We start from the raw sequence: 109,724 nt of genomic DNA, 5'->3' as shown, positions 1-109,724 counted from the left end.
CACGACGATGCTGATCGCCACTCACGACCTGCGCCTTGCCAGCCGCATGGCGCATCAGGTCGTGTTCCTGCAGGACGGCGTCATCGTAGAGCAAGGCTCGCCCGACGCGGTGTTCCGCCATCCGGCGGACCCGCGCACCATCCGCTTCGTGCGCACCCTTTCCGGCGCCGCCTGATCAGCGGCTGCTCTTCATCAGCCGCGAGATCAGGAACACCGGCACCACAATCGCCGCGCCCAGAAGCACGTATTCCACCGCGCGGTTCAGCGAGCCGAAGACGCTGACCCAGGCCCAGCGAACGAAGTCGACGGACCAGTCGATCAGGTCGTAGGGGCGCAGGTCGAACCAGGACAGAAGGATTCCGACCAGCAGCGAGATCACCAGAAGCCGGACGACGACCGACAAGGGAGAGCCGCCCAGGAAACTCGTCACGCGATCGGCCATATGTCTCTGCTCCGTTTCGAACCGCTTGGAGGTAGAGGGCCGATTGTGGCGATGCAAGCGGGCGGACGGCCATAGGTATGAACGCAAAGGCGCTCGTCAGGTCGCGATCATCGCCTGCAAGGTTTCCAGCCGGTCCGCCTCCGCCGCCGGCTTGTCCCAGCGAAGGCGGGACACGCGGGGAAAACGCATCGCGACCCCCGACTTGTGACGGGTGGACCGCGCGAGCCCCTCGAACGCCACCTCAAGCACCAGCCCGTGATCGGGCTCCGCGCGCACCGAGCGGACGGGGCCGAAACGGCTGATCGTGTTGTCGCGGATGTATTTGTCGAGCTGCTTCAACTCCTCGTCGGTGAAGCCGAAATAGGCCTTGCCAACGGGTACGAGTTCGGGCGCGTCGTCCGGCCCGGTCCAGACGCCGAACGTGTAGTCGGAGTAGAAGCTCGACCGTTTCCCATGCCCGCGCTGGGCATACATCAGGACGGCGTCGATCAGGTGCGGGTCCTGCTTCCACTTGAACCAGGGCCCCTTCGGGCGGCCCGGCACATAGGCCGAATCCCATCGCTTCAGCATCAGGCCTTCGATCACCGGATGGGGCGGGTCGGCGCGCAGGCGCGACAGCGTATCGAAGTTGGAGAAGGGTACGAAGGGCGAGATGTCGAAGCGGCTCGGCTCCAGCTTTTCCACGAACCGGTCCAACCGCTCCCGGCGCTCGCGGAAGGGCAGGGCGCGCAGATCCTCGGCCCCGTCCTGCAGGAGGTCATAGGTGCGAAGAAAGACCGGATGCTTCTTCAGCACGGCGGCCGACACCGTCTTGCGGTTGAGGCGCTGCTGGAGGTCGGAAAAGGTGCCGACGACGATGTCGTCGCGCACCGCGCCCTGATGGGGGTGCACCTCCGGCTTGGAAGATTTAGGCGAGGCCGGGCGCGCCACCAGGAGTTCGCCGTCGAGCGAGCCTTCGAACGTCATGTAATCCAGAAGATCCGGGAAGGCGCCCGAAACGTCGTCGCCGGTTCGTGAATACAGGCGCTTCACGCCGCACTCCACCGTCGCCTGGACGCGGATGCCGTCCCACTTCCATTCGGCGGCATAGTCCTCGGCGCTGATCCGCTCATAGTCCGGGGCCTCGAGCGGCTGGGACAGCATGACCGGGCGAAAGGGGGAAGCGGCAGCCGACACTGGCTTTTCGGCGGTTCCCTCCAGCCAGGCGAAAAGCTCTTCGTAGGGCGCCCTCAGCCCATGCCACAGCTCCTCGATCTCGACGATGTCCTTCTGTCCAAAATCGGCCAATGCCTGCTTGGCGAGACGCGAGGACACGCCGATGCGCAGGCTTCCCGTGACCAGCTTCAAAAGCGCGTAGCGCCCCGACGAATCCAGTTTGTCGAGCCAGCCTTCCACCAACTTCGGGCCTTCGGTCCGTGTCGCGGCATCGAGTTCGTTCAGAACCTCCGCCAGCGTCGGCACGTCGTTGCGTCCGCGAAGCTCGCCGTCGTGGGGGGAGGGCCAGACGAGCGCGATGGTTTCCGCGAGATCGCCGACATAGTCGTAGGAATAGCCGAACAGGACCTCGTCCATCCGCTCGGCCATCAGGCCGCGCAGCATCGCGGGCTTCACGGAGCGGATGTCGAGCTCGCCCGTGATCGCGGCCAGCGCGTAGCCGCGCTCGGGATCGGGCACCGCGCGGAAATAGTCCGCCATCAGCCGCAGCTTGCCGTTGCGCGACGGGGTCAGGACGAGGCGGTCGAGAAGGTCGGCGAAACGCTGCAAGGGATCGAGAGCCGCTGGACGAGGGTTCCAATGTAGATAGCCGCCCGACCGCGGTGGACCAGCGTCAGGCGTCTTGCGGCAGCAGGCGTGCGATCGCGGCAAGCTGGGCGCTTTCGCGAAGGTTCAGGTGGTGACGCGCGGTGTGGACGGCATCCGCGTCCATTTTCGGCTCGCGCACCAGCCATTCGAGATAGTCCGTCGGCACCTCGCGCATCGGAACGTGCTTGTGGCGGCCGAAGCGCAGCCGCGCCAGAAGGGCGGGTTCCGTCGATACCCGCTCCGCGCGGGTGAGGAAGTCGTCGATCCCCGCGCAGCGCGGCAGAAGTTCTTCGGCGATACGCCGCAGGAGAACCGCCGTGCAAAGAGCGTCGTAAAGCGCGCGATGCGGGTGCGAGCCCTCCAACCGCTCAGTGACGTCGCCAAGATCGAGCGGCAGGTATTTCACCAGCGACTGGAGCCCATGGGCGCGCGTGTCCGGGAAGGCGCGCAGCGCCAGCTTGTAGGTGCAAAGCCAGCGACCCGGCAGCTTCAAACGCGAGCGATCGAAGGACGCGCGCTGCGCCGCGTAGATCGACGCGCCCCGGAACGGGACGATCGCGTCCGCGAACGGCGGTGCCCCTTCCAGCATCTCGTCGCTGATGCGATGCACCCGGCGGGCGGACGGATTGATTTCGATGGGTCCGGGATGGGCAAGGCTTTCCATCGGGTTGAAGATCCGCCCGGTTTCAAGATCGAGATCCACCGAGCCGATCTCGATTACCGCGTCATCTTCCAGCCGGTGGCCCGCCGTTTCCGTATCGATCACGCGAACCACCGCTGCGGGTGTGTCCGGAAAAGGCGTCGCGGGAATGGGGGCGGAAGGGAACAGATCGGCCATCCCTTTCATATCGGCCGTCCTTCGTCCTCGCGCCAGCGATGCGGCGAAGTGGAGCAGGGGAAAGCCACCTTGTGATCGCCGATCGATGCCAACACGCCGCCAGGACTTGGCGAACAGCCTCGGCTTGGCCTAGGCTGCACTCTTACGTATACGTCAGAATATCGGAGGCTTCGATGACACTTCCCGCCGTGCTGCAAGGCCGCCTCCGACTGCCGATGATTGCGGCGCCGCTTTTCATCATTTCGCATCCCCCGCTCGTGGTCGCACAGTGCCGTGCGGGGATCGTCGGCTCGTTTCCCGCGCTCAACGCGCGGCCGGCGGAACAGTTGGACAACTGGCTGTCGGAGATCGGCGAGACCCTGTCGCAGCCGATCGACGGCAGGCGCCCCGCGCCCTTCGCGGTCAACCAGATCGTCCATCGCTCCAACAAGCGGTTGGAAGCGGATCTTGCCGTCTGCGTTCGGCACAAGGTTCCGATCGTCATCACCTCGCTGGGTGCGGTCGAGGAGGTGAACCAGGCCGTCCATTCCTATGGCGGCATCGTTCTACACGACGTGATCAACGACCGCTTCGCCCACAAGGCGATCGAAAAGGGCGCGGACGGCCTCGTCGCGGTGGCGGCGGGCGCGGGCGGACATGCGGGAACGCTCTCGCCCTTCGCGCTCGTATCCGAGATCCGACAATGGTTCGACGGTCCCTTGTTCCTGTCGGGCGCGATCGCGACGGGCGGCGGGGTTCTGGCGGCGCAAGCTGCAGGGGCCGATGGCGCCTATGTCGGCTCGGCCTTTATCGCGACCGACGAAGCGCGCGCCGACGAGGCCTACAAGGGAGCGATCGTCGATGGGTATGCCAAGGATATCGTTTATTCCAACCTCTTCACCGGCGTTCACGGCAACTATCTGCGCGCCTCGATCGAGAAGGCGGGTCTCGACCCCGATCACCTGCCCGAAAGCGACCCCAGCCAGATGGACATGAACGCCGACGCCGGTGCGAAAGCCTGGCGCGACATCTGGGGCAGCGGCCAGGGAATCGGCGCGGTCACGGCGGTCGTCCCGACCTCCCAACTGGTGGATCGCTTAGCGCGCGAATACGACGACGCGCGCCGCCGCGTCCTCGGCTCGGCCGCGGCGATTGCCGCGAGCCCCCTGCCTGCATAGCCCGAGGGTCGCGAAAATCGCTCTTGAAACTCGCATGATTTGCGGTTATCAGACGCCCATCCGCCGCAACCCGAACGTTGCGGCCGGGCCGCTTTAGCTCAGTCGGTAGAGCACATCATTCGTAATGATGGGGTCAGGTGTTCGAATCACCTAAGCGGCACCATTCTTTTAGGTACTTAGTGTGATATTTGGATCCGGCGTTTCCCAGCTTTTGCAATTGGGAAACGAGGTCAGACGTCGCCAGATCGTATGGTCCTCGTGGTGTGACACTCCAGCCGTTGGTCGAAGGCGATTCACGCCAGGTCCTCCAAATGCTGGCGCTCGTCCTCGTCCAGCGCAGGGGCCGTCAGGATCTCGGCGGTGACGGCCTGCCGGATCTCGGCCTCGAACAGTTCGAGCATGGCTTGAGACATGGGCTGGTCGAATAGGAGCACGGCCACGGCGGCGGCGGTGCGGCCAATCGAGGCGCACAGGAGGAACAGCTGGGGATGGCGGGTTGGGCTCGGCCAGGACGGCCGGGGGAATGGTGACGCCGCGCAGGATGACGGGCGGGCTGGCGGCGTGCGCCGGGTGAACGTGGACGTGCATGGGGCATCCCTTGAGAATGCAGAAACGGTTTTCCATCATCCTGACGGGATGACACCGGCCCGAATGATGCTGTTGATGGTCGCCTACCTCGTCGTCGTGAACGTCGCGGGCTACGGCGCCATGGTCCTCGACAAGGGGAAGGCGCGGTGCGGAGATCGGCGCATTCCCGAGAGCAAGCTTCTTGGGCTCGCCCTGATCGGCGGAAGCGTTGGGACTATCCTTGCTCAGCAGCTCATGCGGCACAAAACCCGCAAGGAGCCGTTCCGAACCATCTTGATTGCCATCGTCGCCCTGCAGATCGCGTTGCTGCTGGCTCTCGCGACCGCCAGGCCGGAACGCTTCGCTGGATGGCTGTCGTGGCGCTAGAGCCAAGCGCGGTAGATCAGCGGGCTGATTGATTCCTATCCCCCTTATTCGTTCGACTTGTTGTTCGGTTGTCGGCGATGCCGGTCGCAATGGCGATCGGCCAGTCGAAGCCTTAACGCGCGATTGAGCGGGGGGGGGCATGGTCGCTGACTTTCCCGCTGTTCTCGCTTCTCCGTCCGATTTCTTCGAAGTCACAGCGACCGTCATTCCACAACGCCTCGGCAGCTTCACCAGCGGCAATAAGCTCAGCACGCTGAGATATCTCGTGCTGCTCGTGGGTCAGCACGTCAGTGTGTGGGTCGGCCTCGTCGTAAAGCCAAGGAACGTGAAAGCATCGAATCGGCCTATCTCATGCGAATGGGCTCATATGTCGAACCGATGGTGCGGGGAGAAGCGTATGCTTACGAGATGCCAAAGGCCCATCCTGAAACCTGTCGGATGTACAGTGCCTGCGTGTCGCAAGTGGGAGCCAGGCGCCCGGCCTTCGCGGCGGCTTGAGCCTCGTAGCACCGTCCATGATATGAACAGATCTGCGACCCTCGCCGGACGGAAGCCGTTCGGGCGAGTGAGGTGCGAGCGCCCATTTTCGAAAGGGCTCAAGGTCGGATCGAATGCCTCGAGCCGTCCGAATGCGGATGGTTCGCTTTCGGACGGCGGCTTGCGTGGGTGACCGCGGACGGTCCGCTTCCGCATTCGAAGAGTCGGAAGCGTTCCCGGACGTATAGTCCCTTTCTAGACCTGTTTCATGCCGCCATCGACGCATAGCTCAGCGCCGGTGATGAAGCTGGCTTCATCGCTGAGAAGAAACAGCGTGGCAGACGCCACTTCGTCGGGACGGGCCATTCGCCCCATCGGGATCGGCGCGACAAGAGCCGCACGCGCTTCCTCTGATACGGCCGCCATCATGTCCGTATCCGTTGGACCAGGGGCCACGACATTTACGCGTATGCCGCGCGGCGCGAGTTCGGCAGCCCAGGTGCGGGCATAGGATCGCACCGCTGCCTTGGTGGCGGCGTAGGTGCCGTAGGGCGGAATGCCCATCGTATCGGCGATCGACCCCATCAGGACCACCGAGGCGCCGTCGCCCATCGCGGGTAGGGCCGCCTGCAGGCCGAACACCATGCCGCGCACGTTGACGGCGAAATGCCGGTCGAAGTGATCGGGCGTCTGGTCGGCGAGGGAGGCGGGCTCGGACAGTCCCGCATTGAGAACGAGAAGGTCCAGGCGCCCCTGCGCCTGCCTCACGGACGCGACGACGCGCTCGAGATCCTCCGGCGAAGCGGCATCTGCCACGAGGCCACGCGCGGCGCCGCCCAACTTGCGGGCCGCCGCCTCGACCTCGTCGGCGCGGCGTCCCGTCAGGAAGACGGTTGCGCCTTCCCGCGACAAACGTTCGGCGACCGCCAGCCCGATGCCCTTGGCGCCCCCGATCACGAGAGCGGTCTTGTTTCCGACACGAGCCATCGCATGGTCTCCTTGTTCAACGACGGCATCTAGATATACGACGGGTATCTAGTCACAAGAACGCACTTTAATGAGCCTAGATATGACGGACGATACCGAACTCGAACTTCTGTCGGAGCAAGCGCGTACCGACATGGCGCACATTCGGCCCGTTCTGGATCGGATCGCCGATAAGTGGACGATCCTCATCCTGACGGTGGTGTGCCCCAAGCCGGCGCGCTTCAACGAGATCAAGCGGCGGCTGGACGGCATCACCCACAAGGCCCTTGCCGACGCGCTGAAGCGGCTGGAACGCAACGGGCTCGTCACGCGGACCGTCCTGCCGACTCAGCCGATCGGCGTGGAATACGCGATCACACCGCTCGGCCACTCGCTGCGCCAACCCTTCGAAGCCCTGTGCGCCTGGGCGCTCACCCATGGCCCGGAGATCGAGCGGGCGGGTGTTAGCTTCGATCGGGCCAAGAACGCTGGATAGCCAAGCCGCGAGGGCGGCGTCGCCGGCCGAACGGGTAACGGAATTTCGGCCTCACCGCAGCGTACGGTCGAAGAAAGCGAGCAGCTCGTGCCAGCCATGCTCGGCGGCGGCCTCGTCGTAGACAGGAAAATCGGGCTTCATCCAACCATGGGCCGCCGGATAGGTTTCGGAGCGGAAGGTGACGCCAGCTCCGCGCAGTGCCCGCTCCAGCCGTTCGGCCATGGCCGGCGGATAGCTCGCATCGTCCGTCGCTGCCGCTATGTAGAGTTCGGCTTCGAGGTGGGGCACGTAGACGTGCGAGCTGTCCGGCTTGTCGGTAGCAAGATTTCCCCCGTGAAAGCTCGCCACGGCAGCGAACCGATCCGGATGGGTCCCGGCCGCTGCGATCGCCATGCCGCCCCCCATGCAGAAGCCGACCGCGCCAAGCTTTCCCAATACGTCTTTCCGGGTATCGAGATAGGCCAGGAGCGCGCCCGTATCCTCGGCTGCCTTCGCGTTGCCGGTCGTCGCCATCAGGGGGCCCAGCGTCGCCATGAAGTCGCCCTGCAGAACCTCCACCGGGTCGAACGGCCCATAGGCGCCGTAGCGGTAGAAGAGATCGGGCACGAGCACCAAGTAGCCGGCGTCCGCCAGCCGCTGCGCCATGGCGAAGACGGCGGGACGGATGCCGCCGGCGTCCATGAAGAAGACGACGGCAGGTCCCGCGCTCCGGCCTTTGGGAGTGAAGGCGTAGGTCCGGCAAAGACCGTCGGGGGTGGTGAGCGCTATATCTTCACGCGGCATCGAAGCGGCCTTCGGAAAAGAGAAATGCGGAGGGTGGAACATCCGCTCAACGGTATGTGAATCTCGTAGTAAAATTGTATATGTGCATATGTATCTGCGAGTCGATAGCGGAGATCGGAGCGGAAGCGAACGATGGAAGGCGATAACGTCCTGTCGACGCCGGGGCACCTTGTCAGTTTGGCCGCGCGGGGCTTCGCACGCCTCAGCGAAGCCCGGCTGAAACCGCTTAGGTTCGGGGTCGGCCACTTGCCGGTTCTCGTGGCTCTGCGTGACGGGAAGGCCAGCACGCAGCGCGACCTCGCTCGCTTCGCCCGCATCGAGCAGCCGCCCATGGCGCAGATGCTCGGGCGCATGGAGCGGGACGGTCTGATCCGTCGCACGCCGGATCCGAACGACGGCCGAAGCCAGCGTGTGATGCTGACGGACGCTGCGCTCGCACGCCTACCGGAGGCCGTCGCGGTTCTGTTCCGAGGCAACCGCGACGCGCTGAACGGATTCACGCAAGGCGAAGCCGAGCAATTCGTCGCGCTTCTCACCCGCCTTCTCGCCAATCTCGATCGTCTAACGGACGATCGTTCGGCGTCCGCCTGATGGTGGAGCCGTCATGCGAAGCGACGTCTCGGCGAGGATCGACCTTTGCGGCATTGTTCCAGGTGCCCAGGTCGTTCAGGCAGCGAGGACGTAGCGGCCGTTGCCGAGATCGGCGAGAAGATCGAGTCATGCGGGCGACGCTCCGATGGCCGCCGCCCACGCGAGTAACGACGGCGCTTTCTACGCTTCTTGCATGGCGGCGCTCCCCTGCCGGACGATCCTCGGGCTCATTTCACCCGAAGCTTTGCAGCCGGGTTGAATGGTCGTCTGCCGGTCCGACGCTTGGGCAAGCGACGACGAAGCGGACTCTTGAGCCGACGATCGGGTCATTTGCTGGGATTCACATTGGGAGAAGGAAGCTCCGTCAGATCCATATGTCGTTGACGGCCGTTCGCTCGCTCGGCCGCTCGTCGCCGGTGTTCACGACGCCCCGCGGCTCGATCAGAAGCAACTTCACCTCGCGCTCCGCGAACGGCTTGTGCTCCTTGCCCTTGGGAACGACGAACAGATCGCCGGTCGTCAGCGTGACCGCACCGTCCCGAAAGTCGAGGCGCAACGTTCCGTCCAGGACGAGGAACGTCTCGTCGGTATCGGCATGGCTGTGCCAGATGAAGTCGCCTTCGAGCCGCGCGATCTTGAACTGGTAGTCGTTCATTTCGGCGACCACCTTGGGCTGCCACTGCTCGGAAAAGAGATCGAACTTCCGGGCGAGAGAAACGGGGGCGTAGGGCATGGGCGAAGCCTTTCGAACAATCGAGGCCCATTTGCTCGGCACGAAGGGCAGGCGTCTTGAACGATCGTGCGAGGCCCGTCACGGCGGCGACTGGAGCCGGAGCCATTGCGACGGGGTCAGGCCGAAGGCGCTCTTGAAGTGCCGGGTCATATGGCTCTGGTCGGAGAAGCCGCTCGCCGCGGCGGCATCGGCCAGGGGATGGCCGGCCCGCATCAGGGCTCGAACGTCGTCGAGCCGCCGCAGCACGAGGTATCGGTACGGGCTGGTGCCGAAAAGTGCGCGAAAGTCACGCGACAGACTCCATCGGTCACGGCCCGTGAGGCGTTCGAGAAGGCCAAGGTCGACCGCGGCGGGGCGGGAGTGGAGGAAGGAACGCGCCCTCTCCGCCGAGCGATGATCGATGATCCGTGCCGCCTTTTCCGGCCCGCGTTTCGAGAGGCAAGCGAGCGCCATGGCCAGATCGTACACGCCATCCTCGCGCTCCAGGGGATCGAGCGCTCGATCGAGCCCCGACAACAGGCGGGCGATCGCAGGCAGCAACCGCGCGTCGGCCGACAGGCCACCCTCGACGAAGGGGAGCGGCTGCCCGCCGAGCGCCGCCTGGATCATGGCGGGCTCGATATAAAGCATGCGATACCGGAACCCGCCCTCGGTTCCGGCCTGTCCGTCGTGCTTCTCGTCGGGATGGAGGACCAGCGCACCGCCCGCCAGGCCGTGCCGGACCCTGCCGCGATAGTGGAAACTCTGCACGCCGCTCAGCGTCAGGCCGATCGCGTAGGTATCGTGCCGATGCATCTCGTAGCCCTTGCCGTCGAAAAAGGCTTCGATCCGCTCGAGCCCTTCTCCGCCCGAAACCCGGCGGATCCAGTTCGTTCGATGCGGTTGGTCGATGACGCCAAGTCCGGTGTCACGCACGGCGTGTAATTCCTGTAGTTGCATCTGCGATCGGTATAGCGCCTAGCCCGTCGGGCCCAAGGTCCGTACGACGACCTGGACCTCTCATCCGGGTCGGCGGCGTCCGATATGTTTGCACCCAAACCCGGGTCTGATCCGCGCGGTGCGGCACCGGAAGCTCTTCGACATGCCGTCTTACTTGGCTTGGTCTGTTAGACGAACTCTGCCGCGACGCGGTGCAGGATGGTGTGACGCCGCGATAGGGTTTCGATGTCGCGCGAGTAGCCGCCGCCGATGACGCCGGCGAGCGGGATGCCGTGCTCGCGGAAGAAGCCGATGACGCGGCGATCGCGCTCCGCCAGCCCTCGATCGGACAAGGCGAGGCGGCCGAGGCGGTCGTCGATATGGGGATCGACGCCGGCGTTGTAGAAGACGATGTCCGGCCGCGCTTCTCGCATCGCTCTTTCGAGGAGTTCCGGCAGGAGCGCGAGATAGGCCTCGTCCCCCGTGGCGTCGGGCAGGGCGACATCGAGGTCCGACGTCGCCTTGGGGTGGGGATAGTTGCGCTCTCCATGGACCGAGAGGGTGAACACGGCAGCGTCGTCTTGGAAGATGCGGGCGGTGCCGTCGCCTTGGTGGACGTCGCAGTCGAACACCAACACGCGGCCAACCGAGCCCTGCGACAGGAGCACGCCGGCAGCAACCGCCACGTCGTTGAAGACGGAAAAGCCGGCGCCGCCTTCGCGCGCGGCATGGTGGCTGCCGCCAGCGGTGTTGCAGGCGAGCCCATGCTCCAGCGCAAGCTCCGCCGCCAGAACCGTTCCGCCCGTGGCGCAGCGCGAGCGGAGCGCCACGCGCTCGTCCACGGGAAAGCCGATCGCTTTCTCGGTTGCCCCACCGACGCGCGCATGGAGGACGGCGGCGACGTAGGCCGGATCATGCGCGAGTTCGAGCCAGTTTTCCAAAGCGGGAACGGGCTGATGGAACCCGGTCGGCACCAGTCCATCCTCGACGAGGATTTCGGCGAGCCGCGTGAACTTGCGCATGGGAAAGCGATGCGCCGCGTCGAACTCGGCGTCGAACGCGGGATGGTGGACCAGCGGAAGTGGCATGGGCCGAAGCGCCGCTCAGTCGCGTCCGAGGATCACGCTCGCCGGGCTTCCCAGCCGAGCGGCGGATCGCGCGACAGGATCTCGTCCACCTTCGTGTCGCGGATGGACGAGATCGTGTCCGACCCGGCCTTGTCGAGATAGCGGGACAGGCCGTTCAGGATGCGCAGCGGCAGTTCCGGGCCCCCATAGACGAGCGCGGTGTAGAGTTGGACGAGGTCGGCGCCCGCTTCCATCTTGCCGAGCAGCGTGCGCGCGCTTTCCACGCCCCCGACGCCGATCAACGGGAAGTCAGGCCCCATGGCGCGGCGGAACAGCGCCAGCACATAGGTGGAGCGCGAGAAGAGGGGGCGCCCCGACAGGCCGCCGGCCTCGCTCGCATGCTTTCGTCCTTCGACGCCGTGCCGCGAAAGGGTCGTGTTGGAAACGATCAGCCCTTCCACTTGGCGGTGCTTCACCGTGTCGGCGATCGACCAGACCTCGTCCTCCGTCAGGTCCGGGGCGACCTTAACGAACACCGGCTTCGGCTGCGTCGCCGAGATCGCGGCAGCCCCATCGCGTGCGGCCATCACGTATTGCAGGAGCTTGTCGAGATCGGAGCCCATCTGCAGCTTGCGCAGACCCGGTGTGTTGGGCGAGGAAATGTTGACGGTGAGGTAGCTCGCCATCGCTTCGAAGCGGTGAATGCCAGACACGTAGTCGGCGATCCGGTCTTCGGAGTCCTTGTTGGCGCCGATGTTGACGCCGACGATCCCCGCCTTGCGCGAGCGGGCCTCGAGGCGCTCGGCCATGTCCGCGTGGCCGTCGTTGTTGAAGCCGAGCCGGTTGATCACCGCGGCAGCTTCCGGCAGGCGGAAGATGCGTGGCCTGGCATTGCCCTCCTGCGGTTGAGGCGTGACGGTTCCGACCTCCACGAAGCCGAAGCCGAGGCGCAGCGCGGCGTCGGGAACCTCGGCGTTCTTGTCGTATCCGGCGGCAAGCCCCAGAGGGTTCGGGAAGCCGATGCCCGCCACTTCGATACGCAGCCGCGGATCGAGCGGCAGGTTTCGACGCGGCATTATCCCATGCTTCAGCGCCCCGATCGACAGAGCGTGGGCGCGCTCGGGGTCGATCTGGAACAGGAGCGGGCGGGCGAACTGGTAGAGGCGGCTCATCGAACGCTCGGAGGAAACACGTGAACCCCGTCCGTGCCGAGCGGCAGGTCGGCGACGTAGACCACGGCCGACATCGGCAGGGGGCCGTAGAGATGGGGGAACAGGTCGCCCCCGCGCGAAGGCTCCCAGCGAAGCGCCGTCCCGAGCGGCGCCGGGTCGATCGCGGCCAGGATCAGCGCGTCCTGGCCGGAAAAGTGGCGCGCTGCCGTTTCGCGGACCTGGGAAGCGGTCGAGAAGTGGATGAAGCCGTCCGATAGATCGACCGGCGCTCCCTCGAACTCGCCGGAGGCTTCCGCATCCAGCCAGGCGGAGCGCGGAGACAGCTTGAAGATGAGCGCTTGCGAAGTCATGTCTTCTGGCCTGCCAGAGGCGTGTTTCCCCGTCAATCGATGACTGCCGAAGGAGACGATGCGTCGCTGATGCAGGGAGGGGCATCAGCGCGGATTTTCCGCCTGATTGGCGCGTAAGGACGGCTACGTGTATGGCGTCGGGTGCCAAGGCTCGCGGAGGGTTCGTTGCAACCGATCGACCACCAGTTCCTGCATCGCCTTTCCGTTTCGACGCGCGGGCAGGGCTTCACGGACGTTTCCTCGCGGATTGCGGACATCCTTCGCGAACAAAGCGCGGGAGATGGACTGCTGACCGTCTTCATCCGTCATACGTCGGCGTCCCTGACGATCCAGGAAAACGCGGACCCCGATGTTCGCACCGACCTTCTCGGCGCTTTCGATCGCCTCGCGCCGGAGAACGGATGCTATGTCCACACGATCGAAGGGCCGGATGATATGCCGGCGCATATCAAGACGGCCCTGACCGACACCAGCCTGTCGGTTCCTGTATCCGATGGGCGGATGGTGCTGGGCACCTGGCAGGGCATCTACGTCTTCGAGCATCGTCGCCAGCCGCACCGGCGCGAGATCGTCCTGCATTTCCTGGGCACAACCCGGTCCTGACCGCTCGCCTTCCGGTTGCTTCGCCTTCGCGCTGGGCTAAGCTCCACGCCTGACGGAGTGGCGAAGAGGGACGTTGCCATGCTCAAGGAGTTTCGCGAGTTCGCCCTGAAGGGCAACATGGTCGATCTGGCGATCGGTATCATCATCGGCGCGGCCTTTTCCGGGCTCGTGAATTCGATCGTGGCCGACCTCATCATGCCGATCGTCGGGCTGATCACCGGCGGGGTGGATTTTTCCAACCAGTTCGTCGCCTTGAGTTCCAACGTCACGGCGACGAGCCTCGCGCAGGCGCGCGAGCAGGGCGCGGTTCTGGCCTACGGCAACTTCCTCACCCTCCTGATCAACTTCATCATCGTCGCCTTCGTTCTGTTCATGGTCGTGAAGGGCATGAACCGTCTGAAGCGGAAGGAAGAGGCCAAGCCGCCGGAGGTCAAGGAAACGCCGGCTGAGGAACGGCTTCTGGAGGAGATCCGCGACCTCCTCGCCAAGGGCGCGCGCCCCGCCAACCCTGGTCAGGTGCCCGGCAGCGGGTTCTGAGCCGCGCGCCATTCGGCCGACTTCGGAGCTTCAAGGCCCAAGTTCGGGGTTGACGCGCTCGCGCGAAAGATCGAGTCCCCGTCGAGCCGCATCGCCGCGCGGGCGGTGCGAACCATCGATCGGGTCCCTCTGTCCATGCCTCCCGCCATTTCCCTTCGTCCCGCCGCCCTCGCCGCACCCGAGAGCGGCATAGTCGCCCTGATCAACCATGCGAGAGGGCGAGAGGGGCTGATCCCGCTCTGGGCGGGGGAAGGAGACCTTTCCACCCCCGCCTTCATCGCGGACGCGGCGGCCGAGAGCCTGCGAACCGGAGAAACCTTCTATACCTGGCAGCGCGGCATTCCCGAGCTGCGAGGGGCGCTCGCCGCCTATGTCGAGCGGCTCTACGGACGGGCGACCTCGCCCGAGCGCATCTTCGTCACCGGGTCGGGCATGCATGCGATCCAACTCGTGATCTCGGCGCTGGCGGGCGCCGGGGACGAGGTCGTCTTCGTTTCGCCGCTCTGGCCGAACTTCCAGGCGGCGGTCGGGCTTGCCGGCGCGCAAGCCGTCGAGGTCCCGCTGCAGTGGTCCGGCGCGGAGTGGGCCCTCGATCTCGACCGGCTGCGCGCGGCGATCGGACCCCGCACCAAGGCGATCTTCGTCAACACGCCGAACAACCCGACCGGCTGGACCGCCGACGCCGAGACGCTCGCCGCCATCCTCGACATGGCGAGGGGGGCTGGCATCGCCGTCGTCGCCGACGAGATCTACGGGCGCTTCTTCTACGCCGCCGCTCGCGCGCCCTCGTTCCACGACGTGATGCGGGAAGGCGATCCCCTCGTCTTCGTGAACTCCTTCTCCAAGAACTGGGCGATGACGGGGTGGCGCGTCGGCTGGATCGAGGCCGAGGCCGATCTCGGTCCCTTGTTCGAGAACTTGATCCAGTATTCCAACTCGGGTGTCGCGACCTTCATGCAACGCGGCGCTGTGGCGGCCATCCAGGAAGGAGGGGCCTTCGTCGAGGAGCAGGTCGTGCGTGCCGCCAAGGCGCGGCAGATCTTCACGAGCGCGCTGGCCGCGACCAACCGCGTTTCGATCAGCGCGCCGGAAGGTGCCTTCTATTCGTTCTTCTCGATCGACGGGATCGCGGACGGGCGTGCCGCCGCATTCCGCATCGCCGACGAGGCACTGGTCGGTCTCGCCCCGGGAGCCGCCTTCGCGCCCCATACGCCGAACTTCCTGCGTGCCTGCTTCCACCGGCGTCTGGACGAAGTCGAGGAAGCGGCCGACCGGCTGGCACGCTGGATCCGTCGGCAGGCATGACACGAACAACAGGTGGCATGGGGGCAGCGGCGCTGACGCTTGCCATCGGAGCGGCCGGCGGCGGTCTCATGACCGCGATCGGGCTTCCCGTCGGCTGGCTGATGGGCGCCACGCTGTCCGTCGTCGGCGCGATCTTCTGCGGCTTGGAGCTGCGCGTTCCCGACAGGCTTCGGGATGCGACCTTCTTCGTCCTCGGCATCCAGGCGGGATCGGGCGTGACGCCCGAAGTCGTGTCGCAGGTCGTGATCTGGCCGCTTTCCTTCACGATCCAGATGGTCGGCGTCGCGCTTCTCGTCGTCGCCACCAAGGCTTTCCTGGAGCGCGTCTTCGGATGGGACCGGGAAACGGCCCTCTTCGCCTCGCTGCCGGGCGCCATGTCCTTCGTGCTCGCGGCGGCTTCCGAAACGCGAGCCGATATGACGCGAATCGTGGTGGTCCAGTCCACCCGGCTTCTCCTCCTCATCGGCGCTCTGACGCCGCTCTTAGGCTGGCTTGAAGGGGGCGAGGTTTCAGCCGACGGCCTGCGCGGCGGGGTAATCGGCGAGCCCTGGCAATACGCAGCCCTGATCGGGCTCTGCCTCGCCTTGGCCTGGATCGGTATCCGAAGCCGCCTGCCGGGCGGCTTGATCCTGGGCGCGCTGATCGGAAGCGCTCTTCTGCATGGAACGGCTGTGGCGCCGGTGGCGATCCCGAGCTGGATCGCCGGTCCGGCTCTCGTCGTCCTCGGATGCTCGATCGGCGCGCGCCTGCGTCCCGAACATCGCAGGGCGATCGTGGAACTCCTGGCGGCCTCGCTGAGCGCCTTTGCGATCAGCCTTTCGATCTCCGCCGTGGCCGGTTTCCTCGCGGTGCTGGCGCTCGGGCTGACCTTCGGAAAGGTGGCGCTCGCCTATGCGCCCGGCGCGCTGGAGGCGCTGACGGTTCTCGCGTTCCAGTTCGATCTCGACCCCGCCTATGTCGCGGCCCATCACGTGATCCGCTTCGTCGGTCTGGCGCTGATCGTGCCGGTTCTCGCCCGGCGCCTGCCGCGCAACCGAACGCCCGAAAGCGTGGTGCGCAAGGAAGCCGCGCCGATCGAATCGGCGCACGATTCGGAGATCGACCCCCGAAATGACTGTTGAAGCCGATCGAAAGGGTTAGCCGCCCGCCTTGGAAACCAGAAGGGCGGGAACCGCGTCGCTCTCGTCCGAACGCGCCGGGCGCTCGGAGGCGAAGGGGATGCCGAGCGCCGTCCAGGTTTCGAGCAGCGCCGCGGTCAGCTTCGCCACCAGCGCATCGTCGTGCAGCGGCGTCGGCGTGATGCGAAGCCGCTCCGTGCCGCGCGGCACGGTCGGGTAGTTGATCGGCTGGATATAGATGCCGTGCCGGTCCAGTAGTCGGTCGCTTGCCTGCTTGCAGAGTTCGGGGTCGCCGACCCACAGCGGCACGATGTGCGTGTCCGACGGCATCACCGGCAGGTCGGAGGCAGTGAACTCGGCCTTGACCTTCGCGGCCTGCCGCTGCTGCCCCGCGCGCTCTGCGCCGGAGGCCTTGAGATGGCGGATCGAGGCGGTGGCCGCCGCAGCGAGGGCCGGGGGCAGGGCGGTGGTGAAGATGAAGCCCGGCGCGTAGGAGCGCACCGAATCGACGAGCGCCCGCGAACCGGCGATATAGCCTCCCAGAACGCCGAACGCCTTGGCGAGCGTTCCCTCGATCACGTCGAGCCGGCCCGCGACGCCGTCCCGTTCCGAGATGCCGCCGCCGCGCGCGCCGTACATGCCGACCGCATGCACCTCGTCGATATAGGTCATCGCGTTGTAACGCTCGGCGAGATCGCAGATCGCCTCGATCGGCGCGACGTCGCCGTCCATCGAGTAGACGCTTTCGAACACGATCAGCTTGGGACGCTCGGGATCGGCCGCCTTCAGGAGTTCTTCCAGATGCGCGAGATCGTTGTGACGGAACACCTGCTTCCGGCAGCCGGAGCGGCGCACGCCCTCGATCATCGAGGCATGGTTCAGCTCGTCCGACAGGATCAGGCAGTCGGGCAGGAGCTTGGCGATGGTGGAGATCGACGCGTCGTTGGACACGAAGCCGGAGGTGAAGACGAGCGCCGCTTCCTTGCCGTGGAGATCGGCCAGCTCGGCTTCGAGTTCCACCAGCGGGTGGCTCGTGCCGGAGATGTTGCGCGTGCCGCCAGCACCCGAACCCATGGCGGACAGCGTGCCGGACATCGCATCGACGACGGCGGGGTGCTGGCCCATGCCGAGATAATCGTTGGAGCACCAGACGGTGATTTCGCGCGTTTCGCCCTCGTGACGCCAGATCGCGGCGGGGAAGCGCCCGGCGATGCGCTCGAGATCGGCGAAGACACGATATCGACGTTCTGCGTGGAGGGCCTCGATCGCGGACTCGAAGTGCGACTGGTAGTCGATCATGCGGAACTCCTTCGTGAGAAGGGTTCTAAGATTGGGACGCGCCGAAGTCTACCCGGACAGAATGTCCAAGCCTCGTACTCATTCGTCGGTGTCCGTGTCGCTCGCTTCGTCCGTGTCGGCCGGCGCTTCGGTTCGCCCGCGCGCCTGTTCCTTGCGCCGCTTCAGGTTCTCGCGCAGCGTTTCCTCCAGCCGCTTCTGGCGCTTGAGCTTGGCGGGGTCGATCGGGGCGTGGTTCATGATCCCGACCTCAACGCGTCGTGCGAGCGGCGTTCGCGCGCTGCTCGCGAAGGGTGCGGCGCATGCCCTCTTCGGTGGTCTCGATCGGACGCCAACCGAGACGGGCCCGGAACGCCGCGTCATCCACCACGAGCGAGCCGAAGACGTGTTCGTATTGCGCCGAGCGGTTCATCAGCCGCGCCACCTCGGCGGTGAAGCCGGTGGGCAGCGAGAAAAGGCGCGGGGCGCGGCCCGCCTCCTGCCGCGCGAAGGCGACGATCTCACCGAGGCTCCAAGGCTCGCCGTCCGCGACCAGGAACGTCCCCCCGGCTGCCTCCGGCGCGAGCGCCGCGTGGGCGAGGGCGCTCGCCGCGTTGGCGATCGACAGGAGGCTTCGGCTGGCGCTCGGCGAGGCGAGCGGCAACGGCACGGGGAAAGAAGCGACGCGAAGGAGGGTGGAAACGCCGCCGCGCCCGCCGGGACCATAGATCGGCGGAAGACGCAGGATCGTGCCTTCCGTCCCGCTTCCTTCCAGCGCACGCGCCATCGCTTCCTCGCCGGCCAGCTTCGAAGCTGCGTAGAGGTTTTGGGGGCGATGCGGTGCACGCTCGTCGAAGGGCTCGGCGCTCAAGGGATGGATGAGGTTGGTGGATGCGTAGACGAAGCGCTTCACACCGCGATCGGCGGCGAGCTTCGCCAGCGCGCCGGTGCCCGATGCGTTGGCCGCCATCAGGGCTGCATCGTCGCGGGCGGCCGGGTCGGAGCGGACGGGGTTGAGGGCGCCGAGATGGATCACCGCTTCCACGCCGTCCGGCCAGCCCGTCCATTCGCCGATGCGGGCGAGATCGAAGGGCACGCCGTTTTCGCCACGCCGAAGCGCGACGACCTCGTGTCCGAGGCCGGCCAGATGCGGCACCAGTGTCCTGCCGACAAAACCGGTCGAGCCCGTGATCAGAATGCGCACCGTTGATCGCTTCCCTCTTGCCCCGGCCATCGTCTTGCGGCACTCGCCTTTGACATGAAGCGCGTGTTCGACATCGTGGCAAGCTTTCTCGGCCTGATCGTGGCCGGTCCCGTCATCGTTGCACTGGCGCTGTTGGTTCGGCGCGACAGTTCGGGGCCCGGCATCTTCGCGCAAAGGCGGGTCGGGCGGCGGGAACGGGTCTTCACCTGCTACAAGCTTCGCACGATGCAAACGGGCACGGTGTCCGCCGCCTCGCACGATACGCCGGCCTCGGCCGTCACAGAGCTCGGAACGGTTCTGCGCCGCTGGAAGCTCGACGAACTGCCTCAGCTCTGGAACGTTCTCAAGGGCGACATGAGCTTCGTCGGGCCGCGTCCCTCGCTTCCCATCCAGGACGAGGTGATCGGGGAGCGCCGCAAGCGCGGCGTCCTGGCGCTGCGCCCCGGCATCACCGGTCTGGCGCAGGTTCACGACATCGACATGTCGGACCCCGTCAGGCTTGCCGAAACGGATGCGCGCTATCTCGAAACGCGCAGTTTCTTCGGCGACCTCGTTCTGATTCTCCAGACGCTGACGGGCAAGGGCAAGGGCGATCGTGTCGGTTCCGCCGAGCGTTGAGCCGCGCCCGTTCCGGGTCGCGACCTGGAACGTCCACGGCTTCATCGGCGAAGGGCGGCGGCCGGACCCGGACCGGACGCTGCGCCTGATCGAGGCGATCGACCCGGATGTGATCGCCCTTCAGGAGGTGGATGGTCGCGCCCGGCTGGGTCGGCTCCCCCGGGCGTTCGAGCGGCTCGGGTCGTCGCTCGGCGACCACTTCGTGCCCGCTCCCCTCTTCGGCCGGCCGGGCGAGGAATACGGGATCGCGCTCTGGTCTCGCCACGCCATCGCTCGCGTCGTGGTCCACAAGCTGCCGGGCCCCGGCATCGAGCCGCGCGCGGCGATCGACGCGACCATCCAAACACCGATGGGCGACTTGCGTGTCGTCGCCACGCATTTTGGCCTGAACCCACGCGGACGGAAGGCACAGGCCGCCGTCTTAGCCTCGATCGTCGATCCGAGCGAAGCGGCGATCGTCATGGGGGACTTCAACGAATGGCGTTCCGACGGCGCCGTTCATCGAACCCTCGTGGCTGCCCTGCCGACCCAGGCGGCGGGCGTTACATGGCCGGTTCGCCGCCCGATGTTCGGCCTCGATCGGATCTACGCAAGCAGGAGCGTCGGGATCCAGGGGGCCGGATCGTTTCGGCAGGCTGCGCCTGCGTCCGACCATCTGCCGCTCGTCGCCGACATCGCGTTCTAGCCCTGCCGCGTGCGCGGGTCGAAGTGGTCTCGCAGACCATCGCCGACGAGGTTGAAGCCAAGGACGGCGAGCGCGATGGCAAAGCCCGGCGCCAGTGCCAGCCAGGGCGCGGCGCCGAGATAGGTCTGCGCCTCGGCCAGCATCCGCCCCCACGAGGGAGCCGGTGGGGGAAGTCCGAGGCCGAGAAAGCCGAGACCGGCTTCGGTGAGGATCGCGAGGCCGAATTGGATGGACACCTGGATCGCCAGGACGCCCGCGATGTTGGGCGCGACGTGGTGTCGAAGGACAGCCGGTCCGCCTCGCCCGAGGCTGCGCGCCGCCAGAACGAAATCCTTGACGAGGACGGAACGGGCGGCTGCCCGCGTGATGCGCGCGAAGACGGGGGTGGTGAATAGGGCGATGGCGGCGACCGCGCTCCAGAACCCGGTTCCAAGCGCCGCGCCCAACATCATCGCCGACAGGACGGGCGGGAACGCGAAGAGGACATCCACGGCGCGCATCAGCGCGGCCCCCGGTCGCCCGCCGATCTCGGCGGCGAGGAGGCCAACCAGAATCCCGAGCGCCCCGCCGATCAGAACGGAAACGAGAGCCGTCGCCAGACTGTTTCCGGCGCCCAGCATCAGAAGGGACAGAACGTCCCGGCCGAGCTGGTCCGTGCCGAGCCAGGCGTCCGCAGCGGGGGGGTGCAGGCGCGATGCGATGCGCATGCGCATGGGATTGGGCACCGGCGTCCAGCCCCGCGAAAGGATCGCGGCGAGACCGAAGAGGAGGACGATGCCGACGCCGATCCGCAGCCGCCAGTTGGGCGATCGTGCGCGCCTCATCCGTCCGCTCTCTGTCGGGGGTCGATCCAGACCTGAATCAGATCGACGAGGGCGTTCACGACGACGACGCCGGCGGCCAGAACGAGGGCCACTCCCTGCATCGTGACGAGATCGCGCTGCGACAGCGCCTGATAGGCGAGCTGGCCGAGACCCGGCAAGGCGAAGACGTTCTCGACCAGGATCGCGCCGCCGACGAGAAAGGCGAACTGGAGACCGAGGATCGTCAGGATGGGCGGAAGCGCGTTGGGCAATCCATGGCGCAACAAGGCCGTCCGCTGCGACAGTCCCTTGGCGCGGGCGGTTCGCATGAAGTCTTCGCCCACCACCTCGATGACCGCGCCGCGCGTTACCCGTGCCAGCACCGCCGCCTGCGGCAGGGCGAGCGCCACGGCCGGCAGGGCGAGAGCGGAAAGAGCGGCGAAAATTCCGGCGTCCCAGCCCGGAAAGCCGCCGCTCGGAAACCAGCCAAGCCCGATCGAGAGGCCAAGGATCAGGAGAAGGCCGATCCAGAAGTTCGGAACCGCGATGCCCGCTTGCGCGAACACGAGGCCGAACCGATCCCCCGCCCCACCAGGCTTGGAAGCGCCGGCGAAGCCGACGAAGCCGCCGAGTACGCAGGCGATCGCGAAAGTCAGCGCGCCGAGCGGAAGGGTGACGGCCAGCCGCTGCGCGATCAACGAGCCGACGGGCATGCCGTAGGTGAGCGAGCGCCCGAAATCGCCGGTGGCGGCCGAGCCGAGCCAGGACAGCCAACGTAAGGCGAGGGGGCGGTCCAGCCCGAGTTCCAGCCGAAGTGCGGCGAGCGTATCGGGCCGCGCCGCCGTACCCAGCATCACGGCCGCCGGGTCACCCGGCAGAAGGTCGAGGACGACGAACACGCCGAGCGAGACGACGAGAAGCAACGCCGCAAGGCCGATCAACCGCTTGAGAAGAAAGCCCGCCACGTCCGAAGCCGCTAGATCAACGTCAATCGACCCAGCGAACGTCGGTCAGATCGTTGGAGGGGATGGGTTCGTTCGTCCACAATCCCTTCACCCGGCGATCCCACAGGCCGAGCTTGGGCATGGCGAAGAGGTAGAGCGCCGGCAGATCCTCGGCCAGGATCTCCTGCGCACGGCCATAGGCGGCGAGGCGCGCCGCATCGTCCGCCGCCGTTTCGGCCGCCATGTTCGCCGCGTCGAAGGCTTGCGAGCGGTAGCCGAAATAATAGTCGGGCCTCGCATAGATGCCGATGTCGAGCGGCTCGGCATGGGCGACGATCGTCATGTCGAAGTTATGCCCCTTCAGAACCTGATCGACCCAAACGGCGGGAAAGTCGGTCGGCACGATGTTCAAGGTCACGCCGATCTCGGCGAGGAACCCTTGCAGGATTTCCGACGAGCGCGTCGCATAGGACATCTGCGGCGAGCGGATCGTCGCGGTGAAACCATCGGGATATCCGGCCTCGGCCAGAAGGGCCTTCGCGCCATCCGGATCGTAGGGCACCTTGGCGGCGAGATCGACGAAGCCGGGGTCGTTCGGCGTGTAGTGGCTGCCGATCGGCTCGCCGTAGCCGCTCCAGGCCGCTTCCACCAAGGCGGTCCGATCCACAGCCATCATCAACGCCTTTCGAACGCGCGGATCGTCGAACGGCTTGCGGCGAAGGTTCATGCCCGCCACGACCTTGAGTTCGGTATGGCCGACCACGGTCGACAGTTGCGGGCTGCCTTCGAACGTCTTGTAGAGTTCGGGCGCGGCGAACTCGGGGATGGCATCGACGCTTCCCGATCGGATGGCGGCGGCCTGCGCCTGCGCGTCCTTGATGAAGCGGAACTCGGCGGTGCCGAGAGAAGGCACGGCATCCTTGTTCCAATAGTCGTCGATCCGCTCAAGGACGACCTTGTCGCCCGGTCGCCATTCGGCGACGCGGAACGGGCCTGTCCCGACCGGCTGCGCGCGGTTGGTCTCGGCCGTACCGGGCTCCACCATGACCGCCGCGGGCCAGGCGAGCCAGTAGAGCAGATTGGCCGAGCGCTCCTTGAGATGGAGAACGAGCGTCGAAGCGTCCGGGGTCTCAATACGCTCGATGACCTCGAAGAACTGCTTCTGCGGGTTCGTGGACGCCTCGCCGCGCGCGCGGTCGAGCGTGAACTTCGCCGTCGCGGAGTCGAAGCGAACGCCGTTCTGAAAACGCACGTCGTCGCGAAGGTGGAAGGTGATCGTCCGGCCGTCGTCGCTCGCGGTCCATTCGCGTGCGAGCTGGGGAAGAACCGTGCCGGCCTCGTCGATCCGCGTGAGACCCTGGAATACGTTCTGCCAGACGACCTGACCGATGGCGACGGGCGCGGCCACGGTCGGGTCGAGCCCCGACGGCTCGATGCTCATGGCCAGCGTCAGATGGTCCTTGGGATCGGCCCGAACGGGCGACGCGATCGTCGCGGCGGCAAGAAGTGAGCCGGCCAGGATACCCAGGAAACGCCCGTAACGGTTCGAAATCACCATCCTTCACCCCGATCGTGGCAACGCCATGGGCCGACTCTTCCAGCTCTCGGCGCCCGATCGGGCATACGCACCATAGGACTCCGTCAATGTCGAGGGAGCGCGCGGAGAAACAGCGGTGCGGTGCGCGATATGTAATCTTGACCACGCCCATCCACAAATCGTAGCCAGACCCCATCGTCGAGAACGAGCGCGCCGTTGCAGCTCGGCCGGCGATCCAGTCTTGCGAACCGGGTGGAGTGCATCGGATCATGCTGCAATCGAATCTTTCGATCCGGGTCGACGATCGCGACGGATTCATGCGCCATCTCCTGGAGCATCTCGACGAGGATCAGGTGCAGCGGGCGGAGCCGGACGGGGAAACGGTCGTCAGCGTCTACAATTCGGTGACGCGCCTCCGCTTCGAGGGCGACCGGATGGCGGTGGTCGTGGAGGGTACGGACCCGGCCGACCACGGCGTCGCCAAGGGGTTGGTAGCCTGGTACGTCCAACATATCCTTGGCGATGACTGCCCGGAGATCGTCTGGGCGGGCGACGGCGCGGACACGCGGGAACTTCCGCATTTCCGCGAACTGACCGTGGTTTCGTCGACGCAGCTGACGCCTCGGATGCGCCGGGTGCGCCTGTCCGGCGCCAATCTCCAGCGCTTCGCGGGCGAGGAGCTGCATGTGCGTCTTCTGTTTCCGCCCAAGGGTCGCACTCCGGTCTGGCCGCATGCCGGACCGGCGGCATTGCCGGTCTGGCCGACGGGAGAGGACGAACTCATAGCGCGCGTCTATACGATCCGCGAGATCGATGCGGAGGCGGGCCACCTGGATATCGACGTCGTGCTGCACGATCCCCCAGGCGCGGGATGCGCCTGGTCTCGCGAGGCGCAGGCCGGCGATTTCGTCGGAATGCTCGGGCCCGGCGGCGGGCTTCTCGGGCCGGGCGAGCGTCACCTGATCCTTGGCGACGAGACGGCGCTGCCGGCGATCGCGCGCATGCTGAAGCGGATGGACGCGGGCGTGCGCGCGGACGTCTTCATCGAAGTCGCCGGGCCGGAGGAGGAGCAGGCGCTCGTTCACCCGGACAGCGTTTCCGTCCGCTGGCTCCATCGCAACGGGGCGCCTGCCGGGACGACGACCCTTCTGGAAGATGCGGCGCGCTCGGCCGTCGCGCCGGGCGAGACGCCCTTCGTCTGGTCCGGCACGGAGTTTTCGGCCTTCAAGGCGATCCGGCGCTTCTGCCGGAAGGACCTCGGCCTCAAGAAGAATCAGCATCTCGTGGCCGCCTATTGGCGACGCGGGCAGCGCCAGGGCGAGGGCGTCGCCGCCGCGGACGACGACGGCTGACGCTCCTCTCCCGTGCTCAGGCGGTAAGAAGGACCTTGACGCTCTGCGTCCGGTCCAGCGCCAGTCGGAACGCGCTCGGCGCTTCCATCAACGGTCGGCGGGCGGTGACGATGGACAGGACGTCCACCGCGCCCGATGCGATCAGGCCGACGGCCTCCGCGAACTCCTTGTCGAAGCGGAACGAGCCGCGCACGTCGAGTTCCTTCGACATGATGGAGTTGGCGGGGATCGGCAGGGGACCCGCTGCCAGATTGCCCACCTGAACGACGGTGCCGCCGCGCCGAACGCCGGCGATCGCCGAGGAAAGGCCGGCCGGCGTGCCCGACACCTCGAACACGACGTCGGGCGGCGTGATCTTGGAAAAACCCTCCGCGTCCTTCGATAGGTCGATCACCTCGTCGGCGCCGAGCTTGCTGGCAAAGGCGAGCGGGGCAGCCGCCATGTCGACGACCGTGGTGCGGCCCGCGCCCTTCAATCGCGCCGATAGAAGCGTGAACAGCCCGATCGGGCCGGCGCCGACGACGGCGATGGATCGGCCGGAAAGGTCGCCCGCGCGTCCGACGGCGTGAAGGCAGACGGCGAGCGGCTCGGCGAGCGCGGCAGCTTCCAGCGAAATCTCGTCCGGCACCGGGACGCACTGTTCCGGCGTCGTGTCGAAATGCGACGAAAATCCGCCCTGCATATGCGGGTTCTTCGAGGCCGACCCCATGAAGAAGACGTTCTCGCAAAGGTTCGGCCGCCCTTCCGCGCACCGGGCGCAATGCCCGCAGGGGCGGAAGGGGTTGACGGCGACCCGTGTCCCGGGCGCGATCCCTTTCACCGCCGAGCCCACGGCCTCGACGGTTCCGGCAATCTCGTGGCCGAGGACCAGCGGCTCGCGCACGACGTAGTCCCCCGTTCGGGCGTGGCGGAAGTAGTGCATGTCCGATCCGCAGATTCCGCCGGCTCCGAAGCGGATGCGCACGCGATCGGGGGGCAGGGGGCCGAGGTCCCGTTCGACGATCCGGAGGTCCTCGGGGGAAAAGATCGTGGCGGCGTGCGCGGTGCTCACTGGATGAGGCCCATCTGTGTCGGAAGCCAAAGGGTGACGATCGGGAAGAAGGTGATGATCAGGAGCGCCATGAACAAGGGGACGAGCCAGGGCAGGATCGCGATCGTCGTTCGCTCCACCGACAGTTTGGCCACTCGCGACAGGACGAAGAGGACCATGCCGAGCGGCGGGTGCAGAAGACCAATCATCAGGTTGAGCGTCAGGATCAGGCCGAAATGGACCGGGTCGATGCCGAGCCGAAGGGCGATCGGCAGGAGGATCGGCACCACGATGGTGATCGCGGCGATCGTATCCAGGAAGCAGCCGATCACGAGAAGCAGGATGTTGACGAGGATCAGGAACACCCAAGGATTGTCGGTGATCGCGAGGATCGCATCCGACATGAGCTGAGCCGCCTGGCTGACGGTAAGGAGCCAGGCGAAGACGGAGGCGGCCGTGACGATGAAGAGAACCGAGGCCGTGGTCTCGATCGTCTCGAAGCTGGCCTTCGCCAGGGTGCGGAACGTCATGGTGCGATAGCGCACGAGGCCGAGGAAAAGCGACCAGATCACCGCCGCGACGGCGGCTTCGGTCGGGGTGAACCAGCCCATGGTCATGCCGCCGATCAGGATCACCGGCGTCATCAGCGCCATCACGGCGGAGAAGTCGTAGTGCCAATCGAGCGCGACCAACGCCGTCAGGGCGATCAACACCGAAAGGTTGAGGGAAACGCCGGCGAGCGTCAGGACGTAGACGAGAACCGGGAACGAAAGGACGATGACGACTTCCAGCGAGGCCGAAAGGAGGCGGCGCATCTCGAAGTTCGTGTCCGAGCCCCAGCCCTTGCGATAGGCGAAGACGGCCACCGTGATCATCATCAGAAGCGTCATCACGATGCCGGGCAGGATACCGGCCATGAACAGGGCGCCGATGGAGACGTTGGCCATCATGCCGTAGATGACGAAGGGCAGGGACGGCGGGAAGATGGGCCCGAGCGTCGCCGAGGCGGCGGTGACGCCGACGGCGGCCTCGACGGGGTAGCCGTGATCCTTCATCGCCTTGATCTCGATCGTACCGATGCCGGCGGCGTCCGCCAGCGCGGTGCCCGACATGCCCGAAAAGATCACCGAGCCGATGATGTTGACCTGCGCGAGGCCGCCCTTCATCCAGCCGACGAGCGCGACGGCGAAGGCGTAGATGCGGCCGGTGACGCCCGCGATGTTCATCAGGTTGCCGGCCAGGATGAAGAAGGGCACCGCCAGGAGCGGAAAGCTTTCCACGCCCGCGATCATGCGCTGAGCGACGATGATGTCCGGCGCGATCCCGTAGATCAGGAGATAAAGCCCGGACGCGACGAACATGGATATGGCGACGGGCACTCCCACCACCATGAGCACCAGAAAGGCGCCGATCAGAAGCAGCATCGGTTATTCCCCCAAGCCATCGAACGCGCCGGGGCGCTCAAGAACCGAATAGCCGCGGCGCCAGTTGCCCCAGGCCACCTGCAGCGAGCGCAGGAGCATGAGAACGAAGGCGGCGAAGACGGTGTAGAAGATGATGGAGCGCGGCAGGTCGATCGTGACCATCCGCTCGCGCGAGACGACGTTGACGTAGCGCCAGAGGAGGTAGGTCGCGTAGGCGAAGAACGCGATGCGGATGACGTCCACGAAGCTCGAGAGAAGACGGGCCAGCGCCGGGCGGATGTAGTGGTAGAGAACGTCGACGTGGATATGCCGTGACATGCGCACGCAGGCGACGGATCCGAGAAAGACCACCACCACGAGACAGTTGATGGCGATCTCCTCCGTCCAGGCGAGGCTGTTGTTGAGGACGTATCGCGTGAAGAACTGGAGAAAGACGCAGAGCCCCATTCCCCAGAACACGGCAAGGGTGATCCAGTCCTCGACCGAGAACTCGGACAGGTCCGCTTCGGGTGCCGGCTCCTCGAAGGCGTGGGCGATCTCTTCGGGTGTGGTCTGGGTGTGATGGTCTTCGGCCATGGCGGCTCCTTTCGCGGGCGCATGGTGCGGCGGCGACGGGGCGTGGCGGCGGGGCCGCCGACGGAACGGGTGGGTGGGGAAGGGCTTCGTCCCCTCGTGGACGGAGCCCTATTGGGAGGCGCTTACTGGACGGCGCGGATGGCGTCGTAGTCGGCCTGACGGTAGCCGTAGCTTTCGAGCGGCGCCTTTTCGAGGACGTTCTTCTGGAAGTCCGCCTTGTCGACCTCGACGACGTTCAGTCCGCGATCCTTGAAGGTCTGCACGAGAGCGGCCTCGCGCTCCTGCACGATCTTGGTGGCGCGTGTCGCGGCTTCCAGCATCACGTCGGTGAAGATCGTCTTGTCCTCGTCGGAAAGCGACGCCCAGCGGCTCTGCGAGACCACCGTGTTCAGGTGATCGACGATATGGCCGGTCAGCGCGATCGTTTTCTGGACCTCGTAGAACTTCTTGGCCTCGATCGCGGTCAGCGGGTTCTCCTGCGCTTCCACCGTGCCGTTCTGGAGCGCCAGATACACTTCGGCGAAGGCGATCGGCGCGGTGTTGGCGCCGCAGGCGCGCGGCATGGCGAGATAGGCCGGAACGTCCGGCACGCGCATCTTGACGCCGGCAAGATCGGCGCAGGTCTTGATGTCCTTGTTCGCGGTCGTGTGGCGCGTTCCGTAGTAGGTCACGGCGGTGATGTGATGGCCCGATTCTTCCTCGTAGCCTGCCGCGAGCGTCCTGAAGATGTCGCTCTTCGTGTAGGCGAGAAGGTGCTCCGGGTTGCGGAAGATGTAGGGGTAGTAGGTCACCCCGATCGGCGTGAACTCGCGCGAGGCGAAGGACGAGCCGGAAATGATGATGTCGACGGTTCCCAGCGTCAGGCCCTGGTTGAGATCGGCCTCCTTGCCGAGCTGCGAGGCAGGAAAGACGTTGATCTCGTAGCGACCCTCGGTGCGCTTCTTGATCTCCTCGGCCGCCCAGAGCGATTCCGTGTGGAAAGGCTCGGTGACCTCGTAGACATGACCCCATGTCAGCTTGGTCTGGGCGAGCGCGCTCCCGGACATCAGAAGCGCGGCTGCGATCGTACCCAGCGCGATCGTTCTCGAATGCATGACGTTACCTCCCGTTCGAACCCTGCGCGACGGCTTTGCCGTCTCGTCCCTTGACGCGACCCGGCGTCCTCCCGCCGGATCGTGTAGTGCCCGCTTCCTCGCCGAAGCCGTGCTGGAAGCGAATCTGAGAATTTCGAAGATGCGAACGCATCGCCCGTTCGGCGCCGTCCGGATCGCCCGCCGCGATGGCGTCGCGAACGATCCGATGCTCCTCGTAGGCGAGGCGCCAGGTTTCGCCGGTTTCGAAATATTCCGACAAGCGCTCGAAATACGGCGTCATTCGCTGGTCGAACAGCTCGCCGACGAAGCGCACGAGAACGGCGTTGGAGAGGATGCCCGCGACCGCGACGTGGAACTGGCGATCCAAAGAGATCGTCTCGGGCGAGGGATGGTTGCCGCGTTCCATCGTGCCGAGAACGGCGTCCAAAGTCGCGATGTCCTCCCGCTTGGCGAGAGCGGCCGCCTCGCGAACCAACGCGCTTTCCACAAGCTCGCGTGCGCGCAGAAGTTCGAACGGCCCTTCACCTTCGAAGATCGAGTCCTCGTCATGGCGAAGCGGCGGGGCCGTCACGTAGATCCCGGAGCCGACCCGGATGCGGATACGCCCTTCCACCTCGAGGGCGATCAACGCCTCGCGCACGGTCGGCCGCGAGATGCCGAGACGCTCCGACAGTTCGCGCTCTGTGGGAAGACGCTCGCCGACGCCGTATTCGCCATTCTCGATCAGGCCGCGGAGCTGGTCGGCGACCTGACGATAGAGGCGGCGGGGTTCGACGGCTTCCAAGGGCATTGCCGGCCGGCCCTCCCAAGCCTTCGACATTTGGCCAATCGGTCTGACCAATTGACGCGAACGTGGCTCGGGCCGCCGTTCCTGTCAAGACACTATCGATCAGCCCCCGATCCCGAGGAAGCGCGCCGTCTCCGCATCGACGGGAATGCCGTTTGCCATGCGTTCGGCCGCGACCGCCCATTCGCGGTCGCCCGGCGCCATCACCCGGCCGCCTTCGACGGCGGGAACGGAGCGCAGGGCATCGAGATACCGGAGCATGCCCTTGGCGAAGAGTTCGGAACCGGCGAATCGCTGTGGGTCGATGGCCAGGAAGAAGTGACCCATGTTGCGCGGGGTCGAGATATCGTCGCCGCCGACCATCGGAATGAAGTCGGGGTCGAGCGTCGTGCCGTTCAGGATGCCGGTCAGAAGCGTGGCGACGCCCGCGAGCGCTGCGCCTTTGAACCCGTAGCCCTCGCCGCCGAGTGGCAGGAGCATTTCTGCCGCTTCGGCGTCCCGTGTCATCCCGCCGTCCAGCGCCGCGGCGACGCCGGCGGGAAGCTCTTTCGCCAGCGCGCGGTAGAGCAGAACCCGGTTCAGCGGGATCGACGAGGTCGCCATGTCGAGGAGCCAAGGCCGCGCGCCGCCGCTGGGCGCGGCGAAGGCGAGGGGGTTTGTGCCGTGGAAGGGCTTGGCGCCGTCGAACAGCGTGACGACGGCATCGGTGTTGGTGGTTGCGAAGCCGATCATGCCTTGGTCGGCGATCGCGGCCGCATAGGCTCCGGCAGCTCCCAGATGGGACGACCGGACCGCGCCGACCGCGCCGACCCCGCTTTCGCGCGCCAGTTCGATCGCGAACTCCGCTGCGCGGTAGCTCGTCAGGTGGCCGAGGCCGTCGTCGCCGTCCACGACGCCGGTCGCCGCCGCCGTGCGTTTGCGCGTGACGTTCGGCCGGCCGTTGACGCGCCCCCCCGCGATCACCCGGCAGTAGTGGGGAACGAGGCGAACGCCGTGGCTGTCCACGCCGATGCGCGACGCGTGCATCAGCGCGCGCGTCGTGGCCTCGACCGATTCGTCGCAAGCGCCCGCTCCCCGCAGCGTCGCTTCGACACGGGCAGCGAGCTGCCTTTCCTCCACCAGAACCACACTCATCGCATCCTCCCGACCGCTGATTTGGATCGCTTCGGGGGTAGAACGAAGGTTTTCGTCGTGCAAACGGCTTCTGCATTCGATAGCTGTGGAGCGAGCGCCCAGCGCGTATCGAACCCCAAGGACCATCGGATGACCGAGCGCCCGTTGATCATCGCCGCCCCGCACCCGCGCACGCTGGAGATGATCTTCACTCCCGATTCGCTGGGCACGCTGCGTGAGCGCTACGAGGTCGTAGAAACCACGGATGATGCGATCGAGGGTCTGGCGCCCGACCTTCTGGCGCGCGCCCGCTATCTCGTCGGTCAGCCGCCGCTTTCCGAAACGCTTCTGGAGGCGATGACCGAGCTTCGCGCGGTGGTGAACGTCGAGGGCAACTTCCTAGACAACATGCCCTACGACACGTGCCTCCGACGCGGAATCCATGTTTTGATCACCAGTTCGGTCTTCGCCGAGCCGGTGGCGGAGATGGGCCTTGGCATGGCGCTCGCGCTGCATCGCGAGATCGCCAGCGCCGACGCGGCCTTCCGGCGGGGCGAGGAGGTCTGGGGTCTCGACGGCAACGGGTCGGCGAGGCTCCTATCCGGTTCGCGGATCGGCATTGTGGGCTTCGGCGATCTCGGCCGCTGCCTGCATCGTCTGCTGGCAGGGTTCCGGGCCGAGGTGTCGGTCTACGACCCGTGGCTCCCGGCTTCCGTGATCGCCGATCATGGCGCGGTGGCCGCATCGCTCGAAACAGTTCTCCAAACGTCGGACACGATCTTCGTCACGGCCTCCGTGACCGCCGACAACCAGCACCTCTTCGACGCGGCCGCCTTTGCCGCCATGCGCCCCGGGGCGGCCTTCGTTCTTCTCAGCCGAGCCGGCATCGTCGATTTCGACGCCATGCGCGAAGCGGCGGCCGGCGGCCGGATCAAGGTGGCGACCGACGTGTTCCCGCACGAGCCGCCGAGCCGCGACGATCCCGTTCGCCAAACGTCCGGCATGCTGCTGTCGGCCCACCGTGCCGGGGCGCTCGACGTCGTCTTCCAGCGCATGGGCGATATCCTCCTCGATGATCTATCGCTGATGGATCGCGGCCTGCCGCCCGTTCGCGCCAAGCGCGCCGAGCGCGAAACCGTTCGCCGCATGCGTTCCAAACCCGTATCCAAGAGCTGAAGGCTTATCCGGATGTTGAAGACCATCTCTCCGATCCTCACCCCCGAACTCCTGACCATCCTGGCCGAGATGGGCCACGGCGACGATCTCGTGCTCGTGGATCGCAACTTCCCGGCCGAATCCACGGCGGCGGAAACCACGACCGGGCAATGCGTCCAGTTGGCCGGTGTCGGCACCACCGAGGCGGCTCGCGCCATCCTGTCCTTGCTGCCGCTCGACTCCTATGTCGACGCGCCCGTTCGTCTGATGGAAGTCGTCGGCGACCCGAAGGCCTATCCCGACGTTCATCGCGAGATGCAGGAGGTGGTCGACGCTGCCGAAGGCAAGTCGATCACGATCGAGCGGGTGGAACGCTTCGCCTTCTACGACGCCGCCAAGACCGCCTATGCCGTGGTGCGCACGACGGAAGCACGCCCGCACGGCTGCTTCATCTTCAAGAAGGGCGTCATCTTCGACTGATTGCCGTCAAAGTTGACCACAGCGGTCCGGTTTTCTACAGAACCGCTGGTTTCCGGTTTTCAAAAATAGGAGCGGTTCGGCGCGCGGCGGATGATCCCGGCGGTGCCGAGCCCTCGACGAGGTTCGCATGCTCGCGCGTTTCTTTGCCTACTACGCCCCATGGCGCGGGCTCTTCGTGCTGGACTTCTCCAGCGCCGTCATCGCCGGTCTTCTTGAACTCGGCTTTCCGATCGCGGTGAAGCTCTTCGTGGACGACCTCCTGCCGAGCGGCAACTGGGGGATGATCGTCCTCGCGTCCCTCGGCCTCCTGGCGATCTACGTCCTGAACACGGGACTGATGGCGGTGGTCACCTATTGGGGCCATATGCTCGGCATCAACATCGAGACCGAGATGCGCCGCAAGGCGTTCGAGCATCTGCAGACGCTATCCTTCGGCTATTTCGACAACCAGAAGACCGGCCATCTCGTCGGCCGTCTGACGAAGGATCTGGAGGAGATCGGCGAGGTCGCCCACCACGGGCCGGAGGACCTGTTCATCGCCGTGATGACGTTCATCGGTGCCTTTCTTCTGATGCTGAACGTCCATGTCGAGCTGGCGCTGATCACAGCCCTCGTCGTGCCGCTCGGCTCGTGGGTCGCGGCGCGCTACGGCAGCCGGATGACGAAGACCTGGCATGCGATCTACGGAAGCGTCGGCGACTTCAACAGCCGGATCGAGGAGAATGTCGGCGGCATCCGCGTCGTCAAATCCTTCGCCAACGAGGCGCACGAGCGCGCGCTCTTCGCGCGCAACAACAGCGGCTACCGGGCGCGTAAGCTCGACGCCTATCGCATCATGTCGATCAGCCAGTCGCTGAACTACCTGACCATGCGCCTGACCCAGGTCATCGTGATGCTGGCCGGCACCTGGTACGTGATGAACGGCGAGCTGAGCTATGGCGGCTTCGTCGGTTTCCTGCTGCTCGTCGGCGTGTTCTTCCGCCCGGTCGAGAAGATCGCAGCTGTTCTGGAAACCTATCCGAAGGGCATCGCAGGCTTTCGCCGCTACACCGACTTTCTCGACACAAAACCCGAGATCGTCGATGCGTCGGATGCGGTCGAGTTGACCGGCGTGAAGGGGGACATCGCGTTTCGCGACGTGGCGTTCGCCTATGCCAATGGGCGACCGGTGCTGGACGGCGTCGATCTCGACATCCGCGCCGGCGAGACGGTGGCCTTCGTCGGCCCGTCGGGCGCAGGCAAGACGACCATCTGCTCGCTCGTGCCCCGATTCTACGAGGCGACGGGCGGCGCCATCCTGATCGACGGGATCGACATCCGGCAGGTGACGCTGGAATCGCTGCGTCGCCATATCGGCGTCGTTCAGCAGGACGTCTTCCTGTTCGGCGGGACTGTGCGGGAGAACATCGCCTACGGTAAGCTGGATGCCAGCGAGGCGGAGATCGTCGAGGCCGTCGAACGGGCGCACCTGACGCAGACCGTCGCCGCTCTGCCGGACGGGCTCGATACGGTGGTTGGCGAGCGCGGCGTCAAGTTGTCCGGCGGTCAGAAGCAGCGGCTGTCGATCGCCCGCATGTTCCTGAAGAACCCCGAGATCCTGATTCTGGACGAGGCGACCTCGGCCCTCGACACCGAGACCGAGCGCGCGATCCAGGCCTCGCTCGCGGAGCTGGCCAAGGGGCGCACGACCCTCGTGATCGCCCATCGCCTGTCCACCATCCGCCACGCGGACCGCATCGCCGTCGTGGCGGACGGGCGCATCGCCGAGCTCGGCACCCATGCCGAGCTCATGGCGCGCCGCGGCGCCTATCATCGATTGACAACCTCGCAGGATCGGCTCGACCTCGAATATCGCGGCGAGGACCTCGCCGCGATCTGACCCGTCAGGCCGCCGCCATGGTTCGCCAGCCCCAGCGCTCGGCGAGCGCGAGGCAGTTCGCGGCGGTTTCGACGCTGCCCGTCGTGCCGACGCTGCGGAGCGAGGAGGCGGCGCAGGCATGAGCAAGGCGAAGACCGTCTTCGATCGGCCGCCCTTCGTGGTGGCCGTACATGAAGCCTGCCGCGAAGGCGTCGCCCGCGCCGTTGGCGCCCTTCACCTCGTCCTGCGGCACCGCGACGGACGGTTGGCGGAACGTTTTCCCGCCGCGCGAAAAGGCGAGGGCACCGCTTGGGAAATGGATCGCCAGAACCTCGATGGAACTGGCCGCCATGATCCGCGCTCCAGCTTCCTCGCAGGCGGCAAGGTCGGTTTCGCCGTCCTCGGTGGTCCGCAGGCCGGTGATCGCCCCGATCTCGTAGTCGTTGACGACCAGCGTATCGAGGTGGTCGAGGCAGGGTTCGGCGAGTTCACGAAGACGCTCGGGGGCGATCTGCAGAAGCTCGAGATTGGTCTCCAGACCCGCCGCACGCGCCGCCTTCAGCGTCGCCACCCAGCCGTTCACCTCGCCCCCCCAGGCACTGTCCATGATGTCGTGGATGCCGGGAAGGCCGAGATGGAAGATACGCGCATTGGTGTCCGAGAAGTCGAAATGGTCCGGCGAAAGGAGCGCGCTCGTTCCCTGGTGGAAGATGTGGGTGCGCTTGCCCGTGGAGCGGGCGCTGAAGGCGTCGGTGTAATTGGTGCGCCCGCCCTCGATGACGCGCATGCCTCGGCGATCGATGCCGTTATCGTCGGCGTATCGCAGGAGAATCCGTCCGTCCTCGTCGTCGCCGACGCAGCCGATCGTGGCCACCGGCATGGTCGGGTCGAGGCGGCGGATGTCGATGCCGAAGTTGCAGGCCGAGCCGCCGCCTTCCACCGTTTCCGATAGGATGCGGGTCACGGTTTCCTCGACCGGCCAGCGGTCGAGGAGCTTGTTGTGGTCGGCGCACCAGGTTCCGCCCGTGAGAAAACCGCGCCGCTGAACAGCCGACACGTGTCAGGCTCCGAGCTTGAGGGACGGATCGGTGACTTCGAGATCGTCGGCGAGCGGCTTCTTCGACCGGATGCCGTTCTTCTGGAGGTGGTCGTGATAGACCTTCGTGGCTTCCTCCGAGGAGATGTCGTCCTCGATCACCGAGCGCATGGCGCGCACGATGGCTTCCGAATCCTCGGCGAAGAAGATCTTGCGCCCGAAGAGGGCGACGCGCGCGCCGTATTTTTCCGCCTGCTTCACCATCTCGAGCGTGTCGCGCGTCGTCGACGACGCCCCGCCGAGAATGCCGACGATGAGGTTTCCGGGATCAAAGGAGGCAAGCTCCTCCGTCGCCTTCGGCCCGTTATAGACGACCTTCAGGAACTCCGGCCGGTCGAGCCTCGACACGCCGGCGAGCACCTTGGCGATGGCATCGTTGTTGTAGGTGAAGAAATCGGAGCCCGGCGCCTTCACCTCGAACTGCGGATTGAACACCTCCAGGAAGTGACGCACGCCGGCGGCCGAAGCTTCGTCGCGAAATTTGGCATAGGCGTCGAGCGTCCGCAGGTCCTGGTCGAGGTCGTTGAAGAAGGTGATGGCGTAGAGGCCGAGATCGGCCACGGGCTTCACCCGATCGAGACGGGCCGTGCGGAAGGGCACGGTCGGCAGGTGCTTGTAGTTCGCGCCACGCCAGTGCCAGATGTCGCTGCCGTCGTTGAGCCGGACGGCGGCCGTCACGTCCGTGTCGCCGTAGACGCCGCGCGCCTGAAGATGCTCGGCCGAGGACAGGGACGTCAGCATGATGTCGACGAGGCCGGACCGGACCATCGTCTCCATCGCGTCGCGATAGACCTTCAGCGGGCGCGTGCGGCCCGTCGGCTTGCCCTCGGCGTCGAGCTCGGGTCCTGAAACGCCGACGCCGAGCGCCATATCGCCGTCCTTGGCGTCGGCGATGATGAAGTCCTTCGGCGTGTATTCGCCGCGCCGGATGCGCGCGAGCTTCTGGTCCATCCGTTTGGAGGTGGTCATGCGGGAATGCTCCGGGAGTGCCGTGTTGGGGGTTGAGGTCAGGCGGAGACCTTGCGGATCCACTGATCCAGGCCGACCGCCACGATGATGAGGATGCCCACGGCAAATTCCTGCCAGAGGGCGTCGAGGCCCGACAGGGCGAGGCCGTTGCGGAACACGCCGACGATCAAGGCGCCGATCAGCGTGCCGACGATCGAGCCGCGCCCGCCGAAGAGCGAGGTGCCGCCGATGACGACGGCGGTGATGGAATCGAGATTGGCGGTGCCGCCCGATGTCGGGCTGATGGCGCCCACGCGCCCGATCAGCACCCAGGCGCCGAGCGCGCAGATCGCGCCGGCCAGCGAGTAGACGGCCAGAAGGACGCGGCGCGTGTCGATGCCCGAAAGACGTGCGGCCTCCGGGTCGTCGCCCGTCGCATAGACGTGCCGGCCGAAGGCGGTCCGGTTGAGGAGGTACCACGCGGCGGCCGCGACGATCAGCGTGAACACGGTACCGAAGGTCAGCCGCGCGCCGCCCCACTGGATCGCGGTCGCCGTCAGCTGCAGGAACGGAGCTTCCGCCGCGACTTCCTGCGAGCGGATCGTCTGCGAGCCGGAATACCAAAGGAACGTCGCCCCGAAGATGCTCCACGTGCCCAGCGTCACGATGAAGGGAGGCAGCTTGATATAGGTGATCAGAAGCCCGTTCAGGACCCCGCAGCCGAGGCCGACGGCAATGCCGATCAGGAAGGCCAGTTCGGCCGGAACGCCCATCGAAACCGCGAGGCGCCCCATGACCACGGTCGCGAGGATCATGATGGCGCCGACCGAAAGATCGATGCCGGCGGTGAGGATGACCAGCGTCTGCGCGATGCCGATGATTGCGATGATCGTCACCTGCTGCATGATCAGCGACAGGTTGAACGGCTGGAAGAAGCGATTGCCGACGATCAGACTGAAGGCCAGGAGCCCGACACCGAGCACCACGAACGGCACGATCGTGGGATATTGGTGCAGGATATGCTGGAGACGGCGCAAGGGGGAACGCCGTTCTTCCGCGAACTGTGCGACGGCGTCCGCACCCGTCGGGTTGGCTTGGCTGCTGGACATGATCGGCGGTCCCCTCCCGGCTCGCGTGTTCGAAACGGGATGGGGCGAGCGATCGTCCCATCCCGCGCACGTTCAAACAGTTCCGATCAACCCCAGCACTGCTTGAGCGCTTCGGCGGAGGTGATGGACGGAACGCCGTCCACCGGCTTGTCGGTGACGAGGGTGACGCCCGTGTCGAAGAAGTCGAGACCGGCGGTCGCGGCCGGCTTTTCGCCCGACTTCTTGAAGTTGACGATCGCCTCCACGCCCTTGGACGCCATCAGAAGCGGATATTGCATGGAGGTCGCGCCGATGACCCCGGCCTTGACGTTCTCGACACCCGGGCAACCGCCATCCACGGAGGTGATCACGACCGAACCGTCCTTGCCGGCCGCCTTGATCGCCTCGTAGGCGCCGGCCGCCGTCGGTTCGTTGATCGTATAGAAGACGTTGAGGTCGGGGTCCTTCTGAAGAAGGTTTTCCGCGCCCGTCCGGCCACCTTCCTCCGACCCCTGGCCCCATTGATGGCCGACGATGCGCGCGTCGTCCTCGTCGAGATAGCGCGCCGGATCCTTCGGATCGATGCCGAAACCCTTCATGAAGCCTTGGTCGCGCGCGACGTCGACCGTGGGCTGGGTCTCGATAGCGTCGAGAAAGCCGATCTTGGAGGTTTTGGGATCCGCGACGGTCTTGGCCGCCCATTGCCCGATCAACTCGCCCGCCTTGAAGTTGTCGGTCGCGAAGGTCTGGTCGGCGGCGTTCGCGGGATCCAGCGGCGTATCGAGCGCGATCACGAGGATGCCGGCCTGACGGGCCTGTTCGAGAACCGGCGTGATCGCCTTGGGGTCGCTCGCGGCGATCAAGATGCCGCTGGCGCCGGCCGAGATCAGGTTCTCGACGGCTGTCACCTGCGTGTCGTGATCACCATCGTACTTGCCGGCGAAGCTTTGGAACTTGACGCCGAGCTCGGCGGATTTCTGGCTCGCGCCCTCGCGCATCTTGGCGAAGAACGGGTTGGCTTCCGTCTTCACCACAAGGCCGACGAGGATGTCGTCGGACTGTGCGTTGGCCGGCCCAACCGTGGCTAGCACACCAAGCATGGCCGTGCCGGCGATCAGCTTTGCAAATCGATGGAATGCGATGTTCGTCGTCATGCTTCCTCCCTTTTGCCTTCGAACACGAAACGTCGATGCCGCGAAGCGACCGTGCGTCTCCCCTGGAACTTGATCGACAGCCCCCTCCCACAAGGACTTCGACCGATCCGAGGCCTGGCGGGGGCGGTGTAGCCTTGCGCCCCACCGCCCTTCGTGGACTCGATCCGTTCCCGGCTGAGTAGATGCGCGATCGCTGTAAAACACAATCGCCTTTGCGCATGGTCCGTTCTTTTTGCGCGTTTTTGGAACGATCCCCGATACCGCGCGGGAGGATCGATGCATCCTGGCTGTCGATCTCATCGAAACGCGCACATCGGCCTCGCTCCGGCAGGACGAGTTGCGCCGGATATCGTATCGATTGAATACGGAACTCGCCGCCGACGAGCGGTCGACACGCCATTTTCGCCATGGATCGTGGGCCGGAGACGCGCTAGGGCAGGGCGCACCATCGCCTCCGATCGACAGTCCCGAAAGGTTCGACCATGACGCAGCCCAAACGCATCGCCGTCACCGGCGCCGCCGGCCAGATCTGCTACTCACTTCTGTTCCGGATCGCCAATGGCGACGTCTACGGCAAGGACACGCCGGTCGCCCTGCAGCTTCTCGACCTGCCGCAGGCCCAGAAGGCCGTGAAGGGCGTCGTCATGGAGCTGGAGGACTGCGCCTTCCCGCTTCTCCAGGATGTCGTCATCACCGACGATCCGAAGACCGCCTTCCGCGACATCGACGCCGGTTTCTTCGTGGGTTCGCGCCCGCGCACGCAAGGGATGGAGCGCCGCGACCTCCTGAACGCCAATGCCGAGATCTTCCGCGTGCAGGGTCAGGCGTTGAACGAAGCCGCCAAGCGCGATGCGAAGGTGATCGTCGTCGGCAACCCCGCCAACACAAACGCGATGATCCTGGCCGCCAACGCCAAGGATTTCCCGACCGAGAACGTCACCGCGATGCTGCGGCTCGACCACAACCGCGCGCTCACCCAGTTCGCGCAGAAGGCCGGAGTTTCGGTCGACGAGATCCAGAAGTTCGTGGTCTGGGGCAACCACTCGCCCACCATGTTCGCCGACTGGACCAACGCCACGGCGGGTGGCAAGCCGCTGTCCGAGGTGATCGGCGACGAGGCCTGGTACAAGGAAACGCTGATCCCGACCGTCGCCAAGCGCGGCACGGCGATCATCGAAGCGCGCGGCGCGTCCTCGGCGGCCTCGGCCGCCAACGCCGCGATCGACCACATGCGCGACTGGATCAGCGGCTCGAACGGCGACTGGGTGTCGATGGGCATTTCGTCGGACGGCTCCTACGGCATCCCCGAAGGTCTGATGACCGGCGTGCCGGTGGTGGCCGAGAACGGCTCCTACAAGCGCGTGACCGGGCTCGAGATCGGCCCGTTCCAGCAGGAGATGCTGGACCGCACCGTGAACGAGCTGAAGGAAGAGCGCGAGGCCGTGTCCGCTCTTCTCTGATCTTCCGCGAAGATCTCGAGGGCCGCCGTGCGCAAGCGCGGCGGCCTTTTCGCGTCCGAAAGGATCAACTGCTTCTTAAGCTTCCCCAGCGAAATTCGCCCGACGTTGCAAGCGGGCCGCATCATGTCGCCGAACCAGTTTTTCCTCCTCGCGAGTGCCGGCGCGCTTCTCCTCGTCGGCGGATGCGCCAAGGTTCAGCCGCGTATGAGTTCGCAGGAATGCCTCGCTCGCGCGATGTACTTCGAATCCAACCGGTCGAGCGAGGCCGGCATGCTCGCCGTCGGCACGGTGGTGATGAACCGCCTGGAGTCGGGCCGATATCCCCAATCCGTTTGCGGCGTCGTTGGGCAGAAGAACCAGTTCGCGCCGGGCGTCCTCTCGAAGCCGATGGGCAAGGGCCGCGAGCTGGCGTCGCAGACGGCCGGTCGCGTCCTGAAGGGCGCGCGCCACCCGGAGGTGCAGAAGGCCATGTTCTTCCACACCGCCGGCTATTCGTTCCCCTACACGAACATGCACTACCTGACGATACAAGGCGGCAACTCGTTCTACGAGAAGCGCAAGAACGCGACCTCGACGCAGGCGATGGTTGCCGAACGCCAGCGCTCGGAAAAGGAAGGGCGTTTGCCTTTCAACCCGGCCGCGCGAAACATGCCGACCGAGGTCGCCGTGCGCACGCCCGAGCCCGCGATCATGCGCGCTCCGGTTCGCCAGAGCCGCATCGCGCGCGAGGTCGCGCGCGGCGCGGGCGCGGTCTCCGCTCCCCCGTTGGAAGCCATGAGCATCGAAGACCTCATCCAGCAGAACGGGGGATGACGACGCGGATCAGGCCTCCGGGAAGTCCGCCGAAAGGCTTTCGCCTTGCAGGGCCTCGATCTCCGACAGGCGGGACCGCAGCTTGGCGATGACGCCCTCGAAGGCGATCTTGCCGAGAACGAGATGGCGCGGCGCCTTTTCCATTTGCGTGGCGCGGATCATCGCCTCGCCGGCGCGAACCGGGTCGCCCGCCTGCTTGCCGCTGATATCGGACGTCGCCTGCAGACGCTTGCCCGCCGTCGGCGCATAGTCCTCGATGCGGTTCGGCGTCTGCCGGAGCGAGCGTCCGGCCCAGTCGGTGCGGAACGGACCGGGGGCGACGCAGGTGACCTGGATGCCGATCGGCTCGCCCTCGGCGGCCAGGGCATCGGAGAAACCTTCTACCGCGTGCTTCGTGGCGGCGTAGTAGCCGGAACCCGGGAAACCAATGAAGCCGGCTTGCGAGGTGAGGTTGAGGATGCGGCCGGATCGCTGCCCGCGCATCACCGGCAGGACGGCGCGGGTCATGGCGAAGAGGCCGAAGACGTTGGCGTCGAACTGCGCGCGGATCTCGGCGTCGTCGCCTTCCTCGATCGAGGCCTGATAGCCGTAGCCCGCGTTGTTGACGAGAACGTCGATCCGCCCGAACCGGTCCACCGTCGCCTTCACGGCCGCGTCGATCGCAATCGTGTCGTTCACGTCGAGCGACAGGGCGAGAATGTCGTCCCCTCCGCGCTCCACGAGTTCCCCGAGCCGGTCCTTGTCGCGGGCCGTCGCCACGAGACGCCAACCACGTCCGAGAATGAGCTTGGCGAGTTCGTAGCCGAAGCCGGTGGAGCATCCGGTGATGAACCAGACGGGGGTCGCGGAAGATGCCATGAGACGAGCCTTCGTGTTTTGGAAAACCGGCGTTGGACCCCCTATCTGGGGCCGCCGAGGTCGTCGGCCAGCGAAGGCCGCTTCCGGTTCCGGCAAACGAAGACAAGTTTACGGAAACGACTCGCGTGCTACTCCCAGCGTCTCGATCGCTCCTCTGCGTGGAACAGCGTCCCGTGAAGACCATCTCCGCCGTCCGCCCATCGCGCAAGCGCTCCGCCACCCTTCTCATGGGCCTGGCACTTTCGGTCGCGCTGGCCTCGTGCCAGTCGATGGACCTGTCGCGCGGGGATGTGCGCGCGGGCCTTCTGCCGACCACGAAGGTGCCCGCCCTCGTGCTCGGCGCCGAAGAGGTCGCGGTGCGCACGCCCGCCGCTCTCGTCGTGGACGCCGACAGCGGCCGGGTTCTCTATGCCGAGGACCCCGATGGGCTGCGCCACCCGGCCTCGATCACCAAGCTGATGACGCTCTACCTCCTGTTCGAGGCGGTGGACGCCGGCAAGCTTTCGCTGGATGATGGGCTCGTCGTGTCCTCGACCGCCGAAGCCAAGCCGCCGTCGAAGCTCGGGCTCCGGCCGGGCGAAACGATCCGGGTGCGCGACGCGATGTATGCGCTGGCCGTGAAGTCGGCCAACGACATCGCCTCCGTGGTTGCCGAGAACCTGGCCGGATCGGACCAGGCGTTCGCCCTGCAGATGACGCGCAAGGCCCGCCAACTCGGCATGACGCGCACCAACTTCGCCAATCCATCCGGCCTGCCGCATCCCGATCAGATCTCCACCGCCCGGGATCTCGCGATCCTCGCGATGCAGATCCGCAAGCGCTTCCCGCGCTACGCCGAGATCTTCAAGACCGAATCCTTCGACTATGCCGGGCGCCATTACGCGGCGACCAACAAGCTCCTCGGCCGGGTGGCGGGCGTCGACGGCATGAAGACCGGCTTCATCGGCGATTCCGGTTTCAACCTCGTCGCCAGCGCCCGGCGCAACGGGCGCGGCGTCATCGTAGTGGTGATCGGCGGCAAGACGGGGCGCGAACGCGACGCTCGCGTCGAGCAGTTGATCGACACATATCTCGGCCCCGCTTCCTGAAAGCTCAGAGCGTCTTCAGCATGCCGCCGTCGACGAAGTAGGTGGAGCCCACGGAGTAGCTCGCCTTGTCGGAGCAGAGGAAGACGAAGAAGTTCGCCAGTTCCTCCGGCGTGCCGAAGCGCTTGATCGGCGCGTGCTCGTCGGCGACGCCCTGCAGATAGCCTTCCCAGTCGCCGCCGCTGTTCTCGGTGAGTTGGCGTGCCGTCTTCTTCCAGTCCGGCGTCAGGATCAGACCCGGGTTGACGCAGTTGACGCGGATGTTGTCGCCGACCACCTCGGTCGCCAGACACTTCGAAAACATCATCAGCGCCGACTTGGTGACGTTGTAGATCGGCTCGTACCACAGCGGCTGCACCGCGCAGATGGAGGCGTTGTGAAGGATCACGCCGCCCCCACGCTGGCGCATCTGCGGGATGACGCCGCGCGCCAGGCGAACCGCCGCCATGACGTGCAGGTCCCAGTAGGACTGCCACTTCTCGTCGGGCGCATCCATCACCGTTTCGTTGGAGCCGGTGCCGGCATTGTTGATCAGGATATCGGCACCCCCGAACCGCTGCTCCACGCCTTCGATGATGGCGTCCACACCTTCCACCGTCGCCACGTCTGCCGAGATGCCGAGGGCTTCGACGCCGAAGGTGGAGGCGATCCGGGCGGCCTCCGCGTTCGCCCGCTCGCCGTCGCGCGCGGCCAGAACGACGTTGGCTCCCTCGGCGGCGAGACCCTCCGCCACGGCGAGGCCGATCCCGACCGAGCCGCCGGTGACGATCGCGACCTTGCCCTTCAAACCCATGTCCATCCGCAGCACTCCCCCTGTTGGCCTGGAGCCTGCAGTGTGCTGTGTCCCAGCGGTTCGCGCCAGGGGATCGCGGAGGGATATCAGTCGGAATAGCGCTCTTCGGCCCAAGGGTCGCCCCGATTGTGATAGCCACGCATTTCCCAGTAGCCGGGATCGTCCTTCGTCCGGAACTCGATGCCGCGCAGCCATTTCGCGCTTTTCCAGAAGTAGAGATGCGGCACCACGAGCCGGACCGGGCCGCCGTGCTCTTTCGAGAGCGGCCGCCCGTCCCAGGAATGCACCACCATCGCGTCCCGTGCCGTGAAGTCCTCGAGTGTCAGATTGGTCGTGTAGCCGTCGTAGGAGGACAGAGCGACGAAGGCGGCTTCCGGTTTCGGGCGCACGGCCGCGACGATCTCGTGCGTGGAAACGCCGGTCCAGCGGTTGTCGTAGCGAGACCAAGTGGTGACGCAGTGGATGTCGCTCGTCTCCTCCGCCTGCGGCTGGGCGGCGAAGCGCTCCCAGTCCCAGATCGTCGGGTTCTCGACGGCGCCGTTGATCTGCAGCCGCCAGCGCTCCTGCGACACGCCGGGGTGCAGGCCGAGGTCGAGTACCGGCCAGTCGCGCACGAGATGCTGCCCCGGCGGCAGGCGCTCGCTCTCGGGCCGCGAATGTCGGCCGGTCAGGAAGCGTCCCTCCTGCGCCCAACTCTGCTTGGTGCGGGTCAGCTTGGATTCGGGTGGCGGGGCGTCGGATGGGTCGGTCATGAGGTCTTTCCGGGAACACGAAGGGCAGGGCGGAGCATCGATCGACCACAACCAATCTGGGGCTTGAAGGCCGCCCCGTCATCCGTATCTAGCGATCCATGGTGAAGTTCGCAGCACAACGTTTCGGCTTGAAGGATTGGGCGCGCTTCGTGATGTTCCTGTCTGTCGTCGCCTTCGCCACAGGCTATCTCGCACCCGGCGCGATGCCGGCCCACGCGCATTCGGGCGCGCCCGCGATCGCGGGCGATTGTGCGGGAATGCAGCGCATGGGGGCGCAATCTCCGAAGGTCCCGGTGAGCCAGCATGCGGCGATCTCCTGCTGCGTCGCGCATTGTCTGCCGGCCGTGCCGATCGCTTGGCCGGTTCTGCCGGACGCGCCTGCCGAAGCGGTGCGCATCCTAACGATCTGGGAAGCACGCTCCGACGGGACGACGCTTTCCGTTCCTCTTCCGCCTCCGCGATCGCTCGTCCAACGCTGACGACATCGACGGCGCGTCGATCCCGATGCGCCTCACCGGATTACGAAGAAGGAACCAACCCATGACCATGCCGACGCATGACATGACCGCCTGCATCGAGGCGTGTCTCGCCTGCTATCGCACCTGCCACTCCACGGCGTTGCACCACTGCCTGGAAGCGGGCGGCCGGCACACGGAACCGGATCATTTCCGACTGATGGCGGCTTGCGCCGAAATGTGCCGCGCCTCGGCTCACATCATGATGACGGGCTCGTCCGCGCATCGCCATTCCTGCCGGGCCTGTGCCGAGATTTGCGAGGCCTGCGCGGCGGATTGCGAGCGGGTCGGCGATATGGACGCGTGCGTGCGCGCCTGCCGCGAATGCGCCCGATCCTGCCGCGAGATGGCGGGAGCGAATTGATGCGCGCTTCCCCCACGATCCGCTCGGCAGCCGTGATGCTGTCGCTTTTCGCCGCGCCTGCGCTCGCGCAGGAGCCCGATCATTCCGACCAAGGCCAGCACGGCGCCATGTCGCCTGCCAGCGAGCGGATGATGCAGGCGATGGACACGATGAGCGCGGCGATGAAGGCTTCGCCGATGACGGGCAAGCCCGGCGTCGATTTCGCCGAGATGATGATCCCCCATCACCAAAGCGCGATCGACATGGCGGAAGCCTATCTGGCTAGCGACGAGAGCGATCCGACGCTGACCCGGATCTCGCGCGACGTCATCTCCTCTCAGGAAAAGGAGATCGCCGAACTGCGGGATTGGCTTAAGGCGCATCGCGGCCAGTAGGGTCGCCTAGCGCTCGATAGGCGGGGCGGCTCGAGGCCGCCTCGCTTGGCCTGGGCCTCGCCGAGGTGGAACGTCGCCTTACTTTGCCGGCGATGGATCAGATCAATCGTTCCCCGTCCCGAAGCCGCCAGCCCGAGCCGATCGGCCAGGTTCCCATCCTTCGCAAGGTCGAGGTTCAAGGCCTTCTATCCCTGACGCTCGTTTCCGCGCTGCTTCTCGGCTTCGTACTGGTGGCCGGCTGGGTGCAATGGGGCGATGCGGGGGCGTTCGACGAAACCATCCTGCGATGGTTCCGCAACCCCGCCGACCCCGCCGACCCGATCGGACCGTTCTGGGTGGAGGCCGGGTTTCGCGACATCACCGCGCTCGGCGGCTATACCGTCCTGTCGCTGTTGACGCTCTTGGCCGTCAGCTATCTCCTGATCGAGGGCAAGCGCGCATCCGCGCTTCTCGTCGCCGCCGCCATCCTCGGCGGCACGATCCTCTCCAATGTCCTGAAGTTCGGCTTCAACCGGCAGCGACCGACGGTGGTGGATCATCTGATCGATGTGCACAGCCTGAGCTTTCCCAGCGGACACGCCATGCTGTCCGCCATCGCCTACCTGACCCTCGGCGCGCTTCTGGCGCGCACGCAGCGCAACATCGTCACGCGCACCTACATCATCGGCGTCGCGATCTTCCTGACGCTGGTGATCGGGATCAGCCGCATCTTCCTCGGCGTTCATTACCCGACCGACGTTCTGGCCGGCTGGTGCGCCGGATCGGCCTGGGCGTTCCTGTGCTGGTGGCTCGCCCGCTGGCTGCAGAAGCGGGGCAGCGTCGAACCGAGCACCTGAAGTCGAAGGCGCCGACCGGGCTGGCCGGCGCCCTCCTGTTTCTCAGAAGTCGAAGTTGTTGATGTCCGTCTTGGTGAAGACCTTCGGGGGGCCGAGCAGGATCTGGCTCTGGTTGATCACCTGCAGATCTCCGAGGCGCCCGGCCTTGAAGGTCGTGTCGCCCGGCTTCAACGTTCCGTCCGCGACCGCTCGCATCGCAAGGCCCGCGGCATAGCCGAGATCGACCGTCGACCAGAGGATGGTGGACTTGATGCAGTCGTTGTTGACATAGGGCTTCATGGCGTTCGGAAGCGCGAGGCCGACCACCGCGACCTTGCCGCACAGGTTGTTCTGCTGCACGGCTTCGGCAGCGGCCGGCGTCGCGACCGACGTCATGCCGAAGATGCCCTTGAGCTCGTCGCCGTACTTGTTGATCAGCGTCTGGGCCTGGTTGAAGGAGAGGATGTTGTCCTCCTGCGCTTCCACCGTTTCCAGGAACTTGATCTTCGGGTGGCACTTCTCGGCGTAGGCGCCCATCTCGGTGATCCAGCGCGCCTGATTGGGCGTGGTGAACGTCGATGTGACGATCGCGAACGAGCCTTCCTCGCCGACCTCCGACACGAACTGGTCGATCATCGCCTTGGCGACGCCGTTCGGCTCGGCCTGCGTCACGAACCACTGGCGCGCGTCCGGCTCTGCGTCGGCGTCGTAGCCGACGACGTTGATCCCGGCCTCCAGGGCGCGCTTCAGGACGGGAGCGATCGCCACGGGGTCGTTGGCCGCGTAGAGAATGCCGTCGACGCCGGAGGTGATGTAGTTGTCGATGAAGGTGATCTGCTCGTCGATATTCGCCTTGGTCGGACCGTCGGTGGTGACGGTCATCGAGCCGAGCTCCTTGGCCGCTTCCTGGATGCCGCTGGCGGTGGAGTTGAAGTAGCCGACGCCGACGAGCTTCGGAATATCGACGACCTTGAGCTCCTTGCCCTTGCGGTCGGGCGCGCCGGTCGGTGTGCCGCCGTTGTAGTCGCCCGGCGGAACGGCGGTGACGCTGGCGTCGCAGGCCAGCGGATTGGCCGGCTGGTCGTCGCCGCCCGTCCAGGCGCTCTGCGCCATGGCCGGGGCGGTGAGAAGGCTGGTGCCCATGAGAAGGGCGATAAGCGTGCGCATGATATGTGTCTCCTCCACGATGACGATGGCATTTCCTTCCGCGTCTCGCCCCTCCCGGGTCGAAGCGGATGTTTCTCAGTCGCTGGAATAGCGGCTGAGGAAGTTCGAGATCAGGACGGCCAGGATCAGCACCACGCCGATGATGACGATGGTGCCATCTCCTCGAACGCCCGATAGCGCGAGACCGTTCTTCAGCACCTGGACGAGGCAGAGGCCGAGAAGCGTGCCGACGACGAGACCCCGACCACCGAAGATCGACGTGCCGCCCAGAACCACGGCGGTGATGACGTCGAGCTCGATCCCGCTGCCCATGTCGGAGCGCGTGGTCGATACGCGGCTGACGAAGACGACGGCCGCCAGCGCCGACACGAAGCCCGCCGCCGAGTAGATCCAGAGCTTCGTTCGCGCGACGTCGATGCCGGAGAATTCGGCACCCGCCTCGTTGTTGCCGATCGCATAGGTGGCGCGGCCGAAGGCGGTGAAGCGCAGGATGAAGAAGCCGATCAGGGCGACGGCGGCCAGAAGCCAGAGCTGCGTCGGGATGCCGAGCACGTTGCCCTGGCCGAGCACGAAGAACCAGGACGGGTATCCGCGCACCGACTGCGCTTGGCTGATGCCCTCGGCGAGGCCGCGATAGAGGGCCAGCGTCGCCAGCGTCGCAATCAGCGGGGGCACGCGGAAGCGCGTGATGATCAGCCCGTTGACGAAGCCGGCCAGCGTGCCGACGACGAGCGAGAGCACGATCGCGGCCGGAAGGGGAAGGCCGAGGTTCTTCCAGAACACGCCGATCAGAATCGCGCAGAGACCGAGGATCGACCCGACGGACAGGTCGATGCCGCCGGTGACGATGACGAAGGTCATCACAACGGCGATCAACCCGACCTCGGTCATTAACCGGCCCTGGTTGAGAAGGTTGGCGGCGGTCAGGAAGCGTTCGTTGTCCCATGCGAGGACGACGAGCGCGAGCGCGAGGATGAGAGCCAGAATGGCCTCGTGGCGAAGGAGCGAGCGAAACGACATGGTGTCAGCCCCCTCAGCCGGTTCGCCCGCGCCGGGCCATGTCGGCCAGGACGGTCGCGAGAATGAGAATGCCCTGAACCGCGCGGAGCCAATAGGCCGACACGTTGAGGAAGATCAGCGAGGAGCCGATGGCGGCGAAGAGGATGGCCGCGAGCGTCGAGCCGACCACGGTGCCGATGCCGCCGAGGATCGACACGCCGCCGACCACCGACGCGGTGATGACGATGAGCTCGAGCCCGTTGGGAACGGTGGACTGGATGACCTGGAGCTGCGTGGCGAAGAGGATCGCCGAAACGCCGGCGATCAGCCCGTGCAGCCCGAACACTTTCACGATCGTCGCCTTGTAGGGAATGCCCGACGCTTCGGCGGCTTCTGCATTGCCGCCGACAGCGTAGATAGACCGGCCGAAGGCGGTGGAGCGCAGGACGAAGGCCATGGCGATCGTCATCACGAGCATGAACCAGACCGGCGAGGGGACGCCGAGGAGGCGGAATTGCGCCAGCTGGAATTCTGGGGGCAGGCCGGAGATCCAGGCTCCGCCGGTAACGGTGATCAGGCCGCCGCGCAGGATCGACAGCATGGCGAGCGTTGCGATGATCGAGGGGACCTTCAGATAGGCGATCAGGGCGCCCAGACCCGCGTTCACGACGCCGCCGATCAGGACGGGAAGGACCCAGGCGAGCCAGACGGGGTAGCCATTGGTGACCAGCAGCCCGGAGATCGTCGCCAGAACGCCGATCAGCGCGCCCACCGACACGTCGATATGACCGGAGATGATGACCATCGACATGCCGATCGCGGCGACCGCGATATAGGCGTTGCCGACGAAGATCGAGGTCAGGTTGTTGGGCGAGACGAAGCGCGGGTTGACCCAGCCGACGACGAGAAACAGCGCGGCGATCGCAACGACCAGAAGGATTTCCTGGCCCGACGAGGACAAGCGGCGGGAAAGCGTCGGCCCCTTCATGCCGCGTGCCCCCGCATCATCGCCGTGCCGACGGCGTCCGGGCTTGCCTCGGCGCGGTCAAGGACGGCGGACACGCGCCCGCCGTTCATCACGAGGACGCGGTCGCTCATGCCCAGCACCTCCGGGAGCTCGCTGGAGATCATGACGATGGCGAGACCTTGCCGTGCGAGTTGGTTCATCAGCTTGTGGATCTCGGTCTTGGCGCCGACATCGACGCCGCGCGTCGGCTCGTCGAGGATCAGGATGCGGGGATCGGTCGCCAGCCACTTGGCGATGACGACCTTCTGCTGGTTTCCGCCCGATAGCTGCGCGACGACCTGGTTCGGGCCCCGCGCGCGGATGGCGAAGCGCTGGATCGCGTCCTCGGCGATGGTCCGCTCCCGCCTGGTATCGACGACGGAGCGGCTGGTCAGCCGTTTCAGGATCGCCATGGAGACGTTCTCGCGGATCGACTGCGGGCGCACGAGGCCGTGGTTGGCACGGTCCTCCGGCACATAGGCGATGCGATGGGCGATGGCCTCTCGCACGTTGCCGACGCTGACGGGCTTCCCGTCGATGAGGATCTCGCCGCTCGTGGCGGGCGTCACGCCGAAGATCGTCTGCGCGAGTTCGGTGCGGCCGGAGCCGACGAGGCCGGCGATGCCGAGGATCTCGCCGGCTTTCACCGAGAAGGAGATGCCCTGCACCTTCTGCCCGAAGCTGAGGTTCCGCACCTCGAGCACCGTCTGGCCGATCGGGATGTCCTCCTTCGGAAAGAGCTGGTCGATGTCGCGACCGACCATCATGGATACGAGCGCGGGTTCCGTGACTTCGCCGGTCGGGCGCGTTCCGATGGTCTTGCCGTCGCGCAGCACGGTGACGCGATCGGAAATCTCGAAGATTTCGTTCATCCGGTGGCTGACATAGACGATGCCGACACCCTCGGTGCGCAGCGAGCGCACGACGTCCAGAAGACGGCGAACGTCCGCTTCGGCGAGCGCCGCCGTCGGCTCGTCCATGATGAGGACGCGCGCGTTCTTGGACAAAGCACGGGCGATCTCGACGCGCTGGCGGTTGGCGACGGAAAGCTTCGACACCTTCTCGTCCACGTCGAGGTCCGGGCAGTCGAGGCGATCGAGGATGGCACGAGCGCGCTCGCGCATCGCGCTCCAGTCCAGAGTTCCGCGCGCCGTCTTCGGCGCATGGCCGACGAAGATGTTCTCGGCGACCGTCAGGGCGGGAAACAGCAGCAGTTCCTGATGCACCACCGCGATGCCCTTGCCCTGGGCTTCACCGGGACCTGCGAGACGCACCGTCTGCCCATCGATCTCCACGGTGCCGGCGTTCGCCTGATGGGCGCCCGACATGATGCGGATCATGGTGGACTTGCCGGCGCCGTTCTCGCCCATCAGCGCATGCACCTCGCCGGCGCGCAGATCGAAGTCGATGCCTTTCAGGACGGAAACGGGGCCGAAGGATTTCTCGACGGCGCGCAGCGCGATGATCGGGGCGTCAGTTGGCAAGGAAGCCCCCTTCCACAGGCAAGGCGTGGCCATGGATCATCGCCGCCGCGTCCGACAGGAGGAAGAGGATGGCCTCTGCGACATCGGCCGTCTCGGCGAAGCGCCCGACGGGCGTGCGGCTCATCATCGGCCCCGCCTTTTCCGGCGCGCTCCAGGCGACGCGCGCCAGCTCGGTCAGCGTAATGCCGGGGTTCACCGCGTTGACGCGGATCCGGTGCGGGCCCAACTCGTTCGCCATCACCCGCGTCAGCCCGTCCAGCGCGCCTTTGGATGCGCAATAGGCGGCGTGGTCGCGAAAGCCGAGGAGGGACGAGATCGACGACACGTTGACGATGGCGCCGGGCGCAGAGCGGCGGATTAGATCACGGGCAAAGACCTGGGAGACGATAGCGGCGGCGCGCACGTTGATCGCCTGAACCGTGTCGAAGGACTCGTCCTTCATCTCCAGAAACGGCTCCAGAATGTTGATCCCGGCGCAGTTCACCAAAAGGTCCGCCGGCAGCGCCTCGGTTGCCGCGAGGCGAGCGGCGGCGCCGTCGGCCAGGTCCACCGTGATCGTCCGGCAGCCGGTGGCGCCTTCCAGCGTTTCGAGATCGGCCTTCGTGCGTCCGAGCGCCACCACCTTGGCCCCGCGCTCCGTGAGGAGTTCGGCGACATGGCGCCCGATGCCTTTGCCGGCACCGGTGACGATGGCGGTCCTGCCTTTGAAATCCAACGCGTCGTCCCTCCCAAGACTTCAGCTGCGGGCCTTTGTCCGATCTAGCCGGGCAGTCCCATCTCGATCTGCATCTTCACCTCGCCCTTCGGCGAAGTGGCTGCGAGTTTAAAGGCTTCGACGCTTTTCTCGAACGGGAACGTCCGAGTGATGAGCGGCGACACGTCCACCGCGCCGGACGCCAGCATGGCGACGCAGCGGGGGAAGACATGGGCGTATCGGAACACGTGCTCGACCCGCGCTTCCTTCACCATCGCCGCCGACACGTCGTAGGACGCGGGGTGCAGGGGAATGCCGACGAACACCACGACGCCGCCGGGGCAAAGCGGCTCGAAGATGCCGGCGATCGCCTTTTCCGAGCCGGCGCATTCGTAGATCACGTCCGCACCCCAGCCTTCGGTGCGCGCTTTGACGACCTCGGCAAGGTTTTCGCGCGCGACGTTGACCGTGGAGACGGAGCCGAGCTTTCGGGCGATCTCCAGCTTGGTGTCGTCGACGTCGCTGACGATCACGTGCGCACAGCCGCCGGCAAGCGCAGCCAGCACGGTGACGAGGCCGATGGGCCCGGCACCGATCACCACGGCGACGTTGCCCGGCGCGGCCTTGGCCTTGGTGACGGCGTGAACGCCGACGGCCAGCGGCTCCACCATGGCGGCGGCGGCAAAGGACACGTTGTCGGGCAGTTTGAAGGTGAAGGCTTCCGGATGGACCACGCTCGGACGCAGGACGCCATGCACCGGCGGCGTCGCCCAGAACTGGACGGCAGGGTCGAGATTGTAGAGACCGAGGCGCGTCGCGCGGCCGTTGGGATCGGGCACGCCCGGTTCCATGCAGACGCGGTCGCCCGGCTTCAGCGTCGTCACGCCGGCGCCGACCTCGGTGACGATGCCGGAGGCCTCGTGTCCGAGGATCATCGGTTCTCGCACCACGAACGGCCCGATCGCACCGTGCGTGTAGTAATGAACGTCCGATCCGCAGATGCCGACCGTGTGGATCGCGATGCGGACATCATGATCGCCGAGCGTCTCCGGCAGATCGTAGTCGCGCAGGGTGAGCCGGTCCTTTCCCTCCAGAACGAGGGCGCGTCGATCGCTTTGCGTCGAGGAATTCAGGTCGGACATGGTCGACATTTCGTGGCTCCCTGGGTCGGCACGTTTTCTCGCAAAGCTAAGGTTCGAACCCGCCTGCCGCGACGCCTGACGCTGCGCGCTTGCAAACTTTGTTGGCCCTTGCTCAGGCGGCCTGTGGATGGAGTGCCGGACCCAGGCGAATGCTGCGCGCGCGCTCGCGGTACGCGGACGGCGTCTGCTGGCAGACGGCATGGAACTGGCGGTTGAAGTTGGCGGTGTTGTTGTACCCGACCTCGTAGCAGATCTGCGTGACGGGCATGTCCCCTTGCGCGAGCAGCGCGCAGGCTTGATGCACCCGCAGCCGGTTCACGTAGGACGTGAAGTTGTGGCCGGTCTGCTGCTTGAAGAAACGGGAAAACGCCGTCGCCTCCATGTTGCAGACGGCTGCCGCTTCGCCGAGCGTCACGTTGCTCCGGTAGCGCTCGCCGAGGAAGGCGATCACCCGGTCGAGGCGGCGCGAGGCGGCGGTGTGCATTCCGAGCGCCGGAGCGCAGCGGGACAGGATGCGTCGATCCTCGGCGCGCGACGACAGGTCCGACATCAGCGCGATGAACGACAGGAGGCGGCTCGCGCCCTTTTCGTTCTCCATCGCGCAAAGTTTTCTGCGCGCAATCTCCGCCGTCGCGCCGGTGAACTCGACGCCGAACGCGGCGTCCTTCAGGAGGGTGCGCATCTCGGACAGTTCGGGAAACCCGGAGATCAGCGTATCGGCGACCTGGGCGTTGAACTGGATCAGGACGTCGCGCCCGGTCAATCGCTCGTCCGCCTCCAGGTCGCTGATCCAGTGGTGGGGCAGGTTCGGCCCGGTGAGAACGAGACAGCCTTCCGCGAACGGGCCGACATGATCGCCGATCATCATCCGCCCCCGGCCCCTCGTGACGAGATGCAGCTCGTATTCGGGATGGCGGTGCCACTTCGCCAGATGATGGGGATAGTCGTGCTTCGCCCAGCGAAACGACTCGCCGGGGACGCAGATGATAATCTCGTGCGCGGGATCGCAGGTCTGGCCGGGAGCCGCGCGAATGTTCATCGTTTGCAAGGTCATGGCGTCAGCTCCCGTTCTTGGACCTCGGCCCGGGCGAGCCATGCGGCGCGGTACCGGGAAAGGTCGGGCAGGACGGCGTCATCGTCGGCATTTCCATCATCCGAGGCAAGGGCGCCGTCGGGCCCGAGGGCAAGAAGCGCCGCGCCCGCACTGGTGCCTGTGCCGTCTGCCGAGGCGCTGACCTTCCGTTGGGTCAATTGGCGTAGGGCGCTCAAGTAGATCGGGTTGCGCGCGAATGGGCCTTCCACGACGATGGTCCCCTCCGCACCGATCAGTTCCAGCACGGCCTGCGTCGACAGCGCTGCGTAGAGGCTGGCGGCGACGCAGCGCTCGGTGGGGGAAAGGGAGGCGGGCGCTTGCGACCAGCCCCCTTTCGCATGTGGAAAGGGGCCGGTTCCCGGCGTCTGGCCGGGGTGGGCCATAATCTGCCGATCTATCACCTTTGCGATGTCGTCCGCTGTCGGCGAGGCAGTGCTGCGCTCGGTGAGGAGGTCGAACTCGCGCCCGCCCATGAAGATGCCGGACGGCACGGGCCGACCGAACGCATCGACGTTGGCCATGGTGCTGAAGCCAGGGCGGAGCGCGATCGCCCGCCCGCCGATGGAGAAGCTGACGACCCAGGTGCCCGTGGAGACTACGGAGAACGGTGTCTGGCGCGACAGGAGATGAGGCAGGAGCGAGGCGTTGGAATCGTGGATGCCGCACAGAACCGGCAACGGGTCGCTCTCCGACATGCCGATCCGTGCCGCGAGATCGGTGCGAAGCGGAGCGACGACGTCGAATGCCTGGCGGCGGGTCGCGAAGAGGGGACGCCAGCCCATGCGATCCACGAGGGAAGAAAAGTCGTTGCGCGCCGGGTTCCAAAGGTCGGTGTGGCAACCCACCGAGGTCGGCTCGAACGCGAGTTCGCCCGTCAGCTTCCAAACCCAATATTGCGGGTAGGTCATGATATGGCGGGTGCGGGCGAACTCGTCGGGAAACCGCCTCTGCAACCAGAAAAGCTGGCGCCCGACATTGAGCCCGGCGCCCATGGACGGTGACTGGGTTTCGGAGAAGGGCGGGCGGATCGTCTCGTATTCGTCGCTTTCCGGCCCTGAAATATCGAACTCGTAGTCGATCATCGGCAGCGCAAGACCGCTGTCGTCGATCAGGACGGCCGACGCTCCGTGGGTGGTGATCGAGATGGCATCGATCGGGTGCAGCGCCGCGATCCGACGGATCGAATCGAGCACGAACGCGAAGAGGCGGTCGAGATCGAAATGCGGGTAGGGCCCGTCCTGACGGACCTCGTTCACCACCGAATGGAAGCCGAGGTCGCGCCGCTCCAGAAGGTCGTGCAACACGACCTTGGCATTGGTCTTGCCGATATCGACGACGGCGACGAAACGGATGGCTCGCGGCATCGGCTCAATCCATCCTGAACATGGGTTCGAGCGGGGTCACGACGGGCGACTGATCGGAGTTCGTCTCCATGATGTCGGCCATACCCGTCCACCAACGCCGCATGATCTCGCTGGCCGCCAGTGCGTCCATCCGGTGGTCCGCGGGGCGTTTCAGAACCGCGAAGAGATGGTTCGTTTCGGGATCGAGGTGAATGGAGTAGTCGCGAACACCTGCACTTCGCAGAAGAGCCACAAGCTCGGGCGGGATCGCATCGTGCCGGCGCCGATATTCGTCGGCGCATCCGGGGGGCAGTACCATGCGGAAGGCGAACGTTTCCTCGCTATTCGGCATCATGGCCACCCTGTTCCAAGCCGGCCACGACAAGCCTTACGCCGGCCGCTTCGACCATCGAGGCTGCGGCATCTGTTACGCCTTCGTCGGTGATCAGGATCGCCGCACGCTCCAGGGGCGCCAGTACGAGGCTGGAGCGCGTCTCGAACTTCGAGCTGTCGGCCAGGATCACGAGTTCGTCGGCTTGGCGCATCAGGCGCTGCTCGGACTGGATGATCAGCGGATCGGTCTCCGCGAAGCCGAGGGCGGAGATGCTCTGCACGCCCATGAACATGCGGCGAGCGCGGAAGTGGGCCGTGCCGTCCGCCTCGAACGGAGAAAGGATCAGCCCCTGATCCCGGTAGATCGCGCCGGCCGGGAGGAGAACGGTGCAGCGGGAATGCTGGAGAAGATGATCGGCGATCGGAAACGAGTTGGTCATGACCTGGATCGACGCGTCGGTCAGAAAATGCACCATCTGGAACGTGGTGCTGCCGCCGTTGATGATCGCGGCGGCCTCGTCGTCGCAGAACTTGGCGGCTTCTCGAGCGATGGCGCGCTTCTCTGCCACGCGCAGCGTCTGCGCTTTCGCCAGATTGGAGCCGCCCGGCAGTCCACTGGGGGCCGTGTTGAGCGTTTCCGCGCCGCCGCGCACCTTTCGGAGCCGCCGCGCATTGGCGAGCGCCTGGATATCACGGCGGATCGTCGCCTCGGACGCGCCGGTGAGCGCCGCGAACTCCTGCACGGTTCCCACGGAACGCCCTTTGATGGCGCTCAGGATCATCCTGTGGCGTTCGCGTTCGTGCATCCATTCCTCCCAGCTCGAAGATCGACGCAACGCCTCAACCTGTCAATCACTTCCGCGCACAATCAATCATATTGCGATGCAGCATGATTGATTGTGATTATGATGATTGACACGTTTGCGGAGCGAGAGGATGTTCGGCCGCGAAATCGAAGCCCCTTTTTATTCACTCGCGCTCCGCGCAGTCGAACCCGGTTGGGAAGGTCGGAAGATGACGTCAGCGACGACGAAGCTCCTGGAGAACCGCTGGGACGATGCCCTTGCGAACGGCATGAGCGAGCCCGAGCGCCTTCTGTATCGCTCCAATCTTCTCGGCTCCGACAAGCGAATCACCAACTTCGGCGGCGGCAACACCTCGGCCAAAGTCTCCGAGCGCGATCCGCTGACCGGGGAGGACGTCACGGTGCTCTGGGTCAAGGGCTCGGGCGGCGACGTCGGCACGATGAAGCTCGACGGTTTCGCGACGCTCTATCTCGACAAGCTGGAGCGGCTGCGGGGCATCTATCGCGGGCTGGAGCACGAGGACGAGATGGTCGGGCTTCTCAGCCACTGCACCTTCGATCTCAATCCTCGCGCCGCCTCGATCGACACACCGCTCCACGCCTATCTGCCCTACGCCCATGTCGACCACATGCACCCCGATGCGGTGATCGCGATCGCGGCGACAAAGCGCAGCCGCGAGCTGACGAAGGAGATCTATGGCGAGGAGATCGGTTGGCTCGGCTGGCGGCGCCCCGGGTTCGAACTCGGTCTCGAACTTTCCCGATTTGCCGCCGAGAACCCGCACGCCAAGGGCGTGGTCCTCGAAAGCCATGGGTTGTTCACATGGGGGGATACCGCCAAGGACGCCTACGAAACGACGCTGCGGATCATCAACAAGGCGATCGAGTGGTTCGATGCCGCCCTGGCCGGCAAGGCTGCCTTCGGCGGCAAGGCGGCCGAAACGCTTGCCCCGGAGGAACGGCGCGCCGTCGCCGCGCGGCTGATGCCCGAAATTCGCGCCCGGATCGGTCAGGACGAGCGCAAGATCGGGCACTTCGACGATTCGCCGGCGGTTCTCGAATTCGTTGGATCGCAAGATCTCGGCTCTCTCGCCGCGCTGGGAACGTCCTGCCCCGACCACTTCCTGCGCACCAAGATTCGCCCCTTGGTCCTTTCGCATGGCGGCGACGCGGAGGCGCTCGTTTCTGGGCTCGACGCCGCGATCGAAGCCTATCGCGACGATTACCGCGCCTACTACGAGCGCAGCCGCCGCGCGAACAGCCCCGCTGTCCGCGATCCGAACGCCGTCATCTACCTCGTGCCGGGCGTCGGCATGTTCTCCTTCGCCAAGGACAAGGCGACCGCGCGCATCGCGGCCGAGTTCTACGTCAACGCGATCAACGTCATGCGCGGCGCGTCCGGCGTCGATACGTATCAGGGCCTCGATGAGCAGGAAGCCTTCGATATCGAATATTGGCTTCTGGAGGAGGCCAAGCTTCAGCGAATGCCGAAGCCCAAGTCGCTGGCGGGGCGCGTCGCCTTCGTCACCGGGGGCGCGGGCGGGATCGGGCGCGCCACAGCCGAGCGACTTCTTCGCGAAGGCGCCTGCGTTGTTCTCGCCGACATCGATGCCGGCGCGCTCGACACGGCGAAAACAGAGCTTTCGAAGGCGTTCGGCGCCGATCAGGTCGCGGACGTCGTCGTCAACGTGACTGACGAAGACGCGGTCGCCAAGGGGTTCGCCGATACGATCGCCGGGTTCGGCGGGCTCGACATCCTCGTATCCAACGCCGGCATCGCCTCCGCCTCCGCAGTGGAAGACACGACGCTGGAGGTCTGGAACCGCAATATCGACATTCTGGCGACCGGCTACTTCCTCGTCTCGCGCGAGGCGTTCCGGCTGTTCCGACGGCAGAAGCTCGGCGGCGCCATCATCTTCATCGCATCCAAGAACGGCTTGGCGGCGTCGGCCGGCGCCTCGGCCTACTGCACCGCGAAGGCGGCCGAGATCCACCTTGCACGCTGCCTTGCGCTGGAAGGGGCGGAGGCGGGGATCCGCGTCAATACGGTCAATCCCGACGCGGTCCTGCGCGGCTCCAAGATCTGGAACGGGGAATGGCGCGAACAGCGGGCCGCTTCCTCGAAGCTGCAGACCGACCAGTTGGAAGAGCATTACCGGCAGCGCTCGCTTCTGAAGCGCTCGGTGTTCCCGGAGGACATTGCGGAAGCGGTGTATTTCCTTGCCAGCGATCAGTCGGCCAAGTCCACCGGCAACATCCTCAACGTGGACGCCGGTAACCCAATCGCCTTCACGCGCTAAGGTCCCGCCTTCTTTCGTTTCAACCGCCGGGGAGGGCGGATCTATGCGAATCACGACGGACGTCATCGAAGCGTCCAACCAGCGCCTGCGTGCCGATCTCGAACGCGACTACGAGAGCCTTGGCGAGCGCCTCGACCGGCGTGGTATCGCGATCGACGAGATCGCTCGAAAGGTCTCCGCCTTCACGGTGGCCGTGCCTTCCTGGGGGGTGGGGACGGGCGGGACTCGCTTCGCCCGGTTTCCCGGGTTGGGGGAACCGCGTGGCATCTTCGAGAAGCTCGATGATTGCGCCGTGATTCAAGACCTCGGTCGTGCCACGCCGGCCGTGTCGCTTCATATCCCTTGGGACAAGGCGGATCCGAAGGACCTTCGGGACAAGGCCTCCGAACTCGGCCTTTCCTTCGATGCGATGAACTCCAACACGTTCCAAGACCACCCTGACGATCCGCGCCAGCCGCTATCCTACAAGTACGGCTCGTTGTCTCATGTGGACCAGGCCGTTCGCGCGCAGGCGGTGGAGCATAATCTGGAAACGGTGGAGATCGGCGAGGCCATCGGCTCCAAGGCGCTGACGGTCTGGCTCGCGGACGGTTCGAACTTCGCCGGGCAAAGCGATCTCGGCCGCGCCTTCGACCGGTATATCGGCGCGATGAAGGACATCACGGCAAAGCTCCCGTCCGACTGGCGCATCTTCTCCGAACACAAGATGTACGAGCCGGCCTTCTACTCGACCGTGATCCAGGACTGGGGTTCGAGCTACCTCGCTGCCATGGAGCTTGGCGAGAAGGCCTTTTGTCTCGTCGATCTCGGGCACCACGCGCCCAACGTGAACATCGAGCAGATCGTCTCCCGACTGATCCGTGCGGGTAAGCTCGGGGGCTTCCACTTCAACGATTCGAAATATGGCGACGACGACCTCGACGCCGGTTCGATCGATCCGTTTCGCCTGTTTCTCGTCTTCAACGAACTCGTCGGTGCCGGAGCGGCGCTCGACGCGCTTCGACCCTCCTACATGATCGATCAGTCGCATAACGTGACGGACCCGATCGAAAGCCTGATCCGGTCCGCCAATGAAATTCGCCGCGCTTATGCGCAGGCGTTGCTCGTCGATCGCGAGGCGCTTGGCGGTTTTCAGGAGGCCAACGACGCGATGATGGCATCCGAGACCTTGAAGGTCGCGTTCCGAACCGATGTCGAACCGCTCCTCGCCCGCGTTCGCGCAGAAGACGGCGGGGCCATCGATCCGATCGCGGCCTATCGGTCAAGCGGCTACCGGGGACGGGTCGCCGAAGCACGGCCCGCCGCCAGGGCTACCGGCGGCGGGATCGTTTGAAGAATGGGACGGGGGTCATCATGAGCAATCTCTACAGAACCGCGCTGGACGAACTCGCTCGGGTCGCCGACCGGATCGACGATGCGTCGGTGGACGAAGCCTGCCGCCGCATCGCCGCGGCGCGTCACGTCTGCGTCTATGCCGGTGGGCGCGAAGGGCTGCAGCTCAAGGGCTTCGCCATGCGCCTCTTTCATCTCGGACGCGCCGTTTCGGTGGTTGGCGACATGACGACGCCGCCGCTTGGGCCGGGCGATCTGTTCCTGGTCGTCTGCGGTCCCGGCGAAATCTCGACCTCGGTGGCGCTCGTGGGCGTCGCCAAGTCGGCCGGGGCGGATGTCCTGGTGATCACGGCGCAACCATCCGGGCGAGTGCCGTCGATGGCCGACTTCGTTCTGACCGTACCGGCTCAAACCATGGCAGACGACCAGGGCGCAGCCGCGACGTCCGTGTTGCCGATGGGCTCGCTTTTCGAAGGAGCGCTTTTCGTGCTCTTCGAGGTGATGGTGCTGAAACTGAAGACGCTTCTCGCGGTGTCGCCCGAATCGATGCGGGCTAACCACACCAACATGGAATAGTCAGGAACTCTCGCGCGTCGGCATGGGTCTTCACGACAAACCTGGATCGTGAGGCCGACATGCCCCGTGGAGACAAGTCGGAATATACCGGCAAGCAGGAACGGAAGGCGGATCATATCGCCGAAAGTTACGAGGCGCGGGGCATCGACAAGGACGAAGCGGAGCCCCGAGCCTCAAGCCACCGTCAACAAGGACAGTGCCGGTGGCAACAAGAGCCGTTCGAGGCGCGGGCATCCGGAATCGAACGCCTCGGCCCGAGAGGGCGGTCACGCATCGGCGTCGCACACGGCCGAAGAGCGCTCGGCCTCCGCCAGGAAGACTGCCGCAACGGAGAAGTCGTGACGCGGAACTGAGAGCAAACAAAAACGCCAGCCGGGAGGGCTGGCGTTCCTGTCGTGCGAGCGAAAATATCAGTTGGCCGGGGGAGCCGCCGTTTCGGCGCCCGCGCTGGTTCCCGGAACCGGAGCGGCCCCTTCCTTCGGAAGCGGCGCGGCGTCCGAGCCGACGACCACAGTGCTTGCCGCGTCGGCGGGCATGGTGGAGTCGATGCCGCTGTTGTTGCCGGGAACCGGAACCGAGCTGGTGCCTTCCGCCGTCGTGGCGACCGGCGCGTCGCCCGGGGTCACGACCGCGCCGGCCGCGTCGGCCGGGATCGTCGAGTTTTCACCTTCGCTGGTGCCGGGCACCGGATTCGTCGTCTCGGACGTCTGCGCATAGGCGCCGGTCGACAGGATGGCGGTGGTGGCGAATGCAATCAGAAGGCGCTTCATCGGGAACTCTCCATGAAAGGTGACTGACGGACCCGCCGCCAGCAACGCAAGAACTCGTCGCTCTCTTTGGATCTCGTTCTCAACTTCCACGGGTCGCCAAAGGTTCCCGTAATGACGTTCGCCAGGCTGACATCCGTTCGACTGGTGGACAGGAGGTAAGCGCCGCATCTCTAGTGAAGACGTCTGCGCCGTTATGGCCTTCAGGCGATGATCTGACTCAATGCTTTGACGAGCGATCGCCCGTCGCAAGGTTTGTTGTAGACGCCGACGCCGGGATAGCGCTCCAGAAGGACGGCCCGCTCCCCTTGTCCGGTGTGGAAGATGAAGGGGATATCCATGTGCGCCAGCCTGTCCGCGACCGGGTAGGACGGCTTCCCATGCAAGTTGAGATCCAGGATCGCCGCGTCGAACAGGCCGGCGTCCACGCATTGTTGTGCGCTGGCGAGCGAGCCGGCACAGACGACCTTGGCTCCCGAATCCTCCAACTCGCACTCGATATCCATGGCGACGAGGAACTCGTCTTCCACCAGAAGAACCCGCTTGCCTTCGAGCGAAGCCACTTTACTCACGAACCACGCCTCGCCTTATCGAACCGACACACGCTGGAGCGACGCGCCGTGCCGGTCACCGACCCCACGCGCCCCGTCCGAAAGAGGTGTTCGAGGCTAGGCTCGAAACACCTGCCGAACAGATAACGCGCCGTTCGTAATTGTCCGCCCCCGAGCCCGATTATTGGCGTCGCCGCCGGAGCTGGTCGAAATACACGATCACGATGATCAACGCACCGGTGATGATCCGCTGCCAGAACGAGTTGACGTTCAGAAGGTTGGCCCCGTTGTTGATCGTGGCGAGGATGAAGGCGCCGATGAGGGGGCCCTGGATCGAACCGACCGCCCCGAACAGGCTGGTTCCTCCGATCACCGACGAGGCGATGGCCTGCAACTCCCAGCCTTCGGCCTGCGTCGCGTTGCCGACGCCGATACGCGTCGCCAGAAGGATGCCGACGAAGGCGGCGCAGACGGCCGACAGAGAATAGGCGAGATAGATGATGCGCGAGACGTTGACCCCCGAAAGGCGGGCGGCCTCGGGGTTGGAGCCTACCGCGAAGAGATAGCGGCCGAAGCGCGAGCGATGCAGGAAGACGAAGGCGGGCACGGCGACGAGGATCACCATCCAGAACAGGTTGGGGATGCCGATGAGGCTGCCGCGCGAGAACGCGTTGAAGGCCGGATCGGTGATGGAGATCGTCGAGCCGTTGGTGATGACGAGGCCGATGCCGCGCAGCGCCGTAAGGGTCGCCAGCGTGATGATGAAGGGCGGTAGCCCCATCTTCACGATCCCGAACCCATGGAACAGGCCGATCGCCAAGCCCATCAGAAGCGTCAGGACGACCGCTGCCCAGACGGGAACGCCGGCTTGGAGAAGCCATGCGATGACGGTGGTGGAGAAGCCGACGATGGCGCCGACCGAAAGGTCGATGCCGGCGGTGATGATGACGAAGGTCTGGCCGATGGCAAGGATCGCGATCATCGAGCCCTGGCGCAGGAGGTTCGAGATGTTGTTGCCCGTCGCGAAGGTCGGTGTCGCGAAGGCCAGGAAGACCCAGAGCGCGACGAGCAAGCCGAGAAGCGTCAGCGCGAACAGGAAGCCGAAGTTGCGCCGCGGCTTGTGGAGTGCGGCGGCGGTATCGGCGTTGGTGCTTGGGATGGTCATGATCGCCCCTTCGGGTCAGACCCCGATGGCCTGGGTGAGGATGTCTTCATGCGTGCCTTCGTGGAAGGCGCTGGTGCCGACGAGCCGCCCAGCGCGAAACACGTGGAGCGTATCGGCGAGCTCGTAGACCTCGGGCAGGTAGGACGAGATCAGGAGGATGCCGGCGCCGTTCTTGAGGAGTTCGCCGAAAAGCCGGTAGATCTCGGCCTTGGTGCCGACGTCGACGCCCACCGTCGGCTCGTCGAAGATGAAGAGTTCGGCACCGTGGTTCAGCCACTTGCCGATCACGATCTTCTGCTGGTTCCCTCCCGACATGGAGGAAGCGAGAGAGCGCGGGCTCGGCGTCTTGATCGCGAGGTTGCGGATCTGCCGCTCGGCATGCTCGCTCTCCGCGCGGGACGAGATGGTGATCCCGCGCGTCAGGCGGCGGTAGATCGGCAGGTTGAGGTTGAGCCCGATCGGCAGGTTGAGAGCAAGGCCCTGATCGCGACGGCTTTCGGGCGCGAGCGCGATGCCAAGGTCGATCGCGCGCCTCTCCGTCCCGATATCGACGGGCTGACCCTTCCAAAGGATCTGCCCACCGGTTTTTGGATTTCGCCCGAAGAGGCTAAGCGCGAACTCGCTGCGCCCCGCGCCGATCAGGCCGTAGAGCCCGACGATCTCGCCGGCGCGCACGGTGAGGGACACGTCGGAGAACCCCGTTCCCGACAGGCTTTGCGCCTCGATCAGCGGAGCGCCGAGCGGCACCGTCTCCTTGTGGTAGATCTGCTCAAGCGACCGGTTGATCATCATGGCGACGAGCTCCGCCTCGTCGGTCTCGCCGATCGGCCGCGTGCCGACGAGAAGCCCGTCGCGCAGAACCGAGACTCGGTCCGCCAGCTCGAACACTTCTTCCATGCGGTGGCTGATGTAGACGATCGTAACGCCTTCGCCCTTGAGCCTTCGGATCAGGGTGAAGAGCTGCGCCGCTTCCTGACGCGTCAGGTAGGCCGTCGGCTCGTCGAAGATCAGGAAGCGCGTTCCGCGCAGCGACGCGCGCGCGGTGGCCACGAGCTGCTGCTGCCCGATGGTCAGCGATCCCAGCTCCACGTCGGCCGGAAGCTGGAATCCGAGATCGTCGAGGATACGCTGGGCGTCCCTGTTCATGTCGCGCTTGCGCAGGAGACCGAAGCGGACATGCTCGTCGCCGAGGAAGATGTTGGCGGCGACCGACAGGTGACGGCACAGGACGACTTCCTGATGCACCGCGTTAATGCCGTGGTCGATCGCCTCCTGCGGGGTCGCCAGTTCCACCGGCTTGCCCTGCCAAAGAATCTCGCCCCCGGACCGGCGGATGACGCCGGTCAGGAGCTTGATCAGGGTGGACTTGCCGGCCCCGTTCTCGCCGACGATCGCGTGGACCTCGCCCGGCTCGAAGGCAAGCGAGGACGGTTTCAGGGCCAGGACCGGACCGTACCGCTTTTCCAGGCCGCGCAGTTCCAAAATAGGCTGGATCGGCTCGGGCGAGACGTCTTGCGGGGTCCGGGAGGGGGCGTGGAGCGGTTCATCTCGAGCTTGGGGCACGGCACTCTCCTGTTGGGGCCGCCCGGCGCGCCGCTCCGAAGAATGGCGAAGCCAGGCGACGGAGCGCACGGGCGGCACGCGCCGCCCGCCGTCGCTGGAAGGTCAGTTGACCTTCGGGTTCAGGAGTTCCTGCGAGCGCGGCTCGTCCATGTTCGCGGTGGTAATCAGGTTGGCGCCGGTGTCGACGTTCTTCTCCACCGTTTCCTTCTTGGAAGCGGCGAGCGCGGTCTTGATGCCGTCGTAGCCCATTCGATAGGGGTCCTGGACCACGAGGGCCGAGATGACACCGTCGCGCAGGAAGCCGACGAGCCGGTCGTCGCTGTCGAACCCGATCAGGGCGACCTTGTCCTTGACCCCGTTCTCGGCCACCGCCTGGCCCGCGCCCTGCGCCATGATGAGGTTCGAGGCGAAGATGCCGACGAGGTTCGGGTTGGCGGTCAGAAGGTCGGTCGTGATGTTGAGCCCGGTCGCGGCCTGACCGTCGGCGTAGCGGTCCGCCACGAGCTTGAGGCCGGGATATTTGGCAAGCTGCTCGATAAAGCCCTTCTTGCGCTCCTCCAATGAGCCGGCGTTCGGCGAGTTGGTGATCAGCGCGACATCGCCTTCTTCCTTGCCGGTCTTGGCCTTGATGGCCGCAGCCAGACCATCGGCGGCAATGCGCCCGCCCTGGACGTTGTCGGTGGTCAGGAACGAGGTGAAGGCCGTGGATTCGGCCGAGGAGTCGATGCCGATAACCGGAACCGACTGGGCGGCCTCCGTGATCGGGGGGCCGAGCGCGGTGCGCTCCGTCGGGGCGATCACCACGGCGGCCGGGCTGCCGGCGACGGCGTTCTCCAGGATCGAGATCTGGCCGTTGATGTCGGTTTCCGCCTGGGCGCCGAGTTCGGGCACTTGGACGCCGAGATCCTTGCCGGCCTGACGCGCGCCGGCCAGCACGATCTGCCAGTAGAAGGACGTGGTGTCCTTGACGATGATCGGAATGGTGGGCTGCTGCGCGAAGGCAGGGCCGCTTGGCGCCGCCATGAAGCCGGCCGCGAGAGCCAGCGTGCCGAGCGCCAAGCGGCGCGTCACTTTCTTCAAAAGCATAAGGGTTCCTCCCAGAAATAGACCGGTTGTTCCGGTTCTTATCGTTTTGGATAAATCAAACCGTATCTGCTCTATTTTCGACTCGCAAGATCGCCGAAGGCATTCGCAAAACTTCTTCTCGCGCCCGTCGAATGCTTGAGTGGCAGTTCAGATATTGGTCCACCCGCCGTCGATCGAAATCGCTTGTCCGGTCACGAATGCCGCCTCGGGCGAAGCGAGATAGACGGCGAGGGACGCGATCTCCTCCGGCCTGCCCAGCCGACCCATCGGCTGGCGCGCCGCGAAGGCTCGGCGTGCCGCTTCCAAGTCGCCGGTGGCCCGCATGCGGTCTTCCAGCGATGGGCTTTCCACCGTGCCGGGACAGATCGCGTTGGCGCGGACGCCCTGCGACACGAAGTCGGCGGCGACCGACTTCGTCAAGCCGACCACCGCCGCCTTGGACGCGCCGTAGGCGAAGCGGTTGGGTGCCGCGATCACCGAGGACGCAACCGAGGCGATGTTGACGATCGACCCACCGCCGCCGTCGATCATCCACGGAAGAAAGGTTCGAACCATGCGGAACATGGACTTCACGTTCAATGCGAAGGCGAAGTCGAACTCTTCCTCCGTGCAGTCGAGGATGGTTCCGGCATGAACGAAGCCGGCGCAGTTGAAGAGGATGTCCGGCCTGCCGATGTCCTGCGCGAAGGCGGCGATCGCTTGTGCGTCGAGAACGTCGAGTTGGCGCGTTTCGATGCTGGGTATGCCGTCGAGTTCGGCGAGTTTTGCTCCGTTGAGATCGGTCGCCACGACCTCGGCACCCTCGCGGGCAAAGGCGAGAGCCGTCGCGTGGCCGATGCCTTGCGCTGCCGCCGTGACGATGGCGCGCTTTCCCTTGAGTCTATCGGTCATGAAATGCTCCCTGATCGCGCCGCCGCGCGCTGCTGGTTTCGTTTCGCTTCGTCGCCCGATAGGGCAAAGCCGATCTGGCGTGCGGCATCGCGCACCCGTTCCAGCAAGACGTCCGGCTCGATGGGGGCGTTCAGAATCCGGATGTGCGGGCAGGTGAGTGCGGCGACGGCGCCCCCCTCTTCACGGTCGAAGACGGGGGCCGAAATATCCGTCACCCCTTCGGCGATGCTGGAAGGGCGCACCACGAAGCCGGATCGCCGGACCGTTTCGAGTTCCACTTCGAACGCCTTCGCATCCTCTCCCGAATGCTCGCGCCCGATCGCCTCCAGCGTCCTTATGCGGCGTGGTTCGGACATGAAAGCCAAAAGATTGCGGCCCGAGCCGGTGCGGATGAGCGGCTGACGGTATCCGACGCGTACGGAAAAGCCGATATGCGACACGCTTTCGACGCGCGCGACGACGACCATCGACGTGTCGCTGGCAACGGCCAGATGGCAGGAATATCCGGTCTCCTCGGCAAAGGCCCGCATTACGGGCAGCGCGCTTTCCAGAAGCGATCGGTAGATCGGTCGGTTGAGCCCGAGCCGGAACAGCTTGTCGGCCACCACGAACCGATCCGGCGTCTCACGCTCGATATAGCCCCGCGCTTCCAGAACCGCGACCATCCGAAAGATCTCGCTCCGTGTTCGACCCAAGCCATCGCAAACGTCGCTCAGCGAAAGCGCCGAGCGCGTCGCCGACAGGTATTCCAGGATATCCAGCCCCTTTTCCAAGGCGGGCGCACTGTAGCGAGGCGAGGTCTCGCTTTCGTTGATGTCGATTGACATGTCTGTTCGCTGGTGGTTTCCAGTTTCATATGTAAACAGGAAGCCGTTCGTCATGTCTACCCGCATCACTCGCTTCGAAACGTTCGACATCCGCTTCGCCACCTCGATGAAACTCGATGGCTCGGACGCGATGAACCCCGACCCTGATTATTCGGCCGCCTACGTCGTTCTCCACACGGACGACGAAGCTTTGTCCGGGCATGGGCTGGCCTTCACCATCGGGCGCGGCAACGATCTCGTGACCCTTGCGATCCGCGCCGTTGCCGAACGGCTGGTCGGCGCCTCGCTGGACGAGATCACGGCCGACATGGGCGGCTTCTGGCGCCAAATGACGGGCGACAGCCAGCTTCGCTGGCTCGGGCCGGACAAGGGGGTCATGCATATGGCCATCGGCGCGGTGGTCAATGCCGTGTGGGATCTTCGGGCGAAGCGCGAGGGCAAGCCGGTCTGGCGGCTCGTCGCCGACATGACGCCGGACGAAGTCCTCGATCTTCTGGACTTCCGCTACCTGACGAATGCGCTGACGCGGGACGAGGCTAAAGCCATTCTGGAGCAAGCGGCTGTTGGCAAGGCGGAGCGAATCGCCGTCTTGAACGACCGCGGATACCCGACCTACACGACCTCCGCCGGCTGGCTCGGCTACGACGACGACAAGATGCGCCGCCTGTGCCGAGAGGGGATGGCGGCGGGATGGACGCATTTCAAGCTCAAGGTCGGGCGCGACCTCGAGGACGATATCCGCCGTTGTCGCATCGTTCGCGAGGAGATCGGCCCCGATCGCACCTTGATGATCGATGCCAATCAGGTGTGGGAGGTCGGAGCGGCGATCGAATGGGTGAACCGCCTTTCCGAATTCCGCCCCTGGTTCATCGAGGAGCCGACGTCGCCCGACGACGTCCTCGGCCATGCGGAAATTCGGCGCGGCGTGGCGCCGGTTCAGGTCGCGACCGGCGAGATGTGCCAGAACCGCATCCTGTTCAAGCAGTTCCTGCAGGCGGATGCGATCGACGTCGTGCAGATCGACGCCGCGCGCGTCGGTGGGTTGAACGAGAACCTGGCGATCATGCTGCTCGCCGCCAAGTTCGGCAAGCCCGTTTGCCCCCATGCCGGTGGCGTCGGACTTTGCGAGTATGTGCAGCACCTTTCGATGATTGACTATCTCGTCGTGTCGGGCACGATGGAGGGCCGCGTCGCCGAATATGTCGATCATCTCCACGAGCATTTCGTCACTCCCTGCGACGTGCGCGAGGGGCGCTATATGCCGCCCGTGGCGCCGGGCTTCTCGATCGAGATGAAGCGCGCCTCGATCGAGGCTCACCTGTTCAAGCCGTGACGGCGTTTGCGCCCAGGAGAAGATGCCCGCTGCGTTCGCGTTGGATGTAGCGGGCGCTCATGGCGACGGCGGCGACGAGCAGGCCTCCCGCAAGCCCCCACCAGATGCCCTTGCCGCCCCAGCCGAGCGGAAACGCCAGCACATAGGCCATCGGCATGCCGACCACCCAGTAGCTGGCGACGGCGATGATCATCGGCGTTCGTGTGTCCTTCAGTCCGCGCAGGATGCCGCTCGCCGTCACCTGTACGGCATCGACGAGCTGAAACGCGGCTGCGATCGCCAGGAGCGGGATCGCGGTCGCAAGGGCCCGGGACGCCTCAGCTTGTTCGAGATCGAGATAAAGCGAGATCAATCCGCCGGGGACGGTCCAGAACAGAAGCGCCGCACAGGTGGCGGACGTCAGCGCGACGCCCATTCCAACGCGAGCCGCGCGAGCGATGTCGAGGGCGCTCCGCCGGCCGTAGGCGAGGCCGACGCGAATGGTCACGGCGTTGGAAAGACCCAGCGGCATCATGAACGAGGTGGAGGCGAGTTGCAGCGCGATCCCATGGGCCGCCAGTTCCGTGGTTCCGATCCAGCCCATCATGACCGAAGTTGCGGTGAACAGGCTCACCTCCGCCAGGATCGTCGCGCCGATCGGCCACCCCAGAAGCGCCACCTCGCGAAACATCTGCCAATCCGGCTGGAAGAAGCGGCGCCACACTTCGAAAGCCGCGAAGATCGGCGTGGCCCGGGTATAGGCGACGAGACACAACACGATGAAGGTCGACGTCGAGACGGACGCGATGCCCGAGCCCGTGAGGCCGAGCGCCGGCATACCGAAGTGCCCGAAGATCAACGCGTAGTTCGCCAACCCGTTGAGGAGTGCGCCGAAGAGAGTGATGACGAGAACGGGGCGCGGACGCTCCAGAGCGCTCAGAAACGAGCGCAGCACGAACGTCGAGAGGTAGGGCAGCATCGACCACTGCAGGACGCGCATGTAGCTGCCGCTGAGGGCAGCGACCTCCGGGTCTTGGCCGAGCCGCAGGAGGATCCATTCGGTGAACCAGAGCGGCACCATCACCGCCAGACTGTAGAATGCGACGACCCAAAGCCCCATGCGTACCGAGCGCCGGACCGAGCGGGTATCGTCTTGCCCGCTGGCCGCGGCGACCATGGGCATGACCGCATAGGCGAAGCCGGAGCCGAACATCCAGAACAGGTAAAAGGTCTGAGTCGCCAGAACGGCCGCCGCCAGCTCTACCGGCCCGAGCCAGCCGATCAGGATCGTGTTCGTCACGTTGATCGACATCTGCGCCAGTTGCGCGCCGATCAGCGGCAGGCCGAGAAGCAGCATTCCTTTCAGATGAACGCTCCAGGAGGATGGTCCGGTTTTCGGATCGTGCCTCGCTTCCGCCAGCGCCCTCATCTCCAGATATCTCCCCTGGCGCGACGCCACCTCAGCGCGAGAGCCGTAGTTCCGGCGTCATCGTCTGTCCAGGGTCTGCGGGAGGCTTCGCGGAGTGCTGCGGCGCAGCGTGGAAATGGGCGCGACAGCCGCGTCTCCGTCCTGCGTTTCGATTGACAAGACTGGAGCCGTTCGAAATAACGCAGACAATTGGGCGGTCGTTATGAAGGCTGTCCTGGGAGCTGCTGTTCCGGCGGCTTCGTCGTCCTCTCACCCTGCTTGGAACGCCGATGTCCCTTCGCCTTCTTCAGATCAAAGACGCGCACGACACGATCCAGGTGGTGGCCGCCGGGGCGGATGGGGCCGGGCACGTGGTGCCTGGATATTTCTCCACCTTCGATCTGGCGCAGGCGACGGTCGCGCGCGGCAGCACGCTCGGCGAAGAGATCGAGCGCGCCGGGCGGGGTGCCGAGGTCGATCTGGACGCGGCTCTGGCCGAGGGGCGCGTCCTTCTGCCGATCCACCACCCCGATCCGGCTCACTTCGTCGTCGCCGGCACGGGGCTGACGCACCTCGGCTCGGCCGACGGGCGCGACAAGATGCACAAGGCGCAGGCCGGCGAGCAGGTCACGGATTCGATGCGGATGTTCCGCATGGGGGTCGAGGGCGGCAAGCCCGCGCCGGGGCAGACCGGCGTCCAGCCGGAATGGTTCTACAAGGGCGACGGCTCCTGTCTCGTCGGCCCGGGCGAAGCGTTGACCTCGCCGAGCTTCGCCGAGGATGGCGGGGAGGAGCCGGAACTTGCCGGCATCTACCTGATCGGTCCCGACGGCACGCCGTTCCGTCTCGGCTTCTGCCTGTCGAATGAGTTTTCAGACCATGTGACCGAGCGCGGCAACTACCTGTGGCTCGCCCATTCCAAGCTGCGTCAGGCCTCGCTCGGGCCGGAGCTTCTGATCGGCGACCTGCCGGATTATGTCGAGGGCACTTCGCGCATTCGGCGCAACGGCGAGCTCGTCTTCGACAAGCCGTTCCTGTCGGGCGAGGCGAACATGTCGCATTCCATTGCCAATCTCGAGCATCACCACTTCAAGTACGATCTGTTCCGCCGCCCGGGCGACCTCCATGTCCACTTCTTCGGAACGGCGACGCTTTCGGTGACGCACGGCGTGAAGACCGAGGTGGGCGATCGCTTCGAGATCGAGGCCGCGCCGTTCCGCCTGCCGCTGGTGAACACCTTGGCGCAGGCCGGCGCTTCCCCGGTTTCCGTCCGCACGCTCTGAAAGCCTGCAGCATGACCCTACGCGTCGCCATCGTTGGCCTCGGCAAGATCGCCAGGGATCAGCACGTGCCCTCGATCGCGGACGTCGACGGCGTCGAACTGACCGCCGTTGCCAGCCGCAACGCCGATCAGGACGGTGTGCGCAACTTCGCGACGATCGAGGAGCTTCTTTCCGAGCCAGCCCTCTTCGACGCCGTGGCCCTTTGCACGCCGCCGCAGGTTCGCCACGAGCAGGCTCTTCTGGCGCTGTCCGCCGGCAAGCACGTTCTCTTGGAGAAGCCGCCGGGCGCCACCGTTTCGGAGATCGCCCCGCTGGTAGCACTTGCGGTGGAGAAGAACGTGACGCTGTTTGCGACGTGGCATTCGCGGTTCGCACCGGCGGTCGAGCCGGCACGGCGGTTTCTCGTCGAGCGCGGGCTTCGGTCCGTCCACATCGAATGGAAGGAAGACGTCCGCAAGTGGCATCCCGGCCAGGCGTGGATCTGGGAGCCGGGCGGGCTTGGGGTGTTCGACCCCGGCATCAACGCGCTGTCGATCGCGACCGCGATCCTGCCGCGTTCCGTTTATCTCACCTCGTCCGAGCTTTCCTTCCCGGAGAACCGCGCCGCGCCGATCGCCGCCGATCTTCGCTTCCATGATGCGTCCGGCTTGGATGTGACGGCGGAGTTCGACTGGCGCGAGACGGAGGGCGAGACATGGAATATCCACGTTGAGACCGATCGCGGCCGGCTTTCCGTCAGGGACGGCGGCAAGCGTCTGGTTCTGGACGGCGAGGTTCTGGTCGACGAGCCCGATGCGGAATATCGCGGCATCTATCGCCGGTTCGCCGAACTGATCGCGGCTGGGGGAAGCGATGTCGATCTGACGCCGCTGCAGCATGTCGCCGACGCGTTCCTTCTTGGGCGCCGGCACGTCGTCGAAGCCTTCGTGGAGGCGTGACGATGGGCATCGGGGAGGGAGCGACGGTGCGGGCCTGGGGAACGCTGCGCGACGGGCGCGCGGTGGATCTCGTCGAGCTTTCGTCGGGCACGATCCGGGCGCGGATCTCGACCTTCGGTGCCGTCCTGCAGGGTCTTCTCGTGCCCGACCGCGATGGCCGACTGGACGATATCGTGTTCGGCCACGACGATCTCGGGCCTTACGAGAACGAACGCAACTTCTTCGGCGCGACGATCGGTCGTTACGCCAATCGTATCGCAGGCGGCACGTTCGAACTGGACGGGCGGAAGGTCTCGATTGAACCCAACGACGGCCCCAACGCACTTCATGGCGGCTCCGTCGGCTTCGATCGCCATCTCTGGCAGATCGAGGAGATGGGGCAAGGCGCTGAACCTTTCGTTCGGCTCGCCCGGGTCAGCCCCGACGGCGAGGAGGGCTTTCCCGGCACGCTTCATTGCACGGTGACCTACCGGCTCCGTTCTTCCGAGCTGGAGATCGCGTTCGAGGCGCGGACGGACGAGCCGACCGTCGTCAACCTAACCAACCACAGCTTCTTCAACCTCAGCGGATCCAACCCAGTGCGCGATGTTCTCGGCCATCGGCTGACGGTCGCTGCCGAGCGCTTCCTGCCCGTGGATGGTGACGCCATCCCGCTTGGCGAAGCGGCATCGGTTGCCGATACGCCGTTCGACTTCCGCGAAGGACGCGTGATTGGCGAATGGATCCGCGCGGACGACGAGCAGATTCGCCTCGGCCGCGGCTACGACCACAACTTCTGTCTCGATGGAACCTCCGGCGAGCCAGCGCTGGCGGCGATCGTCGAGGACCCCTTGAGCGGGCGCGTCATGCATCTCCTGACGGACCAGCCGGGGCTGCAGGTTTACTCCGGCAACTTCCTCGACGGAACGGTGGCGGGCAAGAACGGGCTGTCCTACCGGATGGGCGATGCGCTTTGTCTGGAGCCGCAGCGATTTCCCGATACGCCGAACCGGCCGGGCTATCCAACGGCCCGCCTCGACCCGGGCGAAATCTACCGCCATCGTTCGATCTATCGATTCTCGACAACGTAAAGCATAAGGCCTCGCCGAACCGGCTTCGAGGCAGAAGGAGAAGTGGGAATGAGCAACGAGCTGACGAAGTCGGAAAGTGAACTGACGACCCCGGGCGGCGATCGCGGACATCAGCGGGCCTCCACCAAGCTGCGCTCCCGCGCTTGGTTCGACAACCCCGACAATGCCGACATGACCGCGCTCTATCTCGAGCGCTACATGAATTTCGGCCTCAGCCAGGAGGAGCTCCAGTCCGGCCGCCCGATCATCGGCATCGCGCAGACCGGCTCGGACCTCAGCCCTTGCAATCGGCACCATCTCGAACTCGCCAATCGCCTGCGTGAGGGCATCCGTGAGGCTGGCGGCATCGCCATCGAGTTTCCGGTGCATCCGATCCAGGAAACCGGCAAGCGTCCAACGGCGGGCCTCGACCGCAACCTCGCCTATCTCGGCCTCGTCGAGATCCTCTACGGCTATCCGCTCGACGGGGTGGTGTTGACGATCGGCTGCGACAAGACGACGCCGGCCTGCCTGATGGCGGCGGCGACCGTGAACATTCCCGCGATCGCGCTCTCGGTCGGTCCGATGCTGAACGGCTGGTTCCGGGGGCAGCGCACGGGTTCGGGCACGATCGTCTGGAAGGCGCGCGAACTGATGGCCAAGGGCGAGATCGACTATGCGGGCTTCGTGAAGCTCGTCGCGTCCTCGGCCCCGTCCACCGGCTATTGCAACACGATGGGTACGGCGACGACGATGAATTCGCTCGCCGAAGCGCTCGGCATGCAGCTGCCGGGCTCGGCCGCCATCCCAGCGCCCTACCGCGACCGGCAGGAAGTGTCCTACCGCACCGGTCTTCGCATCGTCGACATGGTGCGCGAGGACCTGAAGCCGTCCGACATCCTGACCAAGGATGCCTTCATCAACGCGATCCGCGTCAACTCCGCGATCGGCGGCTCGACCAACGCGCCCATCCATCTCAACGCGCTCGCCCGCCACATCGGCGTCGAGCTGACGGTGGACGACTGGCAGACGTTCGGTGAGGACATCCCGCTGATCGTCAACCTCCAGCCGGCCGGCGAATATCTCGGCGAGGACTACTATCATGCCGGCGGCGTGCCGGCGGTGGTCAACCAGTTGATGACCCAGGGGCTCATCAACGAGGATGCGATGACCGTCAACGGACGCACCATCGGCGACAATTGCCGGGGCGCGATCATCGAGGACGAGAACGTCATCCGCCCCTACGACCGTCCGCTCAAGGACAAGGCGGGCTTCCTCGTGCTAAAGGGGAACCTGTTCTCCTCGGCGATCATGAAGACCAGCGTCATCAGCCCCGAGTTCCGCGAGCGCTATCTGACGAACCCGAACGACCCCAACGCCTTCGAGGGCAAGGCGGTGGTGTTCGACGGGCCGGAGGACTACCACCATCGCATCGACGACCCGGCGCTCGGCATCGACGAGCACACGGTTCTCTTCATGCGCGGTGCCGGCCCGATCGGCTATCCCGGCGCCGCCGAGGTCGTGAACATGCGCGCGCCAGACTACCTGATCAAGCGCGGCGTGACCTCGCTCGCCTGCATCGGCGACGGTCGCCAGTCCGGCACGTCCGGCTCCCCGTCCATTCTCAACGCCTCGCCGGAAGCGGCGGCCGGCGGCAACCTCGCGGTTCTGCGCACGGGAGACCGGGTTCGCATCGATCTCGGCCGCGGCTCGGCCAACATCCTGATCTCGGACGAGGAGCTGGCCGAGCGTCGCGCCGCGCTGAAGGCGGAAGGGGGCTACAAGTATCCCGACCACCAGACGCCCTGGCAGGAAATCCAGCGCACGCTGGTCGGCCAGATGGAAACCGGCGCGGTTCTGGAAAACGCGGTGCAATACCAGCGTCTCGCCCAGACCAAGGGTGTGCCGCGCGACAACCATTGATCGCGCGTTCGGCAACCCTTCATCCGTCTGCCGCATAGGACGATCATGGAAAAGCCCGACGTCGAGATCCTCGACTGCGACCCGTGCCATCTCGGCGAGGGTCCGACCTACGATGTGTTCAGCCAGACCGCTTGGTGGTTCGACATCGTCGAGCGCAAGCTCTTCGAGATGCGCTGGAGCGACCGGCGCGTGCGCACGCACGAGCTTCCGTTCATGGCGAGCCAGCTTTGCTTCGTCGATGACGGGACGCAACTCTTGGCGACGGATCGCGGACTTTACCTGCGCGATGTCGGCTCGGGTGCGCTGACACATCATCTCGACCTCGAAGCGGACAACACGCGGACGCGCTCCAACGACGGGCGCGTGCATCCGTCCGGTGCGTTGTGGATCGGCACGATGGGACGGCATGCGGAAGAGGAACTCGGTTCGATCTATTGGTATCGCGGCGGCGAGCTACGTCGGCTCTACGCTCAGATCACCATTCCCAACGCCATCTGCTTCTCGCCGGACGGCGGGGTCGGGTACTTCGCCGACACGGCTCTCGGAACGGTCCACCGTGTGCCGCTGGATCCCGAAACCGGGTTGCCGACCGGCCAGCCCACCGTGTTCATCGAGGCGGATGCCTCGGCCGGCGGACCGGACGGCGCGGTGGTGGATGCGCAAGGGCGCTTCTGGAACGCGCGGTGGGGCGCTGAGCGGATCGACGTTCATTCCCCGGATGGCAACCGGCTCCGTTCGATTGTGATCGCGGCGAAGCAGCCGAGTTGCCCCGCCTTCGTCGGCCCCAATCTCGACCACCTGCTGGTTACGACGGCCTTCGAGGGCATGGACGAGGCCGGGCGATTGGGCGATCCGAACGCCGGGAAAACGTTTCTCCTCGATATAGATGCCAAGGGAATCGCGGAGCCCCGCGTGAAGACCGTACGATGACCGAAATCGCCTATGCCCTCGTCGATTGGGGCACATCCTCGTTTCGAGCCTGGGCCTGTGCCGCCGACGGCCATGTCCTCGGCGAACGCCGCTCGGGCGATGGGCTCTTGAATGTGGCCGATGGCGGCTTCGCGACTGTTCTGGAAGGACATCTCGAAGCTCTCGGCGTTCCCGCCGACGCGCCCGCCATCCTGTGCGGCATGGTCGGTTCGCGAACCGGCTGGGTAGAGGCCCCGTATCTCTCGGTGCCCACCGACCTAGCAGAAGTCGCACGGCGCTCGCAGCTCGTGCCCCACGCCCGGCGCCCGATCCATATCCTGCCGGGCTTGAGCCAGCGCGGAGCCGCGCCGGACGTCATGCGCGGCGAGGAAACGCAGCTCCTGGGGATCGTTGCCGAAGGCTTTGCGACCGGTACGGTCTGCATGCCGGGCACGCACTCCAAGTGGGTGAAGCTTCATGAGGGGCGTGTGATCGCCTTCTCGTCCTTCATGACGGGCGAGCTTTTCCAGCTTCTTCGCACATCGTCGATCCTGAAAGCTGCGGTGGAAACCGAGACTGGGGTCGATCCGAAGAACCCTGCGTTCGCCGACGGGTTCGGCATCGGCTTTTCCGATGCCCGGGTCGTTACCAACGCCCTGTTTCAGCTGCGCGCCGGCTGGCTTCTGGACGGTCTCGACGCGAGCGACCAAGCGGCAAGGCTGTCCGGCCTCCTGATCGGCCTCGAGTTCGCCGGAGCAGGCGAAAGGCTCGGGAGGGATGGTCGTCATGCGCTTCTGGCGTCAGGCCCGATCGCGGGGCTCTATCAGGCAGCCTTCGACCTGTCCGAGCTTTCCGTAGATCGGACCTTTGACGCGGACGGTTGCGTTCGCCATGGCCTGCGCGCCGCCGCTCTTCTTCTGCATCCCGAACGGACCGAATCATGACCTCGATGAGCTCTCGCACGCCTTGGCCCAACCTGCGGCGCTCGCTCGTCGCGATCCTGCGCGGCATTCGGCCGGAGGAAGCGGAAGCCGCCGTATCGACGCTGATGGAAGCGGGCTTCGAGGCGATCGAGATTCCCTTGAACTCGCCGGATGCTTTCCGCTCCATCGCAGCCGCCGCCAAGCTGGCCGGGCCGGATCACTACATCGGCGCGGGAACCGTGCTTACGGTCGAGCACGTCGACAAGCTTGCGGAGGCGGGCGGACGTCTTCTCGTCTCGCCCAATGTCGATGCGGCGGTTCTGGCTAGGGCCGGCGATTACGGCATGGTCACGATGCCGGGCGTCTTCACGCCGACCGAAGCCTTTCAGGCGCTGCAGGCAGGCGCTTCGGCCCTCAAGTTCTTTCCGGCCAGCGTGCTGGGTCCAGCCGGCGTGTCGGCGATCATGGCCGTTCTGCCGAAGGACCGTGAGATCAGCGTCGTCGGCGGTGTGTCCGAAAAGGACTTCGAAGCCTACGCCAAGGTCGGGGTCCGAACCTTCGGTCTCGGCTCCTCGCTCTACAAACCGGGAATGACGGTTGAGGATATCCGCTCTCGCGCGGACGGCGCTGTCTTGTTGTACGACCGAATTTTCGGTTTACAATAAATCAGAGCGCGGAAAAAATCCGTTGTTCACGACGAGACGATCGGATAATTCATCAGACAAATGAACTTCTGGCACCGCGGGATAGGCGGAGTGGTGCCAGGGGGTCGGGCGAAGCCGGGGGTGCCGAAGCGGTTCCGGTTTGGGTTTTTGAGGCGCGAAGAGTTTGCGTCGCTTTCGGACGGTCGCCGCGGCGCCGTCGCGATGGGAGGTAGAGCATGATCCGAATGAAAGCCTTGCTGGCGGCAGTAGCCATCGGCGCGATGACATTGGCCGGCGGCGCTTTCGCGCAGGACAAGGGCACCGTGGGCGTCCTGATGCCGACCAAGGCGTCCGCGCGCTGGATCGCCGACGGCGACAACATGGTCAAGTCGCTGCAGGAGCGCGGCTACCAGACCGATCTCCAATACGCCGAAGACGATATTCCGACCCAGCTCTCCCAGATGGAGAACATGGTCGCTTCCGGCGTGAAGTACCTCGTCGTCGCCTCGATCGACGGCACCACGCTGACCGACGTCCTCCAGCAGGCCGCCGACAAGGGCATCAAGGTGATCGCCTACGATCGCCTGATCCGCAATTCGCCGAACGTCGACTACTATACGACCTTCGACAACTTCCAAGTCGGCGTCCTTCAGGCGCAGTCGCTGGTTCAGGGCCTCAAGCTTGAGTCGGAAGCCGGTCCGTTCAATGTCGAGCTCTTCGGCGGCTCGCCGGACGACAACAACGCCTTCTTCTTCTACAACGGCGCGATGAGCGTTCTGCAGCCCTATATCGACCAGGGCAAGCTTGTGATCCCGTCGGGCGAGACCGGGATGGACCGCGTCGGCACGCTGCGCTGGGATCCGGCCGTGGCCCAGGCCCGCATGGACAACCTCCTGTCGGCCTATTACGGCGACAAGACCGTGAACGCGGTTCTCTCGCCCTATGACGGCCTTTCCATCGGCATCATCTCCGCGCTGACCGCGGTCGGCTACGGCTCGGGCGACAAGCCGATGCCGGTCGTCTCCGGCCAGGACGCGGAAGTGCCCTCGGTGAAGTCGATCGAGAACAACCAGCAGTACTCGACCATCTTCAAGGACACGCGCGAGCTCGCCAAGGTCACGGTGGACATGATCGACGCCCTGGGCACCGGCAAGGAGCCGCAGGTCAACGATACCAAGACCTACGAGAATGGGGTCAAGGTCATCCCGTCCTACCTTCTGAAGCCGGTCCTGGTGACGAAGGACAACATCAAGGCGACGCTGGTCGACTCGAACTACTACACGGCCGACCAGATCAAGCCCTAATCGACACGCGGGAGCGATCCCGCCCCATCAAACAGAGCCGGCCGGCGCGAGGAGCGCCGGCCGTTTCCGGATCGAAACTGGCGAGGTGCCCGATGGCAGCCATTCTGGAGATGCGCGGCATCACCAAGACGTTTCCGGGCGTCAAAGCCCTCGACAACGTCAACCTTCGCGTCGAGACCGGCGAGATCCACGCGATCTGCGGCGAGAACGGCGCGGGCAAGTCGACCTTGATGAAGGTGCTCTCCGGCGTTTATCCCTATGGAACCTACGAGGGCGATATCGTCTACGACGGCGAGGTTCGCAAGTTTCGCGACATCCGCGATAGCGAGCATGCCGGCATCATCATCATCCATCAGGAACTGGCGCTCGTGCCGCTCCTGTCGATCGCCGAGAACATCTTCCTCGGCAACGAAATCTCGCGCGCGGGCGTGATCGATTGGGACGAGGCGTTCCGGCGCACGTCCGAACTTCTGGCGCAGGTCGGCCTGACGGAAGCGCCGACGACGCTGGTGAAGGATATCGGCGTTGGGAAGCAGCAGCTCGTCGAGATCGCCAAGGCCTTGTCGAAGAAGGTCCGCCTTCTGATCCTGGACGAGCCGACCGCGAGCTTGAACGAACGCGATAGCCAAGCGCTCCTCGATCTCCTTCTGGAGTTCAAGGCGCAGGGTATGACCTCGATCATGATCAGCCACAAGCTGAACGAGATCAGCCGCGTCGCCGATTCCATCACCGTGATCCGCGACGGGTCCACCGTCTCGACGCTGGACTGCCGCCAGGGCGTCAGCGAGGACCAGATCATCCGCGACATGGTCGGTCGCCAGCTCGACGATCGCTATCCGCCGCGTCATCCCAAGATCGGCGGGATCCTGTTCGAGGTTCGGAACTGGAACGCCTTCCACCACATGAACGCCCAACGCCAGATCGTGAAGGACGTGTCTTTCAACGTCCGGCGCGGCGAGATCGTCGGCGTGGCGGGACTGATGGGAGCCGGGCGCACCGAGCTCGCCATGAGCGTCTTCGGCAAGTCCTATGGCCGCAACGTTTCAGGCGAGGCCTTCATGGACGGAAAGCCGGTGGACGTATCGTCGATCCCGAAGGCGATCGCGGCCGGTCTTGCCTATGTCACGGAGGACCGGAAGCAGTACGGCTTGATCCTGGAAGAGGATATCCGCCAGAACGTTTCGCTCGCCAACCTGCCCGGCATTGCTAAAAGCGGCGTGATCGACGCGGACCGCGAGCGAGCCGTCGCGGAGGACTACCGCAAGAACCTCCGCATCCGCTCGGCTGGTGTCTTCCACAAGACGCTCAACCTTTCGGGCGGGAACCAGCAGAAGGTGGTTCTCTCCAAATGGTTGTTCTCCGACCCGTCGCTCCTCATCCTGGACGAGCCGACGCGCGGCATCGATGTCGGCGCTAAGTTCGAAATCTACTCGATCATCGAGCGGCTGGCGTCGGAAGGAAAGGGGATCCTGATGATCTCCTCCGAGATGCCCGAGCTCTTGGGAATGTGTGACCGCATCTACGTCATGAACGAAGGACGTTTCGTCGCCGAGATGGCGCGAGGCGAGGCGACGCAGGAAAGCATCATGCGCGCCATCATTCGCTCCGCAGGAAGGAATGCCGCATGAGCATCAAGACCGTCGACGGCACGTCCTCGGCCGACGAGGGCGTCGCCAGCATGGACTACTTCAAGAGCCATCTGCGCGAATACGGGATGCTGGTGGCGCTGTTCGCCATCGTCGTCTTCTTCGCCGTTTACTCGGCCGCCACGGGGCGACCGACCTTCGTATCGGCTTCCAACCTCACCAACCTGTTCCTTCAGAACAGCTACGTCATCATCATGGCGATCGGCATGCTGCTGATCATCGTGACCGGCCATATCGACCTGTCCGTCGGCTCGGTGGTCGGGTTCGTCGGCGCCATCGGCGCCGTCCTGATGGTTCTCTACGGCATACCCGTGCCGATCGCGGCCGCGATCTGTTTGGCACTCGGCGCCCTGATCGGTGCGGTGCAGGGCTATTTCGTCGCCTTTCTGAAGATCCCGTCCTTTATCGTGACCCTGGCGGGCATGCTGGTGTTTCGCGGGCTGACCTTCATGGCGCTCGGCGGCTCGTCCTCGATCTCGCCGATCCCGCCTTCGCTGCGCAACCTTTCGACGGGCACGATCCCGAACCTCGTTTCGGGCTTCGGTCTCGCCCACGCTACGACCATGATCATCGCGGTCATCCTGGCGGCCGCCTTCGCGATCTTTTCGTTCCAGAGCCGCGCCCGCAAGGCCCGTGTTCGTCCGGTGGACGAGCCCTACGGCTTCTTCCTCGGCCGCGTCGGTTTCGCGGCGCTGATGATCCTGGGCATCGGCTATCTTCTAGCTAGCAACCGCGGCTTGCCCAACGTCCTCATCCTGATGGCCGTGCTGATCGCGATCTACGCCTTCGTGACGACCCGCACCACGATCGGGCGCCGCGTCTATGCTGTCGGCGGTAACGAGAAGGCGGCCAAGCTGTCCGGCGTGAAGACCGAGCGGATCGTTTTCCTCGCCTTCGTCAACATGGGCGTTCTGGCGGCGATCGCGGGCATGGTGTTCTTTGCCCGCGTCGGCTCGGCCACCGCGCGCAACGGCACGGGGCTGGAACTCGACGTGATCGCGGCCTGCTTCATCGGCGGCGCCTCGGCCTATGGCGGCGTCGGCAAGGTGATGGGCGCGGTGATCGGCGCCTTCATCATGGGCGTCCTGAACATGGGTATGCAGAGCGCCATGCAGCTGTCGATCGACTACCAGCAGCTCGTCAAGGGCATGGTGCTCCTCGCAGCCGTTTGCTTCGACGTCTACAATCGCAACAAAGCCTGATCGGCCGAACCCGACTGGTGGTTTTCGAGCGCGGCATGGAGCTTCTCCATGCCGCGCTTTTCGTTTCGAAGCGCGTTTTGCTCTGGTCGGCGTGTGGGTATACGACCGTTGGAGAAATGGTTCAGGAGTTCTCGATATGCCGACCAGCAACGCTCGCGTCGTGACCCAAAGCGCCAGCCGCTACCTTCAGCAGCTCTGCAAGCACTGGGCCCATAAGTTCGAGGTGGAGTTCGATCCGCATCACGGAACCATCGCGCTACCAGCCGGCCGAACGACCCTAGATGCGACCGACGACGCCCTTAGGGTTGCCATATCCTGCGAGGACGCAGCGGACCTCGATCGGATCGAGGCCGTGGTCGCCGACCACATCAAGCGTTTTGCGTTTCGCGAGGAACTCGAGTTCGCCTGGGTTCGTGATGAGGCGGGCGCTTAAGATACGAGGGTCCAATTCGGTCCGTAGGTCGTAAGCCCCTCGGGTTCCCACGCGGTACGTATCAGCTTTCCGTCGAAGTGTTCGAACGGCGGAGCAGGGCGGCGTAGATCTCGTCGTCGCCGCAAAGGCCGGAAATCTGCCCCGATGCATCCGTCAGGACGATCGGATGCGCGCTCTGCCGTTTGGCTTCGATCATCGATCGAAGCGTCGACGTTTCCGACGCGACGGCGATGTCCGGGCGGCTGCCGGAGGCTTCGAGCGGCCCGAACGAGCCGTTGCGACCATCGATCCGCACCGTGGCCATGCGCCCCAGCTCGTCCATGCCCAGACGAATGTCGGACTTGCCGTCCAGCACGAGTTCGGCGCCCTCGCGCGCGATCGCTTGGACCGGTCGCATGATCGCCGAGGCGGGAAGCACGTTGAGCGGGTTCGTGTGCTGCACGAATTCCGCGACATAAGGCGTCGCCGGCCGCAGCAGGATATCCTCAGCCGTGCCGTTCTGGACGACGCGCCCCTCCTGCATGATGGCGATCCGGTTGCCGAGCTTCATCGCCTCGTCGAGGTCGTGGCTGACGAAAAGGATCGTTTTTCGAAGCTGGCGCTGTAGCTCGAGAAGCTCGTCCTGCAGGCGGGCGCGGATCAGCGGGTCGAGCGCGGAAAACGGCTCGTCCATCAGCAGGATGTCGGCGTTGGTGGCGAAGGCGCGCGCCAGACCCACCCTCTGCTGCATACCTCCGGACAGCTCGTTCGCGTAGCGGTCCGCCCATTGCGTCAGGCCTACGAGGGCGAGCTTCTCGTCCACCGTGCGCCGGCACTCGGCGGCCGAGAGACCCTGGAGCTCCAGTCCCAGCCCGACATTCTGCCGGACGGTTCGCCATGGAAGCAGAGCGAACTGCTGGAACACCATCGAGACGCCGTGCATGCGAAGGTCGCGGAGCGTAGCGTCCGCACAGCTCGCCACGTCCACCTGGCTGTTTTGATGGGATACGAGAACGCGGCCTCGGCTGACCTTGTTCAAACCGTTGACGCAGCGAAGGACCGTCGATTTCCCCGAGCCCGACAGGCCCATGAGGACGCAGATCTCGCCCGGCTCGACGATGAGGTTCACGTCGGCCGCGCCCACGACCGAGCCTGTGGCACGCAGGATCTCGTCGCGCGTCGCCTGCGCGTCCAGCATCGGCAGGGCGCGATCGGCGCCCTTGCCGAATACGATATCGACGTTCCGGAACTCGATGGCGGGATGGCTCATGGCAGTTTCCGCGCGGCTCCCGATCGCATCGGCTGCTTGCAGATGCGATCGAGGAGAATGGCCAAGATGACGATCGCAAGACCGGCCTCGAATCCCATCCCGACATTCACGGTGTTCAACGCGCGAACCACCGGCTTGCCGAGGCCATCGGCCCCGACGAGGGCGGCGATCACCACCATCGAAAGGCTGAGCATGATGCATTGGGTGACGCCTGCCATGATCGTCGGCATCGCGTGCGGCAGCTCGACCTTGAAGAGGAGTTGTCGCCGCGTCGCGCCGAAGGCGAGCGCCGCTTCGCGCAAGGGTTCGGGCACGCTGGAAATGCCGAGATGCGTTAGGCGGATGGTGGCCGGCACGGCGAAGATCACCGTCGAGATCAGCCCCGGCACGACGCCCAAGCCGAACAGGATCAGCGTCGGGATCAGGTAGACGAAGGTCGGGATGGTCTGCATCAGATCGAGAAGCGGGCGGAGTACCCAGTAGAATCGAGGCCGATGGGCCGCCACGATGCCGAGGGGGATACCGATCGCGACGCACACCGCCGTCGCGCAGAACACGAGCGAAAGCGTCTGAACCGCTTCCGTCCAGTATCCGAGGTTGATTACGAGAAGCAGGGACAGGACGGCGAAGACGACGAGCGAGAGCGAACGGTGCAGGAACCATGCGCCGACCGCCACGATCGCGACGAACAGGAGCGGGGGGATCGCCATCAGGCCCGCTGTCAGGCCGTCGATCAGCGTGCCCAGAACCACCGATATCGTGTCGAAGAACCCTTGCGCGTTCGTCGTCAGTGCATCGACGCCCGAGCGCAGCCATGCGCCCAGCGGAATCTTATGGTTGACCAGCCAATCGTTCATCGTTGGGCGTCATCTCGAATGCGAGAAGCATCGCCTGGCATCGCAACCCGCCTCAAGGCTTCAGCTTGGCCTGGACGGCCGCGGCGCCCGGCTCGCCGGCGAAGGTGGTCACGCCTTCCAGCCAGCTTGCGTAGGCATCCGGATGGGCCGTCAACCACTCGCGCGCCGCCGCATCGGGCGCTTTCCCGTCGTCGAGGATCGCGCCCATGATCTCGCTTTCCATGGGAAGGGTGAAGGCGAGATTCGCCAAAAGCTTGCCGAGGTTGGGGCACTCGGTGGACAGTCCCTTCCGCGCCAGCGTATGCACCGTCGCGCCGCCGAAATTGGGCCCGAACACCGCGTCGCCGCCTTCCAGATAAGACAGTTGGAAATTGGTGTTCATCGGATGGGGCTCCCATCCGAGGAAGACGATCGGCTTCTTTTGCCGAGTTTCGCGCGCGACCTGCGCGAGCATTCCCTGCTCGGAGGACTCCACCAGCTCGAACCCGTTGAGGCCGAACTGTCCCCCCTGGATCATGCCGAGGATCAATCGGTTTCCGTCGTTGCCGGGTTCGATCCCGTAGATGCGGCCGCCGAGCTGTTCGCGGAACTTTCCGATATCGTCGAAGGTCTTCAACCCGGCATCGTGCAGATAGGTCGGCACCGCCAGCGTGTACTTCGCGCCTTCCAGGTTGGTCCGAATTTCCTCGATCGACCCTTCGGCGCGGAAGGGGGCGAGGTCGGCTTCCATCGTCGGCAGCCAAGCGCCGAGGAACACGTCGATATCGCCGTTCTTCAGCGAGGCGAAGGTGACGGGCAGGGCGAGCGTGTCGACCTTCGGCTGGTAGCCCAGCGCATCGAGAACGACGCCGGCCAGGGCGGTCGTCGATGTGATGTCCGTCCAGCCCACATCCGCGAACCGGACGCTCTGACAGGACGCCGGCTCCGCCGCATGGCCGGGAGTTGCCAGAAGAAGCGACGCCGCCACGATCGAGCCGGAAACAACGGAACGCGAAAGGCTCGTCATAGGGTCTGTTCTCCCGATCTGCCGAACGTGGCACGACCGGCATCTTACACAGTTCGCATCGTCCGACGACCGAAATATTCGAGCGCCCCAGGGCGTTGGCGTCGGCTGTCAGTCGATTGCGTGATCGATATTGCCCAATGTGCAAGGTGCTCGGAGAAACGGCGTCCTGATGCTGATTTCATAGGCGTGGGAAATGGTATTCGTGCGTCGAGGCGCCGGCCGTGCAAGGAACTCCATTTTGGATCAGCCGCATGGGGCGTGCGGGATATTGGTCCGATGACAGCGGACTCAATGCTCCGACGTTGTCCGATTCGGCTATCGAAACACACCGTACGTTCTTCCTCCGGCCAAATCTTTCCACCTATCGGCGACTTTTGTGCTGCATTGGAGGCCGCGATCTCCTATCCGGGAAGGCAGGACGATTTGGAGTGATTCAAGGCCGGGGAACGCGAAGATGCTGCACGAGATGCCGCTGATCGAAACGATCGTCGCCGGTTTGGGCTTGGCCTTCGTGTTCGGCTCCCTCGCCAACCGCCTCGGCATATCGCCCATCGTCGGCTATCTCCTGGCCGGCGTCAGCGTCGGCCCGTTCACTCCGGGTTTCGTGGCGGATCAAGGCCTCGCGACGGAGTTGGCCGAGCTCGGCGTCATTCTCCTCATGTTCGGCGTCGGTCTGCATTTCTCGCTGAACGACCTTCTGTCGGTGCGAGCCATCGCGGTGCCCGGCGCCATCGTCCAGATCGCCTGCGCGACGCTGCTCGGCATGGGGCTGGCATGGCTTCTCGGCTGGTCGGCCGGGGCGGGTCTCGTGTTCGGCCTCGCCCTATCGGTCGCCTCCACGGTCGTCCTCCTGCGCGCGATGCAGGAGCGGCGGCTGATCGAGACGGGCAAGGGGCGGATCGCGATCGGCTGGTTGATCGTCGAGGACCTCGCCATGGTGCTGACGCTGGTTCTCCTGCCGGCCTTCGCCTCGGCGCTCGGCGGCACGGCGCCCGAAACGGGAACCGGCGTCTTCACCGATCTCGGGCTCGGCGTGTCCGGCGTCATCCTGATGACCGTCGTCAAGCTCTGCGTCTTCGTGATCCTGATGCTGGTCGTTGGGCGGCGCATCATTCCCTGGGCGCTGCAGATGACGGCGAGTTCCGGCTCGCGCGAGTTGTTCCGGCTGGCGGTGCTGGCCATCGCGCTCAGCGTCGCCTTCGGTGCGGCCTCGCTGTTCGGCGTGTCTCTGGCACTCGGTGCGTTCTTCGCCGGGATGATCATGAGCGAGTCGGATCTCAGCCATCAGGCCGCCGAGGATTCGCTGCCGCTCCGAGACGCGTTCGCGGTTCTGTTCTTCGTTTCGGTCGGCATGCTTTTCGACCCGCGCAGCCTGATCGAGGATCCGCTGCCGATCCTCGCCACGGTTCTGATCATCATCCTCGGCAAATCGCTGGCCGCTTTCGTGATCGTTCGCGCCTTCGGCCATCCGGTGGCCACCGCGCTCACCATCTCGGTATCCCTCGCGCAGATCGGCGAGTTCTCCTTCATCCTCGCCGAACTCGGCGGCCGGCTGGGTATCCTGCCGGAGGCGGCGCGCGACCTGATCCTGGCGGGCGCCATCCTGTCGATCATGTTGAACCCGATCCTGTTCAGCTCGATCGACCGGCTGCGACAGCTTCTGGAGCGAGCGCCGACCGACGAGCCGCCTCGCGTCCCTCCCGTTACTCGTCCACATCCTTCCGCCGAAGGGCGCGAGCCGCAGCAGCAGCCAGCCGCCGGCGCGCCGTCCCATATCCCTGCCGGGAGCGTGGCGATCGAGGCGGACAACCTGTCGCCGACGGCACTCACCGACCATCTCGTTCTCGTCGGCTATGGCCGCGTCGGCTCGAAGATCGCGCAGCGGCTTTCGGACGCCGGGCGCAGCTTCGTGGTGATCGAGGACGCGGACAAGCGCGTGTCGCGCGTGCGCAAAGCCGGGATCGAGGCGATCGTCGGCAACGCGGTGAAGGCAGAGATCCTGGAGGCGGCCAATATCGGCGCCGCGCGTGATCTGGTTCTTGCCTTTCCCAACAGCTTCGAGGCGGTCGCCATCATCCAGGCGGCACGCAGCGCCAACCCGGACGTGCGCATCACCGCCCGCGTTCATTCGGGCGAGCAGCGCGACCGCTTGATTCAGGCGGGCGCGGATACGGTGGTGAACGGCGACGAGGTGACGGCCGAGTCGATCGCCAATCAGGTGCTGGAGCATCGACCGGATGTTCCGGGCGCGGATGGACCCATTCTCGGGACCGATCCCATTCCCGGCATGGAGCCGGCGGACTCGAAGGCGTTGACAGCGGACGGCGAACGCTTAACCTGAGGCTCATCCAGGGGGAGTTCCGGCAGGGAACTGAGAGGCCGACGATAGGCGCGGCGACCCCACGAACCTGATCCAGTTCGCACTGGCGTAGGGATGGAGTCGAGCCGCTCCGATTGAGGTCGAACCGTGGACGGGTATTCCGTCCGCCACGTTCGCTTCCGCGGCTCCGCCGAGTTTCCATTCGTCGCTGCGAGCGCTCCGGGGAGCGACGATGACCATTCATGTGCTGGGAGCCGGCGTTGCCGGCCTGTCCACCGCGCTGCGTCTGGCGGAGGCCGGTCGACGTGTCGCCGTGCACGAAGCGGCAGCCGATCTTACGCGCTCGGCGTCCTGGTTGGCCGGTGGAATGCTGGCGCCCTTCTGCGAAGCGGCCGTTGCCGAGGACGCGATCATCCAGCCCGGACTCGACGGGATCGAATTCTGGTCGCGGTTCGGAAGCGCCGAGCGCAACGGCACGCTGGTGTTGGCGTCGGGCCGCGACGGTGGAGATTTTCGCCAGTTCGCCGTTCGCACCCGCCATCACCGGCTCCTCGGCCCCGCCGAGATCGAGGCGCTGGAACCCGACCTCGCCGGGCGTTTCCCCAGCGCATTGTTCTTCGAGGAGGAAGCCCATCTCGACCCGCGCCGGACGCTCGTCGACATGACGGCCCGCATCGAGGCGCTGGGCGGCGCCGTGCACTTCTTCTGCGCGCACGATCCCCAGGACTTCGCGGGAGAGCGGGTCGTCGATTGTCGTGGCACCGCCGCCGATGCGCTGCGTCTTCGATCCGTGCGCGGCGAGATGGCGATCGTGCGGTGCCGCGACGTGTCGCTCTCTCGCCCCGTTCGCCTGCTCCATCCCCGATGGCCGATCTATGTCGTACCCCGTCGGGACCACACCTTCATGATCGGTGCGACGATGGTTGAAAGTGCCTCCGAGGCGCCGGTGACCCTGCGCTCGGCGGTGGAACTCCTGACGGCGGCCTTCGCGCTTCACCCGGCCTTCGCCGAAGCGGAAGTGCTGGAACTGGCCAGCGGCCGGCGGCCCGCCTTTCCCGACAACTTGCCGAAGGTGGAGCGAACCACGACCGGTGTCGTCTTTTCCGGCCTTCATCGCCACGGGTTCCTCCTGTCGCCGACCTATTCGCGCATCGCTGTCGATGCCTTGATCCAGGAGAAGGAAGCGGCATGAGAATCCAGTTGAACGGCGAGCCGCACGAGACGCTGGCGAGCGATCTCGCCTCGCTCCTGCGCGAGCTCTCGCATGCGCCGGATGGCGTGGCGACGGCGCTGAACCGCGAATTCGTGCCCCGTTCGGAGCGGGCTTCGACGCCGCTCGGCGAGGGGGACGCGGTGGAAGTGCTGACGCCGATGAAGGGAGGCTGAGCGATGCGGCTCTACGATCGGACCTATTCGTCGCGGCTCATGCTGGGCACGGCTCTGTATCCCTCTCCCTCCACTATGCGCGAGGCGATCCGACGCTCGAGGGCGGGGATCGTCACGGTGTCGCTGCGCCGAGAAATGGCGGGGAGCGGTGCGGGCGGGCCGGGGTTCTGGAGCGAGATCGCCGATCTCGGCGTCGATTTCCTGCCCAACACGGCCGGATGCCATACGGCGAAGGAAGCGGTGACGACGGCACGGATGGCGCGCGAGCTGTTGGGAACGTCGCTCGTCAAGCTCGAGGTCATCGGCCATGCCGATACGCTCCAGCCGGACGTCTTCGCCCTCGTGGAGGCGGCGCGTATCCTGACGGGGGAGGGGTTTCAGGTGCTGCCTTATACGACGGAAGATCTGGTGGTCGCGGAGAAGCTGCTGGATGCCGGCTGCGAGGTGCTGATGCCATGGGGCTCGCCCATCGGTTCGGGTCTCGGCCTCAACAACCGCTACGGTCTGCGCTCGTTGCGGGCGCATTTTCCCGATGTTCCTCTCATCGTCGATGCGGGAATCGGCCGACCCTCCCATGCGGCGGACGCGATGGAGCTCGGCTACGACGGCGTTCTCTTGAACACCGCGGTGGCGAGCGCCGCCGATCCGGTGGCGATGGCCGATGCGTTCCGGCTCGCGGTGGAGGCGGGGCGGCAGGCCTTCGAGGCGGGAGGCATGGAGCCGCGCGACATGGCGGCGCCTTCCACGCCCGTGTTCGGGCGGGCGGTGCTGGCATGATCTCGGCTTGCGGTTGGCTCGATCCGTTCTATCCGGTCCTGCCCGATGCCGGATGGATCGAGCGCCTCGTTCCCCTCGGTGTGCGCTTCGTGCAATTGCGCGCGAAGGACATGGATCGGGACGAGTTGCGGCGCGAGATCCGTCGTTCCGTTGCGACCTGCCGGCGCTTCGGCTGCACGCTCGTCGTCAACGATCATTGGCAGCTGGCGATCAAGGAGGGGGCTTCATTCGTTCACCTCGGGCAGGAGGATCTCGCGGAGGCCGACATCGGCGCGATCCGGGCCTCGGGGCTGCGGCTCGGCGTATCGACGCATGACGAAACCGAACTCGCCACCGCGCTGTCGGTGAACCCGGATTACGTGGCGCTCGGACCGATCTGGCCGACGGTGCTGAAGGCGATGCGATGGGCTCCGCAGACACCGGAGCGTCTGCAACATTGGCGGGCGGCGATCGGCGATGTCCCGCTCGTCGCCATCGGAGGGCTCTCGGTTGAACGTTTGCCGGAGGTGTTCGGCCATGGGGCGGACATCGCGTCCGTCGTCACCGACATCACGCGTCACGAGGACCCGGAAGCCCGAACACAGGAGTGGATTGCGGCGACGCGAACACCACTCGCAGGAGTAACGTAAAAAAGACTGCAACCCGATGCTCGCATGGGTTGCATAATCGCATAAGTTGTAGCTAGATGGTCCGGTCTTCCGTAGGATATGAAACAGGAAACGGTCCATGTCCCTTGCCAAACCCTTCAATACCCGCCCGCTCTACCAGCAGGTGGCCGACGAGTTCATCTCGCGGATCGTTTCGAAGACCTGGGCGCCGGGACAGTCCATCGAGAACGAGGCGGAAATCGCTCGCTCGCTCGGAATCAGCCTGGGAACGGTTCGGAAAGCGTTCGATATCCTGACCGAACACAAGCTTCTCGAACGCCACCAGGGCAAGGGCACGATCGTCGCCGATTTCGATGGCGGCAAGATGAGAAGCCGGTTTTCCAACGTGTTCGACCGGTCCGGGAACAGGATTTCGGGCGAGGTTTCGGTATTCAAGGTCACCCTGGCGACTGCTACGCCGGACGCGGCGGAAATCCTGCAGGTCAACGGTCGCACGCCCGTTCTCCAGTTCGAGCGGCGGCGCACGCATCTCGGCCGATTGTTCATGACGGAAGAGGTGTATCTACGCGTCGATGCCAACGCCAAGACGCTGTCGCAGGACAGTCTGGAAACGATGGCGTCGGCTCGGTGGACGGGGCAGGATCTGGCGACCTACAAGCGTGAGAAAGCGGTGGCCGAAGCAGCGACGGCAGCCGACAAGCGCAACTTCAAATTGCAAGGCGATGCCGCCGTCCTGAAACTGACGCGCGTGATCTGCTCCTATCAGGATCGCCCGTTGGAGCTGCGAATTGGACGTTGCAGTCTGGGCAACGATCTCGTCTACGCGACGAACTGACAACGGCGATCTGCCGCATGGAAAGTTTGCAGCGGCAGTTCGATGCGCGTCGTTGATCGCTAAGTTCCCTCACACCAGGGAGCTTCGCGCAGCGGTTCCCGCAGCATGGGTCGGTCCGGAGCGCTTCTTCCTAGGCGCGAGGCGAACGATAAGATCGTACCCACCCCGCCTAGCCGGTTAGCCATGACGATCGATAAAGGCGATCAGCGCCTGCATGGCATCGGCGCGGTGCGGCTCGATCTCGTTCAGGGTCTCGTGTCGCGCACCCTCGACGATGCGGGTTTCCACATGGCGCGACCCTCCCTCCGACAGGATGCGGCCGAGATCGGCAACGGCCTTGCCGCCTTCGGTCGCTGGGTCCTGCGTGCCGCCCAGAAGGTGCAACGGAAGGTCGGAAGGTAGGGACGCGATGGCTTCGGGCTCGCCCGCGCGGCGCAGAAGCGCCAGAATGTCCTCGACCATGGAAACGGTGGGCGTCCAGCCGCAAAGCGGATCACGGATATAGGCGTCCACCACGTCCGGATCGTGGCTGAGCCAGTCCGCCTGCGTGCGCCTGTCCGGCACCGAGCGCGCCCAGGCGTCGAATGTCGAGCGGGCGAAGAGTTGGCTCGCGACGTCCGAGCCCTTCAGCATCTTCTCGACCCGCAGGGCCGCCGTGCCGAGCCGCTCCTGCCAGCCGAAGCGGATGGCCGCGTTCCAGACGAGGACGCCACCAAGACCCGCTCCGTAGCGTTCTGCGTAGATCAGGGCGATCGTTCCCCCCAGCGAATGGCCCAGCACGAAGATCGGCGTATCCGGATGCTCGGCCTCGGCCCGTTCGCGCACGGCATGCGTATCGCGCAGGACCTTGGAAGCGCCATCGCGCGATGCGAAGCGACGCAAGGGTGCATCCTGCGCCGTCGTCGATCCGTGACCGCGATGATCGTGGGCGTAGGTTTCAATACCCTGCGCGGCGAGCTCGCGCGCGGCCCGGTCGTATCGCGCCCCATGCTCGGCCAGCCCGTGCTGGATCAGGAGAACGGCGCGCGGCGCCATGGCACGCCAGCGCCGCACGCAGAGGGCGGCGCCCGTCGGGCTGTCCAGAACGAACCGATCGGCGAAGGTGGTGGGGGGAGCCATCGTTGGAGAAATAGCGCTCGAACCGATATGAGGGTGGAAACGGCAAGGGAGCATGCGCGTGGCGCCAAGAACAGCTTCGACGATCGCAGCGCTCGCGCTTCTGGCACTCGGAGGGAGCGGTGTGTCCGCTGCGGCACAGGTTCCGATGGTCGGCATGTTCGTTGCCGAGGCGAGCTGCTTCGCGACGCCCTCCATCCGCTCGGAGGACAATCCGGGCCGGATCGTCACGGAGCCCGGCCGCGCCTACGACCTGATCGGACGCAACGCTTCGCCCGGCAGCCACTACCTGATCCGTGTGCCGGACGCGTCGCCCGACCGGCGATGGGTGGCGTTCGGGTGCGGCCGGATCGAAGAGCCCAGTCGATCCGCGACATCGAAAGTCCCGTCTATTGCTCCGAAGACGAACGGTGCGCGCCGCGACCACTACGTGCTGGCGGCCAGCTGGCATCCGGCCTTTTGCGAGAGCCGCCAGTCCGCCCGCGAGTGTCGCAGCGGCGGGGTGGCGCAAAACGGCTTCTCGCTGCATGGCCTCTGGCCACAGCCGAGGGGGCGCGAGTATTGCGGTGTTTCACAGCGCATTCGGGAAACGGATCAGCGCGGCGATTGGCGCTCGCTGCCCGACTTCGACGTGTCGGAAGAGACGCGCCGCGCGATCCGGGAGGCGATGCCGGGCGCGGATGCCGGTCTCGATCGCCACGAATGGTGGGTGCACGGCACGTGCTTCGGCGGCGACGCCGACACCTACTTCGTCGAGGCGATCCGCCTCCTGAACGATCTCAACGGGTCGGCTGTTCGTCGCCTGTTCGACGACTCGGTGGGGCGGCGGCTCGGCGCGGACGAGGTACGCGACGCCTTCGACGAGGCCTTTGGCCGGGGAGCCGGCAAGCGAGTTCTCGTGGATTGCGCGGACGACGCCGCAGGGGCGCCGATGATCCGCGAATTACGCGTGGCTTTGGCAGGCGACCTTTCGGATCGCGAGACCCTAGGGGACCTCATCCGGCAGGGCGAGGTCATGCCGCGTGGATGCCGCGGCGGGCGCGTCGACGCGCCGGGCTTCGACTAGGCGTTCCCGTCAGGTCCGGTCGGGCACCTCGTAGTCCGCCGAGTAGCGAATCTCGCGAAGCGGGCGCACCCGGCGTGTGGATTCGGCATAGATCGGATCGGCCTTGTAGGCGGCCAGCGCCTCGGCATCCGGGAATTCGGCATAGACCACGACGTCCACGTCGTTGCCCATCGGGTCGACGCGCGCGTTCTCCACCACCTCGAAATGGCTGTGGTGGGCGATCCGGCCGAGCTCCGACAGTCCTTCTCGAATGCGCGGCAGATCGCTTTTGTCCTTGGCGCTGAAGAAGACGATGTGGCGGATCATGGGACGACATTCCGAAGGGTGACGATCAGCGTTCCTTCGGGTCTGCGGTTGCCGAGGTCAAGCCATGGGAGGTGCGACCCCTCGCCGGCTCGCCCGGCGCAGGGCGAGATTTTCGCACCGATTTGTTGCCCCGCACGCGCTCATGGCTTACCTGTGCGCCAACTCAATTTCCCACCGGTTTTCGGAGACGCGCGCTCGATGGCACGCCAGTTCATCTATCATATGGCCGACCTGACCAAGGCCTACGGCAACAAGAAGGTTCTGGAGAACATCCACCTGTCCTTCTATCCCGATGCCAAGATCGGCATCCTGGGGCCGAACGGCGCGGGTAAGTCGACGCTCCTGAAGATCATGGCCGGCGTCGACAAGGAGTTCACGGGCGAGGCCTGGGCGGCCGAGGGCGCCACTGTCGGCTACTTGCCGCAGGAGCCCAAGCTCGACGAGACCAAGACCGTCTTCGATAACGTGATGGAAGGGGTCGCCGACAAGAAGGCGGTTCTCGACCGGTACAACGAACTGATGATGAACTACTCGGACGAGACGGCCGAGGAGGGCGCCAAGCTTCAGGACGTCATCGACAGCCAGAACCTATGGGACCTGGAAAGCCAGGTCGAGATGGCGATGGACGCGCTTCGCTGCCCGCCGGGCGATGCCGAGGTCGGCCCGCTGTCGGGCGGCGAGAAGCGCCGCGTGGCGCTTTGCAAGCTCCTCCTTTCGAAGCCCGATATCCTTCTCCTCGACGAGCCGACCAACCATCTCGACGCCGAGACCATCGCCTGGCTGGAGAAGCACCTTCGCGAGTACGAAGGCTCCGTCCTGATGATCACGCACGATCGCTACTTCCTCGACAACGTGACGGGCTGGATCCTCGAACTCGATCGCGGCCGGGGCGTGCCCTACGAGGGCAACTACTCGACCTATCTCGAGAAGAAGGCCAAGCGCATGCAGCAGGAGGGTCGCGAGGAGGACAGCCGCATGCGCGCCCTGTCTCGCGAGCGCGAGTGGATGCTGCAGGGCGCCAAGGCGCGCCAGTCGAAGTCCAAGGCCCGTATCAAGGCCTATCATGAGCTGGTGGAGCTGGCCGAGAACCGTCGCCCCGCCGACGGCAAGATCGTGATCCCGACCGGCGAGCGCTTGGGCACCAAGGTGATCGAGGTCGAGAACATCTCGAAGAGCTACGGCGACCGGGTCCTGATCGATGGCTTGTCGTTCAAGCTGCCGCCTGGCGGCATCGTCGGCGTGATCGGACCGAACGGCGCGGGCAAGTCGACCCTGTTCAAGATGCTGACGGGCCAGGAAACGCCGGATGCCGGCGAGGTCAAGATCGGTGAAACCGTCGATCTCGGCTATGTCGACCAGAGCCGCGACCATCTCGATCCCAACAAGAACGTCTGGGAAGAGGTGACGGGCGCCGTCGATATCATGAAGCTTGGCAAGTACGAGATGAACTCCCGAGCCTATGTCGGCAACTTCAACTTCAAGGGCCCGGACCAGCAGCAGAAGGTGGGGACGCTTTCGGGCGGCCAGCGCAACCGCGTCCACCTCGCCAAGATGCTGAAGACCGGCTCCAACGTCATCCTCCTCGACGAGCCGACCAACGACCTCGACACCGAGACGCTGGCCGCGCTGGAGGACGCGCTGGAGGAATACGCCGGCTGCGCGGTGGTGATCAGCCACGATCGCATGTTCCTCGACCGGCTCGCGACCCACATCCTCGCCTTCGAAGGCGATAGCCATGTGGAATGGTTCGAGGGCAACTTCGAAGACTACGAGCAGGACAAGATCCGGCGCCTCGGACCGGAGTCGGTCAACCCCAAGCGCCCGACCTACAAGCGCCTCACACGCTAAGCTGGAGATACGCGAAAGGGCATATGTCGGGGTTATTCCCTTACAGGATGCCCAATCTATATCCCGCGACGATCCCGGTTCCGTCGCCTGCCGCAACCGACTGCGGCAGGCGGGGAAACCGGCCGTCACAGGGAGCGCGACGAGTGACCGAATGGACAGGTTGACCTTCGATCAGTTGTTCCTGGCATTGCCGGGCCCGCACATGATCGTCGACGAAAGCTTGACGTTCGCGGCGGTCAACGGCGCCTACGAGGCGACCACCAACCGCCGCCGGGCGGATCTGGTCGGACGCAATCTCTTCGAATGTTTCCCCGCGGAAGGCGAGGCGCGCGACCGGGTCGAGAACTCCATCCGCCGCGCCTTCGCATCCGGTCAGCCGGATACGCTCGCCTTCATCGAATACAAGATTCCGCGATCGTCCGACCCGAGGGATGGGTTCGAGCACCGTTTCTGGTCCGCCATCCATTCGCCGCTGAAGGACAGCGCGGGCCGCGTCATCTTCGTTCTCCAGAACACCGTCGACATCACCGAAATCGTGCGCCTTCGCACGGTGGTCGGCGGGGACGCGGCGGTTCCCGCCAGCGAACTGGCCCTTCTGCAGCGCACGCAGGAGGTGGAGGAAGCGTATCGCGCATCCCGCAGCCAGCTCGACCGCTTCAAGCATCTCTTCGAGCAAGCGCCTGGCATGGTCGCCTTGCTTCGCGGACCCGACCATGTCTTCACCTTCGCAAACCGGGCCTACCGTGTGCTGGCCGGCGACCGTGAACTCGTCGGCCTCTCGATGGCGGAAGTTTTTTCCGATCGCGAAGCGCGGGGTCTTGCAGACCTTCTCGACAAGGTGCTGAAAACGGGCGTCGCGGCTTCGGGTAGCGATTTGCGCGTCCTCCTGCGCACTCCCGACGGCACCTTGCGTGAGTTGTTCCTCGACATTTCCTTCAACCCGATCCGCAGCGAGACCGGCGAGGTCGAGGGCATCTTCGTACAAGGCTACGACCGGACGGAGAACGTGCGTGCCGACCAGCGGCAGCGCCTTCTGATCGACGAGTTGAACCATCGCGTGAAGAACACGCTGTCCACGATCCAATCGCTCGCTCGGCCCTACTTTCACGGCGAGAAGGACCGGGGCGAGGCGAGGGCAACCTTCGAAGCGCGGATCCTGACGCTATCCAACGCCCACAACCTTCTCAGCGACCGGCATTGGGAATCGGCCGAGCTCGCGACGATCCTGCGTCTGGAACTGGCCGCGCTCGACGTCGATCGTGTGGAGGTGGATGGCGATGGCATCACGCTCAACCCGAAAGCCGCGATCGCGCTGGCCATGGTGTTTCACGAACTTGCCTCCAACGCGCTGAAGTATGGCGCATTGAGCCATTCCGCCGGCCGTCTCCGGATCGCATGGCACCGCCATGGCGACACCGTTTCGATCGCCTGGCGCGAGCTTTGGCCGGCGGAGGATATCCGCATCGAACGCGGCTTCGGTATGCGAATGCTGGAGCGCATCGTGAAGGGCGAACTCGACGGACGGCTCAACACGGATGTCGGCGACGGCGGTCTCGTCTGGACGATCGAGGTTCCCATGATCGAAATCGAGGATATTCCACGCCTTGTCGTATCGTGATTCCCGAACCTGTCGCGGCCTGCGCGTTTTCGCCGTCGAGGACGAAAGCCTCGTCGCCATGCAACTCGAGGACATTCTGGAGGAACTGGGATGCGAGGTCGCGGCGCTGGCCATGAAGCTGTCGCGCGCGCTGGAAGCGCTCGACAAGGGCATCGAGGCCGATGTCGCCGTGCTGGACGTGAACATCGCCGGAGAGCAGGTCTATCCGGTGGCCGAGCGGCTCCGCAGCGCCGGCGTGCCGATCCTTTTTGCGACCGGCTACGGGCGGCAGGGCGTCATCGACGAATGGCAGCACTGCCCGGTGGTCCAGAAGCCTTATACGGCCGACCAGATCGAAGCGGCGATCCTCGAAGCGCGGTCCTGACCTCGGCGTAACGTTTCCGCTCGCCCGCGTGCGTGATAGGAGCGGACCGAACCCGATCCCGAGACGTTCGACCAAGGACCCATGGATACCTTCGTTCAAAACCTGATGCAGGATTTCGGCGTTGCCGGGATCGCCTTCTTGATGTTTCTGGAAAACATCTTCCCGCCGATCCCGTCCGAGATCATCATGCCGCTCGCCGGCTATCAGGCGGCGACCGGCCAGCATTCGCTGGTCGCGGTCATCGTGGCGGGGACGATCGGCTCGATCCTCGGGATCCTGCCCTGGTATTATCTCGGCCTTTGGTTCGGAGAGGAGCGGATCGTCAAGCTGGCCGATCGCTTCGGCCGCTGGATCACGATGAACGCCGAGGATGTGGAATCGGCCGACCGCTGGTTCCGCCGCTACGGGCTGTGGGCGGTGCTCTTCGGACGACTGATCCCGACCGTTCGCACCCTCATATCCATCCCCGCGGGCCTCGCCCGGATGCCGATGGCGACCTTCCTGTTCTTCTCCGCGATCGGAACCCTGATCTGGACCACGGGCCTTGCGCTCGCCGGTTATCTCCTGGCCTCGCAATATGAACTCGTCGACCAGTATATCGGCCCCGTGTCGAATGCGGTGATCGCGATCGTGGTCGTCATCTACCTATACCGCGTCGTGACCTTCAAGCCGTCGCGCCGAAAGGTGGACCTGAAGGCGGGGGACGAGCCTCGCTGAACGCGGGATCGATGCGGTCCGTGAGGAAGAAGCCCTTCACGCTGGTCGGCGCAGTCGACGGGCTTTTCCTGGCCGAAGGCAAGGGGTTCGAGACGGCCTGCGTTCCCGGGCTCGACCTGACGTTCGAGGGGATACCGGGCGACGCGCATTCTGGCGCGACCCGGCGCTCGGGCGGCCGGGAGCCCTGGTATCCCCGCCGAACCGAAATTCGCAACGAGCGCCAGATCTCCGTCGTCTCGCACATGGAACTCGCCGAAATCGCCAAGGGGCTCGGCATCGACCGACTTGCGCCGGAGTGGATAGGGGCGAACATCGCGATCGCAGGCATCGAGCGCCTGTCGTCCCTTCCGGCGCGAACGCTCCTGTTCTTCGAGGGCGGCGCGACGATCAAGATCGACGGCGACAACGCCCCATGCCGCAAGTCGGGGCGCGCCGTCGCGGCCCATGTCGAGGGGCGGGCGGATATCGAGCGAACCTTCTCGCGCGAGGCAAGGCATCGTCGAGGGCTCGTGGGTTGGGTGGAAAAGCCTGGTCGGGTGGCGCTTGGCGAGAGCGTCGAGATCCGCGTGCCCGAGCAGTGGATCTACGAATAGGGCCGAGGGGTCAGTCAGCGTCGGGGCGGGGACGCTCGCGCGGCTTGAGGATCGCTTCGGCCGGTTCCTCCAACTCCCGGTCTTCGGGCTCTGAACTCAACTGGCGGGTCGCGCCCCATCCATCCAGCACTTCGTTTATTTCGTTGAGGACGAAAAACAGGGCCTCGTCGCGTTCGTATCCCTCGTCTCGCAAGGCATCGTATTCGGTGTGCTGGTGGCGGATATGCGCCAGCGTGGCGAGCCAGACGGCGCTTGCCGGCGACAGGTCCTTCATATGGCGCGAACCCGCTGCATCGCGGATCGGCTCGGCGTCCGAAAACGGGACGCGCGGGATCAGCGCGGTGAGGTGCCGTGCAATGGCCTTCTGCCGTTCCGTCGCCATTCAGTCCTCCGGCGGTCGATCGACGCTCGGCAGATAGGGCTTGATGTCGAGAAGCGGAGTGCGGTCGAGGACGTCGATCGCGTCGAGCCGCACCACCCCCTTCGCCATGTCGAGTTCCATGATGCGCACGAGATGGAGGCCGATCGGGTTGGGGCGCACGGGCGAGCGCAGGGAAAACGTGCCGAGTGGCTCGCTGGCATGCCGGGGCATCTGGAGCGCGAGGTCGCGGCGGCCGCGATCGAGCCAGGTGAGAACGTGGATCCACTGCCCCGACTGGAGGGACGTCAGGGCGGGACGGAAGGCTTCCTCGATCTCCAGATGGGCCCAGCCGTCGCGCTCCCTAGCATCTCGAAGGTTTTTCGGGCACTGGCCGCGTTCTTCCCAAGGCGATCGCACGAGGCCGATCGGGTGAACGGTTTGGCCGGGGTCGAGTGAGACGTCGAGTTCGAAGCGAAGCTCCCCGTCTCTGATCCACGTTTCAGCGCTCATGCACCCCATCCCCTTTTGAACATCGGCTTGCCAAGCTGATACTCGACATATAAAGATATCTTTATATCATTCTCGGCTTCGGAAGGGGTTCGACATGCATCCTTCTTTCGATCTCGCGGTAGAAACACTGAAGGCGGTCGCCGAGCCGACTCGCCTGCGGCTGCTGTTTCTCGTTTCGGCGCAGGACCTCACCGTCACCGATCTGACCGCGATCCTCGGCCAGTCGCAACCCAGAATTTCCCGGCATCTTAAGCTTCTGGTGGAGGCAGGCGCGGTGGTGCGCCATCAGGAAGGGTCCTGGGCCTACTTCCGCCTGTCCGACCTTCCGCTGGTGTCGCGCATCGTCACGACCTTGAGGGAATGCGTTCGCGACGAGGATGGCGCCCTGGCCCGCGATCTGGAAGGCTTGGAGCGGGTTCGCCGAGGGCGCGCGGAGCGGGCGGCGAGCTATTTCGCCCAGAATGCAGCGCAGTGGGACCGTCTCCGCTCTCTGCACGTGCCGGATGCCGATGTCGAGGCTGCGCTGGTGGAGGCGGTCGGTGGCACGCGCGACTTCGGTTCGCATCTGGATGTCGGAACCGGTACGGGCCGAATGCTGGAACTCTTCGCCGGGTGCTGCGACAGGTCGGTCGGGATCGACGCCTCGCGCGAAATGCTGTCGATCGCCCGCGCCAAGCTGGATGCGGCCGGACTGTCGCGCGCCAGCGTTCGGCAGGGCGACGTCTACCGTCTTCCCGTTCCGCGCGGCAGCTTCGACCTCGTGACGCTGCATCAGGTGCTTCATTATCTGGATGACCCGGCATCGGCCGTGCGGGAAGGGGCCGCAGCGCTTCGCGACGGCGGACGGCTCGCCGTGGTCGACTTCGCGCCGCACGACCTCGAATTCCTGCGCACCGAGCACGCTCACCTTCGCCTCGGCTTCAGCGAAACCGCGTTGCGCCAGCTTCTGGAAGGCGCCGGGCTTACCGTCGAGAGCGTTCGTACGCTGGCTCCGGCCGACCATGCGCGCGATCGGCTCGTCGTCACCATCATCGTCGGCCGGCGTTCTCTCGGAGAGCCCGATCGGGCTTCGGGCGATACACCGGCCCTCGCCGTCGCTTAAGGATTCCATTCATGGTCCAACGTCGCAATCCGCGCTCGCCGATCGAAGTGTCCTTCGAGTTCTTTCCGCCCAAGACGCCTGCGATGGAAACCTCGCTGTGGAGCGCGGTCCAGCGTCTGGCGCCGCTGAAGCCGTCCTTCGTTTCGGTGACATACGGAGCGGGCGGCTCGACCCGCGAGCGGACGCACCAGACGGTCGAACGGATCTTGAAGGAAACCGATCTGCGCCCAGCCGCCCACCTGACCTGTGTCGATGCCTCGCGCACCGAGGTGGACGACGTGGTCCGCCAGTATCGCGCCACCGGCGTCCGGCATTTCGTCGCGTTGCGTGGCGATGGTCAGGGCGGGGCGGGGGCGGCCTACACGGCTCATCCCGACGGATACAGGAACGGCGCGGACCTCACCGCCGGCATCAAGGCGATCGATCCCGAGATCGAGGTTTCGGTATCCGCCTATCCCGAGAAGCATCCGGAAAGCCCCGACTTCTCCACCGACATCGACCTTTTGAAGCGCAAGGTGGACAACGGCGCGACGCGGGCGATCACCCAGTTCTTCTTCGACAACGATCTCTACGAACGGTACTGCGAGCGAGCCCGCCGCGCGGGGATCTATATCCCCATCGTTCCCGGGATCGTGCCGATCCACGATTTCACCAAGGTCGCGCGCTTTTCGGCTGCCACCGGAACCTCGATCCCGCTTTGGCTGGCCGAGCGGTTCGAAGGTCTGGAGAACGATCCGCAGACGGCAAGCCACGTCGCGGCGGCGGTGTGCGCCGAGCAGGTCCTCGATCTGACCGAGCGCGGCATCCAGGATTTCCATTTCTACACGATGAACCGAGCGGATCTCGTATATTCGATCTGCCACATCCTCGGGCTACGCGAGAAGGCACCCGTCGAAGCCACCTCGGTCGCAGCCTGAGACCGGACGGAACGAAAAAAGGCCGGGAGCGCCGGGCCTTTCTCAATTCAGTCGAAGTGCAGCTCCGTCAGGAAAAGACGCCGCTGACCATCACGGCGACGAAACCGAAGGCCGCGCAGATCATCACAAAATTCACCGAGCGTGTGAGTTCCAAGGTTCGGCCTCCCATTCACGAGATGTCACGGATGTTAACTGACGCTTAAACTTCGTAAAGAGCGTTTCGTTGCGAACTCGGGGGCCTTCGAAGGAAAAGAATCCGTGGGGGACCGTCGCGAGGGAGACGTCGCGAAGTGCGTGGTTTCCTCCGGTCGTTTTCCTGACATCCGCCTGACCTATCTGTTCACGCTCGCATTGGTTGGAGAAGCGTGTTGCAGAAGTTCGAGACCGCCCAGGACGCCGCCCTGACCCTGCGTCCCGACGTTCCCGTTTATTGTTTTCGACCCGAAGTGCTGCGACAGGATATCCGTCGCTTCATGGATGCGTTTCCCGGGCAGACGGCCTATGCCGTCAAGACCAACGGCGAACCACTGGTTCTCAACACGCTTGCGAAGGCCGGGGTCACGAGTTTCGACGTGGCGTCGCCGGCCGAGTTCGCCTCGGTTCGCGCCGCCGCGCCCGAGGCCGAGATGCTCTACATGCACCCGATCAAGGCGCAGTCCGACATCCGGCTGGCGCTCGAAACCTACGGGATCCGCGTTCTCGCGCTCGACCACGAGGACGAGGTGGCCAAGATCCTGCGGATCGTGCGCGCCCTCGATCTCGACCCGTCCGCCATCACGATCTTCGTACGGCTCCAGACCAAGGGCCACGCGGCCTACGAGCTTTCCAAAAAGTTCGGCGCGGCGCCCGCTCACGCGGTCGAACTTCTCCAGCGCTGCCACAATATCGGTTTCCGCGTCGGCCTCTGCTTCCATGTCGGCTCGCAGATCGAGGAGCCCGAAACCTATGAGCGCGCGCTGGCCTCTGCCGACTGGGTGCGCAACCGGGCCGACGTTCCGCTGGCGGGGTTGGATGTCGGCGGCGGCTTTCCCGCCGAATACGGGCACGACCCGCGCCGCAAGAAGAAGGCGATGCCGAGCCTCGACGAGATCATGGCGCGGCTACGCTCCGACATCGCGGAATGGGGCTTCGGCGATCTGCCCCTCGTCGCCGAGCCGGGCCGCGTCGTCGTCGCGCGTGCCTTCTCGCTGATCGTTCGCGTCCTTCTGCGCAAAGGGCGGCGGCTCTACATCAACGACGGGATCTGGGCGTCCCTGTCCGACTCGTGGACGGGCAAGATCACGCTTCCGGCGCGCTTTATTCCCGATCCGGCGCGGCGTACGCGCCACGGCAATCCGGAGACGATCGGCGCCTTCCGCGTCTGCGGAGCGACCTGCGATTCAGTGGATATCCTGTCGCGCCCGTTTTGGCTGCCGGAAACGGTCGACACGGGCGACTGGATCGAGATCGGCCATATCGGGGCCTACTCGATGAGCCTGCGCACGCGCTTCAACGGGTTCTATCCCGACACGTTCGTGGAGGTCGCGACCCCGTTCGGCGAAGGCGGGGGCGCGGAGGGCTTCGCGAGCCTAGAAACCATGGCGGACTAGCGCCGAGGCGTCACGTCCTTCAACTCGGTGGGCTCCATGTCGAAATGATCCAGGATGATCCGGATGTTTCGCTTGTGCGCCTTGAAGTAGACGTCGAACACATCGCCGGCGAGCGGCACCGCACCCACCAGGGCATCGACGCCGATGTTGGCCACCATGCGCGCGAGCTTGTGCGGGGGCACGCCGAGCCGGCGCGCCTCGTTGACGATGAAGAGACCGATAAGCGCGCCGCCCGCATCGCCGATGCCCGGGACGAGGCCGATCAGCGCGTCCGCGCCGAAGCGGATATTGGTGCCGGGAACGCGGATCGCGGTGTCCATCAGGCGCGCCAGCGCGTTGAGCCGGCCGATGCGGCGGGCGCGATCTTCCATCCAAAACTCGTCCGTGGCTGCATAAGCGGTCATGGCGTTTCGAACTCCTTCCGGCCGTCGATCGACCGCAACCCTCATGTGGTAGGGGCGCCGATCGGTTGCGAGATCGTGCTGCGGTATTTCCTCGCGGGACGCTGCGCCTATGTCCCATCCTCACGGACAGGTGAGAAAAGGCGGAACGGCGATGGAATGGCGCGGTCGACGCGAAAGCGGCAACATCGAGGACCGTCGGGGAACCGGGGGCGGGTTCGGCGGGGGCGGGGGCATGCGCATCCCGATCCGCGCCGGCGGCGGAGGCGGCATCGGCCTCATTATCCTTCTGGGCATCCTCTGGATCGGCTTCGGCATCAATCCCTTGTCCGTGATCGGTATGGACGACGGATCGCAGACGACGCAGACGTCTTCGCGTTCGGGCCCCGGTGTGTCCGGAACGGCGGACGAGACGGACAATTTCGTTGCCGTGGTGCTCGGCGATACCGAGGACGTCTGGAACCGTCGCTTTCAGGAGATGGGCCAGCGCTACCGCGAGCCGACGCTCGTTCTCTTCGACCGTCAGGTGGCTTCGGCCTGCGGAAACGCATCCTCCGCGTCCGGCCCGTTCTACTGCCCGAACGACCAGAAGCTTTACATCGACCTCAACTTCTTCCGGCAGCTCGAAGGACAGCTCAACGCGCCGGGCGACTTCGCGCAGGCCTATGTCATCGCGCACGAGGTCGGACACCACGTCCAGAACCTGACCGGCATCCTGCAGAAGACGACCGCGCTGCGCCAACGTTCGTCGGAAACCGATGCGAACGCCATTTCGGTCCTGACCGAGCTTCAGGCCGACTGCTATGCCGGCATTTGGGCGCACGATACGCAGCAGGCAGGCTATGTCGAGGATGGCGATATCGACGAGGCGCTGAACGCCGCCAGCCAGATCGGCGACGACACGCTGCAGGAGCGCAGCCAGGGCACGGTCGTGCCGGACAGCTTTACCCACGGCTCCTCGGCGCAGCGGGTCGAATGGTTCAAGCGGGGCGCGACCTCTGGCGACATGAACCAGTGCGACACGTTCCGGGGTCGGCTGTAGGAGGTCTGCCCCAAGCGGTTTTCCTTGCAATCGGGGTGACGGCATGGTGTGACGCCGCGACCTTCTCCAAAGCCGCGACGTGTGACGAACCATGCCCGACCTGCTTCTCGAACTTCGCTCCGAAGAGATCCCCGCCCGCATGCAGCGCAAGGCGGCGGGCGATCTGAAGAAGGCGGTGACCGACGCCTTCGTCGGTGCCGGGCTCACCTACGAGGGCGCGCGCGAATACTGGACTCCGCGCCGCATCGCCTTGGACATCCGTGGCCTCGATGCGCGGTCCAAGGACACACGCGAGGAGCGCAAGGGACCCCGCACCGACGCGCCGGAAAAGGCGATCGAAGGCTTCCTCAAGAGCGCCGGGCTTTCCTCGATCGAGGAAGCGCATCGCCATTCCGACGGAAAGAAGGGCGAGTTCTTCGTCGCGGTGATCGAAAAGCCGGGACGCGCCGCGGAGGAGATCGTCGCCGAGGTGATGCCTGCGATCGTGCGCGACTTTCCCTGGCCGAAGTCGATGCGCTGGGGTGCGGCCTCGGCGAAGCCCGGCTCGCTGCGCTGGGTGCGCCCGCTCCAGTCGATCCTCTGCGTCTTCGGGCCGGAGAACGGCGAAACGGCCGTGGTCGATTTCGAAGTGTCCGGCATTCGTTCGGGCGACCGGACCGTGGGGCACCGGTTCCACGCACCGGCCGAGTTCAAGGTTCGCCGCTTCGAGGACTATATCAGCCAGCTGGAAAAGGCCTACGTCGTTCTCGACGCGGAGCGCCGCAAGGAAATCATCCGCACGGATGCCGACAATCTCGCCTTCGCGCAGGGGCTCGAGGTTGTGCCGGACGACGGGCTTCTGGAAGAAGTGTCGGGCCTCGTGGAATGGCCGGTGGTGCTCGTCGGCCAGTTCGACGAGGCGTTTCTGACGATCCCTTCGGAAATGATCCAGTCGACGATCCGCGCCAACCAGAAGTGCTTCGTCACGCGCGAGCGCGGCTCGGAGCGGCTCGCCAACCGGTTCCTGATGGTGGCCAATGTCGAGGCGAGCGACCACGGCGCCGAGATCGCGCGCGGCAACGGCAAGGTGGTGCGCGCGCGCCTGTCCGACGCCCTGTATTTCTGGCAGACGGATCAGGCGAACTTGCCCGATCTCGCCGCCCTCGAAACGTCGGCAGCCGATCTCGGCCTCGACCTCGCCAAGCCGCTCGACCAGCGCATGGCCAAGCTCGACGCGCTCGGCGTGACGTTCCATGCCAAGCTGGGCACGCAGGGGCAGCGGGTCCGCCGCATCGTCGATCTGGCAGGCGTTCTGGCGCCGCTCGTCGGGGCCGATGGCGCCGCCGCCCGTCGCGCCGCCCTTCTGGCGAAGGCCGACCTGACGACCGAGGCGGTCGGCGAGTTCCCCGAGCTTCAGGGCCTGATGGGTCAGAAGTACGCCGCTTTGCAGGGCGAGGCGGAGGCGGTGCAGGCGGCTGTGGTGGACCACTACCGGCCGCAGGGACCGGGCGACAGGGTGCCGACCGATCCCGTGGCGATCGCCGTGGCCTTGGCCGACAAGCTCGACACGCTGGTTGGCTTCTGGGCGATCGACGAGAAGCCGACGGGGTCCAAGGACCCGTATGCGCTACGTCGCGCCGCGCTCGGCGTTATCCGCATCATTCTCGACAATGAATTGCGCCTGAAGCTTGGGACGCTTCTGACCTCCGGCGATCTCCTGTCCTTCTTCCACGACCGGCTGAAGGTGCAGCTTCGCGAGGGCGGCTCGCGGCACGACCTTCTGGACGCCGTTCTCGGTGGCGAAGCGGAAGGGCAGGACGATCTCCTGGATGTCGCCCGCCGTGTGAATGAACTCGGCCGCCTGCTCGCGACGGAGGAAGGCGCGAACCTTCTGGCCGCCTATCGGCGCGCCGCCAACATTCTCGCAGCCGAGGAGAAGAAGGGAACCCAAGTCGCGGTTTCCGTTGATTCTTCGCTCCTGCAGGAGGTGGAAGAAAAAGAACTCGCATCCGCAATCGAACGGGCCGAAGGCGAACTGGCGGCGGCTGTCGAGACCGAGGACTACGCGAACGCGACCTCCGCCTTGGCGAGGCTACGCGCCCCGGCCGATGCCTTCTTCGACAAGGTCCTCGTTAACGCGGAGGATGAGCGAGTGCGTGCCAACCGATTGGCGTTGCTGGCCCGTATCCGTTCGGCCTCTTCCAAACTTGCGAACTTCGACCGGATTGCCGGTTGAGGTAACTCTCTCGCGTCCAAGTTCGGACAAGCCCCGCAGCGTTTCATGATGCGATGCGGCATCGATGACTGAATGGTTTTTGTAACAATTCGTGATCGCCGTGCCCGGAACCTGCCAGATTGGCAGGAGATACATCGCCGCGATCGCACGGGGCCGAAAGCCCGGCGGTTTTCGACGGAGGGGTGAGGCCGAGCATGACCCGGCCTCGTTTCGTCTGACCTGGACTGCATCCGGCTGCCGCTCGCGCGGTGGCGGTTGCTCGACGAGGGGATACCCGGATGCCGAGAATGCGCGCCGCCTGTGCGGTAGCCATGCGTTGGGTTTGTGCCATGGCGGCTGGGGCCGTGATGGCGGGCGCCGTGCCTGCGAAGGCCGAATGGGATCGTCCCTGGCGCAACGAGGACCTCGCTCTCGTCATCGACGCCTACGAGTTCAATCCGATCAATTGGAAAGAACTTACCAGCAACAAGCGCATCGCGGCCTTCATCAATAAGGCGTCCGATGGGCTGGCGCCGTCCTGGACCTGCCGCGGCCTGTCCGGCGACGAGGAAAAGCTCTGCAAGAACCGGTGGTGGAAGTATTCCGTCACGCAGGAACTCTACATGACCCGCCGCGAGATGGCGAAGACGCTCGGCCTGAAGTGGGGCGCGTACCATCTCGGCCGTCCCGGCAACCCTCGGGAGCAGGCCGACCATTTCGTGGACTTTGCCAAGCCCGAGCCGGACGAGCTGATCGCGCTCGATATCGAGGACAACGACCCGACGCAGTGGATGTCGCTGGCCGAGGCGGAAGAGTTCGCGCGCCAGATCAAGATCCGTCTCGACCGCTACCCCGTGCTCTACACCAACGGCTCGACCGCCGCCTACATCGCGCAGAACAGGGAGACCTATCCGCTCCTGTCGCGCATGCAGCTCTGGTACGCGCGCTACCGCGACGACCTGACCGGCGTGTTTCCGGAAGGCCATTGGGACAAGTATGCCCTGTGGCAGTTCTCCTCCATGCACAACTGCAACAAGCGCTCCTGCCCCTACCGCGTGCCGGGCGCCAAGGACGACATCGACGTGAACGTCGCCGCCGTCGATGTCGAAGGCCTTCGCAAGGCATGGCCCTTCAACGGCCTCGTGGAACCGGAGACTGTGCCGGATGCGGGTGCCCTGATCGCTGAAGTCGGCGCAAAGACGAAGGATGCGGTTGCCGAAGCGGCCACGGAGGTCGCGAGCCTGGTGAAGCCGAAGGAAGCCGAAGCGGGCGAAGTGGAGCCGACCGTTCCCGGAACGCTCGCCGCCGCCTACGGCCCGGCGACGCACGCGCCGGTGGACCCTTTGAAACTCCTGACGGAGACCGCTCTTCAGGAGCAGCGCGCCAAAGCAACGCACCCCCCGGTTCTGTCCGCGCTCACGCAAGGCGCCAAGACCGAGCCTACCCCGCCGGCCGATCGCCACCCCGTGCCGGGTTCCTTCGCCGCTCAGGTGATCGCGACGATCGGGCAGCTGCGCGAAGAAATGAAGGCCGTGCGGGCGATTCTGAACGATGTCGACGCCCTGCCGGGCGAGGCGCTGGCCACGACGCCCCAGTCCCCGGCCAAGGCGGAGGTGCTCCGCTCTCGCATTCTGGAAATGATGAAGGCGGCGGAAGCCGCGGTGCAGGACGCGCCCGCGGAAAAGCCGGTGGGCTCGCCGAGCGCCGAGGAGCGGGCCGAACTCCAGAAGCCGCGCGGTGGCTGGACGCTTCTGTCCAGCTACACGCCCGGCGAACGGCGTGTCGCCCGCGCTTTTCATGCAACGCGCTGACGCTTTCCACCCTTGACGATCTGAGCGGTTAGAATGCGGCGCGGACCTTGCGTCGGACTATTCCAATCGCTCGAAGTGGCGACACGGCTTTTCGACGACGCGGCATCGGCCTAGACGTTTGCCCATGATCCCGACGAAACGAATTCAGCTCAATTCCGCTGCGGCCGAAGAAGAGGTCGCGTCCCGCTTGGCGCGAGGCGAACTCGTCGCCGTGCCGACCGAGACGGTCTATGGCCTCGCGGCGGACGCCGCCAATGGTGCGGCTGTCGCCCGCATCTTCGAGGCGAAGGGGCGTCCCCGTTTCAATCCCCTGATCCTGCACGTCGTCGGCTGCGCGATGGCCGAGCGCTACGCTCGCATCGACGATGTGGCCGCGCGGTTGATGGAGCGCTTCTGGCCGGGGCCTCTGACCCTGGTTCTCCCTGTCGTTGAGGGCTCGAACATCCATCCGCTGGCGCTTGCGGGACTCGATACGGTCGCGCTGCGCGCGCCGCGCGGCGCCCTGCAGCACATCCTTGCTCTTCTGGACCGCCCGGTCGCGGCGCCGAGCGCCAACGCGTCGGGCCGCGTCAGCCCGACCACCGCCGACCATGTTCTGCGGACCTTGAACGGGAGGATCGATGCGGTGGCGGACGGCGGCCCCGCGGTGTTCGGGCTGGAGTCGACGATCGTG

111 protein-coding genes, 1 tRNA gene, 1 pseudogene and 1 riboswitch (2 of these 114 running past the window's edge) are annotated in these 109,724 nt (G+C 65.5%); of the genes and pseudogenes, 58 read left to right on the top strand and 55 right to left on the bottom strand.

All coding sequences use genetic code 11. From position 1 onward, the window contains the following. Nucleotides 1-175: the end of an amino acid ABC transporter ATP-binding protein gene (locus H7A85_RS05050; RefSeq protein ID WP_182084793.1), read on the top strand. Its footprint begins 572 nt before the window's first position; the window shows 175 of its 747 coding nt (coding positions 573-747); its start codon lies beyond the left edge, outside the window; its stop codon occupies nt 173-175. On the opposite strand, the gene H7A85_RS05045 is transcribed toward H7A85_RS05050, so the two are convergent. The 3 genes from H7A85_RS05045 to H7A85_RS05035 all read right to left on the bottom strand — a co-directional run bounded on the left by H7A85_RS05045 (nt 176) and on the right by H7A85_RS05035 (nt 3,083). Further along, nucleotides 176-442: a DUF6460 domain-containing protein gene (locus tag H7A85_RS05045; RefSeq protein ID WP_182084792.1), complete on the bottom strand. Its 267-nt coding sequence runs from the start codon at nt 440-442 to the stop codon at nt 176-178. A 96-nt stretch (nt 443-538) separates the two neighbouring features. After that, nucleotides 539-2,206 carry a cisplatin damage response ATP-dependent DNA ligase gene (locus H7A85_RS05040; protein ID WP_182084791.1) on the bottom strand — a complete coding sequence of 556 codons (1,668 nt, stop codon included), beginning with the start codon at nt 2,204-2,206 and terminating at the stop codon, nt 539-541. A gap of 64 nt (nt 2,207-2,270) precedes the next feature. Further along, nucleotides 2,271-3,083 carry an exonuclease domain-containing protein gene (locus tag H7A85_RS05035; RefSeq protein WP_182084790.1) on the bottom strand — a complete coding sequence of 271 codons (813 nt, stop codon included), beginning with the start codon at nt 3,081-3,083 and terminating at the stop codon, nt 2,271-2,273. A 173-nt stretch (nt 3,084-3,256) separates the two neighbouring features. On the opposite strand from H7A85_RS05035, the gene H7A85_RS05030 reads away from it, so the two are divergent. The 3 genes from H7A85_RS05030 to H7A85_RS05020 all read left to right on the top strand — a co-directional run bounded on the left by H7A85_RS05030 (nt 3,257) and on the right by H7A85_RS05020 (nt 5,194). After that, nucleotides 3,257-4,240: a nitronate monooxygenase family protein gene (locus H7A85_RS05030; protein WP_182084789.1), complete on the top strand. Its 984-nt coding sequence runs from the start codon at nt 3,257-3,259 to the stop codon at nt 4,238-4,240. An 87-nt stretch (nt 4,241-4,327) separates the two neighbouring features. Continuing rightward, nucleotides 4,328-4,403, top strand: a tRNA-Thr gene (locus H7A85_RS05025). Between the two features lie 500 nt (nt 4,404-4,903). Continuing rightward, nucleotides 4,904-5,194, top strand: coding sequence for a DUF1294 domain-containing protein (locus tag H7A85_RS05020; RefSeq protein WP_244630997.1), 291 nt, complete (start codon nt 4,904-4,906; stop codon nt 5,192-5,194). A 732-nt stretch (nt 5,195-5,926) separates the two neighbouring features. On the opposite strand, the gene H7A85_RS05015 is transcribed toward H7A85_RS05020, so the two are convergent. Beyond that, nucleotides 5,927-6,658, bottom strand: coding sequence for an SDR family oxidoreductase (locus H7A85_RS05015; protein WP_182084788.1), 732 nt, complete (start codon nt 6,656-6,658; stop codon nt 5,927-5,929). An 82-nt stretch (nt 6,659-6,740) separates the two neighbouring features. Here H7A85_RS05015 and H7A85_RS05010 point away from each other — a divergent pair, with 82 nt between their 5' ends. Beyond that, nucleotides 6,741-7,133 (top strand): helix-turn-helix domain-containing protein, encoded by a 393-nt coding sequence (locus H7A85_RS05010; protein ID WP_182085076.1) that lies wholly within the window; start codon nt 6,741-6,743, stop codon nt 7,131-7,133. A gap of 51 nt (nt 7,134-7,184) precedes the next feature. On the opposite strand, the gene H7A85_RS05005 is transcribed toward H7A85_RS05010, so the two are convergent. Then, on the bottom strand, nt 7,185-7,916 hold the full coding sequence (locus H7A85_RS05005; RefSeq protein WP_182084787.1) for a dienelactone hydrolase family protein: 732 nt from the start codon (nt 7,914-7,916) through the stop codon (nt 7,185-7,187). A gap of 132 nt (nt 7,917-8,048) precedes the next feature. On the opposite strand from H7A85_RS05005, the gene H7A85_RS05000 reads away from it, so the two are divergent. Next, nucleotides 8,049-8,507 carry a MarR family winged helix-turn-helix transcriptional regulator gene (locus H7A85_RS05000; RefSeq protein WP_182084786.1) on the top strand — a complete coding sequence of 153 codons (459 nt, stop codon included), beginning with the start codon at nt 8,049-8,051 and terminating at the stop codon, nt 8,505-8,507. 364 nt (nt 8,508-8,871) lie between these two features. Here the strand turns inward: H7A85_RS05000 and H7A85_RS04995 are convergent, their stop codons facing one another. The 5 genes from H7A85_RS04995 to H7A85_RS04975 form a co-directional block, all read right to left on the bottom strand. Further along, entirely contained in the window at nt 8,872-9,240 is a 369-nt protein-coding gene (locus H7A85_RS04995; protein ID WP_182084785.1) for a cupin domain-containing protein, read from the bottom strand. Nucleotides 9,241-9,318: 78 nt separating this feature from the next. Further along, a complete protein-coding gene (locus H7A85_RS04990) occupies nt 9,319-10,155 on the bottom strand; it encodes an AraC family transcriptional regulator (protein WP_244630951.1) in 837 nt (278 codons plus the stop codon). 191 nt (nt 10,156-10,346) lie between these two features. Then, a complete protein-coding gene (locus H7A85_RS04985) occupies nt 10,347-11,246 on the bottom strand; it encodes a histone deacetylase (RefSeq protein ID WP_182084783.1) in 900 nt (299 codons plus the stop codon). A gap of 32 nt (nt 11,247-11,278) precedes the next feature. Then, nucleotides 11,279-12,397: a quinone-dependent dihydroorotate dehydrogenase gene (locus tag H7A85_RS04980; RefSeq protein ID WP_182084782.1), complete on the bottom strand. Its 1,119-nt coding sequence runs from the start codon at nt 12,395-12,397 to the stop codon at nt 11,279-11,281. Further along, a complete protein-coding gene (locus tag H7A85_RS04975; RefSeq protein ID WP_182084781.1) occupies nt 12,394-12,747 on the bottom strand; it encodes a DUF952 domain-containing protein in 354 nt (117 codons plus the stop codon). Before H7A85_RS04975 ends, H7A85_RS04980 begins: the two co-directional genes overlap by 4 nt. Before the next feature lie 165 nt (nt 12,748-12,912). Between H7A85_RS04975 and H7A85_RS04970 the strand changes: the two genes are divergently transcribed. The 4 genes from H7A85_RS04970 (at nt 12,913) to H7A85_RS04955 (ending at nt 16,313) form a co-directional block, all read left to right on the top strand. Further along, nucleotides 12,913-13,350 carry a secondary thiamine-phosphate synthase enzyme YjbQ gene (locus H7A85_RS04970; protein ID WP_182084780.1) on the top strand — a complete coding sequence of 146 codons (438 nt, stop codon included), beginning with the start codon at nt 12,913-12,915 and terminating at the stop codon, nt 13,348-13,350. Nucleotides 13,351-13,428: 78 nt separating this feature from the next. Next, nucleotides 13,429-13,887 carry a large conductance mechanosensitive channel protein MscL gene (gene mscL / locus H7A85_RS04965; RefSeq protein WP_182084779.1) on the top strand — a complete coding sequence of 153 codons (459 nt, stop codon included), beginning with the start codon at nt 13,429-13,431 and terminating at the stop codon, nt 13,885-13,887. A gap of 135 nt (nt 13,888-14,022) precedes the next feature. Next, nucleotides 14,023-15,192: a pyridoxal phosphate-dependent aminotransferase gene (locus H7A85_RS04960; RefSeq protein ID WP_182084778.1), complete on the top strand. Its 1,170-nt coding sequence runs from the start codon at nt 14,023-14,025 to the stop codon at nt 15,190-15,192. Beyond that, the gene (locus H7A85_RS04955; RefSeq protein WP_244630949.1) at nt 15,189-16,313 is read left to right on the top strand and encodes an AbrB family transcriptional regulator; all 1,125 of its coding nucleotides are present in this window, start codon (nt 15,189-15,191) and stop codon (nt 16,311-16,313) included. The genes H7A85_RS04960 and H7A85_RS04955 overlap by 4 nt, the downstream gene beginning before the upstream one ends. A gap of 15 nt (nt 16,314-16,328) precedes the next feature. Here the strand turns inward: H7A85_RS04955 and hemA are convergent, their stop codons facing one another. The 3 genes from hemA to H7A85_RS04940 all read right to left on the bottom strand — a co-directional run bounded on the left by hemA (nt 16,329) and on the right by H7A85_RS04940 (nt 18,789). Beyond that, nucleotides 16,329-17,606, bottom strand: a complete 1,278-nt coding sequence (hemA, locus tag H7A85_RS04950; RefSeq protein WP_182085074.1) for a 5-aminolevulinate synthase — start codon at nt 17,604-17,606, stop codon at nt 16,329-16,331. Between the two features lie 81 nt (nt 17,607-17,687). Beyond that, a complete protein-coding gene (locus tag H7A85_RS04945) occupies nt 17,688-17,846 on the bottom strand; it encodes a hypothetical protein (protein ID WP_182084777.1) in 159 nt (52 codons plus the stop codon). A gap of 10 nt (nt 17,847-17,856) precedes the next feature. Then, a complete protein-coding gene (locus tag H7A85_RS04940) occupies nt 17,857-18,789 on the bottom strand; it encodes an NAD-dependent epimerase/dehydratase family protein (protein WP_182084776.1) in 933 nt (310 codons plus the stop codon). 54 nt (nt 18,790-18,843) lie between these two features. On the opposite strand from H7A85_RS04940, the gene H7A85_RS04935 reads away from it, so the two are divergent. Next, the gene (locus H7A85_RS04935; RefSeq protein ID WP_182084775.1) at nt 18,844-19,407 is read left to right on the top strand and encodes a sugar transferase; all 564 of its coding nucleotides are present in this window, start codon (nt 18,844-18,846) and stop codon (nt 19,405-19,407) included. After that, complete coding sequence (locus H7A85_RS04930; protein ID WP_182084774.1) at nt 19,385-20,092, top strand: endonuclease/exonuclease/phosphatase family protein; 708 nt, start codon at nt 19,385-19,387, stop codon at nt 20,090-20,092. Before H7A85_RS04935 ends, H7A85_RS04930 begins: the two co-directional genes overlap by 23 nt. Here H7A85_RS04930 and H7A85_RS04925 read toward each other — a convergent pair. The 3 genes from H7A85_RS04925 to H7A85_RS04915 are packed head-to-tail and all read right to left on the bottom strand — an operon-like array spanning nt 20,089 to nt 23,397. After that, on the bottom strand, nt 20,089-20,916 hold the full coding sequence (locus H7A85_RS04925; RefSeq protein ID WP_182084773.1) for an ABC transporter permease: 828 nt from the start codon (nt 20,914-20,916) through the stop codon (nt 20,089-20,091). The two genes, H7A85_RS04930 and H7A85_RS04925, sit on opposite strands and share 4 nt — an antisense overlap. Beyond that, nucleotides 20,913-21,860, bottom strand: coding sequence for an ABC transporter permease (locus H7A85_RS04920; protein ID WP_182084772.1), 948 nt, complete (start codon nt 21,858-21,860; stop codon nt 20,913-20,915). Before H7A85_RS04920 ends, H7A85_RS04925 begins: the two co-directional genes overlap by 4 nt. Nucleotides 21,861-21,882: 22 nt before the next feature. Continuing rightward, nucleotides 21,883-23,397 carry an ABC transporter substrate-binding protein gene (locus H7A85_RS04915; RefSeq protein WP_182084771.1) on the bottom strand — a complete coding sequence of 505 codons (1,515 nt, stop codon included), beginning with the start codon at nt 23,395-23,397 and terminating at the stop codon, nt 21,883-21,885. Between the two features lie 248 nt (nt 23,398-23,645). Between H7A85_RS04915 and H7A85_RS04910 the strand changes: the two genes are divergently transcribed. Further along, nucleotides 23,646-24,728, top strand: coding sequence for a siderophore-interacting protein (locus H7A85_RS04910; RefSeq protein ID WP_182084770.1), 1,083 nt, complete (start codon nt 23,646-23,648; stop codon nt 24,726-24,728). 16 nt (nt 24,729-24,744) lie between these two features. Here H7A85_RS04910 and H7A85_RS04905 read toward each other — a convergent pair whose 3' ends face one another. The 6 genes from H7A85_RS04905 to H7A85_RS04880 form a co-directional block, all read right to left on the bottom strand. Beyond that, nucleotides 24,745-25,779, bottom strand: coding sequence for an L-idonate 5-dehydrogenase (locus H7A85_RS04905; protein ID WP_182084769.1), 1,035 nt, complete (start codon nt 25,777-25,779; stop codon nt 24,745-24,747). Then, nucleotides 25,776-27,182, bottom strand: a complete 1,407-nt coding sequence (locus H7A85_RS04900) for a TRAP transporter large permease (protein WP_182084768.1) — start codon at nt 27,180-27,182, stop codon at nt 25,776-25,778. Before H7A85_RS04900 ends, H7A85_RS04905 begins: the two co-directional genes overlap by 4 nt. Before the next feature lie 3 nt (nt 27,183-27,185). Further along, complete coding sequence (locus tag H7A85_RS04895; protein WP_182084767.1) at nt 27,186-27,758, bottom strand: TRAP transporter small permease; 573 nt, start codon at nt 27,756-27,758, stop codon at nt 27,186-27,188. A 122-nt stretch (nt 27,759-27,880) separates the two neighbouring features. Then, nucleotides 27,881-28,852 (bottom strand): sialic acid TRAP transporter substrate-binding protein SiaP, encoded by a 972-nt coding sequence (locus H7A85_RS04890; protein ID WP_182084766.1) that lies wholly within the window; start codon nt 28,850-28,852, stop codon nt 27,881-27,883. 4 nt (nt 28,853-28,856) lie between these two features. Then, entirely contained in the window at nt 28,857-29,642 is a 786-nt protein-coding gene (locus H7A85_RS04885) for a FadR/GntR family transcriptional regulator (protein ID WP_182084765.1), read from the bottom strand. A 99-nt stretch (nt 29,643-29,741) separates the two neighbouring features. Next, complete coding sequence (locus tag H7A85_RS04880) at nt 29,742-30,773, bottom strand: Ldh family oxidoreductase (protein ID WP_182084764.1); 1,032 nt, start codon at nt 30,771-30,773, stop codon at nt 29,742-29,744. Nucleotides 30,774-30,902: 129 nt separating this feature from the next. On the opposite strand from H7A85_RS04880, the gene H7A85_RS04875 reads away from it, so the two are divergent. From H7A85_RS04875 to H7A85_RS04865, 3 genes are all read left to right on the top strand, one after another. After that, complete coding sequence (locus H7A85_RS04875) at nt 30,903-31,928, top strand: hydroxyacid dehydrogenase (protein ID WP_182084763.1); 1,026 nt, start codon at nt 30,903-30,905, stop codon at nt 31,926-31,928. Nucleotides 31,929-31,940: 12 nt separating this feature from the next. Next, nucleotides 31,941-32,387: an RbsD/FucU domain-containing protein gene (locus tag H7A85_RS04870; RefSeq protein ID WP_182084762.1), complete on the top strand. Its 447-nt coding sequence runs from the start codon at nt 31,941-31,943 to the stop codon at nt 32,385-32,387. 127 nt (nt 32,388-32,514) lie between these two features. Then, a complete protein-coding gene (locus H7A85_RS04865; protein ID WP_182084761.1) occupies nt 32,515-34,266 on the top strand; it encodes an ABC transporter ATP-binding protein in 1,752 nt (583 codons plus the stop codon). Nucleotides 34,267-34,270: 4 nt separating this feature from the next. Here H7A85_RS04865 and H7A85_RS04860 read toward each other — a convergent pair whose 3' ends face one another. From H7A85_RS04860 to H7A85_RS04845, 4 genes are all read right to left on the bottom strand, one after another. After that, a complete protein-coding gene (locus H7A85_RS04860; RefSeq protein WP_182084760.1) occupies nt 34,271-35,302 on the bottom strand; it encodes a carbohydrate kinase family protein in 1,032 nt (343 codons plus the stop codon). 3 nt (nt 35,303-35,305) lie between these two features. Continuing rightward, nucleotides 35,306-36,310, bottom strand: a complete 1,005-nt coding sequence (locus H7A85_RS04855; protein ID WP_210270218.1) for a hypothetical protein — start codon at nt 36,308-36,310, stop codon at nt 35,306-35,308. A gap of 38 nt (nt 36,311-36,348) precedes the next feature. After that, nucleotides 36,349-37,398, bottom strand: a complete 1,050-nt coding sequence (locus H7A85_RS04850; protein WP_182084759.1) for an ABC transporter permease — start codon at nt 37,396-37,398, stop codon at nt 36,349-36,351. A gap of 86 nt (nt 37,399-37,484) precedes the next feature. Further along, the gene (locus H7A85_RS04845) at nt 37,485-38,477 is read right to left on the bottom strand and encodes a substrate-binding domain-containing protein (RefSeq protein WP_210270223.1); all 993 of its coding nucleotides are present in this window, start codon (nt 38,475-38,477) and stop codon (nt 37,485-37,487) included. A gap of 536 nt (nt 38,478-39,013) precedes the next feature. Between H7A85_RS04845 and H7A85_RS04840 the strand changes: the two genes are divergently transcribed. Both H7A85_RS04840 and H7A85_RS04835 read left to right on the top strand, forming a co-directional pair. After that, the gene (locus tag H7A85_RS04840) at nt 39,014-39,991 is read left to right on the top strand and encodes a malate dehydrogenase (protein ID WP_182084757.1); all 978 of its coding nucleotides are present in this window, start codon (nt 39,014-39,016) and stop codon (nt 39,989-39,991) included. Between the two features lie 123 nt (nt 39,992-40,114). Further along, complete coding sequence (locus H7A85_RS04835; RefSeq protein ID WP_244630947.1) at nt 40,115-40,804, top strand: cell wall hydrolase; 690 nt, start codon at nt 40,115-40,117, stop codon at nt 40,802-40,804. A 9-nt stretch (nt 40,805-40,813) separates the two neighbouring features. On the opposite strand, the gene H7A85_RS04830 is transcribed toward H7A85_RS04835, so the two are convergent. Further along, complete coding sequence (locus H7A85_RS04830) at nt 40,814-41,662, bottom strand: oxidoreductase (protein ID WP_182084756.1); 849 nt, start codon at nt 41,660-41,662, stop codon at nt 40,814-40,816. 173 nt (nt 41,663-41,835) lie between these two features. On the opposite strand from H7A85_RS04830, the gene H7A85_RS04825 reads away from it, so the two are divergent. Further along, the gene (locus H7A85_RS04825; protein ID WP_244630945.1) at nt 41,836-42,750 is read left to right on the top strand and encodes a D-alanyl-D-alanine carboxypeptidase family protein; all 915 of its coding nucleotides are present in this window, start codon (nt 41,836-41,838) and stop codon (nt 42,748-42,750) included. A 4-nt stretch (nt 42,751-42,754) separates the two neighbouring features. Here H7A85_RS04825 and H7A85_RS04820 read toward each other — a convergent pair whose 3' ends face one another. Further along, nucleotides 42,755-43,546 carry an SDR family oxidoreductase gene (locus H7A85_RS04820; protein WP_182084755.1) on the bottom strand — a complete coding sequence of 264 codons (792 nt, stop codon included), beginning with the start codon at nt 43,544-43,546 and terminating at the stop codon, nt 42,755-42,757. 80 nt (nt 43,547-43,626) lie between these two features. Continuing rightward, entirely contained in the window at nt 43,627-44,292 is a 666-nt protein-coding gene (locus H7A85_RS04815; protein WP_182084754.1) for a sulfite oxidase-like oxidoreductase, read from the bottom strand. A 149-nt stretch (nt 44,293-44,441) separates the two neighbouring features. Here H7A85_RS04815 and H7A85_RS04810 point away from each other — a divergent pair, with 149 nt between their 5' ends. The 4 genes from H7A85_RS04810 to H7A85_RS04795 all read left to right on the top strand — a co-directional run bounded on the left by H7A85_RS04810 (nt 44,442) and on the right by H7A85_RS04795 (nt 46,381). Then, a complete protein-coding gene (locus tag H7A85_RS04810; RefSeq protein WP_182084753.1) occupies nt 44,442-44,771 on the top strand; it encodes a hypothetical protein in 330 nt (109 codons plus the stop codon). A gap of 61 nt (nt 44,772-44,832) precedes the next feature. Then, complete coding sequence (locus tag H7A85_RS04805) at nt 44,833-45,171, top strand: four-helix bundle copper-binding protein (protein WP_182084752.1); 339 nt, start codon at nt 44,833-44,835, stop codon at nt 45,169-45,171. Further along, nucleotides 45,171-45,545, top strand: coding sequence for a DUF305 domain-containing protein (locus H7A85_RS04800; RefSeq protein ID WP_182084751.1), 375 nt, complete (start codon nt 45,171-45,173; stop codon nt 45,543-45,545). Before H7A85_RS04805 ends, H7A85_RS04800 begins: the two co-directional genes overlap by 1 nt. 92 nt (nt 45,546-45,637) lie before the next feature. Continuing rightward, a complete protein-coding gene (locus H7A85_RS04795) occupies nt 45,638-46,381 on the top strand; it encodes a phosphatase PAP2 family protein (protein ID WP_182085070.1) in 744 nt (247 codons plus the stop codon). Nucleotides 46,382-46,423: 42 nt separating this feature from the next. Here the strand turns inward: H7A85_RS04795 and H7A85_RS04790 are convergent, their stop codons facing one another. The 10 genes from H7A85_RS04790 to H7A85_RS04745 all read right to left on the bottom strand — a co-directional run bounded on the left by H7A85_RS04790 (nt 46,424) and on the right by H7A85_RS04745 (nt 56,427). Beyond that, nucleotides 46,424-47,527, bottom strand: a complete 1,104-nt coding sequence (locus tag H7A85_RS04790) for a substrate-binding domain-containing protein (RefSeq protein ID WP_182084750.1) — start codon at nt 47,525-47,527, stop codon at nt 46,424-46,426. 75 nt (nt 47,528-47,602) lie between these two features. Beyond that, nucleotides 47,603-48,547 (bottom strand): ABC transporter permease, encoded by a 945-nt coding sequence (locus H7A85_RS04785; protein WP_182084749.1) that lies wholly within the window; start codon nt 48,545-48,547, stop codon nt 47,603-47,605. 13 nt (nt 48,548-48,560) lie between these two features. Next, nucleotides 48,561-49,514 (bottom strand): ABC transporter permease, encoded by a 954-nt coding sequence (locus H7A85_RS04780; RefSeq protein ID WP_182084748.1) that lies wholly within the window; start codon nt 49,512-49,514, stop codon nt 48,561-48,563. Further along, nucleotides 49,511-51,016 (bottom strand): sugar ABC transporter ATP-binding protein, encoded by a 1,506-nt coding sequence (locus tag H7A85_RS04775; protein ID WP_348519694.1) that lies wholly within the window; start codon nt 51,014-51,016, stop codon nt 49,511-49,513. The genes H7A85_RS04780 and H7A85_RS04775 overlap by 4 nt, the downstream gene beginning before the upstream one ends. Further along, nucleotides 51,006-51,731: an SDR family oxidoreductase gene (locus H7A85_RS04770; RefSeq protein WP_182084746.1), complete on the bottom strand. Its 726-nt coding sequence runs from the start codon at nt 51,729-51,731 to the stop codon at nt 51,006-51,008. The genes H7A85_RS04775 and H7A85_RS04770 overlap by 11 nt, the downstream gene beginning before the upstream one ends. Nucleotides 51,732-51,775: 44 nt before the next feature. After that, nucleotides 51,776-52,861 (bottom strand): NAD(P)-dependent alcohol dehydrogenase, encoded by a 1,086-nt coding sequence (locus tag H7A85_RS04765; RefSeq protein WP_182084745.1) that lies wholly within the window; start codon nt 52,859-52,861, stop codon nt 51,776-51,778. A gap of 103 nt (nt 52,862-52,964) precedes the next feature. Continuing rightward, nucleotides 52,965-53,906 (bottom strand): AraC family transcriptional regulator, encoded by a 942-nt coding sequence (locus H7A85_RS04760; protein WP_182084744.1) that lies wholly within the window; start codon nt 53,904-53,906, stop codon nt 52,965-52,967. Continuing rightward, nucleotides 53,903-55,309 (bottom strand): FGGY-family carbohydrate kinase, encoded by a 1,407-nt coding sequence (locus H7A85_RS04755; RefSeq protein ID WP_182084743.1) that lies wholly within the window; start codon nt 55,307-55,309, stop codon nt 53,903-53,905. Before H7A85_RS04755 ends, H7A85_RS04760 begins: the two co-directional genes overlap by 4 nt. A 4-nt stretch (nt 55,310-55,313) precedes the next feature. Further along, nucleotides 55,314-55,640: an L-rhamnose mutarotase gene (locus H7A85_RS04750; RefSeq protein WP_210270222.1), complete on the bottom strand. Its 327-nt coding sequence runs from the start codon at nt 55,638-55,640 to the stop codon at nt 55,314-55,316. After that, a complete protein-coding gene (locus H7A85_RS04745; RefSeq protein ID WP_182084741.1) occupies nt 55,630-56,427 on the bottom strand; it encodes a DeoR/GlpR family DNA-binding transcription regulator in 798 nt (265 codons plus the stop codon). Before H7A85_RS04745 ends, H7A85_RS04750 begins: the two co-directional genes overlap by 11 nt. Before the next feature lie 208 nt (nt 56,428-56,635). Between H7A85_RS04745 and H7A85_RS04740 the strand changes: the two genes are divergently transcribed. From H7A85_RS04740 to H7A85_RS20795, 4 genes and pseudogenes are all read left to right on the top strand, one after another. After that, nucleotides 56,636-58,726, top strand: a complete 2,091-nt coding sequence (locus H7A85_RS04740; RefSeq protein WP_182084740.1) for a bifunctional rhamnulose-1-phosphate aldolase/short-chain dehydrogenase — start codon at nt 56,636-56,638, stop codon at nt 58,724-58,726. 43 nt (nt 58,727-58,769) lie between these two features. Beyond that, nucleotides 58,770-60,059: an L-rhamnose catabolism isomerase gene (gene rhaI, locus H7A85_RS04735; protein ID WP_182084739.1), complete on the top strand. Its 1,290-nt coding sequence runs from the start codon at nt 58,770-58,772 to the stop codon at nt 60,057-60,059. Nucleotides 60,060-60,079: 20 nt separating this feature from the next. Then, nucleotides 60,080-60,634, top strand: coding sequence for an SIS domain-containing protein (locus H7A85_RS04730; protein WP_182084738.1), 555 nt, complete (start codon nt 60,080-60,082; stop codon nt 60,632-60,634). Between the two features lie 59 nt (nt 60,635-60,693). Next, nucleotides 60,694-60,976 (top strand): annotated as a pseudogene (locus tag H7A85_RS20795) (plasmid stabilization protein). Between the two features lie 68 nt (nt 60,977-61,044). Here the strand turns inward: H7A85_RS20795 and H7A85_RS04725 are convergent. The 7 genes from H7A85_RS04725 to H7A85_RS04695 all read right to left on the bottom strand — a co-directional run bounded on the left by H7A85_RS04725 (nt 61,045) and on the right by H7A85_RS04695 (nt 67,484). Beyond that, the gene (locus H7A85_RS04725; RefSeq protein ID WP_182084737.1) at nt 61,045-61,404 is read right to left on the bottom strand and encodes a hypothetical protein; all 360 of its coding nucleotides are present in this window, start codon (nt 61,402-61,404) and stop codon (nt 61,045-61,047) included. Nucleotides 61,405-61,604: 200 nt separating this feature from the next. Beyond that, nucleotides 61,605-61,973 carry a response regulator gene (locus H7A85_RS04720; RefSeq protein ID WP_244630943.1) on the bottom strand — a complete coding sequence of 123 codons (369 nt, stop codon included), beginning with the start codon at nt 61,971-61,973 and terminating at the stop codon, nt 61,605-61,607. Between the two features lie 160 nt (nt 61,974-62,133). Next, nucleotides 62,134-63,117, bottom strand: coding sequence for an ABC transporter permease (locus tag H7A85_RS04715; protein ID WP_182084736.1), 984 nt, complete (start codon nt 63,115-63,117; stop codon nt 62,134-62,136). A 15-nt stretch (nt 63,118-63,132) separates the two neighbouring features. Further along, the gene (locus tag H7A85_RS04710) at nt 63,133-64,611 is read right to left on the bottom strand and encodes a sugar ABC transporter ATP-binding protein (protein ID WP_244630995.1); all 1,479 of its coding nucleotides are present in this window, start codon (nt 64,609-64,611) and stop codon (nt 63,133-63,135) included. 171 nt (nt 64,612-64,782) lie between these two features. Then, nucleotides 64,783-65,766, bottom strand: coding sequence for an ABC transporter substrate-binding protein (locus H7A85_RS04705; protein WP_182084734.1), 984 nt, complete (start codon nt 65,764-65,766; stop codon nt 64,783-64,785). 147 nt (nt 65,767-65,913) lie between these two features. Further along, on the bottom strand, nt 65,914-66,657 hold the full coding sequence (locus H7A85_RS04700) for an SDR family oxidoreductase (protein WP_182084733.1): 744 nt from the start codon (nt 66,655-66,657) through the stop codon (nt 65,914-65,916). Continuing rightward, nucleotides 66,654-67,484: an IclR family transcriptional regulator gene (locus H7A85_RS04695; protein WP_182084732.1), complete on the bottom strand. Its 831-nt coding sequence runs from the start codon at nt 67,482-67,484 to the stop codon at nt 66,654-66,656. Before H7A85_RS04695 ends, H7A85_RS04700 begins: the two co-directional genes overlap by 4 nt. A 52-nt stretch (nt 67,485-67,536) precedes the next feature. On the opposite strand from H7A85_RS04695, the gene H7A85_RS04690 reads away from it, so the two are divergent. Then, nucleotides 67,537-68,817 (top strand): L-fuconate dehydratase, encoded by a 1,281-nt coding sequence (locus tag H7A85_RS04690; RefSeq protein ID WP_182084731.1) that lies wholly within the window; start codon nt 67,537-67,539, stop codon nt 68,815-68,817. On the opposite strand, the gene H7A85_RS04685 is transcribed toward H7A85_RS04690, so the two are convergent. Continuing rightward, nucleotides 68,807-70,153 (bottom strand): MATE family efflux transporter, encoded by a 1,347-nt coding sequence (locus H7A85_RS04685; RefSeq protein WP_244630942.1) that lies wholly within the window; start codon nt 70,151-70,153, stop codon nt 68,807-68,809. The genes H7A85_RS04690 and H7A85_RS04685 overlap by 11 nt on opposite strands. 341 nt (nt 70,154-70,494) lie before the next feature. Here H7A85_RS04685 and araD1 point away from each other — a divergent pair, with 341 nt between their 5' ends. From araD1 to H7A85_RS04630, 11 genes are all read left to right on the top strand, one after another. Beyond that, nucleotides 70,495-71,487, top strand: a complete 993-nt coding sequence (gene araD1 / locus H7A85_RS04680; protein WP_244630941.1) for an AraD1 family protein — start codon at nt 70,495-70,497, stop codon at nt 71,485-71,487. A gap of 11 nt (nt 71,488-71,498) precedes the next feature. Then, nucleotides 71,499-72,425 (top strand): Gfo/Idh/MocA family oxidoreductase, encoded by a 927-nt coding sequence (locus H7A85_RS04675; protein WP_182084729.1) that lies wholly within the window; start codon nt 71,499-71,501, stop codon nt 72,423-72,425. Between the two features lie 2 nt (nt 72,426-72,427). Then, nucleotides 72,428-73,495 carry an aldose epimerase family protein gene (locus tag H7A85_RS04670; RefSeq protein WP_182084728.1) on the top strand — a complete coding sequence of 356 codons (1,068 nt, stop codon included), beginning with the start codon at nt 72,428-72,430 and terminating at the stop codon, nt 73,493-73,495. Between the two features lie 48 nt (nt 73,496-73,543). Then, a complete protein-coding gene (locus tag H7A85_RS04665; protein WP_244630940.1) occupies nt 73,544-75,397 on the top strand; it encodes an IlvD/Edd family dehydratase in 1,854 nt (617 codons plus the stop codon). 45 nt (nt 75,398-75,442) lie between these two features. Beyond that, a complete protein-coding gene (locus tag H7A85_RS04660; protein WP_182084727.1) occupies nt 75,443-76,327 on the top strand; it encodes an SMP-30/gluconolactonase/LRE family protein in 885 nt (294 codons plus the stop codon). After that, nucleotides 76,324-77,250 carry a 2-dehydro-3-deoxygalactonokinase gene (locus H7A85_RS04655; protein ID WP_182084726.1) on the top strand — a complete coding sequence of 309 codons (927 nt, stop codon included), beginning with the start codon at nt 76,324-76,326 and terminating at the stop codon, nt 77,248-77,250. Before H7A85_RS04660 ends, H7A85_RS04655 begins: the two co-directional genes overlap by 4 nt. Nucleotides 77,251-77,255: 5 nt before the next feature. Further along, on the top strand, nt 77,256-77,894 hold the full coding sequence (locus H7A85_RS04650; protein WP_182085066.1) for a 2-dehydro-3-deoxy-6-phosphogalactonate aldolase: 639 nt from the start codon (nt 77,256-77,258) through the stop codon (nt 77,892-77,894). A 215-nt stretch (nt 77,895-78,109) separates the two neighbouring features. Continuing rightward, nucleotides 78,110-79,177: a multiple monosaccharide ABC transporter substrate-binding protein gene (chvE, locus tag H7A85_RS04645; protein ID WP_182084725.1), complete on the top strand. Its 1,068-nt coding sequence runs from the start codon at nt 78,110-78,112 to the stop codon at nt 79,175-79,177. 92 nt (nt 79,178-79,269) lie between these two features. Further along, nucleotides 79,270-80,805: a multiple monosaccharide ABC transporter ATP-binding protein gene (gene mmsA, locus H7A85_RS04640; RefSeq protein ID WP_182084724.1), complete on the top strand. Its 1,536-nt coding sequence runs from the start codon at nt 79,270-79,272 to the stop codon at nt 80,803-80,805. Continuing rightward, nucleotides 80,802-82,025: a multiple monosaccharide ABC transporter permease gene (gene mmsB / locus H7A85_RS04635; RefSeq protein WP_210270217.1), complete on the top strand. Its 1,224-nt coding sequence runs from the start codon at nt 80,802-80,804 to the stop codon at nt 82,023-82,025. The genes mmsA and mmsB overlap by 4 nt, the downstream gene beginning before the upstream one ends. A gap of 136 nt (nt 82,026-82,161) precedes the next feature. After that, nucleotides 82,162-82,458: a DUF2218 domain-containing protein gene (locus tag H7A85_RS04630; RefSeq protein WP_182084723.1), complete on the top strand. Its 297-nt coding sequence runs from the start codon at nt 82,162-82,164 to the stop codon at nt 82,456-82,458. 61 nt (nt 82,459-82,519) lie between these two features. On the opposite strand, the gene choV is transcribed toward H7A85_RS04630, so the two are convergent. From choV to H7A85_RS04615, 3 genes are read right to left on the bottom strand one after another with little or no spacing between them, the layout of a single operon-like run. Continuing rightward, nucleotides 82,520-83,707 carry a choline ABC transporter ATP-binding protein gene (gene choV, locus H7A85_RS04625; protein WP_182084722.1) on the bottom strand — a complete coding sequence of 396 codons (1,188 nt, stop codon included), beginning with the start codon at nt 83,705-83,707 and terminating at the stop codon, nt 82,520-82,522. Next, complete coding sequence (gene choW, locus H7A85_RS04620) at nt 83,704-84,564, bottom strand: choline ABC transporter permease subunit (RefSeq protein ID WP_182084721.1); 861 nt, start codon at nt 84,562-84,564, stop codon at nt 83,704-83,706. The genes choV and choW overlap by 4 nt, the downstream gene beginning before the upstream one ends. Nucleotides 84,565-84,616: 52 nt before the next feature. Next, a complete protein-coding gene (locus tag H7A85_RS04615) occupies nt 84,617-85,570 on the bottom strand; it encodes a choline ABC transporter substrate-binding protein (RefSeq protein WP_182084720.1) in 954 nt (317 codons plus the stop codon). Between the two features lie 454 nt (nt 85,571-86,024). Between H7A85_RS04615 and H7A85_RS04610 the strand changes: the two genes are divergently transcribed. The 6 genes from H7A85_RS04610 (at nt 86,025) to H7A85_RS04585 (ending at nt 91,496) form a co-directional block, all read left to right on the top strand. Continuing rightward, nucleotides 86,025-87,911, top strand: coding sequence for a cation:proton antiporter (locus H7A85_RS04610; RefSeq protein WP_182084719.1), 1,887 nt, complete (start codon nt 86,025-86,027; stop codon nt 87,909-87,911). After that, nucleotides 87,912-88,022, top strand: a riboswitch (TPP riboswitch). It begins immediately after the preceding gene. A 100-nt stretch (nt 88,023-88,122) separates the two neighbouring features. Next, the gene (locus tag H7A85_RS04605) at nt 88,123-89,082 is read left to right on the top strand and encodes an FAD-dependent oxidoreductase (protein ID WP_182084718.1); all 960 of its coding nucleotides are present in this window, start codon (nt 88,123-88,125) and stop codon (nt 89,080-89,082) included. Then, nucleotides 89,079-89,276, top strand: a complete 198-nt coding sequence (gene thiS, locus H7A85_RS04600; RefSeq protein ID WP_182084717.1) for a sulfur carrier protein ThiS — start codon at nt 89,079-89,081, stop codon at nt 89,274-89,276. The genes H7A85_RS04605 and thiS overlap by 4 nt, the downstream gene beginning before the upstream one ends. Nucleotides 89,277-89,279: 3 nt before the next feature. After that, nucleotides 89,280-90,053 carry a thiazole synthase gene (locus H7A85_RS04595; protein WP_182084716.1) on the top strand — a complete coding sequence of 258 codons (774 nt, stop codon included), beginning with the start codon at nt 89,280-89,282 and terminating at the stop codon, nt 90,051-90,053. Continuing rightward, nucleotides 90,050-90,682: a thiamine phosphate synthase gene (locus tag H7A85_RS04590; protein WP_182084715.1), complete on the top strand. Its 633-nt coding sequence runs from the start codon at nt 90,050-90,052 to the stop codon at nt 90,680-90,682. The genes H7A85_RS04595 and H7A85_RS04590 overlap by 4 nt, the downstream gene beginning before the upstream one ends. A gap of 97 nt (nt 90,683-90,779) precedes the next feature. Continuing rightward, the gene (locus H7A85_RS04585) at nt 90,780-91,496 is read left to right on the top strand and encodes a GntR family transcriptional regulator (RefSeq protein ID WP_182084714.1); all 717 of its coding nucleotides are present in this window, start codon (nt 90,780-90,782) and stop codon (nt 91,494-91,496) included. A gap of 177 nt (nt 91,497-91,673) precedes the next feature. On the opposite strand, the gene H7A85_RS04580 is transcribed toward H7A85_RS04585, so the two are convergent. After that, complete coding sequence (locus tag H7A85_RS04580) at nt 91,674-92,615, bottom strand: alpha/beta hydrolase (protein ID WP_182084713.1); 942 nt, start codon at nt 92,613-92,615, stop codon at nt 91,674-91,676. A gap of 58 nt (nt 92,616-92,673) precedes the next feature. Here H7A85_RS04580 and H7A85_RS04575 point away from each other — a divergent pair, with 58 nt between their 5' ends. Continuing rightward, nucleotides 92,674-93,678 carry a ribonuclease T2 gene (locus tag H7A85_RS04575; RefSeq protein ID WP_182084712.1) on the top strand — a complete coding sequence of 335 codons (1,005 nt, stop codon included), beginning with the start codon at nt 92,674-92,676 and terminating at the stop codon, nt 93,676-93,678. Between the two features lie 9 nt (nt 93,679-93,687). Here the strand turns inward: H7A85_RS04575 and H7A85_RS04570 are convergent, their stop codons facing one another. Next, nucleotides 93,688-93,984, bottom strand: coding sequence for a Dabb family protein (locus H7A85_RS04570; protein WP_182084711.1), 297 nt, complete (start codon nt 93,982-93,984; stop codon nt 93,688-93,690). Between the two features lie 198 nt (nt 93,985-94,182). Between H7A85_RS04570 and ettA the strand changes: the two genes are divergently transcribed. From ettA to H7A85_RS04545, 5 genes are all read left to right on the top strand, one after another. Then, a complete protein-coding gene (gene ettA / locus H7A85_RS04565) occupies nt 94,183-95,832 on the top strand; it encodes an energy-dependent translational throttle protein EttA (RefSeq protein ID WP_182084710.1) in 1,650 nt (549 codons plus the stop codon). A 151-nt stretch (nt 95,833-95,983) separates the two neighbouring features. After that, a complete protein-coding gene (locus H7A85_RS04560) occupies nt 95,984-97,450 on the top strand; it encodes a PAS domain-containing protein (RefSeq protein ID WP_182084709.1) in 1,467 nt (488 codons plus the stop codon). Continuing rightward, nucleotides 97,437-97,814: a response regulator gene (locus tag H7A85_RS04555; protein WP_244630939.1), complete on the top strand. Its 378-nt coding sequence runs from the start codon at nt 97,437-97,439 to the stop codon at nt 97,812-97,814. Before H7A85_RS04560 ends, H7A85_RS04555 begins: the two co-directional genes overlap by 14 nt. A gap of 81 nt (nt 97,815-97,895) precedes the next feature. Further along, a complete protein-coding gene (locus H7A85_RS04550) occupies nt 97,896-98,531 on the top strand; it encodes a DedA family protein (RefSeq protein WP_182084708.1) in 636 nt (211 codons plus the stop codon). Between the two features lie 20 nt (nt 98,532-98,551). After that, a complete protein-coding gene (locus tag H7A85_RS04545; protein ID WP_244630938.1) occupies nt 98,552-99,124 on the top strand; it encodes an MOSC domain-containing protein in 573 nt (190 codons plus the stop codon). A 10-nt stretch (nt 99,125-99,134) separates the two neighbouring features. Here H7A85_RS04545 and H7A85_RS04540 read toward each other — a convergent pair whose 3' ends face one another. Together H7A85_RS04540 and tsaA are read right to left on the bottom strand one after the other, a co-directional pair. Continuing rightward, nucleotides 99,135-99,506: a DUF2293 domain-containing protein gene (locus tag H7A85_RS04540; RefSeq protein WP_182084706.1), complete on the bottom strand. Its 372-nt coding sequence runs from the start codon at nt 99,504-99,506 to the stop codon at nt 99,135-99,137. Further along, nucleotides 99,507-99,995 carry a tRNA (N6-threonylcarbamoyladenosine(37)-N6)-methyltransferase TrmO gene (tsaA, locus tag H7A85_RS04535; protein WP_182084705.1) on the bottom strand — a complete coding sequence of 163 codons (489 nt, stop codon included), beginning with the start codon at nt 99,993-99,995 and terminating at the stop codon, nt 99,507-99,509. A gap of 94 nt (nt 99,996-100,089) precedes the next feature. Here tsaA and H7A85_RS04530 point away from each other — a divergent pair, with 94 nt between their 5' ends. From H7A85_RS04530 to H7A85_RS04520, 3 genes are all read left to right on the top strand, one after another. After that, nucleotides 100,090-101,097 (top strand): metalloregulator ArsR/SmtB family transcription factor, encoded by a 1,008-nt coding sequence (locus H7A85_RS04530; RefSeq protein ID WP_182084704.1) that lies wholly within the window; start codon nt 100,090-100,092, stop codon nt 101,095-101,097. Between the two features lie 11 nt (nt 101,098-101,108). After that, nucleotides 101,109-102,014, top strand: coding sequence for a methylenetetrahydrofolate reductase [NAD(P)H] (metF, locus tag H7A85_RS04525; RefSeq protein WP_182084703.1), 906 nt, complete (start codon nt 101,109-101,111; stop codon nt 102,012-102,014). Between the two features lie 368 nt (nt 102,015-102,382). Next, the gene (locus H7A85_RS04520) at nt 102,383-103,603 is read left to right on the top strand and encodes an alanine racemase (RefSeq protein ID WP_182084702.1); all 1,221 of its coding nucleotides are present in this window, start codon (nt 102,383-102,385) and stop codon (nt 103,601-103,603) included. Here the strand turns inward: H7A85_RS04520 and H7A85_RS04515 are convergent. Beyond that, nucleotides 103,600-103,974, bottom strand: a complete 375-nt coding sequence (locus H7A85_RS04515) for a DUF4112 domain-containing protein (protein ID WP_244630993.1) — start codon at nt 103,972-103,974, stop codon at nt 103,600-103,602. The two genes, H7A85_RS04520 and H7A85_RS04515, sit on opposite strands and share 4 nt — an antisense overlap. A 184-nt stretch (nt 103,975-104,158) precedes the next feature. On the opposite strand from H7A85_RS04515, the gene H7A85_RS04510 reads away from it, so the two are divergent. From H7A85_RS04510 to H7A85_RS04495, 4 genes are all read left to right on the top strand, one after another. Next, nucleotides 104,159-105,046, top strand: coding sequence for a neutral zinc metallopeptidase (locus H7A85_RS04510; protein WP_182085063.1), 888 nt, complete (start codon nt 104,159-104,161; stop codon nt 105,044-105,046). A 91-nt stretch (nt 105,047-105,137) separates the two neighbouring features. Continuing rightward, on the top strand, nt 105,138-107,261 hold the full coding sequence (gene glyS, locus H7A85_RS04505) for a glycine--tRNA ligase subunit beta (protein WP_182084700.1): 2,124 nt from the start codon (nt 105,138-105,140) through the stop codon (nt 107,259-107,261). Between the two features lie 329 nt (nt 107,262-107,590). Beyond that, nucleotides 107,591-109,051, top strand: a complete 1,461-nt coding sequence (locus H7A85_RS04500) for a glycoside hydrolase family 25 protein (protein ID WP_244630937.1) — start codon at nt 107,591-107,593, stop codon at nt 109,049-109,051. Between the two features lie 124 nt (nt 109,052-109,175). Next, on the top strand, nt 109,176-109,724 hold the 5' portion of the coding sequence (locus tag H7A85_RS04495; RefSeq protein WP_182084699.1) for an L-threonylcarbamoyladenylate synthase. 417 nt of this gene lie beyond the right edge of the window; the window shows 549 of its 966 coding nt (coding positions 1-549); it begins with the start codon at nt 109,176-109,178; the stop codon falls past the right edge of the window.

Origin of the sequence: Aureimonas sp. ME7 (assembly GCF_903970965.1) — a bacterium.
In the GTDB taxonomy this organism is placed as follows: Bacteria; Pseudomonadota; Alphaproteobacteria; order Rhizobiales; family Rhizobiaceae; genus Aureimonas.
The sequence above is the reverse complement of the archived record's forward strand: the minus strand, read 5'-3'. Positions and strand labels throughout refer to the sequence as shown.

Bases quoted from the DNA above. Each gene is read 5' to 3' on its own strand.
- H7A85_RS04675 (WP_182084729.1), top strand. From the start codon at position 71,499: ATGACCCTACGCGTCGCCATCGTTGGCCTCGGCAAGATCGCCAGGGAT.
- thiS (WP_182084717.1), top strand. From the start codon at position 89,079: ATGAGAATCCAGTTGAACGGCGAGCCGCACGAGACGCTGGCGAGCGAT.
- H7A85_RS04800 (WP_182084751.1), top strand. From the start codon at position 45,171: ATGCGCGCTTCCCCCACGATCCGCTCGGCAGCCGTGATGCTGTCGCTT.
- H7A85_RS04875 (WP_182084763.1), top strand. From the start codon at position 30,903: ATGACCGAGCGCCCGTTGATCATCGCCGCCCCGCACCCGCGCACGCTG.
- H7A85_RS04755 (WP_182084743.1), bottom strand. From the start codon at position 55,309: ATGCCGCGAGCCATCCGTTTCGTCGCCGTCGTCGATATCGGCAAGACC.
- H7A85_RS04865 (WP_182084761.1), top strand. From the start codon at position 32,515: ATGCTCGCGCGTTTCTTTGCCTACTACGCCCCATGGCGCGGGCTCTTC.
- H7A85_RS04590 (WP_182084715.1), top strand. From the start codon at position 90,050: ATGATCTCGGCTTGCGGTTGGCTCGATCCGTTCTATCCGGTCCTGCCC.
- H7A85_RS04650 (WP_182085066.1), top strand. From the start codon at position 77,256: ATGAGCTCTCGCACGCCTTGGCCCAACCTGCGGCGCTCGCTCGTCGCG.
- H7A85_RS04900 (WP_182084768.1), bottom strand. From the start codon at position 27,182: ATGCTGCTTCTGATCGGCGCCTTTCTGGTGCTCATGGTGGTGGGAGTG.
- H7A85_RS04740 (WP_182084740.1), top strand. From the start codon at position 56,636: ATGACGTCAGCGACGACGAAGCTCCTGGAGAACCGCTGGGACGATGCC.
- H7A85_RS04960 (WP_182084778.1), top strand. From the start codon at position 14,023: ATGCCTCCCGCCATTTCCCTTCGTCCCGCCGCCCTCGCCGCACCCGAG.
- H7A85_RS04515 (WP_244630993.1), bottom strand. From the start codon at position 103,974: ATGGAAGATCGCGCCCGCCGCATCGGCCGGCTCAACGCGCTGGCGCGC.
- H7A85_RS04830 (WP_182084756.1), bottom strand. From the start codon at position 41,662: ATGGCATCTTCCGCGACCCCCGTCTGGTTCATCACCGGATGCTCCACC.
- H7A85_RS04765 (WP_182084745.1), bottom strand. From the start codon at position 52,861: ATGTCGACCATGTCCGACCTGAATTCCTCGACGCAAAGCGATCGACGC.
- H7A85_RS04915 (WP_182084771.1), bottom strand. From the start codon at position 23,397: ATGGTGATTTCGAACCGTTACGGGCGTTTCCTGGGTATCCTGGCCGGC.
- H7A85_RS04715 (WP_182084736.1), bottom strand. From the start codon at position 63,117: ATGACCATCCCAAGCACCAACGCCGATACCGCCGCCGCACTCCACAAG.
- H7A85_RS05005 (WP_182084787.1), bottom strand. From the start codon at position 7,916: ATGCCGCGTGAAGATATAGCGCTCACCACCCCCGACGGTCTTTGCCGG.
- H7A85_RS04695 (WP_182084732.1), bottom strand. From the start codon at position 67,484: ATGTCAATCGACATCAACGAAAGCGAGACCTCGCCTCGCTACAGTGCG.
- H7A85_RS04580 (WP_182084713.1), bottom strand. From the start codon at position 92,615: ATGGCTCCCCCCACCACCTTCGCCGATCGGTTCGTTCTGGACAGCCCG.
- mscL (WP_182084779.1), top strand. From the start codon at position 13,429: ATGCTCAAGGAGTTTCGCGAGTTCGCCCTGAAGGGCAACATGGTCGAT.
- H7A85_RS04820 (WP_182084755.1), bottom strand. From the start codon at position 43,546: ATGGACATGGGTTTGAAGGGCAAGGTCGCGATCGTCACCGGCGGCTCG.
- H7A85_RS04595 (WP_182084716.1), top strand. From the start codon at position 89,280: ATGCGGCTCTACGATCGGACCTATTCGTCGCGGCTCATGCTGGGCACG.
- H7A85_RS04935 (WP_182084775.1), top strand. From the start codon at position 18,844: ATGAAGCGCGTGTTCGACATCGTGGCAAGCTTTCTCGGCCTGATCGTG.
- H7A85_RS04700 (WP_182084733.1), bottom strand. From the start codon at position 66,657: ATGACCGATAGACTCAAGGGAAAGCGCGCCATCGTCACGGCGGCAGCG.
- ettA (WP_182084710.1), top strand. From the start codon at position 94,183: ATGGCACGCCAGTTCATCTATCATATGGCCGACCTGACCAAGGCCTAC.
- H7A85_RS04500 (WP_244630937.1), top strand. From the start codon at position 107,591: ATGGCGGCTGGGGCCGTGATGGCGGGCGCCGTGCCTGCGAAGGCCGAA.
- mmsB (WP_210270217.1), top strand. From the start codon at position 80,802: ATGAGCATCAAGACCGTCGACGGCACGTCCTCGGCCGACGAGGGCGTC.
- H7A85_RS04725 (WP_182084737.1), bottom strand. From the start codon at position 61,404: ATGAAGCGCCTTCTGATTGCATTCGCCACCACCGCCATCCTGTCGACC.
- H7A85_RS04560 (WP_182084709.1), top strand. From the start codon at position 95,984: ATGGACAGGTTGACCTTCGATCAGTTGTTCCTGGCATTGCCGGGCCCG.
- H7A85_RS04975 (WP_182084781.1), bottom strand. From the start codon at position 12,747: ATGACTTCGCAAGCGCTCATCTTCAAGCTGTCTCCGCGCTCCGCCTGG.
- H7A85_RS05030 (WP_182084789.1), top strand. From the start codon at position 3,257: ATGACACTTCCCGCCGTGCTGCAAGGCCGCCTCCGACTGCCGATGATT.
- H7A85_RS04945 (WP_182084777.1), bottom strand. From the start codon at position 17,846: ATGAACCACGCCCCGATCGACCCCGCCAAGCTCAAGCGCCAGAAGCGG.
- H7A85_RS04790 (WP_182084750.1), bottom strand. From the start codon at position 47,527: ATGCGCACGCTTATCGCCCTTCTCATGGGCACCAGCCTTCTCACCGCC.
- H7A85_RS04760 (WP_182084744.1), bottom strand. From the start codon at position 53,906: ATGACCTTGCAAACGATGAACATTCGCGCGGCTCCCGGCCAGACCTGC.
- H7A85_RS05010 (WP_182085076.1), top strand. From the start codon at position 6,741: ATGACGGACGATACCGAACTCGAACTTCTGTCGGAGCAAGCGCGTACC.
- H7A85_RS04855 (WP_210270218.1), bottom strand. From the start codon at position 36,310: ATGACCACCTCCAAACGGATGGACCAGAAGCTCGCGCGCATCCGGCGC.
- H7A85_RS05020 (WP_244630997.1), top strand. From the start codon at position 4,904: ATGGTCGCCTACCTCGTCGTCGTGAACGTCGCGGGCTACGGCGCCATG.
- H7A85_RS04870 (WP_182084762.1), top strand. From the start codon at position 31,941: ATGTTGAAGACCATCTCTCCGATCCTCACCCCCGAACTCCTGACCATC.
- H7A85_RS04750 (WP_210270222.1), bottom strand. From the start codon at position 55,640: ATGCCGAATAGCGAGGAAACGTTCGCCTTCCGCATGGTACTGCCCCCC.
- H7A85_RS04805 (WP_182084752.1), top strand. From the start codon at position 44,833: ATGACCATGCCGACGCATGACATGACCGCCTGCATCGAGGCGTGTCTC.
- H7A85_RS04745 (WP_182084741.1), bottom strand. From the start codon at position 56,427: ATGCACGAACGCGAACGCCACAGGATGATCCTGAGCGCCATCAAAGGG.
- H7A85_RS04610 (WP_182084719.1), top strand. From the start codon at position 86,025: ATGCTGCACGAGATGCCGCTGATCGAAACGATCGTCGCCGGTTTGGGC.
- H7A85_RS04730 (WP_182084738.1), top strand. From the start codon at position 60,080: ATGAGCAATCTCTACAGAACCGCGCTGGACGAACTCGCTCGGGTCGCC.
- rhaI (WP_182084739.1), top strand. From the start codon at position 58,770: ATGCGAATCACGACGGACGTCATCGAAGCGTCCAACCAGCGCCTGCGT.
- H7A85_RS04785 (WP_182084749.1), bottom strand. From the start codon at position 48,547: ATGTCGTTTCGCTCGCTCCTTCGCCACGAGGCCATTCTGGCTCTCATC.
- H7A85_RS05015 (WP_182084788.1), bottom strand. From the start codon at position 6,658: ATGGCTCGTGTCGGAAACAAGACCGCTCTCGTGATCGGGGGCGCCAAG.
- H7A85_RS04685 (WP_244630942.1), bottom strand. From the start codon at position 70,153: ATGCTGCTTCTCGGCCTGCCGCTGATCGGCGCGCAACTGGCGCAGATG.
- H7A85_RS04995 (WP_182084785.1), bottom strand. From the start codon at position 9,240: ATGCCCTACGCCCCCGTTTCTCTCGCCCGGAAGTTCGATCTCTTTTCC.
- H7A85_RS04605 (WP_182084718.1), top strand. From the start codon at position 88,123: ATGACCATTCATGTGCTGGGAGCCGGCGTTGCCGGCCTGTCCACCGCG.
- H7A85_RS04615 (WP_182084720.1), bottom strand. From the start codon at position 85,570: ATGACGAGCCTTTCGCGTTCCGTTGTTTCCGGCTCGATCGTGGCGGCG.
- H7A85_RS05035 (WP_182084790.1), bottom strand. From the start codon at position 3,083: ATGGCCGATCTGTTCCCTTCCGCCCCCATTCCCGCGACGCCTTTTCCG.
- H7A85_RS04660 (WP_182084727.1), top strand. From the start codon at position 75,443: ATGGAAAAGCCCGACGTCGAGATCCTCGACTGCGACCCGTGCCATCTC.
- H7A85_RS04985 (WP_182084783.1), bottom strand. From the start codon at position 11,246: ATGCCACTTCCGCTGGTCCACCATCCCGCGTTCGACGCCGAGTTCGAC.
- H7A85_RS04895 (WP_182084767.1), bottom strand. From the start codon at position 27,758: ATGGCCGAAGACCATCACACCCAGACCACACCCGAAGAGATCGCCCAC.
- H7A85_RS04925 (WP_182084773.1), bottom strand. From the start codon at position 20,916: ATGAGGCGCGCACGATCGCCCAACTGGCGGCTGCGGATCGGCGTCGGC.
- H7A85_RS04570 (WP_182084711.1), bottom strand. From the start codon at position 93,984: ATGATCCGCCACATCGTCTTCTTCAGCGCCAAGGACAAAAGCGATCTG.
- H7A85_RS04585 (WP_182084714.1), top strand. From the start codon at position 90,780: ATGTCCCTTGCCAAACCCTTCAATACCCGCCCGCTCTACCAGCAGGTG.
- H7A85_RS04510 (WP_182085063.1), top strand. From the start codon at position 104,159: ATGGAATGGCGCGGTCGACGCGAAAGCGGCAACATCGAGGACCGTCGG.
- H7A85_RS04955 (WP_244630949.1), top strand. From the start codon at position 15,189: ATGACACGAACAACAGGTGGCATGGGGGCAGCGGCGCTGACGCTTGCC.
- choW (WP_182084721.1), bottom strand. From the start codon at position 84,564: ATGAACGATTGGCTGGTCAACCATAAGATTCCGCTGGGCGCATGGCTG.
- H7A85_RS04540 (WP_182084706.1), bottom strand. From the start codon at position 99,506: ATGGCGACGGAACGGCAGAAGGCCATTGCACGGCACCTCACCGCGCTG.
- H7A85_RS04550 (WP_182084708.1), top strand. From the start codon at position 97,896: ATGGATACCTTCGTTCAAAACCTGATGCAGGATTTCGGCGTTGCCGGG.
- H7A85_RS04880 (WP_182084764.1), bottom strand. From the start codon at position 30,773: ATGAGTGTGGTTCTGGTGGAGGAAAGGCAGCTCGCTGCCCGTGTCGAA.
- metF (WP_182084703.1), top strand. From the start codon at position 101,109: ATGGTCCAACGTCGCAATCCGCGCTCGCCGATCGAAGTGTCCTTCGAG.
- H7A85_RS04840 (WP_182084757.1), top strand. From the start codon at position 39,014: ATGACGCAGCCCAAACGCATCGCCGTCACCGGCGCCGCCGGCCAGATC.
- mmsA (WP_182084724.1), top strand. From the start codon at position 79,270: ATGGCAGCCATTCTGGAGATGCGCGGCATCACCAAGACGTTTCCGGGC.
- H7A85_RS04655 (WP_182084726.1), top strand. From the start codon at position 76,324: ATGACCGAAATCGCCTATGCCCTCGTCGATTGGGGCACATCCTCGTTT.
- H7A85_RS04780 (WP_182084748.1), bottom strand. From the start codon at position 49,514: ATGAAGGGGCCGACGCTTTCCCGCCGCTTGTCCTCGTCGGGCCAGGAA.
- H7A85_RS04815 (WP_182084754.1), bottom strand. From the start codon at position 44,292: ATGACCGACCCATCCGACGCCCCGCCACCCGAATCCAAGCTGACCCGC.
- H7A85_RS04705 (WP_182084734.1), bottom strand. From the start codon at position 65,766: ATGCTTTTGAAGAAAGTGACGCGCCGCTTGGCGCTCGGCACGCTGGCT.
- H7A85_RS04835 (WP_244630947.1), top strand. From the start codon at position 40,115: ATGTCGCCGAACCAGTTTTTCCTCCTCGCGAGTGCCGGCGCGCTTCTC.
- H7A85_RS04845 (WP_210270223.1), bottom strand. From the start codon at position 38,477: ATGCTTGGTGTGCTAGCCACGGTTGGGCCGGCCAACGCACAGTCCGAC.
- H7A85_RS04910 (WP_182084770.1), top strand. From the start codon at position 23,646: ATGCTGCAATCGAATCTTTCGATCCGGGTCGACGATCGCGACGGATTC.
- H7A85_RS04690 (WP_182084731.1), top strand. From the start codon at position 67,537: ATGTCTACCCGCATCACTCGCTTCGAAACGTTCGACATCCGCTTCGCC.
- H7A85_RS04530 (WP_182084704.1), top strand. From the start codon at position 100,090: ATGCATCCTTCTTTCGATCTCGCGGTAGAAACACTGAAGGCGGTCGCC.
- H7A85_RS04850 (WP_182084759.1), bottom strand. From the start codon at position 37,398: ATGTCCAGCAGCCAAGCCAACCCGACGGGTGCGGACGCCGTCGCACAG.
- chvE (WP_182084725.1), top strand. From the start codon at position 78,110: ATGATCCGAATGAAAGCCTTGCTGGCGGCAGTAGCCATCGGCGCGATG.
- H7A85_RS04795 (WP_182085070.1), top strand. From the start codon at position 45,638: ATGGATCAGATCAATCGTTCCCCGTCCCGAAGCCGCCAGCCCGAGCCG.
- H7A85_RS05045 (WP_182084792.1), bottom strand. From the start codon at position 442: ATGGCCGATCGCGTGACGAGTTTCCTGGGCGGCTCTCCCTTGTCGGTC.
- H7A85_RS04885 (WP_182084765.1), bottom strand. From the start codon at position 29,642: ATGCCCTTGGAAGCCGTCGAACCCCGCCGCCTCTATCGTCAGGTCGCC.
- H7A85_RS05000 (WP_182084786.1), top strand. From the start codon at position 8,049: ATGGAAGGCGATAACGTCCTGTCGACGCCGGGGCACCTTGTCAGTTTG.
- H7A85_RS04890 (WP_182084766.1), bottom strand. From the start codon at position 28,852: ATGCATTCGAGAACGATCGCGCTGGGTACGATCGCAGCCGCGCTTCTG.
- glyS (WP_182084700.1), top strand. From the start codon at position 105,138: ATGCCCGACCTGCTTCTCGAACTTCGCTCCGAAGAGATCCCCGCCCGC.
- H7A85_RS04665 (WP_244630940.1), top strand. From the start codon at position 73,544: ATGAGCAACGAGCTGACGAAGTCGGAAAGTGAACTGACGACCCCGGGC.
- tsaA (WP_182084705.1), bottom strand. From the start codon at position 99,995: ATGAGCGCTGAAACGTGGATCAGAGACGGGGAGCTTCGCTTCGAACTC.
- H7A85_RS04630 (WP_182084723.1), top strand. From the start codon at position 82,162: ATGCCGACCAGCAACGCTCGCGTCGTGACCCAAAGCGCCAGCCGCTAC.
- H7A85_RS04980 (WP_182084782.1), bottom strand. From the start codon at position 12,397: ATGAGCCGCCTCTACCAGTTCGCCCGCCCGCTCCTGTTCCAGATCGAC.
- choV (WP_182084722.1), bottom strand. From the start codon at position 83,707: ATGAGCCATCCCGCCATCGAGTTCCGGAACGTCGATATCGTATTCGGC.
- araD1 (WP_244630941.1), top strand. From the start codon at position 70,495: ATGTCCCTTCGCCTTCTTCAGATCAAAGACGCGCACGACACGATCCAG.
- H7A85_RS04670 (WP_182084728.1), top strand. From the start codon at position 72,428: ATGGGCATCGGGGAGGGAGCGACGGTGCGGGCCTGGGGAACGCTGCGC.